The sequence below is a fragment of the Dysgonomonas reticulitermitis genome, assembly GCF_054601275.1.
The window spans coordinates 1-93,226 of sequence record NZ_BAAHWU010000007.1 but is presented as its reverse complement, the minus strand read 5'-3'; the positions used below and the strand labels follow the sequence as shown (position 1 = coordinate 93,226).

67 protein-coding genes, 2 tRNA genes and 3 pseudogenes are annotated in these 93,226 nt (G+C 40.4%); 36 read left to right on the top strand and 36 right to left on the bottom strand.

All coding sequences use genetic code 11. From position 1 onward, the window contains the following. Positions 1-193: 193 nt before the first annotated feature. The 8 genes from pnp to ACYPZI_RS05485 form a co-directional block, all read right to left on the bottom strand. Positions 194-2,374: a polyribonucleotide nucleotidyltransferase gene (gene pnp, locus ACYPZI_RS05520; protein ID WP_459599432.1), complete on the bottom strand. Its 2,181-nt coding sequence runs from the start codon at positions 2,372-2,374 to the stop codon at positions 194-196. Between the two features lie 129 nt (positions 2,375-2,503). Then, positions 2,504-3,463: an FAD:protein FMN transferase gene (locus ACYPZI_RS05515; protein WP_459599430.1), complete on the bottom strand. Its 960-nt coding sequence runs from the start codon at positions 3,461-3,463 to the stop codon at positions 2,504-2,506. A gap of 57 nt (positions 3,464-3,520) precedes the next feature. After that, positions 3,521-4,405 (bottom strand): sugar phosphate isomerase/epimerase family protein, encoded by an 885-nt coding sequence (locus ACYPZI_RS05510; RefSeq protein WP_459599428.1) that lies wholly within the window; start codon positions 4,403-4,405, stop codon positions 3,521-3,523. Positions 4,406-4,517: 112 nt separating this feature from the next. Beyond that, the gene (locus ACYPZI_RS05505) at positions 4,518-5,393 is read right to left on the bottom strand and encodes a 3-keto-disaccharide hydrolase (RefSeq protein ID WP_459599426.1); all 876 of its coding nucleotides are present in this window, start codon (positions 5,391-5,393) and stop codon (positions 4,518-4,520) included. Between the two features lie 33 nt (positions 5,394-5,426). Further along, positions 5,427-6,899: a Gfo/Idh/MocA family protein gene (locus tag ACYPZI_RS05500; protein ID WP_459599424.1), complete on the bottom strand. Its 1,473-nt coding sequence runs from the start codon at positions 6,897-6,899 to the stop codon at positions 5,427-5,429. A 50-nt stretch (positions 6,900-6,949) separates the two neighbouring features. Next, on the bottom strand, positions 6,950-8,635 hold the full coding sequence (locus ACYPZI_RS05495) for a Gfo/Idh/MocA family protein (protein WP_459599422.1): 1,686 nt from the start codon (positions 8,633-8,635) through the stop codon (positions 6,950-6,952). A gap of 4 nt (positions 8,636-8,639) precedes the next feature. Then, the gene (locus tag ACYPZI_RS05490; protein ID WP_459599420.1) at positions 8,640-9,134 is read right to left on the bottom strand and encodes a DoxX family membrane protein; all 495 of its coding nucleotides are present in this window, start codon (positions 9,132-9,134) and stop codon (positions 8,640-8,642) included. Between the two features lie 282 nt (positions 9,135-9,416). Then, on the bottom strand, positions 9,417-10,409 hold the full coding sequence (locus ACYPZI_RS05485) for a Gfo/Idh/MocA family protein (RefSeq protein ID WP_459599418.1): 993 nt from the start codon (positions 10,407-10,409) through the stop codon (positions 9,417-9,419). Between the two features lie 154 nt (positions 10,410-10,563). Here ACYPZI_RS05485 and mnmE point away from each other — a divergent pair, with 154 nt between their 5' ends. The 6 genes and pseudogenes from mnmE to ACYPZI_RS05455 all read left to right on the top strand — a co-directional run. Then, positions 10,564-11,955 (top strand): tRNA uridine-5-carboxymethylaminomethyl(34) synthesis GTPase MnmE, encoded by a 1,392-nt coding sequence (mnmE, locus tag ACYPZI_RS05480; RefSeq protein WP_459599416.1) that lies wholly within the window; start codon positions 10,564-10,566, stop codon positions 11,953-11,955. A gap of 121 nt (positions 11,956-12,076) precedes the next feature. Continuing rightward, a pseudogene (locus ACYPZI_RS05475) lies at positions 12,077-12,340 on the top strand (tyrosine-type recombinase/integrase); the annotation flags it as partial. A 122-nt stretch (positions 12,341-12,462) separates the two neighbouring features. Then, entirely contained in the window at positions 12,463-12,771 is a 309-nt protein-coding gene (locus ACYPZI_RS05470; RefSeq protein ID WP_459599414.1) for a hypothetical protein, read from the top strand. Beyond that, a complete protein-coding gene (locus ACYPZI_RS05465; RefSeq protein WP_459599412.1) occupies positions 12,741-13,274 on the top strand; it encodes a PDDEXK family nuclease in 534 nt (177 codons plus the stop codon). The genes ACYPZI_RS05470 and ACYPZI_RS05465 overlap by 31 nt, the downstream gene beginning before the upstream one ends. Continuing rightward, on the top strand, positions 13,265-14,491 hold the full coding sequence (locus tag ACYPZI_RS05460; protein ID WP_459599410.1) for an MBL fold metallo-hydrolase: 1,227 nt from the start codon (positions 13,265-13,267) through the stop codon (positions 14,489-14,491). The genes ACYPZI_RS05465 and ACYPZI_RS05460 overlap by 10 nt, the downstream gene beginning before the upstream one ends. A gap of 110 nt (positions 14,492-14,601) precedes the next feature. Further along, a pseudogene (locus ACYPZI_RS05455) lies at positions 14,602-15,897 on the top strand (TraM recognition domain-containing protein); the annotation flags it as partial. Positions 15,898-16,109: 212 nt separating this feature from the next. Here ACYPZI_RS05455 and ACYPZI_RS05450 read toward each other — a convergent pair. The 13 genes from ACYPZI_RS05450 to ACYPZI_RS05390 all read right to left on the bottom strand — a co-directional run bounded on the left by ACYPZI_RS05450 (position 16,110) and on the right by ACYPZI_RS05390 (position 39,186). Continuing rightward, a complete protein-coding gene (locus ACYPZI_RS05450) occupies positions 16,110-17,831 on the bottom strand; it encodes a family 43 glycosylhydrolase (protein WP_459599408.1) in 1,722 nt (573 codons plus the stop codon). A gap of 86 nt (positions 17,832-17,917) precedes the next feature. Next, positions 17,918-19,465 carry a sulfatase family protein gene (locus ACYPZI_RS05445; RefSeq protein WP_459599406.1) on the bottom strand — a complete coding sequence of 516 codons (1,548 nt, stop codon included), beginning with the start codon at positions 19,463-19,465 and terminating at the stop codon, positions 17,918-17,920. A gap of 6 nt (positions 19,466-19,471) precedes the next feature. After that, positions 19,472-20,470, bottom strand: coding sequence for a metallophosphoesterase (locus ACYPZI_RS05440; RefSeq protein WP_459599404.1), 999 nt, complete (start codon positions 20,468-20,470; stop codon positions 19,472-19,474). Positions 20,471-20,488: 18 nt separating this feature from the next. Beyond that, the gene (locus ACYPZI_RS05435) at positions 20,489-22,753 is read right to left on the bottom strand and encodes a glycoside hydrolase family 3 N-terminal domain-containing protein (RefSeq protein ID WP_459599402.1); all 2,265 of its coding nucleotides are present in this window, start codon (positions 22,751-22,753) and stop codon (positions 20,489-20,491) included. Positions 22,754-22,779: 26 nt separating this feature from the next. Further along, a complete protein-coding gene (locus tag ACYPZI_RS05430; RefSeq protein WP_459599434.1) occupies positions 22,780-24,045 on the bottom strand; it encodes a glucoamylase family protein in 1,266 nt (421 codons plus the stop codon). Positions 24,046-24,126: 81 nt separating this feature from the next. Next, positions 24,127-25,842 (bottom strand): glucoamylase family protein, encoded by a 1,716-nt coding sequence (locus tag ACYPZI_RS05425; protein WP_459599400.1) that lies wholly within the window; start codon positions 25,840-25,842, stop codon positions 24,127-24,129. Between the two features lie 175 nt (positions 25,843-26,017). Further along, positions 26,018-26,893 (bottom strand): LamG-like jellyroll fold domain-containing protein, encoded by an 876-nt coding sequence (locus ACYPZI_RS05420; RefSeq protein ID WP_459599398.1) that lies wholly within the window; start codon positions 26,891-26,893, stop codon positions 26,018-26,020. A gap of 11 nt (positions 26,894-26,904) precedes the next feature. Further along, on the bottom strand, positions 26,905-28,446 hold the full coding sequence (locus ACYPZI_RS05415; protein ID WP_459599396.1) for a RagB/SusD family nutrient uptake outer membrane protein: 1,542 nt from the start codon (positions 28,444-28,446) through the stop codon (positions 26,905-26,907). A 25-nt stretch (positions 28,447-28,471) separates the two neighbouring features. Continuing rightward, a complete protein-coding gene (locus ACYPZI_RS05410) occupies positions 28,472-31,516 on the bottom strand; it encodes a SusC/RagA family TonB-linked outer membrane protein (protein WP_459599394.1) in 3,045 nt (1,014 codons plus the stop codon). A 46-nt stretch (positions 31,517-31,562) separates the two neighbouring features. Further along, positions 31,563-34,181 carry a glycoside hydrolase family 2 TIM barrel-domain containing protein gene (locus tag ACYPZI_RS05405; RefSeq protein ID WP_459599392.1) on the bottom strand — a complete coding sequence of 873 codons (2,619 nt, stop codon included), beginning with the start codon at positions 34,179-34,181 and terminating at the stop codon, positions 31,563-31,565. 175 nt (positions 34,182-34,356) lie between these two features. Next, positions 34,357-37,203 carry a helix-turn-helix and ligand-binding sensor domain-containing protein gene (locus ACYPZI_RS05400; protein WP_459599390.1) on the bottom strand — a complete coding sequence of 949 codons (2,847 nt, stop codon included), beginning with the start codon at positions 37,201-37,203 and terminating at the stop codon, positions 34,357-34,359. An 86-nt stretch (positions 37,204-37,289) separates the two neighbouring features. Next, complete coding sequence (locus ACYPZI_RS05395; RefSeq protein WP_459599388.1) at positions 37,290-38,045, bottom strand: ISAs1 family transposase; 756 nt, start codon at positions 38,043-38,045, stop codon at positions 37,290-37,292. A gap of 679 nt (positions 38,046-38,724) precedes the next feature. Beyond that, the gene (locus tag ACYPZI_RS05390) at positions 38,725-39,186 is read right to left on the bottom strand and encodes a hypothetical protein (RefSeq protein WP_459599386.1); all 462 of its coding nucleotides are present in this window, start codon (positions 39,184-39,186) and stop codon (positions 38,725-38,727) included. 78 nt (positions 39,187-39,264) lie between these two features. Between ACYPZI_RS05390 and ACYPZI_RS05385 the strand changes: the two genes are divergently transcribed. After that, complete coding sequence (locus ACYPZI_RS05385; protein WP_459599384.1) at positions 39,265-39,468, top strand: hypothetical protein; 204 nt, start codon at positions 39,265-39,267, stop codon at positions 39,466-39,468. A 571-nt stretch (positions 39,469-40,039) separates the two neighbouring features. On the opposite strand, the gene rsmG is transcribed toward ACYPZI_RS05385, so the two are convergent. The 4 genes from rsmG to ACYPZI_RS05365 form a co-directional block, all read right to left on the bottom strand. Then, positions 40,040-40,660: a 16S rRNA (guanine(527)-N(7))-methyltransferase RsmG gene (gene rsmG, locus ACYPZI_RS05380; RefSeq protein WP_459599382.1), complete on the bottom strand. Its 621-nt coding sequence runs from the start codon at positions 40,658-40,660 to the stop codon at positions 40,040-40,042. Then, positions 40,661-41,503, bottom strand: coding sequence for an RsiV family protein (locus tag ACYPZI_RS05375; RefSeq protein ID WP_459599380.1), 843 nt, complete (start codon positions 41,501-41,503; stop codon positions 40,661-40,663). Positions 41,504-42,693: 1,190 nt separating this feature from the next. Then, positions 42,694-46,935, bottom strand: a complete 4,242-nt coding sequence (locus ACYPZI_RS05370) for an acyl-CoA dehydratase activase-related protein (protein WP_459599378.1) — start codon at positions 46,933-46,935, stop codon at positions 42,694-42,696. Between the two features lie 7 nt (positions 46,936-46,942). Continuing rightward, entirely contained in the window at positions 46,943-47,578 is a 636-nt protein-coding gene (locus ACYPZI_RS05365) for a TetR/AcrR family transcriptional regulator (protein ID WP_459599376.1), read from the bottom strand. 188 nt (positions 47,579-47,766) lie between these two features. On the opposite strand from ACYPZI_RS05365, the gene ACYPZI_RS05360 reads away from it, so the two are divergent. Then, complete coding sequence (locus ACYPZI_RS05360) at positions 47,767-48,192, top strand: GNAT family N-acetyltransferase (protein ID WP_459599374.1); 426 nt, start codon at positions 47,767-47,769, stop codon at positions 48,190-48,192. 19 nt (positions 48,193-48,211) lie between these two features. Here ACYPZI_RS05360 and ACYPZI_RS05355 read toward each other — a convergent pair whose 3' ends face one another. Together ACYPZI_RS05355 and kdsB are read right to left on the bottom strand one after the other, a co-directional pair. Continuing rightward, positions 48,212-48,778 (bottom strand): hypothetical protein, encoded by a 567-nt coding sequence (locus tag ACYPZI_RS05355; RefSeq protein ID WP_459599372.1) that lies wholly within the window; start codon positions 48,776-48,778, stop codon positions 48,212-48,214. A 38-nt stretch (positions 48,779-48,816) separates the two neighbouring features. Then, on the bottom strand, positions 48,817-49,557 hold the full coding sequence (gene kdsB / locus ACYPZI_RS05350; protein ID WP_459599370.1) for a 3-deoxy-manno-octulosonate cytidylyltransferase: 741 nt from the start codon (positions 49,555-49,557) through the stop codon (positions 48,817-48,819). 171 nt (positions 49,558-49,728) lie between these two features. Here kdsB and ACYPZI_RS05345 point away from each other — a divergent pair, with 171 nt between their 5' ends. Then, entirely contained in the window at positions 49,729-50,100 is a 372-nt protein-coding gene (locus ACYPZI_RS05345; RefSeq protein ID WP_459599368.1) for a 2-amino-4-hydroxy-6-hydroxymethyldihydropteridine diphosphokinase, read from the top strand. 1 nt (position 50,101) lies between these two features. On the opposite strand, the gene ACYPZI_RS05340 is transcribed toward ACYPZI_RS05345, so the two are convergent. The 3 genes from ACYPZI_RS05340 to ACYPZI_RS05330 form a co-directional block, all read right to left on the bottom strand. After that, positions 50,102-50,956: a beta-1,6-N-acetylglucosaminyltransferase gene (locus ACYPZI_RS05340; protein ID WP_459599366.1), complete on the bottom strand. Its 855-nt coding sequence runs from the start codon at positions 50,954-50,956 to the stop codon at positions 50,102-50,104. Positions 50,957-50,986: 30 nt separating this feature from the next. Next, a complete protein-coding gene (locus ACYPZI_RS05335) occupies positions 50,987-52,120 on the bottom strand; it encodes a porin (RefSeq protein ID WP_459599364.1) in 1,134 nt (377 codons plus the stop codon). A gap of 147 nt (positions 52,121-52,267) precedes the next feature. Next, positions 52,268-53,134: a nucleoside phosphorylase gene (locus tag ACYPZI_RS05330; RefSeq protein WP_459599362.1), complete on the bottom strand. Its 867-nt coding sequence runs from the start codon at positions 53,132-53,134 to the stop codon at positions 52,268-52,270. Positions 53,135-54,030: 896 nt separating this feature from the next. Between ACYPZI_RS05330 and ACYPZI_RS05325 the strand changes: the two genes are divergently transcribed. The 17 genes from ACYPZI_RS05325 (at position 54,031) to fabG (ending at position 72,176) form a co-directional block, all read left to right on the top strand. After that, entirely contained in the window at positions 54,031-54,492 is a 462-nt protein-coding gene (locus ACYPZI_RS05325) for a division/cell wall cluster transcriptional repressor MraZ (protein WP_459599360.1), read from the top strand. 2 nt (positions 54,493-54,494) lie between these two features. Beyond that, on the top strand, positions 54,495-55,406 hold the full coding sequence (rsmH, locus tag ACYPZI_RS05320) for a 16S rRNA (cytosine(1402)-N(4))-methyltransferase RsmH (protein WP_459599358.1): 912 nt from the start codon (positions 54,495-54,497) through the stop codon (positions 55,404-55,406). Between the two features lie 13 nt (positions 55,407-55,419). Then, positions 55,420-55,746 carry an FtsL-like putative cell division protein gene (locus ACYPZI_RS05315; RefSeq protein ID WP_459599356.1) on the top strand — a complete coding sequence of 109 codons (327 nt, stop codon included), beginning with the start codon at positions 55,420-55,422 and terminating at the stop codon, positions 55,744-55,746. A 12-nt stretch (positions 55,747-55,758) separates the two neighbouring features. Beyond that, on the top strand, positions 55,759-57,960 hold the full coding sequence (locus tag ACYPZI_RS05310; RefSeq protein WP_459599354.1) for a penicillin-binding transpeptidase domain-containing protein: 2,202 nt from the start codon (positions 55,759-55,761) through the stop codon (positions 57,958-57,960). Positions 57,961-57,971: 11 nt separating this feature from the next. Next, on the top strand, positions 57,972-59,423 hold the full coding sequence (locus ACYPZI_RS05305; RefSeq protein WP_459599352.1) for a UDP-N-acetylmuramoyl-L-alanyl-D-glutamate--2,6-diaminopimelate ligase: 1,452 nt from the start codon (positions 57,972-57,974) through the stop codon (positions 59,421-59,423). 28 nt (positions 59,424-59,451) lie between these two features. After that, positions 59,452-60,714, top strand: a complete 1,263-nt coding sequence (gene mraY, locus ACYPZI_RS05300) for a phospho-N-acetylmuramoyl-pentapeptide-transferase (protein ID WP_459599350.1) — start codon at positions 59,452-59,454, stop codon at positions 60,712-60,714. 5 nt (positions 60,715-60,719) lie between these two features. Beyond that, the gene (gene murD / locus ACYPZI_RS05295) at positions 60,720-62,054 is read left to right on the top strand and encodes a UDP-N-acetylmuramoyl-L-alanine--D-glutamate ligase (protein ID WP_459599348.1); all 1,335 of its coding nucleotides are present in this window, start codon (positions 60,720-60,722) and stop codon (positions 62,052-62,054) included. Between the two features lie 78 nt (positions 62,055-62,132). Further along, positions 62,133-63,368 carry an FtsW/RodA/SpoVE family cell cycle protein gene (locus ACYPZI_RS05290; protein ID WP_459599346.1) on the top strand — a complete coding sequence of 412 codons (1,236 nt, stop codon included), beginning with the start codon at positions 62,133-62,135 and terminating at the stop codon, positions 63,366-63,368. After that, positions 63,365-64,480, top strand: coding sequence for an undecaprenyldiphospho-muramoylpentapeptide beta-N-acetylglucosaminyltransferase (gene murG / locus ACYPZI_RS05285; RefSeq protein WP_459599344.1), 1,116 nt, complete (start codon positions 63,365-63,367; stop codon positions 64,478-64,480). The genes ACYPZI_RS05290 and murG overlap by 4 nt, the downstream gene beginning before the upstream one ends. Continuing rightward, positions 64,473-65,840, top strand: a complete 1,368-nt coding sequence (gene murC, locus ACYPZI_RS05280) for a UDP-N-acetylmuramate--L-alanine ligase (protein WP_459599342.1) — start codon at positions 64,473-64,475, stop codon at positions 65,838-65,840. Before murG ends, murC begins: the two co-directional genes overlap by 8 nt. Continuing rightward, a complete protein-coding gene (locus ACYPZI_RS05275) occupies positions 65,840-66,370 on the top strand; it encodes a transposase (protein WP_459599340.1) in 531 nt (176 codons plus the stop codon). Before murC ends, ACYPZI_RS05275 begins: the two co-directional genes overlap by 1 nt. Next, entirely contained in the window at positions 66,367-67,101 is a 735-nt protein-coding gene (locus ACYPZI_RS05270; RefSeq protein WP_459599338.1) for a cell division protein FtsQ/DivIB, read from the top strand. The genes ACYPZI_RS05275 and ACYPZI_RS05270 overlap by 4 nt, the downstream gene beginning before the upstream one ends. 56 nt (positions 67,102-67,157) lie before the next feature. Then, positions 67,158-68,486, top strand: coding sequence for a cell division protein FtsA (gene ftsA, locus ACYPZI_RS05265; RefSeq protein WP_459599336.1), 1,329 nt, complete (start codon positions 67,158-67,160; stop codon positions 68,484-68,486). A gap of 94 nt (positions 68,487-68,580) precedes the next feature. Beyond that, positions 68,581-69,882: a cell division protein FtsZ gene (gene ftsZ, locus ACYPZI_RS05260; protein WP_459599334.1), complete on the top strand. Its 1,302-nt coding sequence runs from the start codon at positions 68,581-68,583 to the stop codon at positions 69,880-69,882. A gap of 82 nt (positions 69,883-69,964) precedes the next feature. Beyond that, a complete protein-coding gene (locus ACYPZI_RS05255) occupies positions 69,965-70,417 on the top strand; it encodes a GatB/YqeY domain-containing protein (protein ID WP_459599332.1) in 453 nt (150 codons plus the stop codon). Positions 70,418-70,721: 304 nt separating this feature from the next. Continuing rightward, positions 70,722-71,312 (top strand): TetR/AcrR family transcriptional regulator, encoded by a 591-nt coding sequence (locus ACYPZI_RS05250; RefSeq protein ID WP_459599330.1) that lies wholly within the window; start codon positions 70,722-70,724, stop codon positions 71,310-71,312. A gap of 123 nt (positions 71,313-71,435) precedes the next feature. Next, on the top strand, positions 71,436-72,176 hold the full coding sequence (gene fabG / locus ACYPZI_RS05245) for a 3-oxoacyl-[acyl-carrier-protein] reductase (RefSeq protein ID WP_459599328.1): 741 nt from the start codon (positions 71,436-71,438) through the stop codon (positions 72,174-72,176). Positions 72,177-72,280: 104 nt separating this feature from the next. Here the strand turns inward: fabG and hemN are convergent, their stop codons facing one another. From hemN to ACYPZI_RS05230, 3 genes are all read right to left on the bottom strand, one after another. Further along, positions 72,281-73,648, bottom strand: coding sequence for an oxygen-independent coproporphyrinogen III oxidase (gene hemN / locus ACYPZI_RS05240; RefSeq protein ID WP_459599326.1), 1,368 nt, complete (start codon positions 73,646-73,648; stop codon positions 72,281-72,283). A gap of 350 nt (positions 73,649-73,998) precedes the next feature. Next, positions 73,999-75,252: an MFS transporter gene (locus ACYPZI_RS05235; protein ID WP_459599324.1), complete on the bottom strand. Its 1,254-nt coding sequence runs from the start codon at positions 75,250-75,252 to the stop codon at positions 73,999-74,001. Positions 75,253-75,254: 2 nt separating this feature from the next. After that, a complete protein-coding gene (locus ACYPZI_RS05230; RefSeq protein WP_459599322.1) occupies positions 75,255-77,357 on the bottom strand; it encodes a TonB-dependent receptor in 2,103 nt (700 codons plus the stop codon). A 360-nt stretch (positions 77,358-77,717) separates the two neighbouring features. Between ACYPZI_RS05230 and ACYPZI_RS05225 the strand changes: the two genes are divergently transcribed. Then, the gene (locus ACYPZI_RS05225; protein ID WP_459599320.1) at positions 77,718-78,926 is read left to right on the top strand and encodes an FAD-dependent oxidoreductase; all 1,209 of its coding nucleotides are present in this window, start codon (positions 77,718-77,720) and stop codon (positions 78,924-78,926) included. A 6-nt stretch (positions 78,927-78,932) separates the two neighbouring features. Here ACYPZI_RS05225 and ACYPZI_RS05220 read toward each other — a convergent pair whose 3' ends face one another. Then, positions 78,933-79,274: a hypothetical protein gene (locus ACYPZI_RS05220; RefSeq protein ID WP_459599318.1), complete on the bottom strand. Its 342-nt coding sequence runs from the start codon at positions 79,272-79,274 to the stop codon at positions 78,933-78,935. A gap of 283 nt (positions 79,275-79,557) precedes the next feature. Here ACYPZI_RS05220 and ACYPZI_RS05215 point away from each other — a divergent pair, with 283 nt between their 5' ends. Then, positions 79,558-81,624, top strand: a complete 2,067-nt coding sequence (locus ACYPZI_RS05215) for an OPT family oligopeptide transporter (protein ID WP_459599316.1) — start codon at positions 79,558-79,560, stop codon at positions 81,622-81,624. Positions 81,625-81,792: 168 nt separating this feature from the next. Here the strand turns inward: ACYPZI_RS05215 and ACYPZI_RS05210 are convergent, their stop codons facing one another. Next, positions 81,793-81,930, bottom strand: coding sequence for a hypothetical protein (locus tag ACYPZI_RS05210; RefSeq protein WP_459599314.1), 138 nt, complete (start codon positions 81,928-81,930; stop codon positions 81,793-81,795). Positions 81,931-82,018: 88 nt separating this feature from the next. On the opposite strand from ACYPZI_RS05210, the gene ACYPZI_RS05205 reads away from it, so the two are divergent. Then, positions 82,019-82,303, top strand: a complete 285-nt coding sequence (locus tag ACYPZI_RS05205; RefSeq protein WP_459599312.1) for a hypothetical protein — start codon at positions 82,019-82,021, stop codon at positions 82,301-82,303. A 232-nt stretch (positions 82,304-82,535) separates the two neighbouring features. On the opposite strand, the gene ACYPZI_RS05200 is transcribed toward ACYPZI_RS05205, so the two are convergent. Then, positions 82,536-82,613: transfer RNA gene (locus ACYPZI_RS05200), tRNA-Val, on the bottom strand. Between the two features lie 293 nt (positions 82,614-82,906). Between ACYPZI_RS05200 and ACYPZI_RS05195 the strand changes: the two genes are divergently transcribed. The 7 genes and pseudogenes from ACYPZI_RS05195 to ACYPZI_RS05165 all read left to right on the top strand — a co-directional run. Next, positions 82,907-82,978 (top strand) — tRNA-Arg (locus tag ACYPZI_RS05195). Positions 82,979-83,444: 466 nt separating this feature from the next. Continuing rightward, positions 83,445-84,050 carry an RNA polymerase sigma factor gene (locus ACYPZI_RS05190; protein ID WP_459599310.1) on the top strand — a complete coding sequence of 202 codons (606 nt, stop codon included), beginning with the start codon at positions 83,445-83,447 and terminating at the stop codon, positions 84,048-84,050. A gap of 83 nt (positions 84,051-84,133) precedes the next feature. Next, complete coding sequence (locus ACYPZI_RS05185) at positions 84,134-85,306, top strand: FecR family protein (RefSeq protein ID WP_459599308.1); 1,173 nt, start codon at positions 84,134-84,136, stop codon at positions 85,304-85,306. 210 nt (positions 85,307-85,516) lie between these two features. Next, complete coding sequence (locus ACYPZI_RS05180; RefSeq protein WP_459599306.1) at positions 85,517-89,002, top strand: TonB-dependent receptor; 3,486 nt, start codon at positions 85,517-85,519, stop codon at positions 89,000-89,002. A gap of 26 nt (positions 89,003-89,028) precedes the next feature. Further along, entirely contained in the window at positions 89,029-90,858 is a 1,830-nt protein-coding gene (locus ACYPZI_RS05175; protein ID WP_459599304.1) for a RagB/SusD family nutrient uptake outer membrane protein, read from the top strand. Between the two features lie 132 nt (positions 90,859-90,990). Beyond that, on the top strand, positions 90,991-92,700 hold the full coding sequence (locus ACYPZI_RS05170) for a DUF4091 domain-containing protein (RefSeq protein ID WP_459599302.1): 1,710 nt from the start codon (positions 90,991-90,993) through the stop codon (positions 92,698-92,700). A gap of 108 nt (positions 92,701-92,808) precedes the next feature. Then, positions 92,809-93,226: pseudogene (locus ACYPZI_RS05165) on the top strand (glycoside hydrolase); the annotation flags it as partial.

Sequence of the window (93,226 nt, the reverse complement as noted above, 5' to 3'; positions counted from 1 at the left end):
GCGGCGGCGGGATTCAACTTCAAGAGAATGATCAACAAATACAAACAAAAAATGGCCTGTTTCTTTTGCAAAATACAGGCAGACTTTTTTATACTTGAACTTAAAATGACTTTTTAAGGATTGACTAATTAAAAAAGAAGGCATCCGCTTTTGGGATACCTTCTTTCTTTATGTAAGGATATTTATGGCTTAATTAAGCTTGTGATTGGGGATTACCCTCAGTGTTATTGTTCTTTTGAATAGGTTTTTCCGGTCTTGGAGGACGAGGAAGAAGTACTTTACGGGATAATTTGAATTTACCTGTTTTAGGATCAATATCAATCAGTTTCACTTCAATTTGGTCCCCTTCTTTTAGTCCGGCCTTTTCCATGTCTTCTACACGATCCCATGAAAGTTCAGAAATGTGAAGTAAACCATCTTTCCCCGGCAGGAACTCGCAGAATGCGCCATATGGCATTACCGAACGCACCTTAGCGGTGTATACTTCGCCTACTTCGGGAACAGCTACAATGCCTTTAATTTTGGCAACAGCAGCTTCTATAGATTGTCTATTGGTTGCTGAAACTTCGACACGTCCATAACCATCTATTTCTTCAATAGTAACTGTCGCTCCGGTTTCTTCCTGGATACCTTGTATAATTTTTCCTCCAGGGCCGATGACAGCTCCTATGAATTCTTTATTGATGATTATTACTTCAATACGTGGTGCATTATCTTTCAAGTCAGCACGCGGTTCGGCTAATGTTTCTTGTATTTTGCCCATAATATGCAAACGACCTTCACGAGCCTGGTTCAAAGCTTTTTCAAGTATTTCGTAAGATAGTCCGTCTACCTTGATATCCATTTGGGTTGCTGTGATACCATCTTTGGTTCCGCATACTTTGAAGTCCATATCTCCCAAGTGGTCTTCGTCTCCCAGAATATCAGAAAGCACAGCATAATTTGTTCCCTTCTTTTCCGAGATAAGTCCCATGGCAATACCTGTTACAGGCTTTTTGATTTTCACACCGGCATCCATTAGTGCAAGTGTTCCGGCACAAACTGTAGCCATAGAAGAAGAACCGTTCGACTCCAATATATCTGATACGACACGTATCACGTAAGGATAATCGACCGGTATCATTGGTTTCAACGCTCTGTGAGCCAAATTTCCGTGGCCGATTTCGCGACGGCCTACTCCACGCTGAGGTCTTGCTTCACCTGTCGAGAATGGAGGGAAGTTATAATGTAAAAGGAATCTTTCTTTTCCGTTGTTTAGTACATCGTCGATGATCTTCTCATCTAGTTTTGTACCTAAAGTTACAGTTGTCAATGATTGGGTTTCACCACGTGTAAATACCGCTGAGCCATGAGCTCCCGGGAGGTAGTCCACTTCACTCCAGATAGGGCGAATTTCGGTTGTACTACGTCCATCGAGGCGTTTACCTTCGTCTAAGATTGAACGGCGCATAGCTTCTTTTTCCACATCATGGTAATAACGGGAAATCAAGGAGCCTTTTTCAGCTAATTCCTCTTCAGTAAGGTTAGCTTTATATTCGTCTACGATGGCAGCAAAGTTATCACTGCGTTCGTGTTTGTTTGTGTTACAAGATGTAGCTACCGCATAAGCTTTATCGAAACATTTAGCCCATACGTCTTTACGTAAATCTTCGTCGTTTGTTTCGTGACAATACTCACGCTTAACAGTTTTACCAACTGCTTCCATCAGTTCTATTTGTGCCTGACATTGTACCTTGATAGCATCGTGAGCAAATTTGATGGCTTCGAGCATTTCTGCTTCTGAAACTTCTTTAAATTCGCCTTCCACCATCATAATATTGTCAATAGTAGCGCCTACCATAATGTCCATATCGGCTTGCGCCAATTGGGTAAATGTAGGATTCAGAACGAATTGTCCATCGATACGTGCTACTCTCACTTCCGAGATAGGGCCGTTGAACGGAACATCAGATACAGCAAGTGCGGCAGAAGCTGCCAATCCGGCCAATGCGTCCGGCATATCTTCTCCGTCGGATGAAAATAGAATAACATTGACAAAAACCTCAGCATGATAATCGTCCGGAAATAACGGGCGAAGCGCACGGTCAACCAAGCGGCAAACCAATATTTCATAATCTGATGCACGCCCTTCCCTGCGTTGGAAACCTCCCGGAAACCGGCCAAATGCAGCAAATTTTTCTTTATACTCTACCTGTAAAGGCATAAAATCAACATCCGGCTTAGCGTCTTTAGCAGCAGTAACTGTTGCCAACAACATGGTGTTACCCATGCGTAGCATAACAGATCCATCAGCTTGTTTTGCAAGTTTTCCGGTTTCAATGGTGATAGACCTTCCATCACCCAAATCGATACTCTTTGTAATCGGATTCATCATAAATATTTTTTCTAAACTTCTTAAAATCGCACAAATGTACGCAAAGTTTTTGAAAATTAAGGGGATGCAATGCGAAAAGATGGGGCGGTGGAGGGTATTATATGGAAATTTGTCAGATTACAATATATCTTAAATATCAAAAATCAACTTATCTTCTATCAGGGAAGTATAATATACTTTGTATTCTCCTTGTTCATCACAGATAAAGATGGCATCCAGCTCAGGATTTTCTTCAATCCACTGTCCGGCTTTTTCCATTCCTCCTACCATAAAAGCTGTGGCGTAGGCATCGGCTGTGAGGGCATCGTTGGCAATGACTGTAGTGGATACTAAATTGTGTTTTGCAGGATAGCCGGTCGCAGGATTAATTGTATGTATTATTTTCCGGCCGTTCTCTATATAAAACTGCCTGTTGTTACCGGATGTGGCAATTCCTTTGTCTGTTATTTGCAGGATGAGTTGAAGTCCGTTTTCTCCCGGAAGAAAATTTCCCTCTATCGGGCGATCTATACCTATCGACCAAGTTTCTCTTTGTGGATTATATCCTTTTACACGGATTTCTCCTCCTATTTCTACCAGGTAATTATCACAATTCTTATTAAGGAATGAAGCTACTATATCGGCAGAGTAACCTTTGGCGATAGCATTCGCGTTAAGTACAATATTAGGGTGGTCTTTGATTATCCGTTTGTTCTCTAACCGGATTTTATCCATCCCTATATATTTTTTCAATTCTTCTATTTTCTCTTTATCCGGAATATTTTTCCCTTCGGAACTAAATCCCCATACTCTGAATAAAGGCTCGGCAGAAATATCGAACAATCCTCCGGTCAGGGTACTTATTTCTTTTGCCCTGTTGAAAACTACCTTGAAGTAATCGTCTACTTTAAGGTCCTCATTTCGGTTGATTCTTGAGATGATGGAAGAAGGATCGTATACAGATAATGATTTTTCGAAAATGGAAAGTAGAGATTCTATCTCTTTTTGAATATTCCAATGACCTTCATAAATAATCCTATAACTAGTACCTTCAGCAAACCCCTGAATGGTAGAGTAGAAGGTTCCGTCGTCAGTCATTGTTGTTTCCATTATCTGTTGTTCTAAAAGCAACAAGGTCTCAATTCGAGACCTTGTTATTATGATTCTTTACTTATCGTAGCTTTCTTTTACAAGAGGGCAATTAAGCAAGTAATCGAGACTTTGTTTTACACTTTCTTCCGGTGTGAAATTATATTTTTCAACCTCTACAATCAGGTGCTTGGTTCCTGCTGCATCTGTGTTTTTGAAAATAGCATCGAAACCTACCATGCCACTTTGTCCAAGCTCTTTGTTGTCTTTGATGTGCAGTAAAGCAAAACGTCCTTTATACTTGTTGAAGTAATCAACAGGGCTCTGTTGCCCGCGTACTACCCAATATACGTCCATTTGGAAGAATACGTATTCCGGGTTCGTGTTCTCGAGCATATAATCGTACATTACTGTATCTTCCACTTTCTGAAATTCGTGAGCATGATTATGATATCCGAATGATATTCCATTTTCCTTACATCTTTTGCCTATTTCGTTATAATACTCGCAATATGTTTGCAGGTCTTTAAGTGTTTTCGGTACATCCATCCATGGAGCAACAATATACTTCATTCCTGCGGCTTTATGCGCTTTGATGGCTTCATCCCACCATTTTAAAGATTCGGAAAAATCTTTAGATGCCAACTCCTTTTCAGAAAGAGGCTTTGTTGTATGAGACGAAAGGACTTTCATCCCGGCAGCTTCAATATCGGCTTTGAATTCTTCAGGTGTTTTTCCGTAGAATTTGCCATCTCCGTAGGAGGCAGCTTCTACAGCAGTATAACCCATTTCTCCGGCTTTTTTTATTGTTGCTGCGTAATCTTTTTTTATATCATCCCTTAATGAATATAATTGGAGGGCAATATCTTTTTTCGGCGGAGCTGATTGTTGAGTAGTATCAGCTTTTGGAGAACAGGATGCAAGCATTAGAAGAGCGATGGTTAATAATATTGATGTTTTCATAATATATAAATTAAGTAGTTAGTAGCAAGTAGCAAGTAGTTAAGTAGTTAGTAGAGTGGTCTTCTACTTAACTACTTAACTTCTCGCCTCCTTAACTCCTGATCAACATTAATTAGTCTAAAACTTTGATTTTGATGTTGCGGAACCATACATCGTCGCTATGATCCTGTAGGCCGATATATCCTTCACGATTAGGACCGCCACAGTTGTTCAGCAATTCAAAAGCAAGAGGCCATTTTTCTTTACTAAATTTACTTTCTTCGAGCATTTTAGTCCACTCAGGAGTCCACAAATGATATTCTAAAACAGTTTCACCATTTTGCTTGTGGAATACTGTTCCTTTCGAAACTACGATCTCTGTTTTGTTCCACTCTCCATATGGGCGTGCGTTCTGAGGCTTGGCCGGTATCATATCGTACAAAGAACCCGACTGTCTGTTACCATCTTTTCCGGCCATTGCATCCACATGATTTGCATTATCCAGTACCTGGTATTCAGGAGAAGAAATGTAGATATGTTCCAATACTGTATTTCCATCCTTATCCTTCGACTCTATTTCCTGAGCCAGATAGAAAATACCGGAGTTAGACCCTTTGGCAACTTTCCATTCCAGTTCTAAAATAAAGTTTTTAAATTTATGGGCAAATATAATATCGCCTCCGTCTTTTTCCTGAGCTTCACCTCCACCTGCTCCTGTAAATTTGAGAGCTCCATTGTCGATACTCCATTTCCCGGGCAGGTTGTCTTTACCATAACCGCGCCATCCTTCTGTAGATTTTCCATCGAATAAGGTTATATACCCGTTTTTATCCGCTGTATATTTGGAAATATCTACTTGCGCTTTATCTAATTCTTTATATTCAGGCACGGCGTTTTCTGTTTTAGTTGAATCTGAATCTGTTTTTTTATTATCTGTGCTTTTCCCGCCGCAAGCAGTTAAGGCTCCGGCAACTATAAGGCAACTCAAACTATAAATTACTTTTTTCATATTATTTGATTTTAAATTATACTAATATGTTAATTAAGGCATGGCCGGTAATTTCCAACCATCGCGGTACGTATGTTTGATTAATTCCTGAGCGAACTCTAATGCGTTAACAGGGTCTGTCATCTTTTTGTCAAAAGTAGGGTGTCCGTCAGTGATCTTAAATCCGTCTTTAATGACTGTACGTATAGTAGCCGTAGGTGAAATATTGGTAAACTTCATATTTGCTCCGTCCCAGTGCAGTTCTTGATTCAATCCTTGCAGTCTTACTCCCAGAACTCCCATTACAACCATTTCGTTGAACGGTCCTGCTTCACTGAATGGTGATGTTGTTTCTATCCGGCTCGAAGCATCTTCTTTACAAGCGCGTACCCAGTCCATTTGATGATCTTCGTTCGGAACTTCTCTCAACACTTTTGGCGCATTAGGAGTGCGACCTGATAGCAACCAAGGGTCTTTTCCGTAACTACCGCAGAATAATGTATCTTTTGTTCCGTGGAAAATAACTCCGCCACCACCATCGTTCATGTCTCTTCCCGCAGGGAATCCCTCCGGACGCATTGGTTTTAAACCTCCGTCATACCATGTTACTTCTACTTCCGGTAGAGCAACTTTCGGCATATTGTCGCGTGCAGGGAAAGTGAATTTCACGGTTTGTGCGTTTGGCGCACAATCGGTAAGCAGCAATGTTGAACTTCCTTGTACTTTTGTAGGGTAGCCCAATTTTAAGCCTTTGAATACAGGATGAAGTATATGGCAAGCCATATCACCAAGAGCTCCTGTTCCAAAGTCCCACCAGCCGCGCCAGTTCCAAGGGGTGTAAATGGCATTGTAATCACGGGGCTTGGCAGGCCCTATAAAAAGATCCCATTTTAAGGTCTCAGGCACGGTATCCGCTACTTCCGGACGAGGTAATCCCTGAGGCCAAATAGGGCGGTCGGTAAAGGCTTCAACTTTTGTAACTTCTCCTATTTCTCCGTTCCATATCCATTCGCACACTTTGCGTACGCCTTCGCCTGAAGCACCCTGGTTACCCATTTGGGTGGCAACTTTATGTTTTTCCGCCAGTTTTGTAAGTAGCCGGGATTCATATACGGTATGAGTTAATGGTTTTTCCACATAAACATGTTTTCCCATAGTCATAGCATCTGCTGCTACTATGGCATGCGTATGGTCTGCTGTAGCTACCATGACAGCATCGGCTTTTTTGCCAAGTTCATCATACATTTTTCTGTAATCATAGAAGGTTTTAGCCTTTGGATAGTCTTTAAACACATGAGCGCTGTATTTCCAGTCTACATCGCATAATCCGATAATATTCTGGCTTGCCATGCCTTTCAATACTCCGGCTCCGCGTCCTCCGACGCCTACACCAAGGATGTTTAATTTATCGCTTGGAGCTACATGCCCGAAATTTTTACCTAAAACCGTACTGGGGATAATTGTTAATCCGATAGCGGCTTTGGCCCCTGTTTGGAGAAATTTTCTCCTGGAGATGTCTGATGCCATAATTCCTTGTTTTTTTAGGTTTATATTAATTAGATTCAAAAGTTGTTATATTAATTTATCTCTCCTCTTATGATTTCTTCTTTATCTTTATCCCAATACATGGTACGTCCTTCCAGATAGGCTCGTGTTCCCATATGCGCGGTAATAGCTTCTTCGAAAGCAGCGTCTATGTCGCAGGAAGGTTTTTTATTCCTGTCGCGGATACATTCGAGCCATTCGCGCATATGAAGGTATGTGGTATCATAGCGTTTTCCTCCGAGATAGGAATATAGCAGCCCTCTTTGCGCGAAATATAGCTCGGTAGGTGATGTAATAGCATCTACCTTGCTTCTGCCGGGAATATAAGTATAGAAAGGTACGTCAGGTTTAATGATTCCTTTTTCTATTTTTTCCTTATACCGGGTTGATTCCTTATCTACTTTCACCGTCAACGTATTGCCTACTTCCATAGCGGCATCGTGCCCCATAATCATTTTAGGTCTGTTTGAGCTGTTGGCAAGAGTAGCGCTATACAACATGGTGAAGTTTTTATCGGAAAATTCGAAAGTTGTTTGCAGTACATCGGGTACTGTCCTGCCATCTTTGAAGAAGTATACACCTCCCGAAGAAGTAGCCGAATGTGGTATGCCCACACCGAGTATTTGGTTAACGGCATCATATTCGTGTGTTAATAAATCGCCGCTTAGCCCCGTGCTGTAATCCCACCAGCAACGCCAACGGAAGAATCGTTCAAGGCTGAATTTATTTCTTTCATCGGGGCCTACATATTTCAAGAGGTTATGTTTGGTCATGTAGTCTGTGTATTCTTTTACCCTCTCATTGTTTCCCTCAAATTGTTTCCAGTCGATAGTTTGTGGATTGGCAGTAGGGTCGATGTCATATACCCAAGCCCCATTCGGAGAATTTCTGTTGGTACAAACTTCAATTAGAGAAATACTCCCCAGCAAACCCTTATCTATTATTTCCTTTGCTTTCAGATAGCTGGCAACCTGTCTTCCCTGATGTCCTAACTGGAATACCACTCCTGTTTGTTTAATAACCTCCCGAACCATATATGTTTCGGGAACAGTCCATGATAATGGCTTTTCCACATACACGTGCTTTCCGGCTCTAGCTGCATCCATTGCCATAGTGCTATGCCAATGGTCCGGAGTTGCAATAATTACCGCATCAATATCATCGGCGGCTAACATTTCCTGATAGGTACGGTAACGTTTTGGCGCCGGCCCTGATTTTCCACCTACTCCTTCCCTATGGATATTAGCTCCCGCTGCAATTCCTTCTTCGGCAAAGGTGTCGAATATATCGCAAACACCTGTTATCGTAACATTCAGGGCTTCTTGGTCCAGATAGTCTTTATAACGTGTATCTTTCGAGTCTTGTTTTGCTCCGTCGATTAGCTTTTGGATCGACTCAGGAGTAGTAAATCCAATTGCTCTCAACAATTGCTTCCCTCTTATGCCACAACCTATGATCCCTAAACGGATCTGTTTGCCGTTGGGTTGCAGATTCGCTATACTGAAATCGTCTTTGCTTACGCTAAATACATCGCTTACATCTCTGAAGGTATTGTCGTGTTTCTGCTTTTTATATACTCCATATGCCATTGCGCCTAATATAGGAACTGTGGCCAGGGCTTTTATCGCATTGCGGCGCCCTTCGGATTCAGGGAGCGCGCTTTTTTGCTTTTCTTTTTCGTTTTTCTTTTCGGGTGTATTTTTATCTTCAGATGTCATAGTATTATGCTGATTTGCGATTGAATATTTTAGAAATATACCGGTCGAGACCTATAATCCGGGATGTAGGAAAATATATTAGTACCATTAAGGCTCCGATTTCAATTACATTTTTGTCTATCCATAAATAAGAACCTTCGGTAGGCATCATATATTCAACTCCTATAAATGGAGGGTGCGAAAGATAGTATAAGGCTAGAAAAACGATGCCCCCTATGGATGCAACGCGAGAAAAGCATCCCAAGATGAGCCCCAGACCGATAAGCGTTAATCCATATATATTTATTATATTGGAGATGGCTAAAATTTGCGGGTTCTCTGCGATTCCATGGAAAAGATCAGATAGGAAACCGTGAGAATCCATCAGATAAGGATAGGCTGTCCAGCCCGAATTAAGAATTTTTACTGTGCCCTCGTATAAAAAATGCCAGCCGATTAATAATCTCAGAGCGACCAGCCAAAATGTCTGAGGGCGAGAATAAGATGTTAGTTCATTCATAGATTAAATTATATAAATTATCAATAGCCTTCCGTTAAAGACTATGAATTTTGATTGATCTTGTAAAATATCTGTTTATAAGCCTATTAGATGCCTAACCAAACAATAATAGACTACCTATTAATACGGAAATAAAGCTAGGTATATTTTGGATAAGTTGGGTTTGATAATTTGTTAAAAATAGTTGACTTTACTAATAAATTGTAAATAGATGGAGAAATAACATGAGCAAAATAGAATAATTATTTGATATCTTTTAAAAATTAACAAATAAGACATTAGTTATATATCATCTGCCGGATATACTATTCCCAGTTGTGCTCTTATCTCATCAATGATTTCTAATGTGATAAGTGAATTTTCGTGACTGTTAATTTTTGATTGCCTTTTTCCTGCTTCTATCAGGTTTATAAATTCAGCGATCTCATAATAGTATTCATGCAGTGGATTTGAAGTGCTTATCTCAATCTCTTTTCCGTTTCTGTATTTGAGTGATACCCGGTTTATAATGTTTATTCTGTCCGATATAATTGTTCCCTCTTCGCCTTGTATCTCTGTTTCAAGAGTTGAATCGGCTATTTTGGAATACAATACGGTTGCATTCATTCCATCGTATTCGAAATTGATAGCTCCTTGTCCATCTACACCTGTTGTTAATTTAATTCCTGTCGCACTGATTTTACTTGGCCTTCCGAATAATACGACCATCGGATAAATGGTGTATATTCCGATATCCATCACAGCTCCGTTAGATAGCTTCGGGTCGAAAGCGTTCATGAGAATGCCGTCCTTTAGTTGATCATAACGTGATGAATATTGACAATAACAGGAGAAATACCGACGGATTGCCCCTATCTTATCAAGATTATCTTTTATGCTGAAAAAATTAGGAGTCAATGTTGGTTTCATGGCCTCCATTAGCGTAACATTATTTCTCTCAGATGCCTCTATCATCATTTTTGCTTCGCCGGCATTCGAGGCAAGGGGTTTTTCGCATAATACATGCTTTCCATGATTCATAAATAGAATACTTTGTGGAGCGTGTAACGAATTGGGAGAAGCGATATATACAGCATCAATAAGAGTGCTGGAGGCCATTTCTTCTAATACTGTAAATGTATGTGGGATATTATGCTTTTTAGCAAATTCATTGGCGCGTTCTGTTGTACGGGAATAGACAGCGGTCAGTTCAAAACGGCTTTCTTGTTTTGCTGCATCCAAAATTTTATCTGTTATCGAATTTGTTCCTACTATTCCAAACCGGATTTTTGTCATTGCATTTAAAGTTTATTCATCAATTTTTGTCATTGTAATAAGGCGCAAAATAGTAAATAAAAGAGATTCATGCAATAGTATTTACAATGATCGAAAGAGAATTTTATCAACTTAAGTAAAAACTGTTTATCTTTGACTTATAAACAAATATAGTATGCAAGAAAACAATATAATAACAGCTATTTCTACTCCGGCGGGTACAGGAGGTATTGCTGTTATACGTTTGTCCGGTACCGGATGTATCGGGCTTGTGGACTCGGTATTTAAATCTCCAGGTGGAAGTAAGTTAATTGATCAGAAACCGAATACGATTCATTTCGGCTCTGTTTATCAAGGAGATGCTGTTCTGGATGAGGTATTGGTGAGTATATTTAAATCTCCGCATTCATTTACCGGTGAGGATGTTGTGGAAATATCGTGTCATGGTTCGGTCTATATTCAACAGAGCATATTGCAATTGTTGATTTCTGAAGGAGCATCGTTGGCACAGCCGGGAGAGTTTACTCAACGTGCATTTTTGAATGGAAAGATGGATCTCTCCCAGGCTGAATCAGTGGCGGATTTAATAGCCTCTTCATCCGCTGCAACACATCGTTTGGCAATGAATCAAATGCGGGGAGGGGTTAGTAATAAACTGATAGAGTTGCGAACCGAGTTACTGAATTTCTCGTCTTTAATAGAATTGGAACTTGATTTTTCGGAAGAAGATGTTGAATTTGCTAATAGGGAGAATCTGAAAGAAACGGTACGTCAAATAGAAATGCACATTAGGAAACTGGCGGATTCTTTTAGTTTGGGGAATGCTGTTAAAAAAGGAATCCCTGTAACGATAATAGGAGAGACCAATGTCGGGAAATCGACACTGCTGAATCTTCTATTACATGAAGAAAAAGCGATTGTCTCAGATATACATGGTACAACACGTGATGTGATAGAAGATGTAATTAACATACAAGGAGTAACTTTCAGATTGATCGATACGGCAGGGATACGTGATACTGTAGATGAAATAGAAAGTATAGGAATCGAACGGACTTTTAAAAAGATTGAACAAGCCGGTATCGTTCTATGGATTGCAGATGCCCAAACTTCCAATGAGCATATGGAAGAGTTGGCAGAAAAGATTTTGCCTGTAACAAAGGATAAAAAACTGATTCTTGTTTTTAATAAGGTTGATCTTATTTCACAGGAAAGAAAAGCGAATAAGGAAGAGGTGCTTAAAGATGAAATTTCAGAGTGTATTTTTATTTCTGCTAAGTATGCGCAAGAGACCGGCGAATTAGAGACAATGCTTCTAAAGGCGGCTAATATACCGGAAATTAGCGAACAGGATGTGATAGTTAGCAATATCCGTCATTTCGAGGCATTGGAAAATGCACTCGCTGCTATTCGTAGGGTAGAGGATGGGTTGGAACTGCAATTGTCGGGAGATTTTTTGGCGCAAGATATTAGGGAGTGCATGCATTATCTTGGGGAAATAACTGGTCAAATTTCTACAGATGAGATATTGGGTAATATTTTCAGTAAGTTCTGTATAGGAAAGTAACTTAATGAAATATCAACAAACAAAAAGTAAATAAATGTGAAAATATTACGGCTATGGAAATCAAGTTAATCAAACATCTGATCAGGCAACTCGCTATTTAGGAGAAAGGGGTAATCCCGAAGATCGAGTTTTTATGGGATTGAAATATTCGGCATGGCATAATCAGGCATTAGAAAAATGGTGCATGAGAGCAGGGATACTGAAAGACATCACCTTTCATGTCGCAAGACACACATATGCAGTTATGCAGCTAAACTTGGGTACAGAAATATATACTGTATCAAAGTTGTTAGGTCATAAAGAACTAAAAACTACTCAGATCTATGCTCGTATTTTGGATGAGAAGAAACGAGAGGCTGTGAATAAAATACCTGATATAGAATAAAATTGCATAGAAAATACAGTATTGGTAATCAATGCGTTATATTTCGATTGGTCTTTTTTAACTAAATCTCGGTATACTTTTTCTCTGCTCATTCGTATTATATATACATTAAATTTGAAAACATGAAAAAAGAAATTTCTGCCGAAGAAGCCATACAGAAAATGCGAGAAGTGAGAAACCCTGAAGAGTTCATAGAACAACTGAGTAACCAATCAGCTATATCTTTAGAAGAAGCCTTAGAGCAGGTGCAAAAGACTCGTGAATGGCAAGATAAAAACAAAGCTATAAGAGTTCTTAAATTAGAATTCTTCCAATTAGCGAGATTGCTTAATCGTGATTTCCGTGATATACTCGCTGAAAAAAAGCTCATTTTAGAGGAAATACAAGTTCATGTTCGCTTGTGTCTCTTGACCCTAAGACTCCTGAAATAGGTATATCCCCAATTAATAGAAAGAATGCCGAAGAAAAACTGCTAAACTTTGATCCAAAAGAACCTGTTCGGAAGACACCCGAAAAAATACTTCAAGCATGGATTATTTTCAATGCGATCCAGAACAACAATCTTTTACCATTTGCAGATAACTTGACTTTTATAACCTCCGAATTAGCAATTGTTTTAAAAGATAATAAACGAATAGTTAATGATATTTTGGCAATTGATAAAGATAATAACCTTGTTGTAATAGAGTTGAAATCCTCACGTGTAAATAAAGTCAAAGAGCAAGCTACCAAATTTAAAGAGGTCATTGAGTCCGAACCATTTTTTTTTAGATTTCTAACAAAATTAATGACTGATAGAGATTGGAGTGATACAATTAGGTGTGTAGTAGTGTGGCCTAAAGCCGAGGGGAAAGTAAAAACTACTCCTCAAGAATATGGAAATGTAGAAATTTATCAATATTACGATAATTTTAAATTTGAAATATGCAAATAACTATCCATCGTGGAGCAAACCAAATTGGGGGTAATTGTATCGAAGTATCGTCAAACAATGCTCGCATAATATTCGATATTGGAGATGAATTGCCGGAAATAAATTCAACCCAAGAGAATAAACGGATAGTACCTAATGTACCTGATTTATTTACAGAGACTTCAACAACAGAGAACCCTATTGATGCTATATTTATTTCGCATATGCATGGCGATCATATAGGGTTAATCGATAGAATAACAAGAAATATTCCTGTTTATATTGGTCAATACGCTTTTCAGATATGGAGTACAATCCAAGAATTTACAAACCAGCCCAAAACAATCAATCCAATAATACATTTATCAAACGAAGCACCTATAACCATAAAAGATATTACTATCACTCCATTCCTTATTGATCATTCAGCCTTTGATGCTTATTCTTTTTTGATTGAAAGTGATGACGAACGGATTTTTTATACAGGAGATTTCCGAAATCATGGTTATGCAAAAAAATATACTGCTGCAATACAGAGTAATCCTTTATTGAAAAATATAGATAAACTACTGATAGAGGGTACAAATCTATATAAAGAAGAATATATTGCCGAATCTGAATTCAAAATAAGTGAAAGAGCTGAAGATATAATGAAGAGTACGTCCGGCAATGTATTTGTTCTGCAATCATCTGCTAATATAGCTCGTATTCAGGCTTTTTATAATGCAACAAAGCGGACAAAACGCGTATTGCTTGTCGATATATTTACTGCGAATATTCTGAATAAACTCCCTAAAAGAATACCCAATCCTTTTACCTTTGACGATGTGTATTTGTTCTTCCCTATGGCATTGACACAAAAAGTAATAGGAGAAAAGCCACATTTATTCAAACCTTTTGCAAAATTTAAAATAGCATCAAATGAGCTGCATACAAGAAAAGACATGGTAGTACTAGTCCGCGAGAGTATGATTTATGAAGTCCAAAAACGAATAAACAAAGAGGACTCTTGTCTAATATATTCAAAATGGAATGTATATAAAGAAGAACGAAAAACGGCTCAATTCTTGAAGCTTTTCGGTAAGGTAGTAGATTTACATACTTCTGGACATGCAGATATTCCAAGTATAATAGAGTTTGTTTCAGCATTGAATCCTAAGACAATAATACCGATTCACACTATTACTCCTGAAAAATATATTGAATTATTTGGCGAAAAAGTGAAACTACAAGATTGAAAATATATATCTAAATCATGGATTATAACACAATTAACGAATCAATTATCAACGAATTTGGAGAGTCAAACTCATCTATTGTTAATTGTTTGTTTGAACAAGCAGTAGAACTTGCCTATAACGAGCTTCTTAAGAATATGCGTAATTATGAGGTAAAACCTAAATTCTATGTGATCAATTTCGATGACCCGCATAAGTCCCACCGCTGTAACCCGATTGCCCCGGAATTTATGACCGACATCAGCGACGCATATGAATCGGCCTATACAATTATGTTAAATTTGAACCGCAGCTGGATTCAGAAACAGGGTGACTTCTTTGTCGAATCGCCGATTATCCTACTGGCAGCTATTATCTGGTACCTTAAAATATATAAGGAAGGAAAATATTGCACGTTTCCCCATGCCATAGAATTTCTGAATAAACCCTATGCCGATATATTCACCATCCTCACTTCTTATCCGGCCCTCGAAAATTACCTTTCTCCCTTTATGGACGCATAGCAATCAGGCGCCCAGGATCAACTCCAGGGCCAGATCGCGTCCGCTAAAATCCCCTTATCCAGGATGATAAGCCCGCAACTCTACTGGGTAATGACGGGTAATGATTTCACCCTCGACATCAACAACCCAAAAGAGCCGAAGATACTTTGTGTGGGAAATAATCCCGACCGCCAGAATATCTATTCGGCCGCGTTGGGATTGTACAATTCCCGTATTGTAAAGCTGATAAACAAAAAGGGAATGCTAAAGTCTTCTGTTATTATCGACGAGTTGCCGACAATCTATTTCCGGGGCTTGGACAACCTGATAGCTACCGCCCGCAGCAATAAAGTAGCTGTTTGCCTGGGATTTCAGGATTTTAGCCAGTTAAACCGTGACTATGGCGACAAGGAGAGCAAAGTAATCCAAAATACGGTCGGGAATATCTTTTCGGGACAGGTTGTCGGGGAAACGGCTAAGAACCTGTCGGAACGTTTCGGGAAAGTTCTTCAAAAAAGGCAGTCTATTTCGATCAACAGGCAGGATACATCCACCTCTATCAATACACAGATGGATTCCCTGATTCCGGCATCCAAGATCGCCAACCTGTCACAAGGTATGTTCGTGGGTTCGGTCGCCGATAATTTCGGGGAGAAGATAGACCAGAAAATTTTCCATGCAATGATTATCGTGGACAATGAAAAAGTAGCAACGGAAACCAAAGCCTATAAAAAGATTCCTGTTATCAATGATTTTAAGGATGAGAACGGAAATGATATTATGAAGGAGCAGATAGAACGGAACTACAACCAAATCAAACGGGATGTCCTTAATATAATAGAGAATGAGAAGGAGCGCATCCGTAAAGACCCCGACCTTTGCCATTTGCTGGGTGAGAAAAACGAAGAAGAGGAGGAAGGCTAAATGTTACTGCAATAGATCTCAGGATGGGTATAAACCAGGCCGGATCTACTTCCCGTGTTTTTTACTCCGGCATATTAACAAAAAGAGTCAGCTATTTCATAAATTTGTGATTGTCTGACTGAGGAAAATGGATATTTATATTTTTGATTCCATTCTCTTTTCCATTAATATAATCGTCGGCTTAAAACTTAAAGGCTTGAGGACAGCATGAATTAATCGACTCTCTTTATCTCCGATATCTCGGATATCCCATTCTCATTAAACACCTCTATGGCAAAATAATACTCCTGATCGGTATTCAATGTCTTTAAAAGTAAGCTGTTATTTCCATATACCATCCACGAACTATACAGCTTATCGGGAGCTATTCCCCAGCGGATATTATATCCCTGTGCATTGTCCTGCTTATCCCAAGAAATGGTAATATCACGCCTGTCTTTGTGTCTGTTAAGTGTGAAGCCCTTTGCTTTCAAAGGAAGTTTTCCTTTGCCTAAACCAAATACCCGTATCTCCGACATGGCCAGATGGGGAGTAGGTACTTCTATATTGTTATACCTGATATAGCGTGTTAAGACAGGTGATCCCAATTCAATATAATCATTCGGAGTATCTTTGAAGCTATTGCTTTTGTCTATTATGGTAAACCAGATTTTTCCGTCCAATGAGCCTTCTACCGTATAGCGATGCCTTAACCCTGCGATTCTGCCATATATATCCGACTGATAATCCGCATAATTTATTTGTATAGCATACATATCGGCGGGCTTCTCCAAGTCTACCATAACCCACTGTTGATCATCGTTTTTAGCCGACAGCCACGATGTCTTTGCTATTTCATCCGTCAGGGCTGATTTATCGAATTCTCCCTGAGATGACGAAACTGTAACAGGCTTATTATATGAAAGGAGCATCCATCCTCTGAAGTGTCCATGTTTGTTAGCAACCGACGGTGCATAACGCGGATAGTCGCCAAAACGGGTATCAGTGTACATAATACCGTCCTTATCGAAAAATGTAGGGGACATACAAAGACGTCTTTCCCATGTCATATTCACCGAATAATCCATCGTTGAAAAGTGCCAATAGTTCCCTCCGGGACCAACCACAGTACTACCATGTCCTGCACCGTTCATATAGCCTCCGGGTTTATAAGAAACAGGATTATGTTTCTGATAAGTATATGGCCCCAATGGATGATCTGCTATATATACGCCATCGCCATACACATTGAATTGAGTACCCGGGGCAGCATATTGCATATAATATTTTCCATTGCGCTTTGTCAGCCAAGGACCTTCGATATATCCGTCCAATATGGTATCGGAATGGTTCTCCCCGAAACGCTCCCATCCGTGTTTTCCGGCATCGAGGTTGAATAATTCAACAATCATGGTATCAGCAATAAAGCGTTTATTCCTATCGAGTTTGCGCCCTCTTATCGGAAATTTATTGGACGAGCCCCAGAACATATAGGCCTGTCCGTCATCATCTATAAAAAGATCAGGGTCTTGCAGGTTGTTGATAATAGACGGAACAGCTTTCCAATCCCCTTTTTGGGGATTATCGGTATACAATACACTCATATGCCCCGACGGATTACCCGTTACATATAATACAGAATCTTTGTAATTATGTGCAGCCGGAGCATTCGAACCTTCGAAATACCATGTTTCGGGCTTTATAAAATTCCAGTTTTGAAGGTCGGTAGAATGCCAATAACCGTGCGAACGGGTAACAAACATGTAATATTCTCCCCTGAACTCCACAACAGCAGGATCTGCTCCCGAACGATACGAAATATCCTTGTGGGAATTATATATCATATAGGTGTAGTCTACATTAAGCGGATTACAATAGGTATCCATTCTCATACTCTGGGCATTAGCCATGTAGGATAAGACCGAAAACATCAATAGAACAATTATTTTTCTCATTATATAGTTATTTAAATATCAAAAAATCAATGGGAAAGAGGATACAGATTTTACTGTATAGATAAAATATCCATATCTTATAACCACTATTTACAGAATTCCTCCGGAACCTTATACTCCTTCTGTAAACGTGTTAATTCCTCTTTCAATTCACGGGTGATTTTTTCCGTTCCTTTTTGCCCGTATATATTTTGCATCTCCGCAGGATCATTTTTCAGATCGTAAAGCTCCCATATATTTTCTTTATAAAAACACATCAGTTTATAGCGTTCCTTTTTCACCCCAAAATGTGCTCTTACACTATGAAATCCGGGAAATTCATAATAATGATAATACAACGATTTTCGCCAGTCATTCGGAGTTTTACCGTTTTCCACAAGCTTCTTGAAAGATACGCCTTGCATATCTTCCGGTATCTCTATACCACACATATCCAAAAAGGTTGGAGCAAAATCAATATTCTGAGTTAAGTCTTTTACCTTTGTTCCGGCTTTAATCTTTTTAGGGTAAGACATTACCATTGGCATTCCAAACGATTCCTCATACATAAACCGTTTGTCAAACCAGCCATGTTCTCCTAAATAAAATCCCTGATCGGAAGTATAAACAACGATTGTATTTTCATCCAGACCATTTTCTTTCAGATAATCAAGAATTAGACCGACACTTTCATCGACAGACTTTATACATGCCATATAATCTTGAAGATAACGTTGCAGTTTCCATTCTGCTATTTCTTTTTCGGTACGTTTGGTGGTATAGAAATTATTGTTTCGCTCGCGATATGCATCGAAAAAACGTACCCGTTCGCTTTCTGTCATAGTGCCCATAAACGCATGTGGCCAAGGATCGTACAATAAACTATCGGAGTCTATTCCAGCCACCATCTTCAGATCGTGCCCTTCATACATATCGTTGTATATATTCATTTTCTGTTTTGATGCGGCATAACGCCCTTCGTAATCATCAGAATAAGTTTCGGGAACAGGAAATTCAGTATTTTCATATAAACGATAATGGCGTTCGGCCGGAACCCAGTTGCGGTGAGGAGCCTTGTGGTGCATCATCAGGAAAAATGGTTTTTCCTTATCCCTGCTATCCAGCCAGTCTGTTGTGAAGTCTGTTATCAGGTCGGTAACATAACCCATATGGCGGGTCGTATCTCGTTCGGTAATGAAGTACGGATTGCAGTAGTCACCCTGATCGTTGAGTATCATCCAATGATCGAATCCCGTAGGCTTGGAAATAAGATGCCATTTGCCGATAATTGCAGTCTGGTAACCGTTTGCCTGTAATATCTTCGGCAGAGTTTGCTGTGAACCGTCAAAACCCTTATTACTGTTTTTCATAAAACCATTCTCGTGGCTGTGCTTACCTGTGAGTATAGCTGCACGACTGGGGCCGGAAATGGAGTTGCAACAGTAATTATTCATAAAAATAGCCCCATCATTAGCAATCCTGTCAATATTAGGTGTAGGAGCCATTTTCGAAACCGGATGACCATAAGCGCTGATCGCTTGTTCGGCATGGTCGTCACTCATAATAAAGATAATGTTGGGTTGTTGTTTCGCTTTTTGCGCGTACAAATAGAAAGCTGACAACAAAGCCATACCTGTGATAACAGTTCTTTTCATTTCTTCTTATTTAGTATATTGATCTATATTGATCGTATCGAATATAAAATTATGAGCAGATGAAGGATGGTACTTATTCTCCCATGTAGAATAGGTTTTAACATCCATTTCTCCTTTTTTCCTGTCAAAGGTGATGATCCGTAAGTATCCGTTGCCTCCGTTTTCAGAACCGTCTACTCCTCTCTGAAAATTAGCTAACATCTGATAGACATTATTTCCCGCCTCACCTTTACTTATCAAAGTCCCTACCCCGCTTTTGAGTACATGCCCGCAAAACACAGCCAGTATATTGGAATGTTTCGATACCAGCTTTTCCCATATCTGTCCGCCGTCATTGACCGTACGGGCAGAATCTTTACCTATGCCGTAAGTCTGCGGACGCCACCAATCGCTGTTATCGAGCCATGTGCTGTCGCTATACAGGTATGCGTGAGTATTGATAATGACTGCCTTGTTTCTGTTTCTGCTTATAACCTCATCGGCCCATTTCAATACATCGTCGGAAGGTCCGAATTCGAGGCTCATTATCAGCCAGTCTATACCTCCCGAGCTGATGTTTATATAATGATTGTCAACAGAATCTTTATTAAAACTGCCTCCCCAGTATTTCTTATCAGCGAAACGTTTTACAGGGAAATATTTATTCGCCATAGATGTATTATGAACATCCGAGAATTTTCCGGGCTTACTGCCTAAGTCGTGGTTACCCAAAGAGAACGTGTATGGCAATCCGGTTTTCTCTATTTTGGAAAAATACTCCGACATCAGCATCCATTCTGTAGGATGATTATCCTGAGTGAGATCACCGACATGGATCACGGCGTCAATCTTGTTCTTGTTTTTCAGTATCCAATCCACCTGTGATTTGAATACTTCGGGACAGGATTCAAGATATGTTTGGGTATCGGGCAGAACAACAAATACTGTTTTTTGCGATGAACTGCACGAACAGAAAACCGCAAAAAACAGTAATGCTACCAATAAATAATTTAATACGTGCTTCAAACCTTAATATTCTTTTATCTATTCCAGTTCAAAATCAGCTACATTAGCCTCGTCGGCAGAAGATGAGGCCACCCATAGCTTAAAAGCTCCCGGTTCTGCTGTATAATTCATATTCAAATCGTAGAATGCAAGCTCTTTTTCTGTTATTTCGAATTTCACCTGTTTGGTTTCGCTTGCTTTCAAAGTGACTTTACTAAAACCTTTAAGTTCTTTCACCGGACGGGTCACACTTGCAGTTATATCATGCACATACAACTGAACAACCTCTTCACCATCATAACTTCCTGTATTGGTTACATCGGCCGTTACAGTAATAGTTCCGCCTTTAGCCAAAGATGGCTGATCCAGCTTTAAGTTGCCGATACTAAAGGTGGTATAACTCAATCCATAACCGAAAGGATATAAAGGAGAATTATCCACATCGAGATAAGAAGACCTGTAATCTACCTTCAGATTAGCGGGATCTACCGGACGGCCTGTATTCTTATGGTTGTAATAAATCGGAACCTGGCCTATATTTCGCGGAAAACTTATAGTAAGCTTTGCCGAAGGGTTATAATCCCCGGCAATAACATCGGCAACGCCATGTCCCGCCATTGTACCCGGATACCACGCTTCCAATATGGCATCTATATTTTCGTGTTCCCAGCTAAGATCGAGCGGTCGCCCGTTAAATAGTACCAGACCTATTTTTTTATTTAGCTTTTTTAGTTCTTTCAATAATTCCTGCTGTGCGCCAGGTAGTCTGATATCGGTACGGCAGGCCGCTTCGCCCGACCAATTGAAATCTTCACCCATAGCCACCAGAATAATATCTGCCTGACGTGCGATGGAAAGAGACTGTGCGAATTTCGACTTATCGTTTGTAGTCAGGTCGCAGCCCTCTGCATAGACAAATCTTATTTTCGAATCTTTATATTTTTCCGTGAGTCCATCGAACAGCGAAACACTTTCGTTCCTATTTCCACGTCCGGCCCATTCCCCGTTCAGGCTTCTCCGGTTCTTCACCATAGGGCCGATAAGAGCAACAGTCTGCCCCTTATTTTTATCCAGCGGGAAATAACTATTATCATTTTTCAACAATACAACTGATTTTCTAACAGCATTACGGGCTGTTTCCAGAAATTCAGGTTTCATCAATGTCGATTTTTCCCTTTCGGTATCTAAATACCTGTATGGATCGTCAAATAGCCCGAGAATAAATTTCATCTCCAGAATACGGCGAACTGAATTGTCGATAACCGATTCACTTACCAAACCTTCTTCAACTGCTTTTTTCAGATTCTCTATATAAAGCCCGTCGGCCATATCCATATCTACTCCGGCATTTACAGTCAAAGCTGCCGCTTCTTTTTCGTCTCTAGCCACTCCATGAGCAATAAGTTCTTTCACCGCTGTATGGTCTGAAACTGCAAATCCTCCAAATTCCCAGTCTTTTCGTAAGAGATCTGTAAAGAGGAATTTGCTTCCTGTGCACGGTACTCCGTTTATCTCGTTAAATGCAGCCATATAAGTTGCTACCCCGGCTTCATTCGCCGCTTTGTAAGGAGGCAGATAGATTTCGTGTAGTGTTCTTTCGGATAACTCCGCTACATTGTAGTCCCTTCCGGCCTCAGCAGCTCCGTACGCCGCAAAATGTTTTGCACAAGCCAGTATTGTATTCGTCTCTTTCAGACTTTCCCAGCTTTCTCCCTGAAAACCTTTTACCCGGGCCTTCGCGATGAGGCTTCCCAGATAAGGGTCTTCTCCGGCGCCTTCCATCACCCTGCCCCAACGTGCATCGCGCGCAATATCTACCATAGGGGCGAATGTCCAGTGAATGCCGACAGAAGATGCTTCCTGCGCAGCAATATTCGCTGTTTTACGCATCAGGTCAAGATCCCATGAACAAGATTCGGCTAACGGCATGGGGAAAATAGTCCTGAAACCATGTACTACGTCGAATCCGATAAGCACGGGTATCTTCAGGCGGGAATTCCGCATTGCCGCATCCTGTATGGTTCGATTGTTTTCTACTGTTACCGTATTAAACACACTTCCTATCGTACCTTCGCGCAGGTATCTGGCAACATCCGAATCGGATGCCGGCCCCGTGATAATTTCCCCATTACTGGCGAATTGTGTCATCTGGGCTATTTTTTCATCCAGAGTCATCAGGGCAAGTACAGAATCGACTTTTTGTTCTATCGTTTTGTCTTTACTGTAACTCTGCCATGATGAATTTTTGTTACATCCACAAAAAAATATGGATAGAAAAGATACGGCTATGAATAGTTTTTTCATACTTTTTCTATATTAGTGTTCATATATTATTTCAAATGAGGACTTTTGAATCCAAGTTTTTTCAATCCGTTCTGAATATCGGGATGAGTCATAAAAAGATTCCAGATCAACTGGGTACGGTAATTTTCTATCATAACCACGATAGGTCCTTGATCGATAGCCAAGTATGATTCGGCAAACCAGTTTTCGCCCAGATTAAAGGCATCTTTAAATCCGTATTCCCCCCACAATCTGTCTTCCAGTTCTTCATAGAAGTAGCGTAATGCCTGCATCGAATATTCAGGAGTATAAGGAAACGAGGACAGTGCCGCAGTAGGTGTTATAACTCCCCGGTCATTCTGGGGGCTATGCGCTGAGTAGCCTTTGTTTCCGTCACTGGCTGTCAGTCCCCAACATTTTTCGCTATATCCCTTATAGTTATTCGGATTTTCTATACAGTGCCGGCGATTGATAAGTGTGTGGTTCACCATCTGCTCCCAGTAATCGGCATAATTGTCTTTCAGTCCTCTGGGATCGAGTCCCATATAAGAATAATGAGTAAAGAACAACGGCCCGCCGAAGTCATTTCCCAAAGGGAGTTTAATTCCATAATATTCGCGTCCGTTTCTGAAAACATTGGAATTGGCCCACCCCCTGTGATAAACACTCTCTTTGATAGGGTATGTAGGCGATGATGCCGCCAGAATGTACGCAATATGGCATTCGTTATGTCCTTTTATCTGATGTGCCATAGACCACCCGTGATTGGGAGACCAGTGCCAAAAAAGGACGTCTTCATCATTTCTTGTGAAGAAATTCCATTCGGCTTCACGCCATAACTTATTGATAAGGCCTCTTATTTGCCTTTCTTCTCGCGTATCTTTTGCAAAATACTGATGAGCAGCCAGCAAACCCTCGAACATAAATGCCGATTCCACCAGATCGGCGCCATCGTCTTTACGACTGAACGGTATGGTTTCACCGGTAGTTCCATTCATCCAGTGAGGCCATATTCCGTGGTAATGTTGAGCATCTTTATTGAGGAAGTTCAATATTTTGATCATCCTCTCAATACCTTGTTCTCTGGTAATGAAATTACGTTCTATGCCCACAATAATAGCCATAACCCCAAATCCCGACCCTCCGGATGTTACCACTCCATGATCGGGCAGCCTCGTGCTATTCGTCCGTTCGCGGGCCAGACCACTGACCGGATGTCCGAAATCCCAGAAATAGCGGAATGTCTGTTTTTGTACCAAGGTAAGTAATTCATTATCGGTCAGTCGTTTTTTATCTTTTGTCTGGGAAAACATACCCAGGCTTCCCAACAGAAAGATGGCAAGTATTAAATATTTTATTCTCTTCATTTGTTTCAAAGTGTAAGTTTTTAATTATTAAAACTGGAAGTCTAATTTTCTTAAACCGGCTTGTATTTCCGTATCGGACATAAGCAGGTTCCAGATCAGCTTACTTCTATAATTTTCTATCATAACGATGACAGGTCCCTGGTCGATTGCTATATGTTGGTTGTCGAACCAGTTGGCGGTGAGATTGAACGCGTCTACAAAGCCATATTCCGACCATAGCTTGTCTCCCATCTTATAATAGAAGAAATGTAAAGCCCTTAATGATTCTTCGGGTGTATACGGCATGGATGATAGAGCGGCGGTAGGAGCTATTACTCCTTTGTCGTTTGATGGGGAATGCGCGCTATACCCATCGTTTCCGTCACAGGCTGTTAGTCCCCAGCAGTCGCTATTGTATCCACGATACGATTTTGGATTTTCTACACAATACTTATAGTTAATAAGGCTGTGGTTACGGTTTTGCTCCCAATAGTCAGCATAACGGTCTTTCAGGTTTCGGGGGTCTATCCCTAAAAACGAATAATGGCTGAAGAACAACGGGCCTCCATAATCTCGTCCCAAAGGGAGCTTGTAACCATAAAATGAACCTCCATGCGCAAAGTCTCCGTTTCTTGCCCAGCCTTCATGATAAACTGATGCCGTTATCGGATATGTCGGTGACGCGGCTGCCAGTATGTAAACGATGAGACATTCGTTCCAGCCTGTAATTTTCAGGTTTTTAGCCCATCCTTTATCAGGACTCCAGTGCCAGTACAGTACGTTTTCGTTATCTTTCCGGAACCATGTCCATTCTATATCTTCCCACAGGCGTGTGATATCACTTCTTAGCTGAGTCTCTCCTGTATTGTTATTACTAAAATAGTTCCTAGCTGTCAGCAATCCTTGAAACAAAAGTGCAGTCTCTACCAGATCGGCGCCATTGTCGTCCGCGCTGAAAGGAATGGTCGCGCCTGTTTGCCCGTTGATCCAGTGGGCGTATGCACCATGGTATTTAGTGCTTTTTGTATCCAGGAAGCTCACTATTTTCTGAATACGCTCCAACGCTTCGTTACGTGTGATAAAACCTCTTTCGGCAGCTACAACAATAGCCATAACTCCAAATCCTGTTCCGCCTGTTGTTACAGTATTCGCGGATGTAGTACGTTCGCGCGCCATCCCCGAAACCGGATGCCCGAAATCCCAGAAATAACGGAATGTTTGTTTTTGCGCCAAAGTCAACAGTTCTTCATCGGAAACGCGGGAAAACTTATCAGACATGTCCATACCGGTACTAAGGGAATACATTTTCCCTGTAAGAATAGGAGTGCCTTTATCTGATTTCAACCCTGTATTTATAGTGAGTTCATATCCGGCAAATTGCTGTACACCGGCAGTGATAGTGATAACAGGATTGTTATCACTATTTATATTCAGGGATTGAGGTTTCCCCTCTTTATTTTTCAGGGTAATATTATTGGACAGGCTATTAATCGCTACTTTATCAGAGAAAGTCAATACAATGGTCAAATCCGGTTCCAAGTCAACATAACTATCCTGATTCTTTATATTATTGATACTTATCTCCTCTAATTTAAATTTAGCATCATCTACTTCCGGATTATCGTTCCCACCGCAGGAAAGGGTAAAAAAGGCTATGGTCAGCAGGAAACAGATATGTAGGGTTGAGAAAACCGAAGGTATTTTTCTTTTAATAAGGAAAATCTGCCCTCTTTTCGATTTTCTATTTATCATTCTGATATTCATCTTTCTAGATATTATTATTAGTACTGAGCACAATAGTTAAATCAGGCAAAAATAAAAAAGTTTAGTTATAGGTTTCAGCCGGAAGTGTTCCGGCTGAAACCTATTTTGATAACCTAATTACTATGAAAATCACCTATAGCCTATTTCCCCTGATTGCCTTCAGTGTATGCAAGCCTTATTCTTTATTTGTATACAATGCTTTTATCTGATTGTCACTTAAAACCTGGTTATAAAAACGAATCTGGTCGTATTGCCCCGGCATGGTTTTACTGTCAACTACCCATCCATCCTGTTTTCCGGTACTTTGGCCTGCGACCGCGGCAAAAGTTCCAAAGACAATTTTACCATCGCAGAATTCCGGGTCGAATACCAAAGGCCCGAAAGTGCCTCCGCCTAATACTCTGTTAAGCAATACTGCCTCACCATCTCTGAATATCGAGAAAGTGGAAGTAGCCCCATTGTAACGAAAAGCAAGGTGTGTCCATTTATTCCATACATTCTCCACCCTGGAGCTTCCTTCCGGCTGCACGCTACCCACATCGATCCATGTTTCTTTTACAGCGCCATCTTCTGCCAAAGTCCGTAAAAAGCCTTTGATGTATGCCTGGTTTCCGTTATTGTTATTTTCGAAATACAATTCGAGATAACCTCTTGAATGGTCTTTTTTGGCTATGGATAATATACCCTGTACAGCTTCGTTTCTCGGAGAGTTTATCCAGAACGAATAGGTGAAACTTTTAAGGTTGATTATCGTATCGGTGAGCGATGCCGGAGGAGTGGCTATTATATAGGCTCCATCCGAACCCTGAAAGGTTTTACCTATATGCCCGTCGGCATAGCCTTCATTGATCGCAGTCATCGAATAACGGTAGTTACTCGTATTCTTATCGTTATTGTCGAAAGGGAGGTAAACTTTCAACGGGCTGTATTCCGGAACGTACTCAGGCGGATAATCGAATGCCGGGTCCTGGTCCAAATTCTGGAAACAAGAAGTCATTCCGGACAACACGATACATGTTGTGACAAATAAAATATATCTTTTCAGTTTCATAATAATTAAATTTAATAGTTTGGATTCTGAACTAAAACACCATTAGATTTGTCGACTTCCGACTGAGGAAGAGGTAAATATTGATGCTTCGGTAAATAAGTTTTACCTGCCGCTCCCAGTACGGACTGTGCGTCTCCCCACCTAACCAGATCATAGAAACGGTCCCATTCCATAGCCAATTCTACGCGACGTTCATGTTTAATTTTATTACGTAATTCAACCTTGTCCCTTGTTGTTACTTTTGGCAAAATCGTAGGGTCTGACGAACTTTTTCTTGCACGTGCCCTTACCTGTTCCAGATAATCCAGAGCAAGTTCTGTCTGTCCTAATTCATTAGCAGCTTCGGCTCCTATCAATAATACTTCCGAAAAGCGGATCATACGCATATTTACCCAATATCCTCCAGTAGTGTATTTAGTCCTTAAAGCCGGATTTGTATAAGACTTCTTATTATAGTACTTATTGATGACCGCCGCATTTGCGACAGGCTTCTCGCCCCAAGGCTTGTTTGGCGGACATGAAGCAGGATCTTCTCCTGTTTTATAAAAATACAGTAAGGTTTCGTCCTTGCGCGGATCACCCGGTTCAAAGGCATTCCCGAGATTTTCGGTAGGAGTGCATTGTCCCCATCCCAAGTTCCATTCTCCTGCTCCGCGTACGCCCTGTACCGATGCATATTGGCTACCTATTTCATTTGATCCTTTCAGTTCGTCTGTCGCCGTACATTGCAGTTCCCATATAGATTCGCCGCAATTCTCGCCGGTTTCCCTGAATATTTCTTCGAATGGCGTGTTCAAGTTGTATATGCCGGAATTAATCACTTCATTTGCCAATGTTAACATATTCGCCCAATCGTTGCGTTGCATGTAAGTTTTGGCATGCAGAGATTTCGCTGCTCCCCAAGTAAGGCGTCCCGGATACTGGCTTCCCCAGGTAGGCGGCAGATATTTCGCTGCTTCGGTCAGGTCACTGTCAATCAGCTCATATATCTTTTCCACTGATGATTTGGGCACATTGGTCTGGGCCGCGTCCGTAATGGCAAAGTCGATTAAGGGAACTTCACCAAAAGCGCGGACCAGGTTAAAATAGATGAAAGCACGGAAAAAATGAGCTTCCGATTTATTGATAAGGTCTCCGTCATTGAGGGTTCCTTGTTCTTCCGCTTTTTTTATCGCATCCAAGATATTGTTTGCGATATGCACAATCGCATAATTTTCTGTCCAATAAGTTTGTATCATGCCATCAGAGGCATTGTAAATGAAGTTGTCGAACATAGGCTCCCAAGCAGCGCCATCAGAGGCCGTACTTCCTTTCTCCACATCCTCGCACCTGACATTGTGGATTGCTAAAGCTGTATTTCCGGATGTAATATGAAATCCGCGGGCTTTAGCATACATGCTGAATACATCCGATGCAAAAGAACCTCCCGTATTGTCTTTTGCAATCCATTGGCCCTGAGGCTCCTGATTTAGCAAATCACTACACGACACAAATATTGTCGATGCGGCGAGGAGTATATATCCGTAAACGATTTTTGACATATATTTTTTCATAATAACTGAATGTTTAAAATTAGAATTAAAACGAAAGATTAACACCAAATGTATAAATAGCCGGCATGGGATATCCTCCGCCATCTATACCAAAGGCTAAAGCACTACCTCCGATCTCCGGAGTATATCCGGAATTTTTATGCCATGTTTTCAGGTTTTGTATATTAGCATATACGCGTAATGATTTCAGGTGCATTTTATTCAACAATGATCTGTTGAATGAATAACCCAACTGTACATTGCGTATGCGAAAGAAACTACCGTCCTCGATGAAATAGGAAGAGGCCAGGTTATTAATTGCCCTTGAAGGATCAAGTATAGGCTCCCAATTGGATGTTCCCTCGCCATGCCATCTGTTCATATGATCTTTTCTGTAATTCAGTTGGGCGTAAGTTGATACATTTCCCCAATCGCGGTAAACTTCATTTCCATACACACCCATCATATCCACACTCAGGTCTATACCCTTATATGAAAGGTTAAGGTTAAATCCGTAAGTAAAATCGGGAGTAGGATTACCTATCATTGTACGGTCTTTGGTGGTGATTTTGCCGTCACCATCTACATCTTTAAATTTAAGATCACCAGGAGCTACAGCAGCCACAGTGTTTACCGGCGACTGAAAAATATCTTCTTCATTCTGATAAATTCCGATTACTTCATATCCAAAGAAGTGGGCGATAGGATAATTTGCCAAAGTTCTGGAGGCTCCACTATATTTTGCGTCGCCTTCGTCACGTCCCAAAGTTTCCACATTGTTCTTGATGGTTGTAAGATTAGCCCCGATAGAATAACGAAAATCTCTATTTGCAAACTTGTCATTCCATGTTGCAGAGAGTTCAACTCCCTTATTTGTGATTTCACCCAGATTTTCCAACGAATTTTGAGCTCCGGTGCGGGAAGATAATGACACTATGATGTCTTTGGTCCGTTTATTATAATATACTGATTCAATATTTAATCTTTGGTTCAGCAGGCTTGCTTCAAATCCGGCTTCCCATGAGTAGGTTTTCTCCCATCCCAGATTCTGTACCAAATACTGGTAAGTATAGCCGGGAATAATTTCATCCCCGAATACAGCGCTTCCTGCACTTGTAAGTGTGGGATAAGACGGATAATTATTTCCTCCCGTATTTTCAGAACCTAGTACTCCCCATGACCCTTTTATTTTCAGATAATTTATTATATTCTGATTTGCCATAAACTTTTCTTCCGATACGATCCATCCTGAACCTACAGAATAGAAATTATCCCATGTATTGCCTACTCCGCTGAAAACAGAAGATCCGTCCCTGCGATATGATGCATTCAATAAGTAACGGCTGTTATAGTTATACATAGTCCGTGCCAGATACGACATGGAGAAACGCTTCCACTGGTCTCCACTATTGTTAGCGGCGGCTGTATTGCTGAGAGAACTAAGCCACCACTTATCGGTATTATTCCCGGGAGAGAAATATATATCCTCAAGTTTTTGCGAACGATTACCTCCTAAAGAAGAGGATTCCCTATAATTGGAAGTGAAACCAAGCGTCGCGGTCAGCCCATGATTGCCAAACTTATTATCATAAGTTAAAATGTGGTCTTGCTGAGCAGCCAGATTGGTGGACTTACTCTGGCTAACGGTCTCGGTTTTGTTTCCAATCGCTTCTTTTTGTGATCCGCCTACTATATCGGGATTATACTCAAATATGATAGGAGAAAACCCACGGGATTCACTTATTCCATAATTCAGTGAGAATGTGGATCTGAAAGTGAAGTTATTCAGGAACTTTATTTCACCAAACACATTTCCTGCTATCCTGTGGTTCGTTCCCAGATTATGCTGTCCCTGCAACTCAACCGACCTGTACGGATTAGCAGCCTGCGCTCTTTGGAAATCCGGCAAAGAATGAACCAGTCTTTCCGCCACGCCTGTGACAGGATCTGTAAAATCGAAATGGGTAGGAGCGATAGGTGCAGCCTTTATAACCGACTCTACGCCTTTCGCGTCGGGAGGTAGCGTGCGTGAACCGTTAACCTGGTAACCAAACCGTAAAGCATCATTTACCTGATATTCGCTGTTCAGGTTAATTGTTATTTTACTGAGTTTTTCCGATTTGATAGAGCCTTCCTCGGTGGTATAACCAAGCCCAAGATAGAACTTGTTTTTAGCAGACGATCCGGTAATACTAATATTACTATTGCTGAGGAATCCTGTCTGGAAAATTTCATCCTGCCAATTGGTATCGGCTTGCCAGTCGGTATAATCAAAAGGTTTAGCTTTCTGATTGATTAACTGCTCATTGTATAATTCTTTGAATTCAGCGGCATTAGTCAATGGTAACCTGTCGGATATATGTTTCCAGCCAATGGAAGAATTAATATTTACGACAGTCTGCCCTTCTTTCGCACGTTTTGTAGACAGTATAATAACCCCGTTTGCTCCTCTGATACCAAAAATAGCCAAAGAAGAAGCATCTTTCAGTATTTCTATGGATTCTATATCAGCCGGATTCAGATAATTAATGTTATCTGTAAACAATCCGTCTACTACATACAACGGAGTATAACCGTTGATAGAGTTCGTTCCGCGTATACGGATTTCGGGGTCTTGCCCGGCCCTACCTGTATTAACAACCTGAACTCCGGCTACTTTTCCTTGGAGAGATGTCAAAGGATTGGTTGATGGTCTGTTGGCTATCTCTGTGCTGGCGATACTGGCTATCGATCCGGTCAGGTCCCTTTTCTTTACAGTACCATAACCTACCACTACCACTTCATCTAACATCTGGTTATCGTCTTCCATTGTTACATTAATTACAGACTTATTATTAACAGGAATCTCTACAGTCTTCATCCCTACAATCTTGAATATAAGGGTTGCGTTTGCCGGAACATTTTCCAGAGAATAATCCCCGTCTAACGAAGTTATTGTTCCGATTGTCTTCCCTTGTATACTGACTGTTACGCCAATAACAGGCTCGCCCGTTTTGGCTTCGGTAACTTTACCCGTCACAGTCCGGTTGCTTTGGGCGAATGCCAAACAACCTGCAAGTAACATACATAATAAAATTAAGTGTTTTTTCATATCATAAAAATTTAAAAATAGGTTTGTATAAGCTTTTCATATTTCTTTAAAGTTTTCTTATTTTCAGTGCATTTATAAAAGAATTCCCTTTTAGTTTTTCGAAGCGGATTATTATACTGCCGTCTGTTACCTCTACCATATACGTTTTGCTGATTGCCGAATTATTACCGCATTCGGCAAAGGGGCTAAAATCCTTATTTACAATCTTATCATTTATGTAGATATTAAACTGATTGTGGACTTGTTTCTCTTCGGTCTGTCCGGAAAGGTCGTATGCTTCTTGAGACGGGGCATTATACAAATCGGCAAAAGATAATGTCAGCTCATATATCCCATTCGGCAAATCGAAACGATAGGCTTCCGGATTTTCGCGTTTGGTTTGGAATAGCGGAGTATTGTATGTACCCTTAATATCACTAGTTGTCCCTATTCGCAAAGGATTCTTTCTGAAAATATCGCCCCCTGTATATCCCCAGCTCCCGGCAGTATATTCCTTATCAGGCAACCAGCAGAATCCACTCTTATCGTCTGTAAAGAAGCAATTGCTTCCGGCATTTATTCCCAAATCGAGATTTTCTGTATTTCTTTTGGTTAATTGTGCGGGTTGGAATACGACTTCTATATCGGCATAGTCCTCTATTATCTTACCATTGTACGTTCCTCTTACTCTCAGCAGATTTTTCCCTTCTTCCAAAGAAACCTGCCAGACGGCATTACAGTTATTTATTTCTTGCGGCCCAAGCTCCTGCCCGTTAACGGTGAGCGTGGCTTTATTGAGATTAGTATATACTTTTATCGATTGGACCACAGCTTCCGAATCGGAAATAAGCACCCGCTTTTTCCAGTCATTCGCGGCTATATGCAATACCGGAATATCTTTCCGCAGAAAGGATTGGAAATAATAATAAACGTCTTTAGGTGTTCTGTCGGCATAAACCAGTCCCTTGTTATTTATATGCGGCATAGATTCTTGCCGGGAAGCTGAACTGAAATCAATAAAATTCCATTCGGATGCGCCTATTATAAACGGACGTTTCATTATTGCGGGCAAATAATGTTCGAGGTAAAGCTGTTGCCATTGCATAGAGAAATCGAAAACCTGCGGATTCAGCGATTGTATCCTCTTATCCGACCCAGCGCCAAACTCACTGATAATCAAAGATCTTTCAGGATATTTCCGGTTCTCTTCGTCCACAAACCTGTCAAACGCTTTGAAATCGTTTTCATACCAGCCCTGATAGAGATTCCATCCCGATATGTCGGTTATTCCGGTCAATCCGATTTCATTATATATCTGGTTGCCATGGTATGCCATTACACTCAGACGCGAAGGATCTTCTTCTTTCAATATCTTCTCCAAGTCTTTAGCTAAGGCCACTGTTTTTTGATAAACATCATCCCGGCCTTCTTTTTTAACCCTGTACTGAACCTGTATAACAGCCTCGTTCATATATCCCCACATTACAACGGACGGATGATTATAATGCTGACGTATCATTTCTCTTAAAGCAGATTTCGCATTATCTGAAAAGTCAGCCGACGTGGATATAATGTCTACTACGGGAATTTCCTCCCATACAAGCAGTCCCAGTCTGTCGCATGCTTCGAGTACCGCATCATCATGCTGATAATGGGCTAACCGGACAAAATTAGCACCCATATCCTTGATCAGCTGCATGTCACGTCTGTGTATATCGTTCGATACGGCTATGCCTAATGGAGGCTGATCCTGGTGACGGCATACTCCCATTAATTTCAATGATTTGCCGTTCAACCTGAACCCTTCCTGCGCATCCACACTAAACCAGCGCAGACCAAAAGGAACTATGAGTTTATCTTTCAGTAACCCCGTCTTACTATCCTCCAGCATAGCCTCCATTGTATACAGGTAAGGATCACCGGGAGACCACAGATGAGGATTCGTTATCGTCGATTCTTTCAGCAGGAAAGGGAGGATGTTTCCTTCTGCTTTTTTTATAGTTTGTAGGTTTTCGGATACAACAGTACCTTTTTTATCCAATATTCTTGAACGAATATTTATTTTTTCTTCACCCGAGAGTAACGTTATTGTTCCATTTACCTGTATTACGGCTTTTTCGGTGGAAACATCTGTATTTATATATATACCCTTCGACGCATAATCATCGGGAGAGAAATGTTGCTTTCCGACAGTAATGAGCCACACATTGCGATAGATTCCGCCGAAGAGGGTAAAATCCCCCGAAAGCGGCGGAATATTTTCATTACGGTTGTCTACTTTTATGGTAATAGTATTTTGTGAACCATATGTAACTTTGCCTGTAATATCTACTACAAAAGCACCGTATCCTCCTTTATGCATTTTAACGAGAACATCATTTATATATACATCTGCCAAGGAATTTACAGCTTCGAACCGAAGGTACAGTACTTTACCTTCTTTTTCTTTCGGGATGAACAATTGTTTTTTGTACCAATGAGCCCCTCTTTTATAATTACGGTTACTATATGCGTCCTTGTTCCATGTATGCGGTATATTCACATTCTCCCAATTATTGTCAATTCCGGAATTTGATTCCGAAAATTTCCAATTATCGTTAATAGAGACTATTTCCCTTTGGGAATATATTATCTGATAAGGAAAAATGATAGATATGATAAATAAGAAAATGGAATATTTCTTCATGGTATGCGATTTAGATTCTGCATACGAAGTAAATGGCCATCTTATTCATTTCATAAAATAACGCCCTCACAAAAATACAATAGATAAAAAGAAATAAAAGTAGCTGATACGTCAATACTACTTCATCATTTTATATATTTCTGTAAATAAATATTTTACCGGAATTATTTAACAATTATCTAAAACGAATCATAAAATCTGTAAGGTCTTGCTCGGATGGAATATTTAACCTTTTGCGTAGCCTGTAACGGGCAGCTTCGATTCCTCTGAGGGATATGTTCATCATATTACTGATATCCTTTGTACTCAGGTTTAGCCTCAGGAGAGCACATAAGCGTAAATCGTTCGGAGTAAGATCGGGGTAACGCTCCTTCAGATTTCTGAAAAAGTTCTCATGAATCCTGTCAAAGTTTGACTGGAATAACGCCCAATCATCATCAGATGTAATGTTCTCATCAATAATGCGGATTATGTTATTAAAGAACTGCTTCGGAGTATGCCCTTTTTCCTGTTGTTTCTGCAATTCTTCTTTAATATGTATAAGGAATTCTTTGTTCTTTATACTCATCATCGTAAAATTGGCCAACTCTTTACTCTTAAACCGCAGTTCCGATGTTAATTGTTCTTTCTCAAGTTCTATAATTTGTTTTTGCTGATGCTCCAGTTCTATTTCATGCTGTCTTTTTTGTTCCTGAATTTGCCTGTTCTTTTTCTTGCTCGTGTAATTATAAACCGAATAAACTATAAATATTATACCGGCAACTCCTAATATAATATAGATCACTATTGCCAGATATGATAAATAATACGGCCTTTCGATAATGAAAGAATAATTTATTTCCGACAGGCTATCCTGGCTGTCATACAATTTAACCCGGAATGTGTATTCTCCATAAGGAAGCCTTGAATACTCTTTTTGCAGGTTTTCCATATTTTCGTACCAAAGCCCGGCTTCATCCAGCCCATCGAGTCTGTATCTTACATTCAGCGATTTTTCCCTGAAGGCCGGACAAAACAATGAAATACGGATATTGTTATTTTCGTAGCTGATCCTACTCTTCCTGTTCACCGGCAAGTAAAAACTATTTGCTCCGCTATTGTCCGATACGGATATTTCCCTGATATCCAACTTAAAAGCCAGAGAATCATTTATTAAACGGCTCTCATCGATATATTTAATCAACGCGCCGTTTAAAGCGAGATAGACCTCTTTCCCTTTGGTAATAAAGACATTGCCTCTCCCGTCTATCGGCGGGTTGTCGAATACAGATAATGATATCTGATATATAACGTTGTACCTGTTTTGAAAAAATTTTACCAGCGAATAATTTTTATCGCCAATAAACCAATACTCCGAACTGTTTCTCTGCACCACATTATAGCTGTTTTTCAAAGAAGGCAGATCCTCATTCAGTTTTTCATACGGGACAATTTTTTTACTGATATCATCATAGATATAAAATCCGTTCTCACCGGTGAATATAATGCGGCCGCTTATCTTGAATACATTTATTTTCAGATTTTTCTTTTCGTGTAATGTATCGAAAAACTCAATGTCTTCAACTTCCGTCAGGTTTTCATTCAGTTTGAGACGGAAAATCCCGCGATGCATATGCCCTGCCCAGATATTGCCTAAATGGTCGATTTCTACATGTTCTATCAGGTTAAGAAATTTTTCCACCCTGTTTGAATAATACCATTTTCCATTCTGGTCTTTACGGTAAATATTAAGGAAAGTGTAGGTGTTTTGCAGCAGGATTTCCTGATTGTTTATAGTACATTTTATGATATTCCTCGCTCCCCTTACCGAAGAAAGCGGGCTAACCTTCTCTCCTTCGATAAGGAAGGAACCTGTGTTGTGTCCACAGATGATTTGGCCGTCTATATTCGAAATACTCCATGTCTGACCTTCGCTTCCTGAAACAATTTTTAAAGCGCCTGTATTCTCCTGATAATAGTAAAGGCCCTGATTGGAGGCAATATATGACACATTATCCCCGATCAGCACATCATAGACCATACCGATATGATGGGGAGTAGGATCGAATGTATACAAGTTAGAGTTGGAATATATTTTTGCTAATCCGTTGTCGAGACCAACCCAGACATTGTTCTCACTATCACAATATAATCCTAATACGGTATTATTCATTAAGCCGTTTCCCGAATCCAGTTTCCATAATAGTTTACCATCATTATCCAAGGCATATACCCCGTTAGATAAGGTACCTATTACATAAGCAGAATCTTTCATTAGGATAACTTTATTTATAGAAGACGATTTTAAATCTTCATTTATTTCATTTCTCCAGATATTTGTTGTGGAATCTACAGGATTAAAAACAAATATTCCCTGATTGCGGGTAAACAATAAACTTTTATCCTTTATCGGCAGAACCCTGATAATATCATCATTACCATATTTTTCCCTATTTAATACCGGTTTAAAATCTCCATTTTTATACACCGACAGATTTCCATTAATTCTTTGAGAAAATATCTTATTATCATATATAAACATATTTAAAGGAGGAAATCCTTTGTAGACTTTCACTTCTTTACGCCCATCATATTCAAAATATGTAGAGAAATACTGAAAATATACTTTCCCGGAATATTCCAGAATATTCCATATTTCTTCATTTTTAAAAGAAAAATCGCCCAGCAGGCCTTTTAACGATATATATTGCAACTGATTAAAATCGTCTCTTATAAAGTAGCCGAACTCTTCATATGAACCTGCATACAAACGATTGTCGCTTGAGTAATAGACACAACGGACAATGTCATTGCTGGGCAAAGGATATAAACGCCAGTTTATACCGTCATACTCAAGTACCCCTTTATTATTTCCGAAATAAATCCTGCCCTGATTATCTTGCGTTACCGACCAGTTTTGATTTCCTCCCTGATATTCATGAACAGAATAATTTGTTATTCTCGGAGTTAACGGAAAACTATATACATTGGTAAAAGTTACAGAAAAGTAAAAAATACAACACAATAATATTGTTTTTCGCATCGGATTGATTTGTACAGGTTATTCATTATACAACAAAGTTATTATTTTTTTCGGAGGATGTACGCTAATACGCAGGTCAAACGCATCTAATTTTTAATCAGATTGATTAGGTAGTTGTTGTCCCATCCTGCTTTGAGTCTTTTCCCTCTGACACCAACTTTTGTTATTTTGTCGTTTTTCAACAGGTTTAAAGCTATCCGGTTTAATAAAGAGTAGTTTTGAGCAGCAAATCCGTTTCTTTTGCGACTTCTATCTTCATTGAAACCAACATCAAGTACCCAATGCAACGAGTTTTCAACACTCCAGTGAGCGCGTATGGATTGGTTTATGAGTTTAGCATCAGCCACAAGACTACTGATATAAAGCCGGATTTCCTTCTCTGTCTTACCACTGGATTTGATATAACGTTCCGATTCTATCTTTACCAAAGTCCTTAGTCCTTCCCATTCTTTCTTTGATTCAATCAGGGAAAGGTCATCTATAACCAGGCATCTGCGGGTTTCCACCCTCCCATGTCCACTATCCAGCTCTTCGTTGGAATCACGAATCGGCAGGAAACGAAAAGAATCCTCTACTTGTTCCAAAAGGTTTCCTTGATTGCCTTTGAGGGCCAGCAGATAATCAGCTTCTTTTTCTATGATTTTAGATGCTATGTCCTTTTGGCATCCCATGGCGTCTATCGTTACTTTAGACTTGCCGAATTCTTCAATCTCATTCCAGCCTTCTGCTCCACAAATTATAGAGGCAATGGCGATAAATAATATATCTTCAAGATCATGCTCGCGAGCTCTTTCTACACGAGGGTCCGTAAGGGTTGAAAAATAACGAAGGGGACTTTCCATAAAGCGTTTTCTTCGGAAAGACAGTACTTATTCCCGAATTAATAACAAATATTAGATGCGTTTGCCCTGGCCCCGTAAAGCGATGATAAAAGAAGAGAATAATTTCATCGGCAAAACAGAGCGGAGGGCTAATTAAGGGGCTTAGCCACATCTTTAAAGGAATATTCTCCTTATATTATTATTTATACGAATCAGTAGTCAAAGGAGTTATAAGTTATAAGTAGTAAGTGTTCAAAACTTATAACTTAAAACTCAGAACTTTTTAACTCCTGATTGACATTATTTATTATATAGAGTAAAATCTTCCTGAATTTCCATAAATAGATTTTTCATTTTTGCACAAAATAAAAGAGGAGGGTGTCCCAAAAGATAGTAAAAAATACTTTTGACACACCCCTCTCATGTATATGATCTGCTCTGTCCAGACATGCGCTCAACGAACCCTAATATTCAGCTACACACCGCACTGAAAACCCGTGTGAACGCACTGTGACAACACTCCTAGGTACCATGGTCTGATGGAAGTTCACGTAGTAACAGCCTTGAGTGGTACTAGCTGTGCTTGTAGAGTAGTGGCCGCTGATTCCCGTCATGTCTAAGTTACCATTAGTACCAAGACGGTCGCCAGCGGCAGGCAAAAATAAAGACGAACCTACCATCCAACCCTTATCAGTCCATGTCATTGATGGTGACGATAGGCTGTTATATATAGAAGCCCATTGTTTCTCGCTAGGCACTTTCCACCCTGGTGGACATGGGTCGTTATCAGCCTTCGGCATGTCTTACCTGTGAAATTACCTGTACCGGTTGTCGAAGGAATGTTTGTTACCGTAACGGTATAGAACGGGCTAGTAACGGGTGCCGCGCCACAGTTATTATTGCTCATCACGCAGTAGTAATAATAGGTACCTGCGTTTGATTCACTTGTCACCAGGGTATTGGATGTGCCCAATGCCGAGCCTCCGGCGGTGGATTTGACCGTATTCCGGTACCACTGGTAAGCCACCTGCGCGGAGCCGAAGCTGACGGCAACATGCCCCAGGGTAAAGGGGCTATCTGTTTTCACACTTTTATACTGGTCGGTGCTTGGGTAGAGGGTCGTCAGGTCGGCTTCCCTGCAATCCGTGCTTACGCTGGCCACGTCGCGGCGGCCGGTACCCGCGCCGCATGCATTGGCGACCACCACCTGTACAAACGCCGGCGAGCCCGCCGCCCCGTATTGGACCACGGCATAGTTGTCGTTTATTCCTCCACCGCTCAATATCGTGCCGTTACCGGTTGTCCAAGTGTAACTCTGTGCCGGCCCGAAGGTGATGGTAGCCTGGTAGGTGATGATATCCCCGGTGGTAGCCGTGTTCGGGGTAGCGGCCGACGACTCGAAGGTTACGGAAGGCTTTACAGGGTTGCCGGTGGCTGTCCCTAAAAAGTAGTCGCGCCAGTCATTGCGCTCTTGGGTAGATAACCGCGGCAGGCGCAGCCCGCCCTTGGTCGTCGCCGTGGAAACCTCCAGCACGGAAAAATCCCGCGGAGGTGTACCGTCACCGATAGTCACCTGTGATTGCAGTTGCAAAGCCATAAGGCATAACGCGCCTATGACCAATAGTTTTAAAGTTTTTTGCTCCATAATTAAATTACGGTTTTGTAAGTAAGTAATTTATGATAATTAATGCAACATTCTCTTTGTCATCCTGAGGCACGAAGGATCTTGTTCCTTAAAAGCGGAACTGACAAGAGATGCTTCCTATCGTCAGCATGACAAAAACGAAAATTATGTTGTAATAAATACTTTCCATTACTTATAATGAATAAAATAAAGGATTTATCTTTTCCCGGAAAAAACAATACAGGGCATATTCTGTTTTCATGCAGAATATGCCCTGTATTTTAAATCTTTTTTATTGAACAGCAAGCTTTGGTTGTAAAAGATTAAGGCTATTATTATTATTGGAGCGGGTGTTACATGTGGTTATACGTTGATAAAATTGTATTGATTACTAGACCAGAACGTATATAATTTTCTTCGTCTTAAAAAATTCTTCCTCAAAATACATTGACAAATCATCGGCTTCTGCCATCTTTTTAAAAGGAACCATCTCACTATCAAGATTGCCGCCTTTCAGACAAATAATCCCATTGGGAAGAGCATTCTGTTGCTCTTTGGAAATGTTTTTCTTTACGATTTTGACCAAGTCGGGTAGCGGCATAACAGCACGGCTAACAACGAAGTCGAACTTCCCTTTTTCTTCCTCTGCCCGGCAATGACGAAATTGAATATTCTTCAACCCGATAGCATCGGATACTTCCGTGGCTACTTTTATCTTTTTGCCAATACTGTCTACTAAAAGGAATTCACATTTTGGGAAAAGAATCGCGAGAGGCACCCCCGGGAAACCGCCACCGGTACCGACATCCATAATTTTAGTGCCATCGGTAAATTGAATTAACTTAGCAATAGCCAACGAATGAAGTACATGATGTAAATAAAGGTTCTCTATATCCTTACGTGAGATCACATTTATTTTCGAGTTCCAATCCACATATAGATCATATAGCGCTGTAAATTGCCTCTTCTGTTCTTCGCTTATATTAGGAAAATATTTAAGGATTATATCCATTTATTGCTTGAATAAAAATGAAATTGGAGAATCGGGTTTAAGGATCGCTGACAGCTCTGCAAAGGAGAAAGTAACTTGAATCTTACCCAACGAAGGCGCCGAATATTCTCCTTGGTTAAAGATATAGATCAAACCACTGTCATCCAGATAAAAATTGTTATTAGACGTGATATCTTCTATTCCCCAATAACCGAATTCGAGCAATTCTTCTGCCTTTTTTACGTTATTCTGCTCTATAATTTTACTGGTCAACATGGCATTTAAGACCTTCTTATAGTCGGGAATAAATATGTCTTGCTCTGTAACAACATTTCCTGTTTTCAGGTCTATCACAACGTTTTTATATAGAGTCGACGAATTGGCTCCACCCTTATAATCCATTGTAGATACCTGATAAGAAAGTAGTTTATTCTTGTCATATAATATTTTCGATTCTATCGATTTATAGAAAGAAAAATAATCTTCTGTTTCGCCCGACTCCGCCCAATCCGGAAACTGGACTTTTGCCTCGTCAATATAGTTCTTGATGTAGTCTTCGGCATACTTCTCCACTGCACTATCAGGACTCAATGCTTCATAACTTTCATCCTCTAAAATAGCATAATTAAGTTCACGCTGAATTTTAGATAGCACTCCCGCGTCGGAATATTTTACAGGAAAAATATATTTAACCTTCACTGTACACGACGGTTTCGTAGAATCATTATCCATGTGATATATTCTCGATACAGACAGTGAATCGTAAGTCACTTCATTTGGCGAATCTGCCTTTTTCGTCTCGCAAGAGAAAAAAGCTCCGAGCAAAATACATGGTAAAATAATCCGTGTAAAAATAGCCTTCATCTTCATCAATTATCAAAATGAAACATCTTGCAAATATAGAGGATTAAAAATTAAGAAAATCATTTTTAATATAAGATTTTAAATATTAAAAAGGTTACTATTTGAAAATTAGTAGGGCAACCGCATCAAAATTTAGACTCCTGCCGGAATAAACAGTCAGCAGTCAACAGTCAACAGTCAGCAGTCATCAGTAAACAAGTTGTACCTCGTATCTCGTCTACTCGTAACTTTTTAACTAAAATGTAACAAACCTCCACACTCATTTTTTAGCCGTTAGCCGATAGCTTTTAGCCGTTAGCCCCTTGCTCGCGCGGCTACCCTCTTTGTCATCCTGACCGCGGGGAAGGATCCCAATCCCCGGGAGACAGGAGATGCTTCTTGTCGTCAGCATGACAAACCAGAATTTAACTAAAAAGTAACATCTTCCACACTCTTTTCGTTTTTTACTTTCTGGATTGCTTCGGGCGAACCCTCGCAATGACGAGAGAAAAACTCCTTCCTCATTTTAACTAAAAAGTAACAAACTTCTACAGTTAACAGTTAGCAGTCATCAGTCAACAACTTGTACCTCGTATCTCGTCTACTCGTATCTTTTAACTAAAATGTAACAAACTCCACACTCAATTAGCCATTAGCTGTTAGCCGTTAGCTTATAGCCTTTGTCCCCTGCTGGCGCGGACTTCTAGTCCGTGTCTTGCTCGATAGAGCAAAAGGTTTGCTTCACAACACACAGACGGGACGTCTGCGCGAGCGTGCTAGTAGTTAGCGCTCAGAACTCATAACTTAAAACTCAGAACTCATAACTTTTTAACTAAAAAGTAACAAACCTCTACAGTTATTTTTTAGCTGTTAGCCGTTAGCTTATAGCCTTTGTCGCTTCGCGCCATTTGCCAATTTGCTAATTTTCAAATTCGCTAATTCTCAAATTCTCACTACATCTATAGATAAAACGAACACCGAACAATTTTTCACTTTTGGCTCCGCCGATTTTGCCTCGCCTTCGCTTCGACGATTGATAATTCAATTCACTTTTTCATGGATTGCTTCGGGCAAAGCTCTCAATGACGCATAAAACCAATACTTTACGCCATTGCGGGGAGACGTTGGCCGACGAAGCAATCCGGTAATTTTAATGTTTTCTACTTAACCCTTAAGCTGATAACGACCTGACTACTTTTACTACATTGACATTATATCATAAAGTGTAAACGATTCTGTAAGTTTACTTCGGCAATACCGCCGTCTATATCCAAATATAAGATATTCATATTCGGATAAATCTCCTTAATCCGCTTTTCTACCCCTTTGGCTACAATATGGTTGGCAATACACCCAAACGGCTGTAAACAAACCACTTTATTAACTCCTTTACGTGCATAATGGGCAATCTCTCCGGGAATAAGCCAGCCTTCCCCGAATTGATTGGATAAGCTCAAGACTTCCGATGCTGCTTCTGCTTTAGCATATATAGATTCAGACGGCTCATAGAATTTAAACTTACTGAGTATCTTTTCCGCTTTCTTCACTTTACTGTTTATGTACCACCAAATGAGAGGTTTTAACGTTTTAGAAAATATAGTTTCCTCATCCAATCCATTTTCGACATTCACTTTGCTGTTTACAAAAAACTGTATCAGGAAATCGAGTAACGGAGGTGTGGAAACTTCCACATTCTTCGAACGCAACCATTCTGAGATATTAGCTTGCGCATAGTTATTATACTTCACAAATATTTCCCCGATAAGCCCTACTTTAGAAAATACCCTGTCATAGACCGGCACATTGTTAAAATCTTCAACTGCCTCTTTCAACAAGCGATATAGCGTTTTCGGATTATTCGCCCGCACAGCGTCTATGGCTCTTTCTATGTAAAAGTCAAATATATTTCGCGATGCTCCGGCTTTCTTCTCGCGTACAGATACTGCACTATGCATTTGCTGTAAACCGTCACCGTAAAGAACTAAAGGCACAGCTATCTTAGCGATTTTTTTCCATTCCAATGTAAACTCACTCTCCCCGTTTTGATAGGTATCTCCCGACGTCAATGCTATCACGGGTATATCATTGAATCCGGCATTCTGCAATCCGGACTTGATTTGCGCGATATAGTTAGTTGCCCGGCACTGGCCTCCTGTCTGAGTGATTGCCAGTACAACGTCTTTCACATCGTAATTACCCGATTGCAAAACATTTATAATATCGCCAAGAATAAGTGTAGAAGGGTAACATACCTCGTTATTCCCATACATCAATCCCAAATCGGCAGATACTTTATTCGACTTAGGTAGATTCTCGACTTTCAATCCGAGTAATTCACCCAATGCAGGAGCAAATGGCGAAATAAAGTCACAGAGCCAAGGAATAAGGATTGTCTTGTGTTCATCTTTCGCTTTTTTATAGGGGACCGAGTAACCTGTATACTGAGAAGTATTTACTTCGGAAGCCTTAACAGCCTTTAAAGACTCGACTAACGAACGCAAGCGAAGGCGGATCGAACCCGGGCTGGCAATTTCATCGATACGAAGAACTGTTATATTCTTACCCACAGCTTTTAATATATCGCGTGTTTCGTCCATAAAGAACGAATCGGGACCGCAACCAAAAGAGTTAAGCTGTATCAACTGTACATTCTGAGGAAGTCGAGCTACCTCCATCGCAGCCTGTACTACCCTGTTCGGATACGACCATTGCGAAATGATATTCAACTTGCCGAAGCCATGACTTTCAGGCTTTCGGAAAACATCATCGGTAAGAACCAGTACCCCAAGGTCGGATAGTATTTGCCCTACCTTTTGGTGAATCAACGGATCGGTATGATAAGGACGTCCGGCCACTACAAATATTAATTCTCCGCTTTCAATGGCTTCGTCCAAAAGATTTTTCTGATAGTCGTACAATTCCTTTTTCAACCCGTTTTTTACATCTAATGCCTTCTGAAAAGCTTTTTCAAAGACAGATCTGGAAACACCAAAGCCGGACAAATAATTGAAACAACCTTTTGCTAAAGCCTTATCACTACTGAAAGTAATAACCGGCTCATCAAACGGAACACCGTGCCTGTTTTGCGGATCTATCGAACTTTTTATTACATCCGGATAACCACTTACAACAGGACAGTTGAACGAATTGGATGATTGCCCGAATTCTTTTTCTTCTTTCGGTACAATCGGATAGAAGATGCGGTCGACCTTCTGCTCTATTAAAGTAAGAACATGTCCATGCACCAATTTAGCAGGGAAACAGATATTGTCGGACATTACTCCTCCAATACCTTTCTGGTAAAGAGGGAAAGTAGATTCCGGAGAAAGGCGCACATTGAATCCACACTCCGACAACAAAGTATGCCAAAACGGATAATTGTCGAACATATTCAGCACACGCGGTATACCTATTGTCTTTCCACGTTCTATATTTTCTGCATTCACAGGACGGTTGAATAGTATTTCATTCTTCCTGTCAAAAGCATTATACCCTTCTTTTCTATCGGTTTTTGTAAAAAATACTTTTTCACACTTATTGCCCGCATAACTAATATTCCCGTTGCTAAACCTGAAACGAAGTACCGGACACATATTCGTACAGCCTTTGCAGGTTAACTCTTTTGAATCAATTGTACTTATATCAAACAATGCCTTCTCTCCGGCAAAAGATGTTTCGGTCTGCCTTTTCTTCCACAATCTCCGGCTATACAGCGCTGCACCCAATGCACCCATCAATTCGGGATGGTCGGTAGAACTTACCGTTTTACCCGAAAGCACCTCCAACGCCCGGTATACGGCATCGTTCCGGAATGTCCCCCCTTGTACTACGATGTGATCGCCCAACAGATTAAGATTCGATATTTTCAGAACTTTGAACAAACAGTTTTTCACAACCGAATAAGCCAGTCCGGCAGCAATATCGTCATTGCCTGCATTTTCACGAAGCGACTGTTTCACCTTTGAATTCATAAAGACAGTACAACGGGAACCCAGATCGCTCGGATATCCCGACAAACAGGCTGCACGTGAAAAATCGGAAAGCTCCATATCCATTGTCGATGCAAAATTCTGCAAAAAAGATCCGCATCCCGCAGAACAGGCCTCGTTCAACTCAATATTGGAGATTGTACCGTTACTGATAAAAATAGACTTAATATCCTGGCCTCCGATGTCGAGAACAAAGGACACATCCGGATCTACATATTGTGCACCTGAAAGATGGGCTATGGTTTCCACGATTCCATAGTCCAAACCGAAAGCGGACTTCATCAAATCTTCGCCGTAACCGGTTGCCGCCGACGAAAGGAATTTCACCTTCACCCCTTTTTCAGAGGCCTCCTCATAAAATAAGGATAGTCCTTCCATCACCTTTTTCAGAGGATTGCCGTCATTGTTTCCGTAAAACTTGTAGATGATATTCGCATCGGAATCCATCACTACTACTTTGGATGTCGTAGAACCCGAATCGATCCCAAGAAAACATTCGACCTCTTTGTAGTCTCCCATTTTTTTGAACTGCAAGGCCTTTATATTCCGGTTAGCTTGCCATTCAATATAATCAAGTTCATCTTTGAACAGTGGCTCCAAAGCGTCCTCATGGTTCGAAGATGTAGATATATTCAGTTTTTCAATCAGGTCTTTTAGTATAAAACTCGTAGTACTCTCTTCTTTGTAAAGCGCTGTTCCCCATGCCGGAAAATATTCTCCATTTTCGGGAACAATAAAATCAGCGTCAGCCATTTTCAGCACATCGCGGAAAGCATGACGCAGAGCCGGAATAAATGTCAACGGGCCACCAATGCAAATAACTTTCGAAACAATATCGCATCCACGGGCCAGGGTTGTGACCGACTGCAATGCCACTGCATACAGAATGGATGCGGAAATATCCGAAACAGGAATATTCCGGCTTATCAGGTTCTGTACATCCGTTTTGGCAAAAACACCACAACGCGACGCGATAGGATAAATTTTATCAAAATCCAATGCTTTTTCACCCAGTTCCTCCAACGAGATATTCATCAGGCTGGCCATCTGGTCGATAAAAGCGCCTGTACCACCTGCACAACTACCGTTCATACGAATGTCGGGATGCTTGCCTTCGGCAAAGAAAACCATTTTGGCATCCTCGCCTCCCAAATCGATTAGTGTATGTGCTTCACTATAGGAACTCTTCACAACCTCTACAGCTGCAACCACCTCTTGCACAAAAGGAATGCCAACCCGCTCGCCAATTCCCATACCGGCGGAACCTGAAATATGAATATCGAACAGGACATCGGCATATCGTTTATCAACCTCCTGTAATTCCTGCACCAGAGTCTGCTGTATATTAGCCTGATGCCTTTTATAGGTTTTGTATATAATCCGGGACTCAATATCTAATATAACGATCTTGACTGTGGTCGATCCCACGTCTATTCCCATTTTATATCGTAGTTTATTATTCATTCGTAGTTTAATTAGCTTTGTTGTCGGAAGGTTTCAGCGCATTCATCGTAAACTGGATCACATATTTCTCATGATCGGCTATCAGTTGGGTATATGTACTGTTTGGGATTTCCATAAGCGTCATGGCCAGATTGCCAAACATAAACGGAAACATGCACATCGATAATATATTCAGCAGGAAATCCGCAGCAGGTGTCTTTCTTATAGTACCCTTTTTTATCTCTTCTTCTATCCGTTCCTCTATCTTGCTGAAAGAACTATATGGATTCCGATTCTTTATTCTATGAGTAAGCCCTTCGGGATTTAAACTTACTTCGTTCAAAATAAAAGCCGCGATTTGCGGATATTCGAAAAGTATTTCGTAATAGGTATGTATCCACATCTCTATCAGTTCAAAGAATGGAAGGTCTGATGTTATAGTGGCAAATAACCTTTGTGTCAGAACATCTAAAGCCTCTTCGAATATGAGCTCAAATAAATTATACTTCGAATGAAAATAGTAATTTACCATTGCCACATTCGTTTCCGATGCTTTGGCTATATCCCTTACACTGGTACCTTTATATCCGTTTTTTATGAAAAGGACTTGTGCCTCCCTTAATATTTTCGCTCTTACGGCTGAGGAATCTTCATTGTTAAACATATGTTCTAAACGATTGTTTAATTGCAAAAATAGCAAACTCTATTTATCTAAACAAATGTTTAAAACATTTATTAGGATATAAAAAGCTTTCAGAGCTTCTTATTCGTCCGAATTTCTATCTTTGTTCAGAATTAAAAACTACAGCATAAAGCTGATCTGGAAATGATAGACTTCTATTTTATAAAGCCATGATAGAGATTAAACAAGTAAAGGATATTACACCCGAAGTAGTTGAAGCTTTTTCAATTTTAATCCCTCAACTAACAGCGAAAAGTAAAATTCCGGACAAGAAAAGTTTAGAAGAAATAATAGAGACAAAAAACACATATTTATTCATCGCTAGCAGCCCAAATATAGTTGGATCTATTACCGTAGTTGTAACAAATACTCCTTCCGGGCCAAAAGCATGGATAGAGGATGTCATTGTTGACAAGGATGCGCGCGGACAAAATATAGGAGAAAAACTTGTCTCTTTTGCAATAGATTTTACAAAGGGATTAAATGTATCCAGTATAAATTTAACATCAAGCCCCAACCGTGTCGCAGCCAACAAATTATACCTAAAATTGGGTTTTATTTTGCGGGAAACGAATGTATACAGGCTAACAATATAATTTCTATTAAGCAGAAGTTTTATTCTATTAACTCATTTTTAACTACCTGCATGTAAGAATAAGCAATACTATCTTTTCCTAGAGAAAGGTAAGATTTATCATTCCATAAAGTAGCGTAGTCATATTCATAAGTTCCGTCCTTCCTCGGACTATCGAAGAAGATAGTATCTCCATTTACTTTATAGTTTCCTTCAAGATGCATCCTTCCATAATCATACTCATAAGTATTATTCCCATAAAGGACTAACCAACCGTTATTACCTGCAACGCCATCTAAATATCCGACTAACAATTCTCCTTTATAAAGGACTTTTTTAGGAAGTAAACCTCCCGGAAGCAAAAAAGTCATCGCAAGTACAGCAATCATCAATACAGAGACAATATTGCGATACTTATCTTTCAATTTTGCTTGAAAACATTTGACCAGATTATACAGAGCGAATCCTATTATACATAAAAAAGTAATAACATATGCCAATAGTATTAGATCCGCCCATTCTCCGGTTTTATATAACCAGTAAGCAGAAGTATTTTTGTATAAAAAGAAAAAAAAGATTAAAACTAACTCGATCCTATATTTTTTCATAGTATAATCTTCTCTATATAATTCAAGTACTATTCTTTTTACAAAAAAGCAATAGCTTTTTCCATATCTCCGGGAGTATCTATGCCGATCGTTTCTACAGCAGTATATCCCACACGGATACGATAACCGTTCTCTATCCAGCGAAGCTGTTCCAATGACTCTGCTTTTTCCAAAGAAGATTGCGGTAGTTTGGTAATTTCACCTAATACGTCTGAACGATAGGCGTACATTCCTATATGCTTGTAGAAAGTATGCTTATCCAACCATTCGGTGTGGTGAGCATCGCGGATATAAGGTACAATGGAGCGGCTAAAATAGATAGCCTCATTCCTTTTATTTATAACAACTTTGGGAGAATTCGGATTAAATAAGACATCGAAGCCATCTTCCTTCTTAAAGGCTTTTACCAAAGTAGCCAATTCTACATCTTTACTATCGAAGCAATTTTTGAGAGCTTCTATTTGTTCCGGTTGAATAAAGGGTTCATCGCCCTGAACATTTATAACCACGTCGAAGCTTCCTCCTATTTTCGAGTATGCCTCTTGTATACGGTCTGTTCCGCTCCGGTGCTCGTTAGAAGTCATTACAGCCTTTCCTCCAAAAGACTCTACCGTATCGAAAACGCGGACATCATCAGTTGCTACCCAGACTTCATCCAACGCTTTTTTCACCTGTTCATACACGCGTTGTATCATTGGTTTGCCTGCCATATCTACCAACGGCTTACCGGGAAAACGGGTGGACGCATATCGTGCCGGGATAATTGCTATAAATCTCATGTTCGTTGTCATTATATACTATTTCAAGATTTAAATATTTAAAAATTTAAAGATTTAAAGATTGCTTGCTACTTGCTACTTGCTACTTGCTACTTGCTACTTGCTACTTACTACTATTAAGATAACAAAGATAAAGCTTTTTCAAAAATCGCACGTATCTTTGCAGACGTTATGAACAAAGCATTCATCAGCATCGGCACAAATGTGGACAGAGAGGCAAATCTGGCTCTTTGCCATGAGTTGTTAAACGGCGTTTTCCCCGAAATAACTTACTCCAATACGTCCATAACTACTCCGTACGGGAATACCTACAAAGATGATTTCCTGAACCAACTCGCTTTTGTTTATACTTCAGAAACGAAAGAAGAAATACAAAAACAGTTAAAGTCTATCGAGAAAAGAATCGGACGTACTGCTACTGATAAAGTAAACGGAAAGGTAAAAATAGATATCGACCTGGTGATGTGGAATGAGGAGATACTTAAGCCCGACGATATGGAACGCAGCTATATTGCGGATCTGCTACCAAGCCTGATAGATTGAATCACCATAATTCCCTTTCTATCTTTTCCAAAAGTTTTTCGCTATCATCATTGAATTTCCGGGCAAAATAGGGAAAGCGTTGTCCATATTCATCATTAAATCCGATATGAGTTTTAAGAAACTCAACATGTCGTTCTTCGATAGTTGCAGGTGGGACAGGCACTTCCCAATCGGTGTATGTCAAGCTAGAGGCTATATTTTCGTAAAACGGAGAGTTACCAATGATAGACTGAAAAAAAGCCTCGTCCGGAATTAAAGTATGACGAAAGAAATCCATATATCTTTTATCCTCATTTATTGTGTCCAAAATATACTGCACACATGGCCGGGTTAGCGCAAACCACTGTGTACCTGCATATATTTTGAATGGCGTTTTCCGTTTTATCTTGAACTTCTTGAGCAGGACTTCTATCAGGAATTTAGGATTATAATGCTTCAGATTTCGACGGTCATAATCAAAGTAATAATATTCGTATCGTTCGACAGGCCTATACAGCACGGGAACAGGAGCAATGTCGATATACTCTTTTCCCTTCTCCAACAAGTTATACAAAAACTTTCTTGATCTGATAGGATAATCTACTCCGCTTATTAATATGTAATAATCAGCATCCGGTGAATGAGTCGTCCCATAATCCAGTAAAGCCAGAGTAGCTTCTATCATAGTATAACCGCCCCAATTGATATTGATCCGGCCGGGAATAATACGGGCATTATTTGCTAAAGGAGTATAACTTTCCGTTACCTTCTTATCTATATGAATATAAAATGTACTGCCTGCATCATTCAAAGCCCCTATCAAGCGATCCAGGTGCCTGAAATTATTATGAGCAAGTATGAGATAGCAGATTTTCATGATGACAAATGTAGGCAAAAAATAATATCTTTAAAATACAATCTGTAGCTGTCCTAAGACTGTATTTGAATTGCTTGCCCCCCAACTTTTTGAATAATCGGAATAGGTATAGTTCAACTGTAAACGGCAAGGTCCATAGAAGTGATAATTTACACCTAAAGTATAATCGATAACCTCGCTGTTTATATCCTTATTCTGATTCAGATAATCCACTTTAGCAAAGGCATTCAGTTTTTTAGGAACAAAGTAATACATCCCCATTCCGTGAAGACCTTCTTTACTTATACCGCCATCGTTGGCAGTGATCCACTCGGCGCGGGCATACACTCTTTCGGTACGATAATCAGAACTTACAATCCAACGATTGCGAACATGATTATCCACTACAGCCCCTGTTGTCGTTGCATAACGCGCCTCACCGAAATAAGCTCCCCCTCCAATGCGGAATCCTTTTACAGGTTGCAGCAGGAGATTAGCAGCAAAATCTTTTGAATTATTATTTTCACTTGTATTTATTCCTGTGCCCTGGTACAAACCTACTTTATATTCCAACAGGTCGTGTGTTTGCGTTTTGAAGAGGTTACCATATGTCATAATACCGGCATCTCGTCCGGTATTGTTCAACCCATTCTGTCTCGCCTGTACATCATCGCCCATACCGATAAGAGCAGAGATGGAACGGGTATTCAGAACGCCTTCTATATCAGTAAGTGACATTTGATTTTCGAGAGAGAGGGGAGTTTTCATTTGCCCTGCCCGAAAATTAAATTCATTTGCAGGAGTCCACTCGGCATAAAATTCGTAAGGTCGAGGCTTTACAAATTCGGCCAGAATAAAATACTTGAGGTTCTTAGTCAATTCTCCCCGCATCGACACGAAAATAACTTTTGCCTCAGCATTATGTTTCACCGGCGACAAATCATTGTATCTGTACATAAACAAGCCATAACCACCAAAACGCATATACGGAGTATTGAATGCCTCCCTGATCTTATTCGTCGTTTGGCCTAATGATTTCTTTTGAGGAACCCGCAATGAATCAGCCTCACTTTGGGATAAAATATTTTTTTCTACGAGCTTTTTTAATAATTCATCATTAGAATCCTGTGCGGAGCCAAAAATGCAGATGCCACATAGGGATAATAAGAGTAACAGTTTTTTCATTTTCTATTATCGGTTAGTATTTTCAAAGGCGGCAAAAATAATGTTTTTTTCTGTATTATTTTGTCAAATGGAAAAAGTGGCTGTGTCAAAAGATAAAGCTCTCGCGATGACGTGTAAAAGACCTTTTGGCACACCCTCCTCTTTATATCAGATACGCTCAAGAACTTTCTTTATAAGGTCTTCGATCGAACCTTTATAATTTGCATTCGATTCTCCGGCTAAACGGTTTGCTATAATGGTACATACTGTCATGGCGCGGTGTCCCATTAAACGTCCTAGCCCGGCCAAAGGTGCGCTTTCCATTTCGTAATTGGTTATTACGTCTTCACCGAATTTAAAAGATTCGATGCGGCTATTCAGATCGGGATTTGCCAGTGGCATACGCACATATCGTCCCTGAGGCCCATAGAATCCGATCGCAGAAATAGTAACACCCTTTATCATATCGTGCCCTATGCGTTCCACTAATTCCTCATCCGCTTTTACTACATAAGGAGCGCAATGTTGAGGATTCCAGCCTGTATGTTTTTTGAAAGCGTCTTCAAAATCCAGTAATGAGACTTTATCCCGACCTTCATAATAATTCAATACACCATCGAACCCGACCGATTTGGCGGCAATAACATACGAACCTATCGGGCAATGAGGCTGTAGACCTCCGGAAGTTCCTACACGTACCATTGTCAGTTGTTTGAACTCTTTCTTTACCTCGCGTGTTTCGAAATCCACATTGGCAAGAGCATCCAACTCTGTAATGACTATATCGATGTTGTCCGGACCAATGCCATGCGACAAGGCGGTAATACGTTTTCCTTTGTATGTACCTGTGATAGTACGAAATTCGCGGCTCTGAACTTCGCATTCTACGCTATCGAAGAACGAAGCGGTAAGTCCAACCCTGTCAGGGTCGCCCATCATTATTATTTTATCAGAAAGTTGTTCCGGTTTTATATGCAAATGAAAAGCACTGCCATCACTGTTAATAATCAACTCTGATCCTGGTATTATTCTCATGACTGTTAAGTTTAAATAGATACAAAGATATAAAATTTTCAGTAAACAGTCAGCAGTCATCAGTCAACAACTTGTACCTCGTATCTCGTCTACTCGTGACTTTTTAACTAAAAAGTAACAAACTTCTACAGTTAATTAGCCATTAGCCATTAGCCATTAGCCATTAGCCATTAGCCATTAGCCGTTAGCTGTTAGCCGTTAGCCCCTTGCTCGCGCGGCTACCCTCTTTGTCATCCTGACCGCAGGGAAGGATCCCAATCCCCGGGAGACAGGAGATGCTTCCTGTCGTCAGCATGACAAACCGGAATTTAACTAAAAAGTAACAAACCTCTACAGTTAGCAGTAGTCAGTAGTCAGTAGTCAGTAGTGAGCGCTCAGAACTTAAAACTCATAACTTTTTAACTCCTGCTTTTCGTTTTAACTAAAAAGTAACAAACCTCTACAGTCATCAGTCAACAACTTGTACCTCGTATCTCGTCTACTCATAACTTTTTAACTAAAATGTAACAAACTCTACAGTTAATTAGCCATTAGCTGTTAGCCGTTAGCTTATAGCCTTTGTCGCTTCGCGCCATTGTTAGCTGTTGACTGTTATTGTCGCTTCGCGCCATTCGCTAATTTTCAAATTTTCAAATTACCAAATTGTCTATTATAGATAAAACCAGCGCCGGACAATGTTTTATTCTTCATTTTTAATTCCTACGTTATTAACACCCATAGAGTAATATAAGATAACTATCTAATAATGTGTCATCTACCCTGTTTATAAACTTGTTTATAACTTGTTCATTCTCTGTTAATAACTTTTTAGGACTTTTAAGTGGGGAAAAGTGGGGGAAAGTGTTTTATTTTTATACCTTTACGCCGTATATTGTACAAAAAAAGTCAAACTCTAAATGATTCAGTTCCTGGGAAATATCGAAGCAAAAATAGATGCAAAAGCAAGAATTTTTGTACCTGCGGTTTTTCGGAAGATTTTACAATCTTCGGGAGAGAATACATTGATACTAAGAAAGGATATATTTCAGGACTGCTTGGTACTATACCCCCTTCAAGTTTGGGAGGAGGAAGTAGCGACACTTCGCTCCCGGTTAAACAGGTGGGACAAAGAACAACAAGCCCTCTTCCGCCAATTTGTTGTAGATGCAGAACGGCTTGAGATGGATGCCAACGGCAGGATATTGATTGCCAAACGCTATTGCCAGATGGTCGGAATATCTTCAGACGTCCGTTTTCTGGGAGTAGACAGCACTATTGAAATATGGGCAAAAGAATCTCTGGAGAAATCGCTCATCCCGGCAGATGATTTCAGCGAACGCATACAAGCATTGATGAATAACGACACTCAAAACGACTGACCATGACAATTGTATATCATACACCTGTACTGCTTCACGAAAGTGTCGACGGGATGAACATCCGTACCGACAGCGTATGTGTAGATGTTACCTTTGGCGGTGGTGGCCATTCAAGGGAAATACTATCCAGACTTGGCGGTAAAGGGCATCTCTACGGATTCGACCAGGACGAAGATGCCATAAGCAATATACCTCAGGATAAGCGATTCACTTTTGTGCGTAGTAATTTCCGTTATTTAAAGAATTTTATGAAATATCATGGAGAGGATAAAGTAGACGCTATACTTGCCGATCTGGGCGTATCGTCCCATCATTTTGATGACGAAGACCGGGGATTCTCATTCCGGTTCGAAGACAGCGATTTGGATATGCGGATGAACCGGGAAGGGAACAAAACCGCAGCGCAAATATTGAATAATTACCCGGAAGAACAATTAGCCGACATTTTTTATTTATATGGAGAATTGAAACAATCCAGACGAATGGCTTCGGTTATTGTAAAAACAAGAAAAGAGAAACCATATAAGAAAACGAGCGACTTGTTAGATACCTTGTCGCAATTTGTAGGAAGGGGAGAAAAAGAGAAGAAAGTTTTGGCACAGGCTTTCCAGGCATTACGGATAGAAGTTAATGAGGAAATGGAAACGCTGAAAGAAATGCTCGGACAATCTTTGGATATACTGAAAACGGGGGGGCGATTGGTGGTTATCACCTATCATTCGCTGGAGGACAGGCTCGTTAAGAATTTCCTGAAAACAGGAAACTTTGAAGGCAAAATAGAGAAAGACATTTTCGGTAATTACGAAACACCGTTTCGCCTTATTAATAACAAGGTAATTATTCCTTCCCGTGAAGAGGAAGAAAAAAACCCCCGTTCGCGCAGCGCCAAACTAAGAATAGCAGAAAAAATATAATCTCACAGGTATAATGAAAGCAAAGGATGTAAAGAAAAAGATAATGTATATTTTGGGCGGTACAGTCCTTACCGAAGATTTTTTCTGGAAAAACGCCCGTTTTATCATTACTGTTTGTGTAATCATCGTACTCTATATCAGTAATAGATATAGTTGCATCGAAAAGATGGCTAAGATAGAATCATTGCAACAAGAGCTTAAAGACGCAAAATACGAATCGCTTACGATATCGGCCGATTTGATGGGACTAAGCCGTGAATCGAAAGTTGAAGATATGGTACAAAAAGGCGGGGTAGATTTAAAACAAACAGCCGAACCTTTTTATAAAATAAAAAAATAATATCAGGAGTTTATGGCGAAAAAATCTGAAGGAGCAGTAAAAAATGTAGCGATCAGCCGTTATGGTTGGGCTACCCTTTTTATGTCTTTGGTATTTATAGCAATTCTGGTCTTCATATTCAAAATAAAATATTCGGAAGGTTCTGTATGGAGAGAACTGGGGAAACAGGAAACAGTAAAAAAAGACAGGGAGATTCAGCCAAACAGAGGGAATATTTATGCTGACGACGATCGCCTGTTGGCGACAAGTGAGCCTCTGTATGGTGTATACGTCGATTTCATGGCCGAAGGGATAAAGCAAGACACCCTGATGAAATACGCGACTCCTCTATCACAGGCTTTAGCAAAAAAATTTCCTGATAGAACAGCCGCCCAGTACAAGCGGGTAATACTCGACGGCTGGGACCTCAGCCGTAAAGAACTGGCAGAAATAGAACGCAACAAGAAAAATAAATCGAATAAAAAAGTAAAAGTCCGCAGCCGTTATGTCAGAATTATCCGCCCCGATATAAACTATCTTGAATTGAAAGAGCTACAAACATTTCCTTTCTTCAATCAACGAAGCAATAGAAGCGGTTTGTTTACGGAGGAGAGGACAATGAGGCTAAAGCCTTTCGGTCGTTTGGCGGGTAGAACTGTAGGTTCTATCTACAAAGACTACGATGCAGGCGGAACCAGCGGTTTAGAACTAAAATATGATTCTATATTAAAAGGAATCCCGGGCGTAAAGACCAGACAACGCGTACAAGGACGCTGGATCGACGTCATTCTGGAAGAACCGACCGATGGAGTAGATGTAAAAACAACCTTGAATGTAGACATACAGGATATGGCTGAAAAAGCCTTATACAATAAGCTTGCGGAAACCAAAGCAGAATCGGGTGTTGCCATCGTGATGGAAGTTGCTACAGGCGAAATCAAAGCCATTACCAATCTCGACAGGGTTTCAGAAGGTATTTACGCCGAAGGCAATCCGAATGCATTCTCATACATGTCCGAACCGGGATCGACATTCAAAACGGTATCTCTTATGGTTGCCCTCGAAGATGGAGTTGTAACCCCTGAGGAAGAGGTATATGTCGGCAACGGACTATTCGAATATAAAGGGCGTATCATTAAAGACCATGACTGGCGCAAAGGTCAAGACAAGGGCTCCGTTACAATAGCCAGAGGAATGTATTCATCGCTGAACGTTGTCATAGCCAAGATGATACTGAAAGGCTATGAAAACAATCCCCAAAAATATGTACAGCATATTCACGATTTAGGCCTGACTAAAAAAATAGAGTGGGACGTTCCTCTGAAAGGAAAAGAAGGAACATCTGTTATACGCTTTCCCGGCGACAAATCAAACCCATGGTCTGCGACCACATTGCCTTGGATGTCGTTCGGATATGAGACACAAGTTCCTCCTATATATATGCTCATGTTTTACAACGGTATAGCAAACAATGGGAAGATGATAAAACCGTTTATTACCAAATCCTTTGTAAAAGATGGGAATGTCGAAACAGAATTCGAAACCGAAGTCATAAATCCTAAATTATGCTCGGAAAAAACATTGAATCAAGTAAAAGATATACTTCGGGGCGTAGTTACTGATGGAACGGGTAAGGCTGTTAATTCGGAATATTTCCCTATCTCGGGAAAAACAGGTACAGCCATGATTGCAGCCAAAGGCGGATACGAAGGTTATTACGTATCCTTCTGTGGATATTTCCCATCCGACAATCCTAAGTACACATGTTTTGTCGGGATACGCAGGCCGCAAGGAAGCCCTTCGGGGGGATTGATGCCAGGAGCCGTATTTAAACAAATAGCAGAAGGCATATATAAAAAGAATCTGGTATCAACTACTGTTAAACCAATAAAAGATACGGTCAACTCTTTGATACCTGTGCTAAAAGGCGGATCATTAAAAAATACTGAAATTGTACTGAAAGGAATCAGGCAATCATTCTCTTTTACAGGAGATAAATTAGACTGGGTGAAACAAGGCTCTTATCTTGAAGGTATATCTCTCGAAGGAAATACAACCGTAAAAAAAGGCTTAGTGCCCGATGTAACCGGAATGGGAGCAAGGGATGCAATTTATTTACTTGAAAATGCAGGACTGAGAGTTACTCTGGTAGGAGCCGGCAAGGTTAAGCAGCAATCCATCCCGGGCGGCAGCGCTCTGATAAAAGGAGTGACAATTAAAATAGAATTAAACTAAATTATTATCATATGAAATTGCAGGATTTACTTAAACACGTAGATGTTATTGGTATAAAAGGCGAAGATAATATAGATGTAACGGGTATTTTTACCGACTCTCGTAAAGCGATAGAAGGGTCTGCTTTTATTGCTTTGAAAGGAGTACAGGTAGATGGCCATCAGTATATAGACAATGCATTGGGCTTAGGAGCAAAAATCGTTCTTCATCAGGAAGAGATAGAGACCACAAAAGCAGGTATCATTTATATTAAGGTGAAAGACAGTGCCGACGCTGCGGGAAAAATAGCGACACACTGGTATGGAGACCCTTCGTCTAAACTAAAATTAGTTGGCGTAACGGGTACGAATGGAAAGACGACGACCGCGACATTATTATACGAGATGTTCCGCGAACTGGGTTATAAAGCGGGATTACTTTCTACTGTCGCCAACTATGTGGATGGGAAAGAATATCACGCTACACATACAACACCCGATCCTTTGTCTTTGAACGAAATGCTTGCGAAGATGGTAGACGCAGGGTGTGACTATGCCTTTATGGAAGTCAGTTCGCATGCCATTCATCAGAAACGTATAAGCGGTCTGAAATTTGAAGGAGGAATCTTTACCAATCTTACGCAAGACCATCTGGACTACCATAAAACAATGGAAGAATACCTGAAAGCAAAGAAAATGTTTTTCGACAATCTTCCCGGAACGGCTTTTGCCCTTACCAATATCGATGATAAGAACGGATTGGTAATGTTACAGAATACAAAAGCAAAGAAACAGACATATTCTGTCCGTACATTAGCGGACTTTAAAGCAAGAATCCTGGAAAAACATTTTGACGGGACAGCGATTGAAATAAACGGAAGAGAATTGCAGGTACAGTTTGTAGGTGTTTTCAATGTTTACAATCTGCTGGCGGTCTATGGCGCTACGGTATTGCTCGGGCAGGATTCTGATAAGGCAATGCTCATATTGAGTACCCTTAAACCGGTATCCGGAAGGTTCGAAACAATCCGCTCGCCGGAAGATTTCACTGCGATTGTAGATTATGCCCATACGCCCGATGCCCTTACCAACGTGTTGGAAGCCATACATGAAGTGCTGAACGGTAAAGGAAGGGTAATCACTGTCGTTGGCTGCGGAGGAAACAGGGATAAGACCAAACGCCCCATCATGGCACGCGAAGCTGTAAGATTGAGCGATCAGGTTATCCTGACGTCCGACAATCCGCGTTACGAAGAGCCACAGGCTATTATCAACGATATGGCGGACGGACTGAATAGCCAGCAGATGAAGAAAACATTGCTGATAACAGAACGGGAACAAGCCATTAAAACGGCATGCACTCTGGCCAAAGCCGGCGATGTAATCCTGATCGCAGGTAAAGGGCATGAAGATTATCAGGACGTGAAGGGAGTAAAACATCATTTTGACGATCGGGAAATAGTTCGTAATATATTCAATAGTTAATAGTCCAAAACAATAATAAACCGACATAATGTTATATTATCTATTTGATTTTTTAGATAGCCTGGATTTTCCGGGTGCAGGAATGTTCAAATATATTTCATTCCGGGCTGCGATAGCCTTGATTCTTTCCCTTTTGATCTCTACAATCATAGGGCGACGCATTATTAATAAATTGCAGAAACTGCAAATCGGTGAGATCGTCAGGAATCTTGGACTGGAAGGTCAGCTAAGTAAGAAAGGAACCCCGACAATGGGTGGCATCATCATTATCATTGCCATACTTGTTCCTGCATTACTTCTTGCCAGATTAGATAATATATATATAATATTGATGCTAATCACAACCCTATGGCTTGGTTCTCTCGGATTTTTAGATGATTATATCAAAGTATTCAAAAAGGACAAGGAGGGACTGCACGGTAAATTTAAAATAGTTGCACAGATAGGGTTGGGGCTGATCGTTGGTATGACATTATATCTGAGCCCTGACGTCATAATCAGGGAGAATGTCGAATTTCGCAATCATGACAATATTATAGAAAAAGTGAGCTTTGTTACTGAAGGGGCAAAATCGACTCAAACGACTATTCCTTTCCTGAAAAATAACAATCTCGATTATGAAAATTTAGTCTCTTTTATGGGAGATTATGCCGAACCGGCGGCATGGATATTATTTGTATTAGTCGTTATATTCATTGTAACAGCCGTATCGAATGGGGCGAATCTGACTGATGGTCTTGACGGTCTTGCAGCGGGTAGTTCCGCGATCATAGGTGTCACTTTAGGTATTTTGGCATATGTATCCGGACATATTGAATTTGCCTCGTACCTGAATATCATGTTTATACCCGGCAGTCAGGAATTGGTGATTTTCGCGGCCGCATTCATCGGAGCAACAGTCGGCTTCCTCTGGTATAATGCCTTCCCTGCCCAGGTATTCATGGGAGATACAGGAAGTTTAACACTGGGCGGCATCATCGGTGTATTTGCTGTGGTAATACACAAAGAGTTATTACTGCCTATTCTTTGCGGAATATTCTTTGTGGAAAGTATTTCGGTAATGATGCAAGTTTTCTATTTCAAATTTACAAAGAAAAAATACGGTGAAGGACGACGCATCTTCAAGATGACACCTCTTCACCACCACTTCCAGAAACCGGGAAATTCGGGTATTCAAGCTTTATTCCAAAAGCCAATAGGCCCCGTACCCGAATCTAAAATAGTGGTTCGTTTTTGGATCATCGGCATCATTCTGGCAGTACTTACATTAGCAACATTGAAAATGCGATAAAACGGATGAACAAGATTATCATATTAGGAGGAGGAGAAAGCGGTGTTGGATCTGCGATACTGGCACAGGCGAAAGGATTTGATGTTTTTTTGTCGGATAGCGGAGCTTTGCGGGATAAATACAAAACAGAACTGGATCAGTATGGCATACCTTATGAAGAAAAAGGGCATACCGAAGAGATTGTTCTTGCCGCGACAGAAATAATCAAAAGCCCCGGAATCCCCAACTATGCTCCTCTTGTTCAGAAGGCAATAGAAAAAGGTATTCCTATTCTCTCAGAAATGGAATTTGCCAAGCGGTATACTTCTGCCAAAATGGTTTGTATAACGGGAAGTAATGGCAAAACAACAACAACCAGCCTTATATATCACATCCTCAAATCGGCAGGCCTAAATGTCGGTCTTGGCGGAAACATTGGAAAAAGTTTTGCCCGTCAGGTAGCTGAAGATAATTATGATTACTATGTGTTGGAGTTGAGTAGTTTCCAGCTCGAAAACATGTATGCGTTTAAAGCCGACATCGCGATTCTGTTAAATATTACTCCCGATCATTTAGACCGGTACGATCACGATATGCAAAAGTATGTGGATGCAAAAATGCGTATTGTACAGAACCAAACCGAAAAGGATGCTTTCATATTTTGGGAAGAAGATCCCGTAATAAGCAAAGAAATCAAGAAGCTCGTATCGACCGGTAAGCAATATACTTTTGCCGAATATAAGACCGGCAACGCTATTGCTTACGCGGAAGATAACAAGATAGATATAAACATGCCTAAATCTGCTTTCGTTATGGAACAGGACTTATTAGCGCTGGAGGGTACACACAATTTGTACAACTCTCTGGCATCCGGAATCGCGGCGAAGCTATTGGATATATCGGACGAAAACCTGCGCCATTCCCTCAGCGATTTTCAGGGAGTGGAACACCGGTTGGAAAAAGTCGCCAAAGTAAGGGGTATTCAGTTTATAAACGATTCGAAAGCAACGAACGTCAATTCGTGCTGGTACGCCTTAAAAAGCATGAAAACCAAGGTGGTACTCATACTCGGAGGCACAGATAAAGGAAACGACTACACCGAGATAGAACAACTGGTAAAAGACAAAGCCAGAGCATTAGTCTTTCTCGGAGTAGACAATAGTAAACTTCATAAGTTCTTCGACGGTAAAATAGAAAAAATAGAAGACACCTCTTCTATGAAAGACGCCGTGGAAAAAGCCTATGCATTAGCCGAAGAAGGGGATACGGTATTGCTTTCTCCTTGTTGCGCGAGTTTCGACCTGTTCAAAAATTATGAGGACAGAGGCGACCAATTTAAAGAATATGTAAGAAAATTATGAGTCCCTCCATACCTCCCCTCAGGGGAGGCTCAGAGCCCCTTGGAGGGGTTGGGGAGGCCCCAAATTATATAAATATTTATGGAATTCAATTTCTTAGGAAGAGCCTTTAAAGGAGACAAAGTAGTCTGGTGCATTTTTATGGCGCTCTGTATTGTTTCACTGCTTGTTGTGTTTAGTGCGACGAGCACAATAGCCTATCGCCAGCACAACCATTGGAGCCCGATCCTTCGTCATGCCATATTCCTTCTTATCGGGTTTGGCCTGGTGCTTTTTTTACAACGGGTTCCAAGCCGTTTCTTTTCAGTTTTGCTATTAGGATTGCCTGTATCTGCCATATTGCTCATTATAACTATGTTTATGGGAGAAGACGTCAATGGGGCTCAACGCTGGCTTGGAGTCGGTGCGTTTACAATACAACCGTCCGAATTTGCTAAAATATCCGCGATTGGTTTTGTCGCTTTCTTCTTAAGCAAAATAAACCCAAATAATGAAAGCTGGATATTCAAAACATTGATTATTGGCGTAGGGGGTCTTTGTATCCTCATTGCACCGGAAAACCTGTCCACTGCATGCCTGTTATTCGGTGTGTGCTTCATCCTGATGTTTATCGGACAAGTCAGTCTGAAAAAACTGGGCTTCATTGCTCTGACAGGAATAGCGGCAGTAGTTCTGCTATTTGGAAGTCTCACCCTCCTGCCTGAATCTGTTGCTAAAAAATACTTACCTGACCGTTTAGCCACATGGAAAAACCGTATCGAAAGGCACTCCGATGAAGAGAGCAAAGCAATGGTTAATGAAGATGGCTCTATCGCTTATAAAATAACGGACGAAAATTATCAGGTTTCGCACGCAAAAATAGCCATTGCTAACGGGGGTGTCATAGGTTTACCGGGTAGCGGCACCGAAAGGGACTTTCTTCCTCAGGCATATTCCGACTTTATATTCGCAATTATATTAGAAGAGACCGGACTTTTGGGCGGTTTGTTTGTTCTACTATTATATGTGGCATTAATGTTCCGGTGCGGAGTTTTAGCTTCCAAATGTGAAAAGAAATTTCCCAGATACCTTATTTTAGGGTCTGCGCTTATACTTACAATACAAGCCTTAGCGAACATGGCCGTAGCAGTTAACTTAATTCCGGTAACAGGGCAACCATTACCTCTGGTCAGCAGGGGTGGTACCTCTACTATTATTACATGTGCCTACTTTGGAATTATTTTGGCCTGCTCTTCTAAAATAAATGATGAACACGAAGACGTTGACGAAGGCATTGCCAATGTGGATTTTGAAATAACAGAAAACGTTACAGAATGAAAAAAGACTTGAAATTTTTGATCAGCGGAGGAGGTACGGGAGGACATATTTTCCCTGCCATTGCTATTGCCAATACAATAAAAAAGCGTTTTCCATCTGCTAAAATTCTTTTTGTAGGCGCTGAAGGAAAGATGGAAATGACCAGAGTCCCTAATGCCGGATATGAAATTATCGGATTAGAAGTGGCAGGACTTAACAGAAAAAATATATTCAAAAATTTCACTACTCTCTGGAAATTTCAAAAGAGCCTGAGTAAAGCAAAGAAAATATTAAAAGATTTTACGCCGGATATCGTTATCGGGGTAGGAGGCTATGCCAGTGGTCCTACTCTGTATAAGGCTAACGCTCTCAAAATACCGACTCTTATTCAGGAACAAAATTCTTATGCGGGAATCACAAATAAATTTCTGGCGAAAAAAGCCTCGAAGATATGTGTTGCATACGAAGGTATGGAACGCTTTTTTCCTGCCGGCAGAATTGTTATGACCGGAAATCCATGCCGCGAAGAACTACTATTGCCGGACATAACAAAAGAAGAAGCTTACAAACATTTTAGGCTCGATCCTGCAAAGAAAACAATATTGATTATCGGTGGTAGTTTAGGTTCAAGAACTCTAAACAAAAGTCTGTTGAACGGTATCGATGCGATTGAAGAAGCAGGAATACAAGTCCTTTGGCAATGCGGAAAACTGTATTCATTTGAAATGAATATGGATCTTGATGCGAAAGGGAGACCAAAAGATATACATCTTCTCGAGTTTATAGATCGCATGGATTTAGCCTACAAAGCCGCCGACCTGGTAATTTCCAGAGCAGGAGCCAGTTCCATTTCTGAACTTAGCTTGCTCGGCAAACCGGTAATTCTGGTTCCTTCTCCCAATGTATCGGAGGATCATCAGACCAAAAACGCGATGGCGCTGGTCAATAAAGAAGCGGCGATATTGGTGACGGATGTTGAAGCCAATAATGTACTGATTAAAACGGCTTTGGAGACGATTAAAAGTGAAAGAAAACTAGCCGGCCTGTCAGCAAACATACTTAAACTGGCTCAACCGAACTCGGCGAACCGGATTGTAGATGAAGCGATGAAACTTATTGAAAATAATGGATAATATACAGTCTATATATTTTATTGGAATAGGCGGAATAGGCATGAGTAATCTGGCTCGCTATTTCATGTCGAAAGGAAAGAAGGTGGCCGGATACGACCGCACGGAAACCACATTGACTAAAGAACTGGTAAAAGAGGGAGCGATTATACATTATACAGACGATGTGAAACTGATTCCTGATTTTTGTAAAGATAACAAGAGTACATTGGTGGTGTATACTCCTGCCGTACCGTCTGATAATGAGGAGGTAAAGTTCTTCCAAGACAATGGTTTCAGCATGCAAAAACGGGCTCAAGTTTTAGGGACAATAACCAAATCGAGTAAAGCTCTTTGTTGCGCGGGTACACATGGAAAAACGACAACATCGAGTATGCTGGCTCATATTCTGAAACAGTCTCACCTCGATTGTAATGCTTTTTTAGGCGGTATCTTGAAGAATTACAACAGCAATCTGATGCTTTCCGATAAAAGCGAATTTACAGTTATCGAAGCCGACGAATACGACCGGTCTTTCCACTGGCTGCATCCTTATATGGCTCTGATAACATCTGTGGACCCCGATCATCTGGATATTTACGGAACAGAAGAGGAGTATCTGAAAAGCTTTGAACATTTTACGAGCCTCATCCAACCCGGAGGAACCCTTGTTATGAAGCATAACATAAAACTCGCCCCGAAGGTTAGTGATAATGTAAAGGTCTATACCTATTCAATCGAAAAAGGAGACTTCCATGCTAAAAACGTAAGGATAGGAAATGGAGAAATCCGTTTCGATTTTGTTACTCCAAAGGGAATCATTGATAATATACAGCTGGGCGTTCCTGTTAAAATAAACATCGAGAACGCAATAGGCTCAATGGCTTTGGCATGGCTGAACGGTGCAACGGATGATGAACTTCGTCACGCTATGGCCACTTTTCAGGGTGCAAGAAGACGTTTCGATTTTATTCTGAAAACGGGCAAAATAACCATGATAGACGACTATGCCCATCATCCTGAGGAGTTGGCTGCCAGTATTACATCTGTAAAAGAATTATATCCGGATAAGAAACTTACGGGAATATTCCAGCCTCACTTGTATAGCCGGACAAAAGATTTCGCCCCCGAGTTTGCGCAAAGTCTTTCGTTATTGGACGAACTTATTCTGCTTGACATCTACCCTGCAAGGGAGAAACCGATAGAAGGAGTTACTTCAAAAATAATATTTGACAAGGTAACTTGTCCTAAAACATTGTGTAACAAGGAAGAATTATTACCTTTATTGGAAAAGAAAAACGATATTGAGGTTCTGCTGACTATCGGCGCAGGAGATATTGACCAGCTATTAGAGCCGATCAAAGAAATATTGGAAAGGAGATAATGAAAGGAGTGACACACCATAATCGCCGTAGTATCCGTCTGTTTGGATATGATTATTCACAGGAAGGATTGTATTTTGTAACGATATGCGTGCAGAACAGGGTGTGTTTATTCGGGAAAATTACAGATGGAGAAATGATTTTGAATGATGCGGGAAAAATTATCAACAATGAATGGCAACATTTGAAAATCAAATATCCGCATGTCGAATTACATGAATATGTGATTATGCCGAATCATTTTCATGGCATTGTAGAAATTACGGATGCTGTAGGGGCGGGGTTTGCCCGCCCGGATATTGAATCATTGGGCATAGGGCGGGCAAACCCCGCCCCTACAATTGGCAATATTATTGGATATTTTAAATATCAAACGGCAAAAAAAATAAATTTCCCTTTCAGGCTTTGGCAACGCAACTATTACGAACATATCGTTCGCAATGAAGAGGATTACTGTAATATTTCCGAGTATATAGCAAATAATCCTTATAGTTGGAGTACTGATAATTATTATATTAATTGCGGCTTATGAAAAAAGGACTAGTCATTGCCGGACTTTGTATTCTCGTTGGATACCTTTTGTTTTCGCTTTTCTATTTTCAGGAAAAGCCAAAAGAAGATGTATGCAAACAATTTGAAGTAGCTGTAAAAAACGGAGCGGATGAAGAGCAGTTTGTAAACACTGAGGATATAAAAAAATATGTGAAGGAAAAAGGGCTTGACCCGACAGGGAAACAGCTCAAAGATATTAATACGAATGCCATAGAAGAAGCCATATTGACGAATCAGCTGATAAAAAAAGCAGATGTATTTGTCACTAACAATGGCTCTATCAAAGCATCCATAGAAGAAAGGAAGCCTTTGATCCGGATTATCAGCGATAGTGGAGATAATTATTATATAGACAATGAAGGCAATAAAATGCCTTTATCTAAACGTTTTACTGCTTATCTGCCAATAGCCACAGGATCAATAAAAGAAAGCTTTGCAAAGACGGATTTATATAAATTTGCACTATTTTTGCATGATGATAAATTTTGGAACGCACAAATTGAACAAATAGTTGTCCTACCAAACCAAGATATAAAGCTAATACCACGGGTTGGCGATCATCAGATAATATTGGGAGACTTAAACGGATACAAGGAACGGCTGGACAAATTGATGACATTTTACCGGAATGGGTTGAATGAAACAGGCTGGAATAAGTATTCCGTTATAAATCTAAAGTTTAACAAACAAGTTGTTTGTACAAAGCGTTAAAATAAAAACAGTTTTTTAGCCGTCTGAGAAAAAGCGGTTTCTAAAAATAAAAAGATATGGAACAGGCAGGTTTTATTGTAGGTATCGATCTGGGTACATCAAAAATAGTCGGAGTATTAGGGCGTAAAAATGAGCAGGGGGTTATATCGATTCTTGCTTCTGAAAGTATACCTTCCGATTCTTGTGTAAAGTACGGAGTCATTTATAATATAGATGAAGCGGCGGGGAAAATCAAAAAGCTCATCAGCCTGTTGGAAAATAAAACCGGGAAGAAGATAGGTAAGGTATATGTATCTGTAGCCGGCAAATCGTTGCGGGCCGTAGAGCATAATGAAACCAAACTGTCGGATGGAACTACACCCATTACTTTTGCCATGCTCGACAGTATGGAGCAGCAGGCGAAATTAAATAAACCTGACTTTTTTACCAACTACAGTGTACTTGCTCCGGAGTATTATTTGGATGGGAAACATGAAGAAGATCCCATTGAAAAAACAGCATCTACGATAGAAGGCCGTTACCGTCTGGTGATAGGCCGTCCAAATATAAAAAACAATCTGGTAAGAAGTATAACCGATAAGGCGCAGATAGAGATAGCCGGATACCTTGTAGGGCCTGTTGCCGCCGGAGCATTGGTTCTTGACGAAGCAGACAGGCAAGCAGGCTGTGCGCTTATTGACTTTGGCGCGGGAACAACCACCATTTCCATATACAAAGACGGGCTACTCCGTTATATGTCTGCCATACCATTCGGGGGACGTACAATAACAAAAGACGTACAGGCTTTAGGATTCGTTCATGATTCTGCCGAAACCTATAAAATCCGTTACGGAAAAGTGGGTAAAGACAAGAATAAAGCAGAAGGAAATGTCTCTCCCGATGTTGACCTTAGAGAGTTGAATAAAGTTATTCAACTTCGTCAGGACGAAATCATACTGAATGTCATCAACCAGATAAAACTGTCCGGTTACGGAGATCAACTAAATGCGGGTATCGTTATGATTGGAGGAGCATCACAGATGAATGGCTTAGTAGATTATTTATCAGAAAAAGCTCAACTCCCTGCAAAACGCGGTGTAGCTAAACGCGTTTATATAAACAACGCCGCCGAGTTGCTACAAAACCCTCTTTACACACAAGCTTTGGGCCTATTGCTGTTCGCCAATGAAAATTGCGAGAAAAAAGAAGAAGCCCCAAAAGCAGCGCCGGTTTACACCCCTCCTATCCCGGTTACTGAACCTAAAACAGAATCAGAATCTGTAGAAGAGAAAAAACAAACTAAGAAAAAGGACAAAAAACAGAAGGACGGAAAACAAACAACACTTTTCGGGTTCTTTGAAAAGATACAGAACTTTGGAGGAACAATGTTCAACGACGAGGAATAAAAAATAAGCAGTGAGTTTTAAGTAAAAAGTTATAAATGAAATGAATATCAGCTAACGGCTATCAGCTAATAGCTAACAGCTAAATATTAAAGATATGGATGAAAAAATACTGGATTTTCAATTTCCTAGAAAAACTCAGACAATCATTAAGGTGATAGGTGTAGGAGGTGGCGGTGGTAATGCCGTAAACCATATGTACAACGAAGGGATACACGATGTTTCTTTTGCCCTGTGCAATACAGACAACCAGGCTCTTGAGCAATCTCCTGTTGAAACACGCGTACAACTTGGAAAGAAAACAACAGAAGGACTTGGAGCAGGAAATCGCCCCGAAGTAGCAAAAGCTGCCGCCGAAGAAAGCCGTGAAGATATCGAACGACTGCTGAATGATGGCACCAGAATGGTCTTTATCACAGCCGGTATGGGAGGAGGCACCGGAACCGGTGCAGCTCCAGTTGTGGCTCGCATAGCCAAAAATATGGGAATCCTTACGGTAGGTATTGTTACCATTCCATTTGTATTCGAAGGAAGGAAAAAAATTATCCAGGCATTGAAAGGTGTTGAAGATATAGCAAACAGCGTGGATGCCCTGTTGGTTATCAATAATGAACGCCTGATAGATATATACGCCGACCTTACTATCCCTAATGCCTTTGCCAAAGCTGACGATACATTGACTGTTGCCGCCAAAGGTATCGCGGAAATCATCACTGTACACGGGCATATCAATCTCGACTTTGCCGATGTAAAAACTATCCTGAAAGACGGAGGTGTCGCCATCATGAGTAGTGGATACGGTGAAGGTGAAAACAGAGTGGAAGATGCAATCGTAAATGCGCTGCACTCGCCGTTGCTGAATAACAACGATGTCTTCGAAGCGAAGAAAATATTGTTCAATATATATTCGAGTGAAGAAGCCCCTCTTATTGTGGAAGAGATGGAAGCCGTAGCTAACTTCATGAAGCGCTTTGGCCCGGAGATAGAGGTTATCTGGGGAACAGCTACAGATAAGAAACTGGGAGAAAAAGTGAAGATTACTTTACTTGCCACAGGATTCGGCATGTCCAGTATTCCGGGTATAGATGAGCACTATCGTGAATTGACGGAAGAAGAGGAGTTTCTGGAAGAAGAACGCCTGAGACAAGAGGAGGAGGAAAAACGCCGTATCAATGAAATGATTGAAAAACATTACGGAAAAGACGGGGTGCAAACAATGGCTGTAAAAACATCTTTCTTTAGCCCTAAGCCGGTTATTCTATCGACAGAAGAATTGGATGATGATAAAATTGTAGATGCACTGGAAAATACGCCGGTATTTAAACGCGATGAAAAATTCAATCCCGGAGATTATAAACCGGATGCGAAAAGACAAGGAGATTTGTTTAATAGAAATTAGCAAATGTGGAAATTTAAATCTTTAAATCTTGAAACTTGAAATCTTGAAATAGAATTTATATAATAATTAAAGCCAAAATACAATGAACTTATTTGACCAAGTTAGCGAAGATATAAAAGACGCGATGCGCGCAAAAGACAAAATCAGACTGGAAGCATTGCGAGGTATGAAGAAAGAATTTCTGGAAGCCAAAACGGCTAAAGGGGCAGCGGATGAACTTTCCGATGAGACGGCTATCCAAATTCTACAGAAAATGGCAAAACAACGCCGTGACAGCGCTGAAATATATACAACTCAGAATCGTACGGACCTTGCCGAAAAAGAATTGGCAGAGTTGGCTGTGATAGAGGCTTATTTACCTAAACAGCTGTCACAGGATGAACTCGATACTAAAATTGCCGCAATCATAGCTCAGGTAGGAGCATCTTCTCCTGCCGATATGGGTAAAGTAATGGGAGTTGCAACCAAATCCCTTGCCGGACTTGCTGCGGGAAAAGCTATATCGGAGACTGTAAAAAAACTATTAAGCAAATGATATAATAGACTTTATATGCAAGGAGGCTGTCTCAAAAGTAAAATTACACTATCAAAGTGTTATCCTCTTTGTCATCCTGAGTGCAACGAAGGATCTCATTCCTCAGGAAAAGAGATGTTTCACTCCGTTCAACATGACAACCAACGGTCACAGGAGCGTAGCGTATGTAAATAGATATAAGAAAATACTTTTGAGACAGCCTCTTTTTGTTATAATAAAACCGATAAAAAGAGCCGAAATCTTACATATTCAATAAATTTATACTAAATTTGCACACTTATAATACTTGTGTGCATTTTTATAGATGGCTATAAACAAAACCAGAAATATACTGATTGACGTCGCCCGTCAGCTATTTGCAAAATTGGGAGTAGAAAACACTACCATGAACGATATAGCTGTTGCTTCACATAAAGGGCGCAGGACGCTATATACATATTTCAACAATAAAAATGAAGTATATCAGGCTGTACTCGAAACAGAACTCGACCAGATGTACCATGCACTGCAAACCGTAGCCAACAAGAAACTGCCGGCAGATGAAAAACTACTACTCTTTTTTTATACCCGGTTCGATGCAATAAAAAATGCTGTGGTAAGGAATGGAACATTAAAGGCCGATTTCTTCAGAGACATATGGCGTGTACAGAATGTCCGCAAATCCTTCGATTTAAAAGAGATACAGGTATTAAAAGACATTCTCAACAAAGGCGTGGAGGAAGGTACATTTGAAATGCCCGACACACAGGCCACTGCCGAAATTCTGCATCATGCGTTAAAGGGACTGGAAGTACCTTATATAAGAGGACAAATCAGAGCCGAAAGCCTGAAAACAGAATCGCAAAGAGAGAATATAGCCTATCTGATCTTTGAAGGAATCAAAAAGAAGAAATAGTAAACTGAATATATTAATTTATACTTTAAATTATGAAAATGAGCATGAATTTAAAATTCTTCAAAACTAATGATAATTTGGTCATGCGAATTTCCATACAACCTTTAAAAACAAAATTGTCGTATGAAATTACTGGAAGGTAAAACCGCTATTATTACAGGTGCTGCTCGTGGCATTGGTAAAGCCATTGCACTTAAATTCGCAGAACATGGAGCAAATATCGCATTCACCGATTTGGCTATCGATGATAACGCGAAAGCAACGGAAACTGAAATCGCTAAATTCGGGGTTAAAGCTAAAGGATATGCGTCTAATGCCGCAAACTTCGATGATACACACAAAGTAGTAGAAGAGATTGTTAAAGATTTCGGTCAGGTAGATATCCTTATCAACAATGCAGGTATCACTCGTGACGGACTAATGATGCGTATGAACGAACAGCAATGGGATATGGTGATCAATATCAACCTGAAATCAGCATTCAACTTCATCCACGCGCTTACTCCGGTATTCATGAAGCAAAAGAGCGGAAACATCATCAACATGAGTTCTATCGTAGGGCTTAACGGTAATGCCGGACAAGCTAACTATTCCGCGTCTAAAGCAGGTATGATCGGTTTGGCTAAATCTGTAGCAAAAGAACTTGGCTCGAGAAATATCCGTGCTAATTGTATTTGTCCGGGATTCATTATCACAGAAATGACAGGTGTTCTGTCTGACGATGTTAAGAAAAAGTGGGCTGAACAGATTCCGTTACGTCGCGGAGGTACACCCGAAGATGTGGCTAATGTTGCGGTATTCTTAGCATCTGATTTGTCGGCATATGTAACAGGAGAGGTTATTCCGGTTACAGGAGGTATGTAATTAATGTGTCAATATGCAGATGTACCAATATGCCAATGGTGCAAAGCAATCTAACTAAAAAAATAATGAAAGCGGCTTCAATCTATTGAGGCCTCTTTGTTTTTCTATATCGACTTGGAATATTTCTTTTCGCTGTTCAGCATCAATTTATCTAAAGATGCCGCGACATTACGAACAAACGGCGCAGCCTCAGGCAATACGGTAATATGACCTTCATCAAACTCAATAATGCCATCTTTTGCAAAATCGGCTAAAGCAAGTTCGTTATAATTCAACGCATCTTTTACCGACTCAACAGGAATATTCATTCTCTCAGCGATCTGCTCCCAATTAACGGTGTAATTACACATCAGTTCCGAGATAACTTCGCGTGTTACCTGCTCTTCCCTGCTCAGTATATACCCTTTCGCTATCGGAAGATTCCCTTTATTTACCTGTTCAATATACATATCCAGATCTTTTGTATTTTGACTATAAGCCGATGCTAACTGGCTTATGCCTGTAATGCCAAAAGCGTATACCTGTCCTGTTGTCCGGCGGGTACAATATCCCTGAAAATTTCGATGTAAAGATTTCGATTCCAAAGCCTTATAAAGTTCATCACCGGAAAGGACAAAATGATCGAGCCCGATAGTTTTATATCCGGCATCCATCAACAAACCCTTTGCTGTTTCGTATATCCGGCTCTTTGTTTCAACAGAGGGTAAGCCTGTCTTTTCCAGATTTTCCTGCAATTTATTCACCCAAGGCACATGAGCATAAGAGAATGTGACAATACGGTCAGGCTTTAAAGAAATAGCCTTATTGATTGTCTCAGCAAAAGATTCCGGCGTTTGTAACGGAAGTCCGTATATAAAATCCATATTCAGGGACAATCCGTTATCTCTTATAATTTTCACAATATCTTCTATCGGCATACGGGAAGCCTTTCTGTTGCAAGTCTTCAAAACATCCCCATTGAAATCCTGCACGCCAATGCTGATACGGTTAAATCCTGCCTGAATCAGATCAAGCCAATATTGCTCATTCATATATCCCGGGTGGCATTCAATAGCTATTTCCGGATTTTCGATACACTCAAATTCCGAAAGGATCATTTGGTTTATCTCTTTCAAAACAGCCACGGGCTGGGAAGTCGGCGTACCTCCCCCATAATGTATCTGCGATATTTTCCGGCTATGATCCAAAAGAGGTAACACCATCCGTATTTCTTTTTTCAATGCGTCTATATAATTCACGATTGCCGTCTTTTCTCTCATTAACTGTGAATTACAACCGCAATAGTAACACATTTGATAACAAAACGGAATATGGATATATATGGAAATATGTTCCGGCTTTCGCTTATTTGATTCAACTACAACATTTCTATGCAAATCGGCTGTAAACGATTCATTAAAGAAGTTTGCAGGAGGATAGCTTGTATAGCGTGGTACAGGTACACTGTACTTATTCAGTAATTCTTGTTTCATCTTTATTTTGCCCCTCCAACCTCCCCAAAGGGAGGCTACAAAGAGGGTAATTTTTAATTATAATATTTCATTTTCTTTCGTGACGTTGACTTAAGCCTCCTCGTCGGGCAGGGCTGTTAAGTTCTCCATGTTTTTGATTACCCTGAGTACCCACTGAGAAGACTCTGAGGTATATTTTAACTAAAAAGTAACAAACCTCTACAGTTAGCAGTAAACATTTCCTCATTTTCAAATTTTAACTACACTTCGTTCCGTTGAACGTTGTTTCAAATTCGCTAATTTTCAAATTAAAGATCGTATCTATAGATAAAACCAGCGATTCTTCATTTTTAATTTTTTACTTTCACTTTTCATTTTCTTTCGTGGCTCTGTCCAAGTTCCCCTTCGGGGGATTGAGGGGGCTTCTTAAAAGCAAATAGTATAAACAACAAGGAAACGGCGGCAATGCACATTTCCACAACAAATAAACCTTTGTAGGTAATCATGGCAGCGACTTTTCCGGAGCCGACACCTATAATAATACCACTCAGGTGCGTGATTACAGTTTGTATCGTAAAGTCCGTCCCTTCAAAACCGGGACGAACACAATCCATCGCAGTAGTGTAAACCACAATCACAGCCAATCCATAGCTACCCCATAATAGACTTATTCCCAGATGCAGTGTTGCTATATTGACAGGAAGAACCGATACCAATAAACAAAAATAGATAGTAGTAAGCAAAACTAACACGGCAAATATCAATCTCGCCGTATGCCGTCCGATCTTCCTTACGATAAACCCACCGCCAAAAGACGCCAGGCAGCCGATAGTTGTTCCAACAATGCCCGACATAATACCAATTTCTTTCAAGTTGTAACCATAGTCTACCAACATCGGTTTCAACATGGCAAGTACTCCTATCAGTCCGGCATAATAGAAAAACAAAAACACAACTTGTTTCCAGATACCCTTTTGTTTGAAAAAGCCCAATATATCGTTAGATGTTGGTTTTTCCTGTTGCTTGGGACGAATAATATCATTGTCCTTGTTTCCTTTAAAGAAGAATAAAGGAATTAGCGCTAATATGACAAACAGGGCTAAAAAGGGCAACAGGTTTCCCCATCCTACTTTATGATAAAGAAGCAATAACATTCCGCCGCCAATCATGGCTCCGGCAAAACTTCCCATCGATTGCATACTATTGGCCAGACTTTTGTCTTTTTTGCTAAAGGAAAGAACAGCGAGAGAATCGGTAGCTATATCTTGTGTGGCAGACGCTACAAATGATAGTATCACAAGCCCTATGATAAGATAAGGCGTTGCCTGAAAATTGAGGAAAGAAACAGCGAGTATAATACTGGCATAAATAAGTTCGGATGAAAATATCCATCTCTTGAAATCAGATAATCTGTGTGTCGAGCGATCAACAACCGGCGACCAGAGAAATTTCAATATCCAGGGAAGTTTCAATAATTGGAGAGCGCCTATCGTTTCCAGAGAAAAGTTCTGTTGCCGCATTATCACAGGCAATACCGTAGAAAAGAAACTCATCGGGATCGACTGCGCGATATACAGGCAAAAAAACGTAAATAACTTTCCTCCTTTTTGAATATTTACTCCCATGCTTAAAATTTAAGGTTCATATTTACACCACATGTAAAAGGTCTTCCTTTTTGCACAAATTCGCCTCCCATTGCAGTAAAATAATAGACAATATAATCTTTTTCTCCGATATTTTTAGCCCAAAGATCGACAGAAATATTATTCTTGGCAAATGAAACCTTTCCATTAAATACTCCATAGTAAGGCTGAGAAACATCATTCTTGTCGTTCCAGTATAATTTACCTGTTCCTACATATTGAGCATGTAAATAAACGTTCTCTAACCATGATAGTCCTGTATTTATTCTATAACCGGCTCCGAGTGAAACGGTATTCTGAGGAACCATAGGCAGATAGTTACCATCATAGTTTGTACTTTCACTTTCTTTATATTCTTTATATTTCGCATTTGTATACCCGTAAGAAAGCTGAAAGTTTAAATTCTTCAACGGATTTACCTGTGTTGAAAACTCAAGCCCCTTACTTACGGATTTACCTGCATTCCGAATCAAGAAACCTTGACCTGTGGCTTTTGCCTGAGATATTTGCTGATCTCTCCAATCGATGTAGAAGAAAGTCAGATCGAAAGATAAAAGATTATCCAGGAAGCTTGATTTAAATCCCAGATCGTAGCACCAACTATATTCAGGATCGAAGGTACGATCTTTCTCCTCATCAGCTGTTGTATTGAATCCTCCTGTTTTATACCCTCTCGATACAGAGAAAAAGCCGAGCCCGTCATATCCGAACGCATATTGAAGTGAAGCCTTCGGGATCAGTTGAGAAAAAGAGGCCTTATCTTTTACCGGAGAATCTACTACCGGTTCTTTGTCCTTTTCAAGTGCGGTACGTACCAATGTATTTCTTGTTTTTTCGTAATCGTAACGGATACCAAGTACCAAAGAAAGACCGGGATCGGCAATATTTCTGAAAGTAGATTGATGATATATGGCAAAACCTTCAGTCGGATTATGTACATTCTGTATAGCATGTTTTACCGTCTGGTGATAATCTACATCATTGTTCTGTGCGTAATTTTGATGGAAACCGAATAGCCCGAATTGCCATTGATATTTAGCATCCTCTTTTATCGACCTTATATTAAACTCCTGCGAATACATTTGTTGTCGCTGGTAAAAGTCCACATAATAGGTGTTTTCGGGTGAAAAGTCCTGATCGAGTCCCTGCTTTCCATCATAGAATTGGAAAGATGTTTGCGAACCCAATTTAAAATTATCGGTTACATATTCTATATTCAACCCATTGCTCGACATATTACGCTTGTAGAAACTGTGCTCATTATAGTTTATGTCTTTTATTGTTCCCGTTGCCCTTTCATATATTCTGTACGGATAACCATCCTGATCGGAGTATTCATACGCAAGTATCAGGTTTGCCGTCAATCTCGGTAAGATACGCCAACTCAAACGGGCACGGGTAGAAACGGCATCGATGGGGTCTGCCCTTTTGTTTGTGAGCTTGTTCTTGAAATATCCTCCGGAGTGCAAATAATTACCCGATAACGAGTAACCTATCTTCTGGTTATCCGACACTCCATAATGAGAAACGCCACCCTGATAAGTGTTATAATTTCCTGCTGAAAGGTTTATATCAGTGCCTTTATAGTTGAACGGGGACTTCGTATATACATTCATAATTCCGCCCATCGTATTTCGCCCGTATATAGTTCCTTGCGGTCCCCGAAGCACTTCTATCCGTTCTATATCATTTATATTAAAATCAAATGTAGACCGGTCAAAATAAGGAACTCCATCGACATACAACCCTACGGATGGCGCGTTTTTAGCAGCTCCTATACCCCGGATATAAACAGGAGAGGTCATTTTAGAACCATAATCGGGAATGAACAGATTAGGTACAAATGCCGAAATTTCTTTGATATTCGCCAAGTTATTTTCCCTGATCGTACCCTCTGAAATCAGGCTCGCGGAAACCGGTTGTAAAGAAAGGTTTCTATTTTGCTTAAACGCTTCTATCACCACTTCATTAGCTGTATACCTGAGAATAACAGAATCTTCTTGCAATGGAGATGAATCCTGCGCATTTACTCTCAATGCGAAAAGGGTCAATAAGGCCACTAACAGAAAGAACCTGTTTTTACTCATATATAAATATCGCTGTATTATTAGATACTTTTTTAGCTTACGTGCAAAAGTATGAATTTAGAGGAAAGAAATCAATCACTAGATGTAGTGATTCTGTCTTGTCACATTTGATTGTTTATGTCAATCAGCAGTTAAAGTAGTCAAGTAGTTATCAATTGCTTAGCAACTTGGAAGTTAAAAAGTTCTGAGTTTTAAGTTATAAGTTATAAGTTCTGAACACTCACTCACTACTTACTACTTATAACTTATAACTTATAACTACTTGACTACTAATGAGTGAAACGAGTGATAACTTCTTTGACTACTGATTCGCATTAATAAAAAATATTCATTGTATATTTGCCTGTAAATTTAGGGACTATGGATGAAACGACATACGACTGTATAGTTATAGGTGGCGGAATAAGCGGAATATCGTTTGCCTACTACCTTAGAAAAGCAGGAAAGAAAGTATTGATAATAGAAAAAAATAATAGAATAGGAGGTCAGATACAAACCGGACACCCTTCTGTTAATCCCGACTATTGGTTCGAAATGGGATCACACACCTGCTACAATTCATATACAAATTTACTCTCCATTGTCAACGAAACGGACAACAATGAGTTAATAGAGCCTTTACAGAAACACAGTTTCGTTTTGTATTCGTCCGGAAAAATAAAAAGCATATTCTCCGAGGTATCCAAACTACCTATGATTCTATGCTGTTTCAAATATTTTTTTGCAGATAAAACAGGCAAAACCACACGTGAATACTTTCGTCCTTTAGTCGGAACCAAAAATTATGACAGGCTGTTCACAAATGCGTTCAAAGCTGTGATATGCCAGCCGGCAGACGATTATCCTGTTGAAATATTTTTAAAGAAAAGAAAAGAGCGTGACAAAGAACTTCCCCGAAGAGTTACTTTCAAAGGTGGTTTATCATCTATCCTGAATGCCATTGTAGAAAAAAGCAACATTGAAATTGAATTTTCCTCCGAAGTTACAAATATCCGGAAAACCGGGGATATTTTTGATCTGAGAACAAAAGACGGGAACATTTTTCAGTCCCGGAATATTGCACTTGCCGTTAATCCTCAAATATCTTCATTCCTGATAAAGAATATAGAGGGTAATATTTCAGAATTACTATCTACAATCTCTCTTTTTCATTCAGAGTCTTTAAATGTAGTTATATCCAAAGAAAAGCCAGGCTTGAAGGAAATAGCCGGAATTATATCCCTATCAGACGATTTTCTATCGGCCGTTTCGAGAGACTTAGTTAGCGATGAGCAACTAAGAAGTTTTACTTTCCATTTCGAAAAAGGAAAGAAGACCAAAGAAGAGAAGATAGGACTGATATGTAAAGTGTTAAACGTCTTTCCTTCCGATATAATTGAACAGACACACACCGAACACACATTACCGGCCATGCGTTTGCAACATCTTCATATGGAGGAGAAAGTAAATGAGAGACAAAAAGATGATTCCATATATATTCTGGGAAACTACTTCTACGGATTGTCACTCGAGGACTGTGTGAACAGGTCGAAACAGGAAGCGGACAGATTTCTGAATAACAGATCATAATTAAAGCTAATCAGCAGTTAAAGTTATTCCTGTAATGTAAAAACGTTCAATTTTTTTCATCCTTTTCTTCTGCGCGCAATCAAAGATTGCTTGCATCCCTTTTGGCCTAAGCCTCTTGTCGTGCGTCAGCCTCCCGCGCATTAGTTCCGCAGGCGGGGCACCCACACGGTGCAGGCGGCGTAGAAAGGGACGGGGCGATAGCCCGTTCGTCCCTTTCAGCCGGCAAACCGGTTGTGGGTCGCCGAGGGACGAAGCGCTAGCTTTTTGCTTACTTTTGGGCAATGCCAAAAGTAAGGGCAAGCCCGATAGGGCGCGGCAGTAATGAACATATGTTGAGAATATAAGCAATCTTTGATTGCGCGCAGAAGAAAAGGATGAAAAAAATCGAACAATTAATTACATACACTTCGCTCCTGTGATTATTAATTCAACTACTGATTCACATAATTAACATGTAATTTCTAAATCTCTTGTTTCATACGATAACTTTGTTTTTAAAGGATGTATGGAAACTCGCATGACAAAATTATCATATACTTTGGTGATTTTCCTTTCATACTCGTTTTCATAACTATAAAAAATTAGGTAGTTTTGTAACACTTGATATATAACCTATTAAAATAGCTAACACGTGAAAACAGAAAACGAAGAAAAAATCAGCGGACTACCGGAAAATGCTTTCCGCGAGCTCAAACCCGGAGAAGAATATAAACCGATAATGTCTCCCAACAAACAATACAGGGAAGTTAATTCATGGTCGGTAGTCTGGGGACTGTTAATGGCAATCCTGTTCAGTGCGGCGGCAGCCTATCTGGGACTTAAAGTAGGACAGGTATTCGAAGCAGCTATTCCTATTGCGATAATTGCTGTTGGTCTATCCAGTGCCACTAAACGCAAAAATGCACTAGGTGAGAATGTGATTATCCAATCTATTGGAGCCAGTAGCGGAGTAATCGTAGCAGGAGCCATCTTTACCCTTCCTGCGCTGTATATCTTACAGGCTAAATACCCTGATATATCCGTAGATTTCTTTCAGGTATTTCTCAGTTCATTATTAGGTGGTGTGTTGGGAATACTTTTCCTTATTCCTTTCCGCAAGTACTTCGTATCCGAGATGCACGGAAAATATCCGTTTCCTGAAGCCACAGCGACAACTCAGGTATTGGTATCGGGCGAAAAAGGAGGCGATCAGGCAAAACCGCTTATATTCGCCGGATTGGTAGGGGGACTTTACGACTTTATTATCGCTACATTCGGAGCATGGTCGGAAACCTTTACCTCGCGTGTTTTACCTTTTGGAGAAACATTAGCGAATAAAGCGAAATTACTATTCAGTGTAAATGTCGGCGCCGCAGTATTAGGCCTGGGATATATTGTCGGCTTAAAATACGCTGCTATCATATGCGCGGGATCGGCTCTCGTGTGGTTTATAATAATTCCGCTGCTCCCGTTTTTGGGAGATTCTTTATTAGGATCCATCAATCCGGCGCCGTATCTGGAAAATGGGAAATTAGCCTTGGCCGGAGGTATAGATGCTGCTTCTCCTGAACTGATCTTTACAGAAATGGCGCGTCACATCGGCATTGGTGGGATAGCTATGGCAGGAATAATAGGTATCATCAGATCGTGGCCGATTATAAAGAGCGCCGTAGGACTAGCTTCGAAAGAACTCAAAGGCGGAGGCAAAGATGCTGCTAAAATAGATAAACGCACACAACGTGATCTTCCGATGAAAATTATTTCGATAGGAGTAATTGTTGCTCTTCTGGCTACATTCATATTCTTCTATCTCGGTGTCATGCATAATTTGTTCTATGCTGTCATAGCCATTCTGGTTGTAGGTATCATCGCATTCCTGTTTACGACCGTTGCCGCTAACGCGATAGCCATTGTGGGAACGAATCCGGTTTCAGGTATGACATTGATGACACTGATCCTGGCTTCGGTAATTATGGTTGCCGTAGGACTAAAAGGAACAACAGGCATGGTTGCCGCTTTGATTATGGGAGGCGTTGTTTGTACAGCCTTGTCGATGGCAGGAGGATTTATCACCGACCTCAAGATCGGTTACTGGTTGGGAACAACCCCTGCTAAACAACAATCGTGGAAATTTATCGGAACACTTGTATCTGCCGCCACAGTGGGCGGTGTAATGATTATATTGAACGAAACATACGGATTTACAGGAGATAACGCACTTGTGGCTCCACAGGCAAATGCTATGGCAGCCGTTATCGACCCGTTAATGTCAGGAACCGGTGCGCCTTGGATATTATATGGGATAGGGGCGTTGATAGCTTTATTACTTACATTTATGAGAGTTCCGGCCCTTGCTTTCGCTTTAGGGATGTTTATTCCGTTCCAGTTAAATATTCCTCTTTTGATCGGGGGTGCCGTGAATTGGTATGTGGGTAGCCGCAGCAAAGACAAAGCCCTGAATACCGCACGTGTAGATAAAGGAACACTATTGGCATCCGGATTTATTGCCGGAGGCGCTTTGATGGGAGTAATAAGTGCAACAATGCGATTCGCCGGAGTTAACCTGACCCTCAAAGGCTGGGCTGATACGCATGGAAGTGAGATACTAGCCTTGTTTATGTATATCGGAGTAATAGCATATCTGATATATGCCTCTATGAAAGCAAAGAAGGATAAGAATGAAAATGAAGTGATACAAGATATATCAGATAAAGAATAAAGATATGGAAAGGAGGGCAAGCGCCAGGAGTGGCCGGAAGAAAAATCTTCCGGCCACTCCTGGGAAAAATCCCCCTGTTTTTATAATAAGTAATTTATCAATCAAAACCAATCTTTTCTTTGCCAGTTTTATCAACTTGGAAACGAAAACGTAAGCATCGAAAATTTCTCAATTATAAAAAATTCCTTCTTTTTTAGGTAAAGATGTTGTTATAAGAAAATCCAACTGCCTTTCTGTCTTTACCATACGTTGGTCTGTATGGAGTGCGTGTTGCTCCAGATTCTCTATACGCTTATGGATTGCCATTCAATGCAACATATATTCTCTCAAAACTTTAGTAGCCCGGATACGAAATTAGGTTCATCTTTTAGATTTTATACGATACCCAACAGAGATGTACAACGGGAAAGATACAATCAGAACCCTGCAACAGTTAGCCAAACACAGCAGGGCTATCGCATTGGGTACGCCTGCACAGAAATTCAGGATACAGAAAAACCCCTATATATTATGCATATTTGAGCATGAAAGCAGCAAACAGGCGGTAATCAAGAGGCTGCAATCAAACGAAAGGTTTATGCCTCTAGCTGATTTTTTCTTTTTTGCTTCGCTGGACGATACGCAGAAAGACTTTATTCATTCGTGGTATAATTTGAATGGATTAGTATTGAATTTTTAGCGTAATTAACACTATATCAGTATACTTGACATCTCGTTTTTTATAAAAGCAACTTCCATAAAAGTTGTTTTATTATATGGATATTTTTTTGTATCTTTATATTGATTAACCATCTGATTATTAACCAGTAAAAAGGTATGCGTTTTTTACACTATTTTTACACCGAAGTAAAAGAGGTCATTTTGAGGAATAAAAAAATCCTTATAAATGGCTTATTTACAAGGATTTATATTGGTGGGCGTTGACGGATTCGAACCGCCGACCCTCTGCTTGTAAGGCAGATGCTCTGAACCAGCTGAGCTAAACGCCCCTATGAATGCTGCATTTTCTCTCAAATGCGATGCAAAGGTATGCATTTTTTTAAATACTCCAAACATTCTAAAGAAAATATTTCACCAAAAACCACATATTCCTAAAAAACAAACAATTAGATATTTCAAATTTACAAAGTAAATATATGGGGTTAACAAAGGGGCAAACAACTTACCTGAATTTACATACTACCTGGAAAGAATAAAAGATGATGATGAAATAACTAAAAAATAATTTAAAATAATTGGATTATAAAAGCTGAAAATATTTTTATACTTTTGTGCCACTAACGGCTCTGTAGTTTAATGGATAAAATGAAGGATTCCGGTTCCTTTGATGTGGGTTCGATTCCCGCCAGAGTCACGACTTGAAACAATAAGCGATTGATAATAAATAGTTTATCTTTCGCTTATTTTATTTTATATACAAATTTACATACACTAGCTTTATAGTAGATAATAGCTCAATCGGTAATGTCACTCAATGATTGTTTGACTTCCGGAGGAAAACAACCTCAAGTAAAAACAGCATTTCAATAGAAACAGAGAAAACCAATGTATAATTTTATGACAATTGACAATAAAAAAGCGCAAATAGTCAGAAAAAACGATAGTTTCTTTTATTAAAGGTATAACTCTCATTAAATAATACTTTTACTAAAAATAGACAGGGTAACTCATCAAAAAAATGAAGAATGGCGCAAAGCGATGAAAAGTGAAGAACGAAATGAATTTCGCGCGTGTCCTAATAAAACAATTCCTAACAAATGTGAATAAATTTTATATTCTTATATTTGCTTCGGAAATGATAAATCAATAAGAAAGCCTTCATGTCTCAGAAATTATTTGACAAAAACGAATATTCGGCTTTGTGGATTTCTTTTACAAAAGGAAACAATAACGCCTTTGCAAAAATATATAAGTCAAGCTATAGGATGTTGTATTCTTATGGTTTGAGTTTCAAAATTACGGATGAACATGTGAGGGATATTATTCAGGATTTATTTCTGAAACTCTACTCCAGGCCAGAGCTCGTAAAGGATTCCACTACTCTAAGACCGCTCCTGTTCTCAGCTATGAGAAATTCCTGTATCAACTCGGTCAAGATTAACCAAAGACATACTAAACTGGACGTTTCAGGAGATTTTGACCTGAAATTTTCAGTTGACGATAATATGATCGAAGACAATGAAGAACAAGAGAGAGTAAAAGCGCTTGTAGAAAAGATACTTGCCAGCCTGACCGTCCGTCAGCGGGAAATTATTTATCTGAGATTTCTCCATCAGATGGAATATGAAGAAATATCAAAGATTATGAATATGACCGAACAGGCCGCCCGTAATCTTATATACAGAGCTATGGAAAAGATACGGAAAGAAAATCCGGGTTACGATTGCTACATATTACTTATCCTGTCGATTTATTGTTACAAATAAATATTTTTCATAAAATAAAGACAAACTGATTACAAATTTATCCTTTCGTTGTATCATGTAGTATATACATATTATATGCGTTCATGATTGAATATATTAAAGAGTTTGATACAATAGAAGATTTTGTTCTGGATAACCGTTTTTCGGAATTAGTAAAGAAAAATGACCGGAATGAAATAAATAAAATGCTGGAATTATATCCCGAAAAACAAGATATAATGGATAGCGCTATCGTATTGTTGCAGCATCTTAAGATCGAAACTCCCAGTATTCCTGACGAACAGGTAGAAAAAGACTGGTCTGATTTTTTAAAGCAGGTCAATGAAAAAAAGAGCAGCAGAAAAAACAAACATTTTTATTTATGGACATCTGTAAGCGCTGTAGCAGCATGTGCCGCCGCCATATTCCTCATCTTTATTAATCCTTCGCCGAACAACCGGACAGATGATAAAGAGCACCTGTTGACCCTGTTGGAGTCGGTAGATGCCAACACAAATAAGAGCGAAGTACAGGTTATAGCCGGACAGAGTCAGACGAATATCGATAATAATGAGACAATCATACAAACCGAAGATGGCAACCTGATTGTAGGAGAAGACAGGAAATTCGAATCTTCCGAAATAAAAACCGAATATCTGACTGTCGTTGTTCCGAAGGGCAGGCGCACCACATTGAAACTCAGCGACGGTTCTACAGTCTGGGTAAATTCCGGTACAAAACTTGTTTATCCTAAAACATTCAATGGAAAAACACGCGAAATAATGGTTGACGGAGAAGCGTACCTGGATGTGGCAAAAGATGAAAACCGGCCGTTTATGGTGCATACCAAAGGTTTTGACATCGCGGTATTAGGCACCCGGTTCAATGTCAATGCCTATAGCAGCGATCAGGAAAATTCTGTTGTTCTTGTTGAAGGCTCGGTTGAGATTACGGCAGAATCGTCGAAAGGTAAACTGATCCCTAATCAGGGCTTTTTTGCGGCAAACGGAGATTTCAGTATAAAAAATGTAGATGTATATCCACATGTATGCTGGAAAGACGGAGTGATGAAGCTCGACGGAGAATCTTTAAATATTATCCTGAAAAAATTATCGAGGCACTATGGTATAGATATACAATTTAACGAGAAATATGCTAATGAAAAATACAAAGGTAAAATAGACCTGAGTGAATCCATTGAAACAGTATTAAATAATATTTCTGTTTCCACTCCTATTCGCTATACAAGAAATGAAGATGTAATTATAATAAATTAAATAACCCCGGAAAATAACAGAAAAATAAAAACTTACATACTATTTTCCCCGCCGAAAATTGTTTTGTTTGTTCCGAATTTTAATCCGAAATAATAACCCAAATATTAAGCCTATGAATTAATCTAATGAAAAAGCGCATAATACTGCCATATTACACGCTTAAAGTTTTAAAAACACAGAAAATCAATGTTAATCAAAACAATCAAATGTATGAGAAAAAACTTTAAAACAAAACAGGAAAAGCTTAAAAAAAGTTTTTCCCTGAAAATTATGAAAGCCTATCTGGTATTATTTATCGTTGGATTTTGTTGCTCTTTGTCGGCTGTCAATACCTATTCCCAGACAGCGAGCGTGACGCTCAAACTTTCCAACGCAACGGTTGAGACGTTCTTTTCAGAAATAGAAAGGCGCTCCGATTATGTTATTTTATATAAAAAAGATATTGTAGAAAACAAAACAGTTTCGGTTAGCACGAAGAATGAGAGTGTGGAAACTGTATTGAACAGGGTACTGCCTCCGCTCAATCTTTCTTACCGTATCAACGGAAAGCAGATCATTGTTGTGGAAAATAAGACTGTTCCGGTAGTGGAAGAGGTCGAACAAGACCCGACGATCGTAGCCGGTGGTACTATTACCGATACCAACGGAGAACCGCTTCCGGGCGTATCTGTGGTTGAGAAAGGAAAGGCTTCCAACGGAACCATGACGGATGCCGATGGGAAGTTCTCATTCAGGGTGAGCCCCGGAGCCACATTGGAACTATCTTATGTCGGATTCGTAAAACAAGAAGTAAAAGCCGGTAACGGGTTGAAGATCACCATGAAGGAACAGGAAAATACTCTCGACGATGTTGTCGTAGTGGGCTACGGTACGCAGAAAAAAGTCAACCTGACGGGCGCAGTAGCGTCAATTGGTGCCGAACGACTCGAAAACCGTTCCGTGGTGTCGCTGACGCAGGCATTGCAGGGAACGACTGCCAACCTCAACATCTCCACGCCAAACGGTGCCCCCGGTACCAAACAGTCCATCAACATCCGGGGTTATACGGGGATAAATATTGACGACAACAATAACAAATCCAACGTTTCCGGCTCTCCGCTGGTTGTCGTTGACGGAGTGCAGGGCGGCGACCTCAGTTCCATCAACATGAACGACGTGGAAAATATCTCTATCCTGAAAGATGCCGCCTCCGCAGCCATTTATGGTTCGAGTGCTCCTTTTGGCGTTATCATTGTTACCACCAAAAAAGGACGCAGCGGAAAGCCGGTGATTTCCTACAACAACAATTTCGGATTTTCTCAGGCTGTCAACCTTCCGCACTATGTAAATTCGCTGGATTTTGCCAATGCATATAACGAAGTCGCGGCAAACTCCAATATGGGACAGATATTTAGCGATGAAGTGATAGGGAGAATCAAGGGTTATCAAGCCGGTACGCTTAAGGATGAAACCGTAAAAAATCCGAGCAGCGACAGGTGGTACGATTGGGACACTGCCAACGCCAACAACGACTGGTTTGATATTTATTTCAAGAAAGCCAGTTTCAGCCAACAGCATAATATCGGCGTATCGGGCGGTACAGAAAATTCCAATTACTATGTCGGTTTGGGATATACCCAGCAGGATGGTTTGTACAACTATGCGAACGACGGATATGAACGCTACAACGTGCGTGCCAATCTGTCTTCCAACCTGACTAACTGGCTTACGTTCAGCTTAAGAGGCGCATTTTCACGCGGACAGACAGATACACCCATCATTTATAGCGGCATCAGCGGCGGCAGTAGTTATTCACGGGACTATTTCCACCAGATTGGTCGTACTTTTCCGACCGTGCCGTTGAAAAATCCCGACGGATATTATTCCGAAGGCAGCGGTGTCTTGATGTTTACCGATGGCGGACGGCGATTAGAAACCAGCGACAATGCCACCCTGACCGGAGAATTTCTTTTCCATCTGTTGCCGGGCTGGGACGCTACCGCCAACTTTACTTTCGACGGTACCTATATTGAAAACAGCAATCACAAAAAAACGTTCTACCTTGTGGACCCAAGCGGAGCAAAACGAGCACGTGGTGGATCGTCTCCCAACTCTTTTGAACGTAACATGTACAAAAATCAGCATTACACAGTTAATGCCTTTACCTCTTACGAAAAGGCATTGGGCGATCACAACTTCAAAGTTTTGGCAGGGTTTACACAGGAACTTTACGACAATTTGCGACTGAGAGGAGTGAACGACAATTTATACACCGATGAAGTTCCGGCACTGTCCTTGACTTACGGAACCAGCAGTGCAAGCGACGCCGCATCGCAACTGGCTATTCGCGGCGCTTTCGGGCGTATTAATTACAACTATCAGGAAAAATACCTTTTGGAATTGAACGGCAGGTACGATGGTACTTCCCGCTTCCTGAAGGATGTACGTTACAAATTCTATCCCGGCGTGTCGGCAGGATGGATTCTTTCCAAGGAATCGTTCTGGGAACCGGTTTTAGACTACGTTAACCATCTTAAGATCAGGGGCTCGTATGCAAGTCTGGGAGACCACAGTTTTATTGGCTATTATCAGTTTTACCCCTCATTAGGTAAAACTGCGCCAACGAGTAGCCAATGGCTATTCAGCGGCGGTCGTGAATCATCGATCAAACAACCAGGACAACTGGTTAATCCTGATCTGACATGGATAACATCCAATACCATAGATTTTGGCGTTGATATGGCTTTCCTGCGCAATCGACTTAACTTCAGCTTCGACTGGTACAAGCGTAATGCCACAGATTTTGCGGGTTTCGGCGTAAAACTTCCGGCTCTGCTGGGAACATCCGCTCCCCGCGTAAACGACGCGGAAACTGAAACCAAAGGTTTTGATATTACCGTCAGCTGGAAGGATAAAATTGGTGAAGTGTCTTACGGAATCAGTGCCGTGTTGGGTGACTATATCGGCAAGGTAGTCAAATACAACAATCCAACCAAACTGATTTCGGATATGTGGTACGACGGTATGACAATGGGTGAAATTTGGGGTTACGAAACGGTAGGCTTGTTTAAAGATCAGGCTGAAATTGATGCTACCGACCAGTCCTATCTCAATGCCAACTGGTATCCGGGCGATGTACATTATAAAGATTTGGATGGAGATAATAAAATAAAACCCGGCTATACCGTCGATGACCCGGGCGACAGGAAGGTAATCGGTAACAACACGCCTCGTTACCAATTTGGCGTAAACCTCAATGCCGAGTGGCGAGGATTTGACGCTACGGTCTTCCTGCAAGGCGTGGGCAAGCGCGATATTATGTTCGCGGAAAACGCCAACTATTTTTGGGGATTTGAAGGCGACAGTATGTGGCAATCGTCTTATTTCACGGTGCATACCGACCGCTGGACTTCTGAAAACCCGGACGGATATTTTCCGCGTGCCTATTTCAACACGCGCAAGAACTTGCAGGCTCAAACCCGTTATTTGCAGGATGCATCTTACCTGCGTCTGAAAAATGTACAGTTGGGCTACACGCTACCAAGGACAATCACGGAAAAAGTCAAATTCCAAAAAGCAAGGCTATTTGTAAACATAGAAAATTTAGCGACTTTCACCAATCTGATAAAAATAATCGATCCCGAAATTGTGAACAGCGAAGCCAAAGTATATCCTTTGCAGAGAACATGGGCATTTGGCGTAAATGTTACATTCTAATTTTAATAACTATAATGTTTATAAATATGAAAAAATTTCATTACTATATAGTAGCAATGTTGCTGTTCCTTACACTTGCCGTATCGTGTAACGATGAATTTATGGACAGAGCACCCCTCGATCAAATCAGTGATGCGAATTATTGGAAATCCGCCAATGATTTGAAACTGTATGTCAATAACCTGTACGACCGGAATGACTTGCTTGCCAGAGAAGACGGTTGGGGTACGATAGGTCCGTACGGCTGGGATGCCGACGGCGGAAGCGATACAGAAGTATCTTATGGATATAATACCCGTATGAACGGTCAAGAAACGATACCGGACGATGGTAGCGGCTGGGGAAACGGCGATTGGGAGGCACTGCGCGACATCAACTACTTTCTTGACCATTACAAGGTGGTAGAAGCACTTACTTCGTTCGACGCCGTGAAACAGTATGTGGGCGAAGCACTATTTTTCCGCTCCATTTTCTATTTCAACAAGTTACGCCGTTACGGGGATCTTCCATGGGCTGCTACCACAGTAGCGACATCATCCGATGTGCTTTTTGAGAAACGTTTACCTCGCAATCAGGTAGTGGACTCGATTATGGCTGATTTGGACAATGCCGTAAATTACCTGCCTAACAGCTCAAGCTGGACGGGACGTCTTACCAAGGAAACGGCGATGGCTTTGCAAGCCCGCATCGCTCTTTACGAAGGTACCTGGGAAAAATACCATGCAGGCGATGCCTTTAAATCGGCGGTAAATCAAAGCACTACGTTTTTGACAAAAGCAGCAGAAGTATCCGGCGCTCTCATTGCATTGGAAGAATCGAAAGGCTATCCTGCATTGGACAATGTGGGCGTTGCCAATGGCTACCGCGATATATTCAATCAGGAGAATTATTCCGGCAGCAAAGAAGTGCTTTTCTGGCGTAAATACGAAGCCGGTGTCAAATCCAACCTTTGGGATAGATACTCAGCAACCAGCGGAGGCAGAGGCGCCACCAAAAAATTAGTGGATTCGTACCTGAAAACAGACGGAACACCGGTTGCTCCCGGCTACAACGATGCCACCCTGCTTGATGTGGTTGCAGGTCGCGACCCGCGTTTGGAACAAACAATTCAGATTAACGACGGCAAGCATTTTCTCTGGGAAAAAGCAAGTCCTAAAAGATATTTTATAGCTCCGGCTTTAGACGGACAGCCTGCTGCTGAATCCTGTCCCACAGGCTATCACATTTATAAGGGACACAATTTTAATTATGCAGACAGACGTGATAACGGATTTGGAGTACAGGCGCTTATTTATTTCCGCTATGGTGAAACGCTGCTGATATACGCCGAAGCCAAAGCGGAATTGGGAACCATCAATCAGGCCGACTTGGACAAAAGTATCAACAAACTGCGTCGGCGTTTAGTTCCTGCGGTGTCCGACTTGACCACAAGCGTAACAGCAGACCCGAACTTTGAGTTTGCGGCTCTTGGTGGAATGATTCAGGCAGTGCGTCGCGAGCGTAAGGTGGAATTGGCTTGCGAAGGTTTCCGCGTGGACGACATTATGCGTTGGGCGGCAGCCGGAGAGTTGATAGTGGGTCAAATTCCGGTAGGTGCCAAAAAAGCGCAATGGGTAGGTTTCAAATTTGAAGATTACTTGCCGGAAGCCGCGCCCGACCTTACTCGACAAGCACTCTTCAACAGTGTGGTCAATGCCCTGGAAACGGATGCCAACGGATATATAAAAATCTTTAAAAACCTGTTGAATGGAGGAACGCAAGGGTTCAAGTTCAATGTGGGCAGGGATTACCTGTATCCGATACCGGCCAATCAGTTGACATTGAATCCAAAACTGGGTCAAAATCCGGGTTGGTAATAATAATTGGCAATATCATAGAATAAAGAAACCATGCTTATCAGATTGCTGGTAAGCATGGTTCTTTCAGTTTCTAGTTGTATCTTTATTTTTAGAGTTTATGGTATAAATTTTCGCTAAAATTTAAACAGTATGAAACTATTAATAATAAAAGTGATTTGCCCGTTTCTAGCGGCTCTTGCTTTTCTCTGCATTCCGGTAAAAGCATCATCGAGGGAAGCGAACCCGATACAGTTCGAATATGTCGATCCGCTTGAGAAGGTATTGGCTGAAGCAAGTTACTTCCGGCCTAAAGAAGCTATAAGTGAAGTTGTCAGAGGCGAAAATGCAACCTTGCAGTTTGTAGTTCGTTCGACCGGTAACATCACCGATTTGAAGGTTCACGTTTCCACAGCTACAAACGGCGAAGCTATTCTTCCTCTTGCTAAAAAAGGCTTTGTAGGATATGTAAAAGTAGGGCGGAGTATCTGGGATTATTCGAGAGACCGTATCGTTTCTTATTCCGGATATTATCCCGATCCTATTCTGGAGCAAGAGTCTATAAATGTGGTGTTTGGTAATACGCAACCTATATGGATATCTGTTCCGGTTCCAAAAGATGCAAAACCGGGATTATATAATGGAAAAGTTACCATTACAGGAAAGAGCGGAGAAGAATTGTTTTCCATTTCAAAAGATTACTCGGTAAAAGTTTACCCTGTTACGATAGAAGAAACGAGTTTATGGGTTACTAACTGGTTTACATTAGATGCTGACAGATTGAAATGGATGAATGATGGTGTTCCTTTTGAGCCTTTCTCCGACAAACATTGGAGATGTGTTGATAAACTTGCGAAAAAAATGGCAGAATACAGGCAAAATATTGCACTTATTTCCCCACTGCACCTCTCCGAATTTAAATTCGAATATAACAAATGGACAATCGATTTCTCTAATTTTGATAAAATGGTCGAATTGTTCATTCGTGAAGGTGTCATCGGTAAAATAGAGGGAGGGCATATTGGCGAAAGAGAAAGCCATTGGACATCCCAATTTGTCGTATTTGTCCCGAATGAAGGAAAAGACTCTCGAAATAAGTTCGATAAACTACCCATATCCGATCCTCGTGCGAAAAGGTTTTATACTGATTTTTTCGACGGATTAATGAATCATTTGAAAGAAAAAGGATGGGAAAAAATTTATATTCAGCACATTGCCGATGAACCTATTGAAGAAAATGCTGAAACATATACCGAAATCAGCCGTTTTGTAAAACAAATCGCTCCAGGGTTATTGATTATTGAAGCATGCCACAGTAAGAATCTGGACAATATTATTGATATTTGGGTTCCTCAACTTGATTTTATGAACAAGGATTATTCTTTTTATAATGAGCAAAATAAAAATGGAAAGGAAGCGTGGTTTTATACTTGTCTGGCTCCGAAAGGCGAATATGCCAACAGATTTATTGAGTTACCTTTATTGAAAACAAGATTCATCCACTGGCTTAATTTTAAATATAATATACCCGGTTATCTCCATTGGGGGCTCAATTACTGGTCTGAAGACGGAAATCCTTTAGATGAGCAAACATCGATCAACCACGAAGGGGGAAATATATTACCCGGGGGCGATTCCTGGATAATTTATCCGAAAGACGGACATCTTCTCAGTTCTATCCGGTTTGACGCGATGAGAGATGGAATTGTAGATTATGAACTGTTCAAAATGCTTGAGAGAAAAGATCCCGAAGCTGCTAAAAGTATAATTGACAAGGTTATTTACGGATTTGATAAATATGATAATAATATAGAACAGTTCAGGAAACATAGAAGGTATATAATGGAATTATTATCAAAATAGTGTTACCTTTATCAGCGACGTGGCTGATATTCTGCTAACAAAGCTCAAGGTCGAATAATAAATATAGAAACAGATATTTCCGGTTACGGAATCCATAACCAACAAGCAATGAAAAAAATCACATTATTACTTATTACATCAATATTTATCACAAACCTTTTCGGGCAAAAAACTTATGAAACAGCCATTCCGCTTGAACAGGGAGAATACTGGTGGGGCGGAGCAGTCGCACTGGGTTCGCATATGCCTTACCTGAAGCCTGTAAAAGAATTTAACCTGGCTCTTCAGAATAATAATAACCAAGTAGTTCCTCTGTTCCTATCCAGTAAAGGGCGTTATATATGGAGCGATAAGCCTTTCTATTTTGAAATAGCAGATAACACACTGAAACTGAAATCAGAATATGAACAAATAGGCATCCGCCAAGGTGGGACGACATTAAGGGATGCGTATCTCACGGCATGCCGCAACTATTTCCCGCCAACAGGGCTGCTTCCCGATCAGTTATTCTTTACCATGCCCCAGT

Bases quoted from the DNA above. Each gene is read 5' to 3' on its own strand.
- pnp (WP_459599432.1), bottom strand. From the start codon at position 2,374: ATGATGAATCCGATTACAAAGAGTATCGATTTGGGTGATGGAAGGTCT.
- ACYPZI_RS05515 (WP_459599430.1), bottom strand. From the start codon at position 3,463: ATGGAAACAACAATGACTGACGACGGAACCTTCTACTCTACCATTCAG.
- ACYPZI_RS05510 (WP_459599428.1), bottom strand. From the start codon at position 4,405: ATGAAAACATCAATATTATTAACCATCGCTCTTCTAATGCTTGCATCC.
- ACYPZI_RS05505 (WP_459599426.1), bottom strand. From the start codon at position 5,393: ATGAAAAAAGTAATTTATAGTTTGAGTTGCCTTATAGTTGCCGGAGCC.
- ACYPZI_RS05500 (WP_459599424.1), bottom strand. From the start codon at position 6,899: ATGGCATCAGACATCTCCAGGAGAAAATTTCTCCAAACAGGGGCCAAA.
- ACYPZI_RS05495 (WP_459599422.1), bottom strand. From the start codon at position 8,635: ATGACATCTGAAGATAAAAATACACCCGAAAAGAAAAACGAAAAAGAA.
- ACYPZI_RS05490 (WP_459599420.1), bottom strand. From the start codon at position 9,134: ATGAATGAACTAACATCTTATTCTCGCCCTCAGACATTTTGGCTGGTC.
- ACYPZI_RS05485 (WP_459599418.1), bottom strand. From the start codon at position 10,409: ATGACAAAAATCCGGTTTGGAATAGTAGGAACAAATTCGATAACAGAT.
- mnmE (WP_459599416.1), top strand. From the start codon at position 10,564: ATGCAAGAAAACAATATAATAACAGCTATTTCTACTCCGGCGGGTACA.
- ACYPZI_RS05470 (WP_459599414.1), top strand. From the start codon at position 12,463: ATGAAAAAAGAAATTTCTGCCGAAGAAGCCATACAGAAAATGCGAGAA.
- ACYPZI_RS05460 (WP_459599410.1), top strand. From the start codon at position 13,265: ATGCAAATAACTATCCATCGTGGAGCAAACCAAATTGGGGGTAATTGT.
- ACYPZI_RS05450 (WP_459599408.1), bottom strand. From the start codon at position 17,831: ATGAGAAAAATAATTGTTCTATTGATGTTTTCGGTCTTATCCTACATG.
- ACYPZI_RS05445 (WP_459599406.1), bottom strand. From the start codon at position 19,465: ATGAAAAGAACTGTTATCACAGGTATGGCTTTGTTGTCAGCTTTCTAT.
- ACYPZI_RS05435 (WP_459599402.1), bottom strand. From the start codon at position 22,753: ATGAAAAAACTATTCATAGCCGTATCTTTTCTATCCATATTTTTTTGT.
- ACYPZI_RS05430 (WP_459599434.1), bottom strand. From the start codon at position 24,045: ATGTTTTCCCAGACAAAAGATAAAAAACGACTGACCGATAATGAATTA.
- ACYPZI_RS05425 (WP_459599400.1), bottom strand. From the start codon at position 25,842: ATGAATATCAGAATGATAAATAGAAAATCGAAAAGAGGGCAGATTTTC.
- ACYPZI_RS05420 (WP_459599398.1), bottom strand. From the start codon at position 26,893: ATGAAACTGAAAAGATATATTTTATTTGTCACAACATGTATCGTGTTG.
- ACYPZI_RS05415 (WP_459599396.1), bottom strand. From the start codon at position 28,446: ATGAAAAAATATATGTCAAAAATCGTTTACGGATATATACTCCTCGCC.
- ACYPZI_RS05410 (WP_459599394.1), bottom strand. From the start codon at position 31,516: ATGAAAAAACACTTAATTTTATTATGTATGTTACTTGCAGGTTGTTTG.
- ACYPZI_RS05405 (WP_459599392.1), bottom strand. From the start codon at position 34,181: ATGAAGAAATATTCCATTTTCTTATTTATCATATCTATCATTTTTCCT.
- ACYPZI_RS05400 (WP_459599390.1), bottom strand. From the start codon at position 37,203: ATGCGAAAAACAATATTATTGTGTTGTATTTTTTACTTTTCTGTAACT.
- ACYPZI_RS05395 (WP_459599388.1), bottom strand. From the start codon at position 38,045: ATGGAAAGTCCCCTTCGTTATTTTTCAACCCTTACGGACCCTCGTGTA.
- rsmG (WP_459599382.1), bottom strand. From the start codon at position 40,660: ATGGATATAATCCTTAAATATTTTCCTAATATAAGCGAAGAACAGAAG.
- ACYPZI_RS05375 (WP_459599380.1), bottom strand. From the start codon at position 41,503: ATGAAGGCTATTTTTACACGGATTATTTTACCATGTATTTTGCTCGGA.
- ACYPZI_RS05370 (WP_459599378.1), bottom strand. From the start codon at position 46,935: ATGAATAATAAACTACGATATAAAATGGGAATAGACGTGGGATCGACC.
- ACYPZI_RS05365 (WP_459599376.1), bottom strand. From the start codon at position 47,578: ATGTTTAACAATGAAGATTCCTCAGCCGTAAGAGCGAAAATATTAAGG.
- ACYPZI_RS05360 (WP_459599374.1), top strand. From the start codon at position 47,767: ATGATAGAGATTAAACAAGTAAAGGATATTACACCCGAAGTAGTTGAA.
- ACYPZI_RS05355 (WP_459599372.1), bottom strand. From the start codon at position 48,778: ATGAAAAAATATAGGATCGAGTTAGTTTTAATCTTTTTTTTCTTTTTA.
- kdsB (WP_459599370.1), bottom strand. From the start codon at position 49,557: ATGAGATTTATAGCAATTATCCCGGCACGATATGCGTCCACCCGTTTT.
- ACYPZI_RS05345 (WP_459599368.1), top strand. From the start codon at position 49,729: ATGAACAAAGCATTCATCAGCATCGGCACAAATGTGGACAGAGAGGCA.
- ACYPZI_RS05340 (WP_459599366.1), bottom strand. From the start codon at position 50,956: ATGAAAATCTGCTATCTCATACTTGCTCATAATAATTTCAGGCACCTG.
- ACYPZI_RS05335 (WP_459599364.1), bottom strand. From the start codon at position 52,120: ATGAAAAAACTGTTACTCTTATTATCCCTATGTGGCATCTGCATTTTT.
- ACYPZI_RS05330 (WP_459599362.1), bottom strand. From the start codon at position 53,134: ATGAGAATAATACCAGGATCAGAGTTGATTATTAACAGTGATGGCAGT.
- ACYPZI_RS05325 (WP_459599360.1), top strand. From the start codon at position 54,031: ATGATTCAGTTCCTGGGAAATATCGAAGCAAAAATAGATGCAAAAGCA.
- rsmH (WP_459599358.1), top strand. From the start codon at position 54,495: ATGACAATTGTATATCATACACCTGTACTGCTTCACGAAAGTGTCGAC.
- ACYPZI_RS05315 (WP_459599356.1), top strand. From the start codon at position 55,420: ATGAAAGCAAAGGATGTAAAGAAAAAGATAATGTATATTTTGGGCGGT.
- ACYPZI_RS05310 (WP_459599354.1), top strand. From the start codon at position 55,759: ATGGCGAAAAAATCTGAAGGAGCAGTAAAAAATGTAGCGATCAGCCGT.
- ACYPZI_RS05305 (WP_459599352.1), top strand. From the start codon at position 57,972: ATGAAATTGCAGGATTTACTTAAACACGTAGATGTTATTGGTATAAAA.
- mraY (WP_459599350.1), top strand. From the start codon at position 59,452: ATGTTATATTATCTATTTGATTTTTTAGATAGCCTGGATTTTCCGGGT.
- murD (WP_459599348.1), top strand. From the start codon at position 60,720: ATGAACAAGATTATCATATTAGGAGGAGGAGAAAGCGGTGTTGGATCT.
- ACYPZI_RS05290 (WP_459599346.1), top strand. From the start codon at position 62,133: ATGGAATTCAATTTCTTAGGAAGAGCCTTTAAAGGAGACAAAGTAGTC.
- murG (WP_459599344.1), top strand. From the start codon at position 63,365: ATGAAAAAAGACTTGAAATTTTTGATCAGCGGAGGAGGTACGGGAGGA.
- murC (WP_459599342.1), top strand. From the start codon at position 64,473: ATGGATAATATACAGTCTATATATTTTATTGGAATAGGCGGAATAGGC.
- ACYPZI_RS05275 (WP_459599340.1), top strand. From the start codon at position 65,840: ATGAAAGGAGTGACACACCATAATCGCCGTAGTATCCGTCTGTTTGGA.
- ACYPZI_RS05270 (WP_459599338.1), top strand. From the start codon at position 66,367: ATGAAAAAAGGACTAGTCATTGCCGGACTTTGTATTCTCGTTGGATAC.
- ftsA (WP_459599336.1), top strand. From the start codon at position 67,158: ATGGAACAGGCAGGTTTTATTGTAGGTATCGATCTGGGTACATCAAAA.
- ftsZ (WP_459599334.1), top strand. From the start codon at position 68,581: ATGGATGAAAAAATACTGGATTTTCAATTTCCTAGAAAAACTCAGACA.
- ACYPZI_RS05255 (WP_459599332.1), top strand. From the start codon at position 69,965: ATGAACTTATTTGACCAAGTTAGCGAAGATATAAAAGACGCGATGCGC.
- ACYPZI_RS05250 (WP_459599330.1), top strand. From the start codon at position 70,722: ATGGCTATAAACAAAACCAGAAATATACTGATTGACGTCGCCCGTCAG.
- fabG (WP_459599328.1), top strand. From the start codon at position 71,436: ATGAAATTACTGGAAGGTAAAACCGCTATTATTACAGGTGCTGCTCGT.
- hemN (WP_459599326.1), bottom strand. From the start codon at position 73,648: ATGAAACAAGAATTACTGAATAAGTACAGTGTACCTGTACCACGCTAT.
- ACYPZI_RS05235 (WP_459599324.1), bottom strand. From the start codon at position 75,252: ATGGGAGTAAATATTCAAAAAGGAGGAAAGTTATTTACGTTTTTTTGC.
- ACYPZI_RS05230 (WP_459599322.1), bottom strand. From the start codon at position 77,357: ATGAGTAAAAACAGGTTCTTTCTGTTAGTGGCCTTATTGACCCTTTTC.
- ACYPZI_RS05225 (WP_459599320.1), top strand. From the start codon at position 77,718: ATGGATGAAACGACATACGACTGTATAGTTATAGGTGGCGGAATAAGC.
- ACYPZI_RS05210 (WP_459599314.1), bottom strand. From the start codon at position 81,930: ATGGCAATCCATAAGCGTATAGAGAATCTGGAGCAACACGCACTCCAT.
- ACYPZI_RS05205 (WP_459599312.1), top strand. From the start codon at position 82,019: ATGTACAACGGGAAAGATACAATCAGAACCCTGCAACAGTTAGCCAAA.
- ACYPZI_RS05190 (WP_459599310.1), top strand. From the start codon at position 83,445: ATGTCTCAGAAATTATTTGACAAAAACGAATATTCGGCTTTGTGGATT.
- ACYPZI_RS05185 (WP_459599308.1), top strand. From the start codon at position 84,134: ATGATTGAATATATTAAAGAGTTTGATACAATAGAAGATTTTGTTCTG.
- ACYPZI_RS05180 (WP_459599306.1), top strand. From the start codon at position 85,517: ATGAGAAAAAACTTTAAAACAAAACAGGAAAAGCTTAAAAAAAGTTTT.
- ACYPZI_RS05175 (WP_459599304.1), top strand. From the start codon at position 89,029: ATGAAAAAATTTCATTACTATATAGTAGCAATGTTGCTGTTCCTTACA.
- ACYPZI_RS05170 (WP_459599302.1), top strand. From the start codon at position 90,991: ATGAAACTATTAATAATAAAAGTGATTTGCCCGTTTCTAGCGGCTCTT.